A 114,034-nucleotide genomic window follows, 5' to 3' on the forward strand; every position below is an offset into this window, starting at 1 on the left:
AGGTCCATAGCCAACATCGCGGCGAACACCGCGGCGACCACGTCCAGGACGGTCCGCAGCATCACCAGCGTGTTGACGTGGCTGGCGCGGTTGTCCAGGACGCGAAGCAGCGCATGAGCACCGGAGACTTCGTCTTTGTGCATCGTCTCCACGCGCGCCCGCGAGATCGGGGCAAGCGCCGACTCCACCGAGCCTAAAAGGCCCGAAAGCAGTAGCGCGACGACGGTGGTGACGGCGTACGCGGCGGTGAATTCCACCTACTGATCCGCCTCCCGCATCTTGCGGTCCAGCTCGTCGCGGTCGGCGGCCGACGGGAACGCGTGCGTGCCAGTCGGCTTGGGCTGATACTCCACCCCGCGCGCGCTCAGCGAGTCGTACCAGTCCGCGAGCAGCTCGTTCTGCAGTGCGAACATTTCGCGCTCGTCGTCGGGCGCGATGTGGTCGTAGCCCAAAAGGTGCAGCACGCCGTGGACGGTGAGCAGCGCGAGCTCGTGGGCCAAGTCGTGGCCGGCCATGTCCGCCTGCTTGCGCGCGTACGACGGGCACAAGATGATGTCGCCGAGCATCGACGGGCCGAGCTCCTTGGCATCCGGGCGCCCGCCACCGGGAGTGAGCTCATCCATGGGAAAGCTCATCACATCCGTCGGGCCTTCCAGGTCCATCCAGCGCACGTGCAGGTCTGCCATCGTCGGCTCGTCCACCAGCGTGATGGTGGCTTCCACGTCGGGGTGCACGTCCATGGCTGTCAGCGCGTAGGAGCAGACGTCGATAAGCATTTGCTCATTGACCTCTGCCTCACCTGACTCATTCAAAACTTCGATGCTCACGGCTGCGCCTCCGCTCCGCTTCCAGCTCCAGCTTCGGCCTCGCGCTCGCGCTCCAGCTCGCGCTGGCGCTTTTCGTAACGCGCGGCGTTCTGCGCGTCGTGGCGGTCGTAGGCGGCGACGATGCGCGAGATCAGGTGGTGGCGCACCACGTCGTCCGCGCGCAGCTCCTGGAAGGAGATGCCTTCGATATCGCCGAGGATGCGCCGCGCCACGCGCAGGCCGCTGACGGTGCCGCGCGGCAGGTCGACCTGCGAGACGTCGCCGGTGACCACCATCTTCGAGCCGAAGCCGAGGCGAGTGAGGAACATCTTCATCTGCGCGCCGGTGGTGTTCTGGGCCTCGTCGAGGATCACGAACGCATCCGAGAGCGTGCGCCCGCGCATATAGGCCAGCGGGGCGACTTCGATGATGCCGGCCTCGATGAGCTTCGGGATCATCTCCGGATCGAGCATGTCGCGCAGTGCGTCGTACAGCGGGCGCAGGTACGGGTCAATCTTGTCGCTCAGGGTGCCGGGCAGGAAGCCGAGCTTCTCGCCGGCTTCGACCGCGGGACGGGTCAGAATAATGCGCTTGACCTCTTTGTTCTGCAGCGCCTGCACCGCCTTCGCCACCGCGAGGTAGGTCTTGCCAGAGCCGGCCGGGCCGATGCCAAACGTAATCGTGTTCTCGTCGATCGCATCCACGTAACGGCGCTGCCCAGCGGTCTTCGGGCGGATCACCTTGCCCTTGCGCGCGACAATCTCCGCGCCGAGCATCTCCGCGACGGACTCCGGCGCCTCCGTCTCCATGATGCGGGTCGCGTGCACCACGGTGTCCGCGCTGATGGGTACGCCGCGGCGCGCCATGGACTCCAGCTCGTCGAACACGCGCAGCACGTGCGCCACGCGGTGTTCTTCGCCGCGCACCGTCACGGTTGTGCCGCGCGCGTGCACGTCCACACCGAGGTTCTGGTTGAGCACCCGCAGGTTCTCGTCGTTGACCCCGAGCACGGACTGCGCGTACGCCGAGTCCAGATCGATCTTGCGAGTGACCAGTTCTTCCATAACGCTCCCTTACCCTACCAGCGGTTTGTCAGCGTGCCGATCGCACAAAGCCCAGCAAACGCCGCGCTCGCCGTGCGCAACACCTCCGGCCCAAGCTTCACGGGCGTGCCGCCGATCAGCTCCAGCTCGTCCGCACCGATGCCACCTTCCGGACCAATCACCAAGTACAGCTCGTCGCCGAGGTCCACCTCTTTGATCGAGGTTTCAGCATCCTCGTGCAGCACAAGCTTTTGCTTATCGACGCCTCCGAGCTCACGCGAAGTCATCGGAGACGAAACCTGCGGCACCCACGCTCGGCGGGCTTGCTTCGCACTCGCGAGCGCTTGCTGCTGCCACTTCTCTACCTGCTTGGCCTGCTTGTTCTCCGGCCAGCGCGCGATGGTGCGGTGCGAGATCCACGGAATGATCGCGTCCGCCCCTGCCTGCACTGCGAGGTCGACGGCGAGTTCCGCACGCTCCGACTTCGGAATCGCCTGGACGACGGTGACGCGCGGGGTGGGCTGCTGAACGGTGTGGTGGCCGACAGCCTCTCCCCGAACTTCTGATTTTGAGGCTGCGGTGACTTTGACTTCGGCGGCGAGCCCGCAGCCGTCGATAAGCATGATGTGCTCCCCCGCCTCGATGCGCTTGACGTGCGCATGCTGCGCCTCCGCGCCGGTGAGGACGCCGGCGAGCGGGTTGGCGCTGAGGAAGTACGGCAGCGACACTAGCGGCGGAACCGATCTCGCACGCGGGAGAAGAAGCCCTCGCCGGCGGGGCCCTCCTCGGTATGCACCGAAGTGTTGTCGGCGCAGCCGTCGCGCAATGTCTCAAGGGCCTCGCGCTCCTGGTTGGACAGCTCCGTGGGCACGACCACCTGGACGTGGGCGATGAGGTCGCCCGAGCGGTCCGAGCGCACGATCGGCATGCCCTCGCCGGGCAGCACGATGGTGTCGCCGGGCTGGGTGCCCGCGGGGACCTCGATGAGGGTATCGCTGCCCGCGAGGTTGGGCACGGTGATCTCGGTGCCCAGCGCGGCGTCGTACATCGGAACGTTGAGGCGCAGGCGCAGGTGCTCGCCGTCGCGCATGAAGTACGGGTGCGGCTCAACCTGCACCTCCACGTAGAGGTCGCCGGCAGGGCCGCCGCCGTGGCCCACCTCGCCCTGGCCAGCCATGCGGATGCGCATGCCGGTGGCGATGCCCGCGGGGATGTTCGCGATGATGTCGCGGGTCGCGCGCACGCGGCCATCGCCGGCGCACTGGCGGCACGGATCCTTGATGATCTCGCCGAAGCCGCGACACTTCGGGCAGTCGCGCGTGGTCATGATGTTGCCCAGGAAGGACTGCTGCACCTCCTGGACCTGGCCCATGCCCTGACAGTTATCGCAGGTGACGGGCTTAGATTCGGATTCGGAGCCGGTGCCGTGGCAGCGGTCGCACACCACGGCGGTATCGACCGAGACTTCCTTCTTCACGCCCGCGTACGCCTCTTCCAGCGTGACCGTGGTACGCAGCAGGGCGTCGTTGCCGTGCTGCACGCGGGAGCGCGGCTCGCGCGCTGCGGCGCCGCCGCCGAAGAACGCCTCGAAGATATCGCCTAGGCCACCGCCGAAACCGCCCGCACCCGGGCCCATGTCGGCCTGCTCCATGGGGTCTCCGCCGCGGTCCACAATCGAGCGCTTCTGCGGATCCAGCAACACCTCTTGCGCCAGCGAAATCTCCGCGAAGCGCTCCTGCGCCTCCTCGGACGGGTTGACGTCCGGGTGATACTTGCGCGCCAGTTTGCGGTACGCCTTTTTAATCTCTTGTTCGGTCGCTTCCCGGTCCACACCAAGGATGCCGTAGTAATCCCGAGCCAAAACTGACAAAACCTTTCTATTCGCCGCGCAGAATGCGGCTGATGTAGCTGGCGACAGTGGCAACCTTTTGAATGGTACCCGGATAGTCCATATGCGTCGGACCGACGACCCCTAAGCCGCCGAGGGCCTCCGCGCCAGCCCCGTATGCAGTTGTAACAATGCTGGCACGCGATAATTCCTCATCCTCGTTCTCGCGCCCAATGCGCACCGAAACCTGCTCCAGCTCCTGCGCGCTGGCGAGCAGTTTCAGCACCACCACCTGCTCCTCCAACGCGGCGATGACGGTATGCAGTTCGCCGGCCAGGATGAGGTTGCCGGCGCCTGCGATGAGCAGGCGGTCCGAGGTGGTCTCCACCAGCGTGTCAATCAGCACGGCGGTGGCGCGCTCCACCGCCGGGGCGATCGCCTCCGGTGCGCGTGCCGCCAGCGCCGCAAGCTGTTGCGCCGCCTCGCGCATCGTGACGCCCACCAGCACGTCGTTGAGCAGCTCGCGCAGGGCGCGCACGCCGTCGTCGTCAATCGGCGCGTCCAGCTCCACGTTGCGCTGGTCGACGCGCCCCGCGTCCGTGATCAGCACCAACAGCAGCCGGGTTGGCGAAAGCGCCACCACTTCGCAGTGCTTCACGCGGCTCACGTTCAGAGTGGGCAGCTGCACCACCGCCGCCTGGTTCGTCAGCTGCGCAAGCAGCGTCACCGAGCGGCGCAGCACATCTTCCATGTCCACGCCGTTTTCCAGGAAGTCCAGGATCGCGTGGCGCTCCGCACTCGACAGCGGCTTCACGTCGTGCAGTGCGTCCACAAACGCGCGGTAGCCAGCCTCCGTCGGAATGCGTCCCGACGACGCGTGCGTCTGCTCGATGTAGCCTTCGCTCTCCAGCACGCTCATGTCGTTGCGGATCGTCGCCGGCGACACCTTCAGCCCGTGGCGCTCCACCAGCGCTTTCGACCCCACTGGCTCCTGGCTGGCGATGTAATCAGCAACAATGGCGCGCAGGACCGCCCGTCGCCTCTCTTCCGCCGCACTCATAGTTGCCCAGGTTACTCTGCGTCTTCAGAAGCAAGGAGGTCGGTGATGATCCCGTCGATAAGCAATCGGCCCTTGTCGGTCACTGCAATGCGCTCACCTTTCGCAAGGAGGCCGTTTCGCACATGCTTATCGACGTCACCGTTAACCCACCCCGACGGCACCCCTTGCTTGAGCCGCAGTCCCAGCATGATGTCTTCGAAGTGCAGGATGTCGGCGGTGAGCTCTTCGGTTTCGGCGATGGGGAGAGTTCCTCCCGCGAGCATTGCGGCGTAGCGCTCCGGGCGCTTCACGTTGCGGAAGCGGGTGTGGTTGATGGTGCTGTGGGCGCCGGGGCCGGCGCCCCACCAGTTGCCGCCTGTCCAATACAGCAGGTTGTGGCGGCATTCGCCGCCCGGCTTCGCCCAGTTGGACACCTCGTACCAGTCGAAGCCGTTCTTCTCGAGGGCGTCGGCGATGAGCTCGTAGCGGGTGGCGTAAGTGTCTTCGTCCGGCTCCGGCAGCTCGCCGCGGCGGATCTTGCGGGCCATGGCGGTGCCGTCTTCGACGATGAGGCTGTAGGCGGAGACGTGGTCGACTGGCGTGTCGAGGACGGCGTCGAGCGTCGCGCGCACGTCGTCGTCCGTTTCCGTGGGCGTGCCGTAGATCATGTCCAGGTTGATGTGGGCGAAACCGGCAGCGTGCGCCTCGCGGGCAGCTTGGGTGGCGCGGCCCGGGGTGTGGCGGCGGTCAAGCACCCTGAGCACGGGTGTGGATGCCGACTGCATGCCCAGCGACACGCGCGTGAAACCGTGCCTGAGCAGGCCTTCGAAGTACTCGGGGCTGGTCGATTCCGGGTTGGACTCGGTGGTGATCTCCGCGTTCGGATTGATGCCGATCGTGTTCTTGATCGCGGTGAGGATGCGGCCCAGGCCGTCGGCGCCGAGCAGGCTTGGCGTTCCGCCGCCGATGAATACGGTGTCCGCCTTCGGGAGTTTCTGGGTGGCGGCGAGCTCGAGCTCCTTCTCCAGCGCATCGAGGTACGTCGCGTGGGAGGTGTCCACCTCGGTCGGCGTGTAAGTATTGAAGTCGCAGTATCCGCAGCGGGACGCACAGAACGGAACGTGGATGTACACGCCGAACGCGTCATGTTTGGGCGCCTCCGGTTCAGGCGCGCTCGGTTCAGCCAGCGGCGTGTCGGTAGAGCTTCGCAAGGGCTGCGTCATGGCGGCCATTGTAGGGTCCTGCCCTTCCATCCCTGTAAAAGATTGCAATGTTTTACAGAACGTCTGGCTGGCGCGGTGCCCAAGCGGGCGCGGATGCCCAAGCGGGCGCTGGCACAGGGGCTAGGCGCCGCGGCGGCGGCGCTTTGCGGCGACCTTGGCCACGATGGCGTTGATACGCGCGCGCTCCTCCAGGAACTCGGGCGGGTTCTGGCCACGCATGGTGCGCGTGAAGGCGGGGTGGTCGGCGCAGACGGTTTCAATCCACCCGTCGGCGGCAGCTTCGACCAGATCACCCACGCGGGCGTAGAGGTGCGGCAGGCTCACGGCACCGAGTTCGCGCGCGACGCGGTCGGTCTGCTCGAGCACGAACTCAACCACCTCGCCGAGGTGCTGAATCACCAGGTCGGTGCGGCCGGTGAGCGCATCGTGCATGGTCTGCACGGAGTACGGCGCGTCCAGGGGGAAGAGGTCTTCGAGCCCGCAAGCGTCGAGAAGCTCTGGCTCCGGAACCTTTTCTTCTGGGTGCGCTGAGGCTGAGAGCACCCCGGCGCGCATGCCTGAGGTGAGCGCCTGTCGCAGGCCGATGAGTTCGCCGACGACGCGGCGCGCGTCTTGGCGGGCATCGTCGACGATTTCGGAGAACTCGGCGAGGCAGTCGTCGGCGAGCTCGCCGTCGTAATCCGCGATGGATTCGGCGATGTGCTCGATGTACTCCGCAACCTCGTCGCCGATGTTGTAGATCTCCTGGGTGAGCTCGCGATGGCGCAGCATGGCGGCAGTTTTATGCACGCAGGACACCCCCAAGAATCTTAGGCAACTACAAGGAAACTGGGGGCAATGCTATTGCACGCGCACGCCCAAGGTTGCAAGGCGCGCCGACATTTAGCGTTGGTACAGCTTGTCGATGTCGTCCTTGAAGCGCTCGAAGACAACGTTGCGCTTGACCTTCATGGTCGGGGTGATTTCGTCGTTCTGCTCGCTCAGATCGCGGTCCAAAATGCGGAACTTTTTGATCGCTTCAGCGCGCGATACGGTGGCGTTGGCCATGTTGATCGCGTCCTGAACCTCGGCGCGCAGAGCCGGATCTTGCACAACTTCGGCGGTCTTGCGGTTCGCCGGAATGTTGTGGTTGGCCTTCCAGCGTTTGAGCTCTTCCTCATCCAACGTCACCAGCACACCGACGAACGGCTTGCCGTCGCCCACCACCAGCGCGTTGGAGATCAGCGGGTCTTGGCGGATGATTTCCTCCATCGGCCCAGGCGAGACGTTCTTGCCGCCGGCGGTGACAATCAGGTCCTTCTTGCGGCCGGTGATGCGCACGTAGCCGTCGTCATCGATCTCGCCGAGGTCGCCGGAGTTGAACCAGCCGTCAGTGAACGCCTCTTCGGTGGCTTGCGGGTTGTTCCAATACTTCGTGAACACGCCGGGGCCCTTGAACTCGATCTCGCCGTCCTCGTTGATGCGGGCGGAGTAGCCGTTCACCGGCCGACCGACGGTGCCGACCTTATTGGCGTGCTTGTTGTTCACGCAGGATGCGGCGCAGGTTTCGGTGAGTCCATAGCCCTCGTAAATGGGCACGCCCATGCCGCGGAAGAAGTGCGACAGATCCGAGCTCATCGCGGACCCGCCGGTGATGCCGTACCAGACTGAGCCGCCGATGCCGTCTTTGATCTTGGAGTAGACGAGCCGCTCAAACATCTTCACCTTGGCTTTTTGCACTCGCGACGGGCCTTCTTCGGTGTCCAGCGCCTGGGAGTACTCGATCGCGGCGCGCTCCGCCTCCAAAAAGACACGTTTGCCAATCGCGGACCCGTCGGCGGCCTTGTTGTACGCGGCCTCGCGCACCTTCTCAAACACGCGCGGCACGCCGAGCACCAGGTTCGGACGCACACGCTGCAACTCCACGGACAGCGTCGACGTGTCAGACCAGTGCGACTGCGTCATCCCCACTATCGAACACGCGATGGACACTGCGCGTTGCAGAACGTGCGCGAGCGGCAGGAACGTCACCACGCGGTTGCCGGGCTGCGCCACCTTGCCAATCTCGTTCTCAAGCAGCGCGTTGCACTGGTACGCCCAGTTGCCGTGCGTCAGCTCCACACCCTTTGGCCGGCCGGTGGTGCCGGAGGTGTACACGATCGAGGCGAGGTCGGAGTGGGTAAGCGTCTGCCACCTGTCGTCGATAAGCTTTTGCTCAACATCTCGACCTTCGAACTTGATGGTTTCCACTCCGGCCGAGTTGAACTCGTAGAGCCGTTCGAGCTTCGCATCGCCATACCCGCTGAGAAACGGCGTGAGCAGCTCGGTGTGGTCGCGGGTTTCGGCGAACGCGATTTTCGCGCCGGAATCCTCCAAAATCCACTGGATCTGGTGCAGCGAGGACGACGGATACACCGGCACCGTCACCGCGCCGGCGGCCCAGATGGCAAAGTCCATGAGCTGCCACTCGTAGCGTGTGTTGGACAGGATGGCCACGCGATCGCCCCGCTCTACACCTGCGTTGATCAGGCCCTTTGCCACGTCGTACACCTCGGTGAGGAACTCGCCGGCGGTCACGTTCACCCACTCGTAGTTGCGGGGGCGGGAAAAGAGGACGATGTGCGGCTGGGTTTGGCAGAGGGTGATCAGGCGGCGGATGCAATTGTCCCGATCGGTCAGCGTGAACCCGAGCTCGGTGGTGCAGGACTTTGACGGCATGGGGGCCACCTTACCGCGTGCTGTGGCAGAATTGCCTTCTGTGATGAACGGGGAACTCCTGCTGCAACTGGCCGAGGCATACGGCCTCGGTACCAGCTACCGCGCCTCGAATGGCCTGATCACTGCGCCTCCCGAGACGTCGTATGTGAAGTTGCTGCGAGCTTTGGGCGTCTCGCTTGACGACGAGCCGGGCGACGAGGAACTTCAATTCCACCTGCAAGCCCGCCGAGCGGAGTTTGCCACCCGTCCCCTCCCTCCGTGCGTGGTCGCGACCGCCGGCTACGAGAAGCACTTCAACGTGCACGTGCACGACGGCCATTACGCGCACTGCTGGATCAAGCTTGAGGACGGCTCCTCGCGCGACGCGTACCAGGACGAGAACTGGACCCCGCCGTTTACCGCGGATGACGGTGTGACCTGGGGCGAGGCAACGTTCCACGTGCCGGGCGACCTGCCAATCGGCTGGCATGAGCTGCACCTGGAATCCGATGATTTGGATGAGGTGTGCACGCTGATCGTTGTGCCCGAGGTGTTGGAGACCAACCAGGAGTACATCCAGCACCCGGTGTGGGGCGTGATGGCGCAGCTGTACTCGGTGCGCTCGGAGGAGTCCTGGGGCATCGGCGACTTCAACGATCTAGGCCGCCTTGCGGAGATCGTCGCGGCGGAGGGCGCAGACTTCCTCCAGATCAACCCGGTGCACGCCGCACAGCCGGTCCCGCCGGTGGAGGACTCCCCGTACCTGCCAACGTCGCGCCGGTTTGTGAACCCGATCTACATCTCTGTCGAAGCGGTGCCGGAATTTCGGCGGCTTTCAAGCCACGTGCGGGTGCAGATCATGGAGCTGGCCAAGCCGCTCAAGCGAATGAACCGCACCGCCGAGCCGCTGGACCGCGACACGATTTTCCGGGTCAAGCTGACCGTGCTGCGCGAACTGTTTTTCCTGTCCATGTCGGACGAGGCCCGCGCAAACGACTTCGAGATGTTCGTCGAAGATGAAGGCGAGGGCCTGGAGGAGTTCGCGCGCTGGTGCGCTCAGCAGGCCGTGGAGACGGAATTGAGCCGCCACGCTGGGCCGCAAGAGCTCGACGAGCTCACCCAGTTCTACATGTGGCTGCAGTTCATTGCCGACGAGCAGCGCCGCATCGCCCAAGAGCGCGCGGAGGCTGCGGGCATGAAGATCGGAATTATGACGGACCTCGCGGTGGGTATCCACCCTGGCGGTGCCGACGCGCACGCGCTTCGCGACGTGCTGGTGGCCGATGCCTCCGTCGGTGCCCCGCCGGACCAGTACTCCCAGCAGGGCCAGGACTGGTCGCAGCCGCCGTGGAACCCGCAAAAGCTCGCCGAGGCCGGCTACGGCCCGTGGCGCGATCTGCTCCGCACGGTGCTGCGCCACTCCGGAGGCGTGCGCGTGGACCACATCTTGGGCCTTTTCCGCCTGTTCTGGCTACCGCGAATGGATTCTCCTGCCGAGGGCGCGTACATGAACTACGACCACGAGGCGATGGTCGGTGTGCTCGCGCTCGAGGCGCAGCGCGCCGGTGCCGTGGTGGTCGGCGAGGACCTGGGCACCTTTGAGCCGTGGGTGCAGGAGGTGTTGCGCGACAAAGGCATCCTGGGCACGACGGTGCTGTGGTTCGAGTCGACCCCGTGGGACAACTCGCCGCTGCCGTCCGAGCAGTACCGCAACCTCTCGCTCACGGCCGTGGGCACACACGACCTGCCTCCGACCGCGGGGTACATGAAGGGCGCGCACAACGAGCTGCGCCACGAACTCGGCTTGGTGCAGGAGAGCCTGGACGAGCTCAACGCCAACGACGCGGTGTGGATCAGCCAGGTGCTGGCCCACGCCCAGGCAGAGGGCGCATTCAAAGGCACGTCGGCAGCGGATCTTGACTTCATGAACCGCGACCTCGGCGAGTACGGCGATGTCAACGCACTGCTGATCGGGCTTACCCGCTTCATTGCTTCCACCCCGTCCGCGATGACGTGCACCAACCTAGTGGACATGGTGGGTGATGAGCGGATTCAGAACCAGCCTGGCACGAACTCGGAGCAGTACGAGAACTGGTGCATTCCGCTTACCGACGCCCAGGGCAACCCCGTTCTTCTCGAACATCTGAAAGAGATGGAGCTGTTTCACCGGGTGGCTGAGGCTTCACGCCGCCCGGGCCAGTAGAGGCAATTTGGGGCTGAGGCGATGGGGCGATGGGAAAAGGGGTGTGCCTACAGCGCACCCACGATCGCGGCGACGATGACGAGGCCGATGAGGACCCACATCACCTGGGTAACCAGGGATTTGGGGTACTTGCGCTTCGATTTGGGCAGCCGCTGATCTTGCCGCCGCAGCTCCTCCGGGTTAGCCATGGTTGTTCATGGTAGCCCACCGGTTGGCTACCCAATCCACCATCTTCAATCCCAGCCAGGCCACGACACCGGCTGGCGGCAGCGCTGCGAGGAGAATGATCGGCAGCTGCAGCCAGGGGCTAAGTCCAACGAGCCACGACATAGTTGCTCCCCCGCCGCTACAGCGACTTCGCACGCAGGTCGAGCACCGTGCCCACGAGCGGAATCAGCCCGATGATTGCAGAGATGACCATGACCGCGATCTCCGCAACGACGAACCGCATCGTGTCGGTGTTCGGAGTTTCTGGCTGCTCCGCGACGCGCACCACCGGCTCAGCACCACGTTCCACTGCTGGCACCTCCGGGGGCAATTCAGGCTCGTCCGCTGGCGCGGTCTCGCGGTGCAGGCGATGAAGTTGGCTCTTGAACCACTCCTCGAGCTGGTGCTTCGAGTGGAGGTTGCCGTTCTGCAGCGTGCTCGCGCGCTCCACGTAAAAACGCTGCGCACCGGGGCTCACGGTGAGTTCGTTGTGTCCGGACAGCACTCCAACGACCCCTTTGCCTGGAACGAACACCGGCCCGCCGGAGTCGCCGTCTTTCGGCCACCCCGGGGTGTCGAAGAAGAGCGACTGCTCGACGTTGCCCAGGTAGATGCCGCACGACGGGGTCTCGGTCGCGTTGTGGGACGCGAAGCCGTAGTAGCAGACCTGGTCGCCGGAGACGATCGAACTCGACGGCACCGCTGCACCGCCGAAGCGGTTCTCCTCAACAACCACGCTGTCGTACCACTCGATCACGCCGAAGTCGTTAGAAGACTCCCGGGTTTCAAACTGCGGGCTGGGCGAGAACTTCCCGGCCGGGTCGGCCATACGGTTGCCTGCAGCGTCTGTGAGGTACACCTCAGCTCCCTCGATGCCGCAGTGCGCGGCGGTGAAGCTGGTCTGCGCACCCGGCACGTTGTGGCCGATGGTGCAGGTCTTGAACTGCGAGCCAACGTCGATGGCGATCTTGCCGCCCTGGCGAGCTACCGCAGGCTCGGCAGGCGCGCCGGCAGCGGGGGTGGCAAGCACCGATTGACCGGCAAGCATGCAAGTGGCAAGGCCGATGAGCAGGGAGCGAGTGCGGGCGCGCGTCATGATGAAGATCCTTCGAGTCCGGAGAGACCTTTGGGATCCTAATGAATCTCGTGCTCTGCGTCTACGCCAGATCTACGCCAGGTCTACTCCAGATCTACGCCAGCAAGGCCGCGACGCACCAGCAGCGGCCGGGTGTCCTTGCCGCGACCGCGGAACGCGGTGTACGCCTCGGTGTAATCCTTCGACGCGCCGACTGACAAGATCGTGTCGCGGAAGCGCTGCCCGATCTCGCGGCCGATGCCCACCTCCTGCACCAGCTCGAAGCCGTCGGCATCGAGCGCCTCGGCCCACAGGTAGGAGTAGTAGCCCGCTGAGTATCCGCCGCCGAAGACGTGGTTGAACCATGACGACCGGTAGCGCGGCTCCAGGCCCTCCACATCCAGGCCGACCTCCCGCAGCGCCTCGGCTTCGAACGCGTCAATGTCCTCCGGCACCTCGTCCTCCAACGAGTGCCACGCCAGATCGATCGCGGCTGCAGCGAGGTACTCCGCGGTGTCGAATCCTTGCCCGAACTGGCGCGACGCGCGCACCGCCTCGAGCAGCTCGTCCGGAATCACTTCCCCAGTGTCCACGTGGCGCGCGTAGTTGCGCACGATCTCGGGCGCGAACGCGTAGTTCTCGTTGATCTGCGAAGGAAACTCCACCCAGTCGCGTGGCACGTTCGTACCCGACAATGACGGGTAGCGCACGTCAGACAGCAGCCCGTGCAGGGCGTGGCCGAACTCGTGGAAGACGGTGGTCACCTCGTCGATAGTCAAAAGCTCCGAGGACAGCGACATCACATTGACCACCACCGGGCGGGTGCCGCGCAGGTGCGACTGGTCGACGAAGGAGCTCATCCACGCACCGCCGCGTTTCGACGGCCGCGCGTGGTAGTCCGTGAGCAGCAACCCGATCCCCGTGCCGTCGGCCTCTTTCACCTCCCAGACATCGACGTCGTCCCGGTATGCGCGCAGATCCTCGCGCCGCGCAACCGTGATGCCGTAGAGCAGGTTCGCGGCGTAAAAGGCGCCGTCGACAAGCACTTGCTCAAGCGGGAAGTACTTGCGAAGCTCCGCCTCATCGACCGAGAGCTCCTCCGCCCGGCGGCGGGCCTGCCAGTAGGGCCAATCCGCACCGTCGAGCTCCTCGCCCGCGAGCTCCGAGGCGAGTTTGCGCTCCATCTCCGCGTTCGCCGCGGCGGCAGGTGCGAGATCGGTGATCAACGCGCGCGCGGCAGCGGCACTGCCAGCAGTTTCCTCCGCAATGACGTAGTCCGCGTGCGAGGCGAACCCGAGCAGCTGCGCGCGCTCCTTGCGCAGCCGGGCGGACTCGACAATCAGCTCGCGGTTGGACTCGATGCCGCGGGCACGCGAGGCGTCGAAAAGCTTGCGCCGCGATTCCGGCCGCTCGAGCTGGGCTTGGAGTGCTTGGGTGGTGGGCAGCTCGATCGGCACGATGAAGCGATCGCCCTCGCGGTAGGCCTCGAGCTGCTCCTCACTCAGGCCCGCGAGCTCCTCGCGCGTGAATTCCACCGCGAGCGCCTGCGTGTCCGCGAGCAGGTTGCGCCCGAAGTGCTCCGACAGCTCAGAGAGCCGCTGATTGATCTCCTGCAGCCGAGTCTTGCCCGCGGTGTCCAGATTCGCCCCGCGGCGCTCAAATTGGCGCAGTGTGCGCTCGTGCAGCCGCTGCGACTCCTCGTCCGCCGGCACATCGAGCTCACGCAGCCGGCGGTAGAGTTCCTCGTTCTGGTAGATCGAGTCGGTGTGCGCGGACAGCTTCGGCACAATCGCGTCCGCGACCCGGTCAAACTCCTCGGTCGCGTCGGTGCCCTGCAGGTTGAAGAACCAGTTGCGCACCCGCTCCAGGTCCGTGCCTGAGCATTCAAACGCCTCCATCGTGTTCGCCCACGTCGGCTGCTCCTCAGTGGTGATGGCGGAGATCTCGCGCGCGTGCTCCGCCAGCGCGTGTTCAAAAGCCTCCTCGACGTGCGACAACTCGATCGCTGCGAAGTCGGGCAGTTGATAGGGCAGGCCGGAGGGAGCAAGCAACGGGTTCGTCATGGCGACAACTGTATCCCGTTAGGATTGGCCCCATGCCGACTGCCGAAGTCACTTGCCCCGCCGGCACCATCGTCGGTACCACCGACGGCACCACAAGCGGCGATGTCCGCCACTTCCACTCCATCAGGTACTCACGGTTCGAGGGAGCCTTCGACGATCCGCGCCCCGCAGAGCAGGGATTGCTTATCGACGCCTCGGCCGAACGCCCCGGCACTCCCGCTCTGTCCATCACTACCCCGCCGGATTCGAAGATGCTCACCGACCTGCCGGTGCTGGTGTACATCCACGGCGGGCGCTTTGAAACCGGCGACCACACCGAGACGTACTCCAACCCGGAAGGGTTTGCCCGCGAAGGCGTGATCCACGTGCGCGTGGGCTACCGCCTGAAATTCCCGGGGCTGCTGCAGTTCCCCACCGACCAGCCGGCGCACTACCGCGCCGTCGCCGACGTGCTGGAGGCGCTGGCCTGGGTGCAGCGCAATATCGAGGCGTTTGGCGGCGACCCGACGAACGTCACCGTCATGGGCCAGTCGGCGGGTGCGGCGATCGCGCTGTGGCTGTCCCGGCGCGACCACTACCGTGGCGAATTCCGCCGGGCGCTGGCGATGAGTCCGGTGTTTCCGCGCCGCGGCTTCCCAACGCGCAAGTGGGCGGCGCGCGGCGCGATCGGCAAACCGCTCACCCGCGACAGCCTCAACGCGCTGTTCGACTCCGACCGCGGCAAGTTCGACCGCGCCTACAAGCGCTTCCGCACCCAATACGTCACAGATATGGCGCTCGGGCCCCATCCGCTCGACACCGCGGAGCTTGCCGAGGTTCCGCTCGTAGTCACCGCCACGGACAAGGAGTTCTACAAGTCGGGCAAGGTTTACGACAGTACCGGACTCGGTCTTACGATGGCGCGCACGTTTGGCCCGCGGATGGACCTTCGCGGCGACGCCGCACGCGACTATCTCGCAGCGTTGAAGGAGCGAGACCGCCAGCACATTGCAGGCCAGCTCATCGGCGATTCGCTATGCCGCCGGTTTGCGGACATGGTGGCAGAAGGCGCGCCGGGACCGGTGTGGCTCGCGGAACACACCGACACCTTCCACTCGCAGGACCTCACCCCGCTCTTCCGCGGCGCTTTGCAGCCGTGGTTGCTGGAGTTCGTGCGCAGCGGCGAGGTGGGCTGGCCGCGCTACGACGAAAACCGCACCGCCATCCGGCGTAACCGCGATGGCGCCGCCGAGATAGTCACCGATCCGTTCGGATACCTGCGCGGCGCGTTCGAGTACTAGACGTAGGCACTAGACGTAAGCGCGGAGACCCGGCTGCGCCAGCTCTTCAACCAGCCAAGGCGAGAACACGAAGGGCGCGCTCTCTGCCGCGGCACGCAGCGTGGCGGGCACAACCCACGCCAGCGAGTCCACCTCGTCCGGGTTTGAGCCGACTTGCGCGTCCGGACGCAGCTGCGCCACGTAGACGGGGCAGATCTCGTGCTCGACGATCCCGGAGGAATCCACCGCTCGGTAGCGGAAGTCCGTCACTGCGAGTTCTAAGCCGGCGATGTCCTCAGGCGCAATGCCTAGCTCGACCTGGGCGCGGCGGTACACCGCCTCCTCGGTCGCCTCACCCGGCGCGGGGTGGCCACAGAAGGAATTCGTCCACACACCGGGCCACGTCAGCTTGCTCAGCGCGCGCCGCGTCATCAGCAGCTCGCCATCCGCGTTGAACAACCAGCACGAAAACGCCAGGTGCAGCGGGGTATCGGCGGTGTGCACCTCCGATTTGTTGGCGGTGCCGATGGCGTTGCCCAGATCGTCGACAAGCACTACCTGCTCGATCAATTGTTCAAGTTCCCGTCGAAAGTAACGTTGCCGATGGTGAACTCCGCGTCCCACAGGCTGCCGGACGAGACATCGAAGGCGTACTTCACGTTCACGGTCGCAAGGGGGCCGAGTGGGCGGTCGAGGCCGACGATGTCAATGCCCGCCTTTTCGCTGTCGATAGGCTTGGCGGTTTGCATGTTGCCGCCGCCAGAGTTGTAGCGCAGCTCAGTCCGCAGTGCATCCGCCGGCAGCGGTGCCTCTGACTTGTTGGTCACCGCGACCACAACAACCGTGCCGCCGCCCGGTGCATACGAGGTGCCCTGCCACTTGTAGCTCAACTCCATCGCGGGGTCATCGACGCTCTGGCCCTGGATCTCGGTGCTGGTCGCCGGGGCAACTTCCTGCACCTCGAAGTGCTGCTCGGGCCGGCCGATTGTGCTGGTGACTTCCACCTCGTTCTCTGGCTGGGTTCCCATGCCTTCCGAGTTGTCGTCATCGACCGCGCCGCCGCAAGCAGCCAGCGGAAGAACAAGCGCAAGCACTGCGAGGGTGTGGCGGTGAGACATGGTGGTGGCGGCTCCTCAACGTTCGAGCAGGTTCGAGCAGATAGCAGTATTTCGCCATAGTACCGCCCGGGGTAGCGTGGGCCGACATGCAGTCTTTGATCCGTGTCTTGCGCAGCGCCTCGGCATTGTGGCCCTTCTACCTTGGCGTGGTCGCGGTTTCCACCGCGGTGGCGGGATTAAGCCTCATCTCGCCGTTTCTCATCCGCGAGGCCACCGACACGATTGTCGACGGCGGCAGCGCGCGCACCGTCGTCTGGCTCACGGCCGGCCTCTTCGCCGCCGAGGCCGGCGCATCGGTGTTGCGCAACGTCTCCGGCTACCTCGGCGACATCATGGTCGCACGCATCCGCCAGATCCTTTCCACCCGCTACTTTGCCAAACTGCTCGCGCTGCCCCAGCGCTACTTTGACAACCAGGTGACCGGCACCATCATCGCACGGTTGGATCGTTCAATTGCCAACGTCACGCAGTTCATCCAGTCCATGGCCAACTCGTTTTTGCCGATGCTGCTGCAGGTCACAGCGATTCTGGTAATCACCGCGTACTACTACTGGCCGCTGACTGTGCTGCTCGCACTGCTGTTTCCGCTCTACACCTGGCTCACCGCGCTGACTTCGAAGCGCTGGCAGGGCTTCGAAGACGACAAAAACGCCCACATCGACCAGGCGAACGGTCGTTTCGCCGAAGTCGTCGGCCAGGTGAAGGTGACCAAGTCTTTCGTCGCAGAGGCACGCGAGCTTGACGCATTCGGCTCGCACTACAACGACACCGTCGGCATCACCCGTCCACAGTCGCGCTGGTGGCACTCGATGGACACGGCGCGCGGCCTGGTGATGAACCTGATCTTCCTGGGCATCTACCTGATCCTGTTCCTGCGCACCCTCGACGGGCATTTCACCATCGGCGAGATGGTCATGCTCATCCAGATGGTGACAATGGTGCGCCAACCGGTGACCATGATGAGCTGGATCGTCGATTCCGCCCAGCGCGCCATCGCCGGCTCCCGCTCCTACTTCAGGGTCATGGACGAGCCGGTCGAACCCACCGCCAACGCCCAGCTCGTAGCCGCCACCGAAACCGCCGGCAGCCCCCAGCTCACACTCGTGCAGCATGAGCCCCTGCCGGTGCGCGAGCCGGTCATCTCATTCGACCAGGTCAGCTTCGGGTATGAGGAGGAGGACTTTGTGCTTCACGACGTCTCCTTCACCGCCTCGGAGGGCCAGAAGATCGCCTTGGTTGGAGAGTCGGGAGGAGGCAAATCGACCATTGTGAACCTCCTGCTTGGCCTCTACCCCATCAACCGCGGCACGCTTTCCGTCTGCGGGCGTGACAGCGCCGAGTTGAGCGTCGAGGAACTGCGTGCCACCACCGGTGTGGTGTTCCAGGAGCCGGCCCTGTTCTCCGGTTCCGTGTTTGAGAACATCGCCTACGGTAAACGGGACGCAACGCTGGATGAGGTGATCGATGTAGCCAAGCGCGCAAACGCCCACGGCTTCATCTCCGCGTTCCCAGACGGCTACGACACGGTGATCGGCGAGCGCGGGCTGCGCCTCTCCGGCGGACAGCGTCAGCGCGTCGCCGTCGCCCGCGCGATGCTCAAAGACGCCCCGGTCCTGATCCTGGACGAGGCGACCTCCGCACTGGACACCAAGGCAGAGCGCGCTGTCCAGGCGGGTCTGGATGAGTTGATGCGCAACCGCACGACCATCATGATCGCGCACCGCCTCTCCACCATCGCCGATGTCGACACCATCATCACCCTGCGCGACGGCCGGGTGGACGAGATCGGTTCGCCAGCAGAACTGGCCACCTCCGGCGGCATTTATTCGGAGCTGTTGCGACTGACCGCCTCTTCGTCTGCGGCCGACCGGGAGCGACTGAAGGCCTTCGGCTTCCAGGGCGACCAGGAGGACGCGGCCGAGTAGGTGGCCCAGTAAGAGGCCGCCTTACCGGAAGTTCCACTCCAACAAGCTGGCCGGCACGTTCGACTCGAGCAACGCGCGAGCAGCGAGATCTTGGCCGAGCGTCGTTTTCTGCCCGCTGGAGAGATCCATCAGCCCGGAAGCGATGAAGAAGTCCTCGTTCGGCGATGACCCGGTGAGCTTCGCGTTGTACTCCAGCGGCAGGCCAGCCAGCGTGCCGGCATGGGTCATGGTCTGCAGGTAGAGCTCGGAAGAGCGGATTTCAATCTTGCTCGCGGCAGCACTGAACTGTTCCCACGCCCACAGCAGGGCCAAATCTACCGCGAACGGGAGGTGGGCAAATGTGGCGCTGCTGAGGTACTTCGCCGCGAACTGATCGTACGCCCACGCGTAGCCTTCGTCGCCGCGCTCCACGATGGCCTGGCCCATCTCCCTGGCCGCTTGCCCGGTGATCAGTCGACCTGCTGCACCGTCCCACTTGAGCATGCCGGAGTGCACCAGAACGGTGGCGTAATTGCTGCGACGCACCTTGGTGTCGTCCGCGCTGAGGGCGAACCTCAGGATGGAGTCCAAGAATTGACGGACCTCGTCAATGGGCGGAGCGCCGTCCAACTCGGGTTTGGTGGCGGCGAGTTCATCAGCCACCATGCGCACAAACAGCGGGGCATCGCTGCGCAGCAGTTCTACGACCGCGTCGTAACCGGTGAGCTCACCGGCGTCGCGGCGCTCTGCAACCTCGCTGACCTGCTCCGGTGTGAGGTTCGGAAGCAAGATAACGTCCATCTGGACCCCCATAATCTCGTCGGGCGCTTAAGGTGAGTGTATCGGAAGCATTTACCAACGCATTAATCTGCGTTAACAAATCATTAAGTTAGCGAACGCGGGGAGGAAGAACGTGGACGGTGAGCCGATGTCGCTGAAAGGACTGCGGCAAGCGATGATCCGGGCAGCGGATAACCACTTCCACCGGCTGGGGAACTCGTACCGGTGGGTGTTTGAATCCGGCGAGCTGGTGTGGTGGTTCGAAATCGAGAAGGAAGCCCGGCGCCCGATGTATAACATCTGGAAGCTGGACCACTATGCCCACAAAGATTGGGTGCGGGAGGATTACTCAAACCTCAGCGCGTCCCCCGCGGTGCCACTTTCGTTCTTCCACGATTGGCAGGCGGCAGACTTCGAGGTGGACTACCACCCTGAGCGAGACAACCTGCACGTTCTCCTGAATCGACTGCTCGACACGGGGCTTCCGGACCGCTGGCGCAGCACACAGGTGCGAGAACCCGCGGGTTATGACAATCTTGCGATTCGGGAGCGGGACATGGACCGATTCTTCGGCGCCCTTGCCTCTCACATGCACCGGCACCAGACCCTTGAAGACATCAAGCGCGCATACGAAGCTCATGGGATTGAAGCCACTCACGCGCTGGAGGAACATTGGGCCGACTTCGAACAACGGATGCGCGACTACACCCCAGCGCCGAAACCGTCCCCAGCGCCGCCCCTGCCGAAAGGCCGGGAGTTTGACACCCTGATCGTGCACAAACCGGACGATGCCGAGGAGGTTGCTCCTAAGGAGGTGGCGGAAGTCGTGGTCAACGCGAGCGTCGCTAAGCAAAAGCCCTCAGCTGAGCTGGAAGAGCTTTTGGCTGAGCTTAATTCCGAGTGGCCGCACCCGAGGCACAAGCCGAAGTTGACCGGGGACCGGTGTCTGACGTTTCGGGTACCCAAGAAGTCAAAGGCGAGCTTCGCGGCGTCGTTGATCCCGCTGCTGGTGGGTGAGGGTTTGCTCGCAGCGTACGAGAAGTCGGGAGACGTGTGGGCTTTTGGCGACGAATCGGTGGATCTGACGATGACCACGCGTAAGCATCACATGCCGTGGGTGACCCGGCGCGGCATCGGCGCGTGGATTGCGGCGACGAGTGAGGGCGAGGATTTCCTCATCGTTGAGGACCCGTACATGGACCAGGACTACACGCAGACAAAGGTCGAAGACGGCAAACACCGCGTGGAGGTGCGCGAAGGGTCCTTCGAAGACCACTGGGTGACGTTCTGTGACACGGTGGATGAGGCAGCAGCAGTGATGCAATGCTGGATGGACACCCGCGAGCGTTCGACCGACCACACCTGGGAGAAGATGGAGTTCACATGCTAGAAGACAGCGGCTACAGCCGTGAGTACCTGAACAAACAGCTCGCGTTCGCGCCTGAATGGCTGCCCGCGGATTACGTCGATGCCCTCGCCGCGGGCGACCACGTCGTGGCCCACATCGAGCTCGCCCCACCCGAGCCGTACTTGACGGACGGGAACGACTTGGAGAACATGCACCATGAGTTCGTGGCCACGTTCCCGCGTTTCGCGCCCGACTACTTCCCCATTGCCACCGACAACGGCGACTATGTGCTGCTGCACCGCCGCGCTGATGGCGGCATCGTCTGCGGCGAGGCCGATGTGTTCCAGGAGGAGTGGTTCTACGGCCCCTACCCTTCCTTCAGCGAGTGGGTCCAGGCCCGCACCGGCCCCGACAGCGAGGACGGGTACACATCCTCGCCGCTCGAGGCATCTGTGCCAGAAAAGACGTACACCCAGCGCCACCAGGGCGCGGTGAAGGAGCTGGACATCCGTGGCGAGACGTTCGAAGGCCTCGACATCCACGCGCTGAATGTGGGCGACTCCGCCTTCCATGGAATCACCGTGCGCGACAGCCGCGCGTATTACCTGCGGCTGGAGCGCTGCCGGCTCAGCGAGATTGCGTGGGAAGACTGCGAGGCGTCCCACGTGTCGCTCTTGGACAGCACGCTCGAGTACATCGGCCAGCCGATTGAGACGGGTTGGATTGAAACTATCGACGGGTGCACCTTGGAAGGCGTCACGCTCACCGGCTCCGCGGCACCCGGCACGATGAAGCTGGTGAACACGACAGTGCGCGGCGCACTGTTCAACCTCTCTGTCAGCGCCGATTACAGGTTCACCCAGCTCGCAGGCTGCGATTTCTCCGAGGCCACGCTGCACAAGGTGTCCTTCCCCGGCGTCGATGCTTGCCGCGTGAAGTGGCCCAAGGACAAGCAGCAGTTCGTGCTGGAGGATTGGCCGGCAATCGCAGGCAAGCTTTACGACGCCGCGCGGCAACTGATCAGCGCCTCCGACAAGGAATCACCGGAATACTTGGCCGCAGTCAAGGTGCATAGCGCCATTGCAGCCGACAATTCCTCCCACGCCCAAGAGCACGGCTGCTCCTCCATCAACGGCGAATGCTGCCCGGAGCGCGGAGCCCGCTACGCATCCGAGCTTGACCCGGCGGGGCAGGATCCGACGCTGATGGAAACCATCAACCAGCTCTACGCGCCATATCTGTAGGCGTACCCTCGGGGCCATGCAGTTTTCAAACCTTGACACCCTGCGCACCCGCGGCACCCGTAAGTGGACCCAGTTCGACGACGACGTCATCCCCATGTTCGTCGCCGAGAGCGACTTCCCCACGGCTCCAGCCATCAAGCAGGCAATTATCGACGCCTGCGAGCGCGAGATGTTCGGCTACACCCCCGCCCCGCACGCGCACCACCTGGGCAAGGCGGTGGCAGATTTCTACGACTGGCGCTACGGCTGGCGCCCGGACGCAGCGAAGATCTTCCCCGTAGCGGACGTCGTGCGCGGCGTGCTGCTGGCAATTCAGTACTTCACCGAAGGCGACGTGATCGTGCCGGTGCCTGCGTACTTTCCGTTCCTGCCGATCGCGGAGGCCGCCGGCCGCAACCGCATCGACATCAGTTCAAGCAAGGGCGCCAACGGCGGTCTAGACATGGCCGAGGTCGAGGAGGCGTTCAAGAACGGCGCGGGCAGCATCATCGTGACTAACCCGTTCAACCCGGGCGGCTGGATGTTCGCATCGGAAGAGCTCGACCAAATCTGCGACATCGCTCGCCGGTACAAGGGCCGGGTGCTTGTCGACGAAATCCACGCACCGCTTACCTACGGCAAACGACACGTCTGCGCGGCGGCGAACAACCCGGATGTTTGCATCACGGTCACGGCGACCTCGAAAGCGTGGAATGTCGCGGGGCTGAAGTGCGCGCAGATGATCTTCACTAACGACGCGGACGTGAAGACCTGGAACGCGATCAACCCGGTGGCCAAGGATGGCGTTGGCACACTGGGCATCATCGCCGCGGAAGCCGCGTACGAGTCCGGCCGCGACCACCTCGATTGGCAGGTGGAGCAGCTCAAGACCAACCGCGATTGGCTCGTGGAAAACCTCTCCACGCTGATTCCGGGGATCCGCTTTGAAATCCCGGATGCCACCTACCTCATGTTCTTGGACTTCAAGGACACGAAACTGGGCGTCGATAAGCCTGCTGCTTACCTGCTGAAACATGCTCGGGTGGCGCTGAGCGAGGGGGTTGATTTCGGGCCTGGCGGCGAGCACCGTGCGCGGCTGAACTTTGCCACCTCGCCGGAGATCCTCAAGGAGGCCACGGAGCGCATCGCCCGCGCGATCGAAGTACTCTAAACACCCATGGAACAAACCCCCCAGGCTTCAGATTTCTCCTCCCCGGCGCCTGTCGAGCAGCCGTGGGAGCGTCCGGACCCCGAGTGGTACAAAGATGCCGTCTTCTACGAGGTGCTGGTGCGCGCCTTCTACGACCCGGACGGCACCGGCTCCGGCACGCTGAGGGGCCTAGAAGAGAAGCTGGACTACCTGCAGTGGCTGGGAGTGGATTGTCTCTGGCTGCCGCCGTTTTATGATTCCCCGCTGAAAGACGGTGGCTACGACATCCGTGACTTCCGCAAGGTGCTGCCGGAGTTCGGCACGGTGGAGGATTTCGTTTCGCTGATCGATGCCGCCCACCGCCGCGGCATCCGCATCATCACCGACTTCCCCATCAACCACACTTCGGACCAGCACCAGTGGTTCCAAGAATCGCGCCAGAACCCGGACGGCCCGTACGGCGACTACTACGTGTGGACCGATGACGATGCACAGTACGACGGCACACGCATCATCTTCATCGACACCGAAGAGTCGAACTGGACGTGGGATCCGGTGCGCAAGCAGTTCTTCTGGCACCGCTTTTTCTCCCACCAGCCGGATCTGAACTACGACAATCCGAAGGTGCAAGAGGAGATCCTCGACGTCATCCGCTTCTGGCTGGACCTGGGCATGGACGGCATCCGCCTCGACGCGATCCCGTACCTCTTTGAGCGCGAAGGCACGAGCAGCGAGAACCTGCCGGAGACCCACGGGTTCATCAAGCAGGTCCGCGACCTCTTCGACAAAGAGTACCCCGGCCGCTTCCTCCTCGCGGAGGCGAACCAGATGCCGGACGAGGTCGTCGAATACTTCGGTGCAGGCGCGGACGGTACCGGCGACGAGTGCCACATGGCGTTCCACTTCCCTGTCATGCCCCGCATCTTCATGGGGCTGCACAAGGAGTCCGCGCAGCCGATTATTGACATCCTGCGCGAGACCCCGGACATCCCCGAATCCGCGCAGTGGGGCATCTTCCTGCGCAACCACGACGAGCTCACGCTTGAGATGGTCACCGAGGAAGAGCGCGACTACATGTACAAGTCCTACGCGTTCGACCCGCGCATGCGCGCCAACGTGGGCATCCGCCGCCGCCTCGCGCCACTACTTGGCGGCCACCGCGACCGCCTCGAGCTGGCCCACGCGCTTTTGCTCAGCCTGCCCGGTTCGCCGTTCCTGTACTACGGCGACGAGATCGGCATGGGCGATAACATCTGGCTTTTCGACCGCGACGGCGTGCGTACCCCGATGCAGTGGTCGAACGACCGCAACGGCGGCTTTTCCACCGCCGACCCGGAGCGCCTCTACCTGCCGCCGGTACGCAACGACCAGTACGGCTTCCACATCGTCAACGTGGAAAGCCAGATGCAGCGCGACAACTCGCTGCTGCAGTGGGTGCGCACCTTGGTGCACATTCGTAAGCAGTACAAGGCGTTCGGCCGCGGCTCCTACATCGAGGTGGAACACGGCAACGAGCAGGTTCTCGCGTTCGTGCGCGAGTACGACGGCGAGCGCATCCTGTGCGTGCACAACATGAGCTCTCGCCCGCAGCCGGTGGAGATGCAGCTGTCCCAGTACAACGGAATCACCCCGCGCGAACTCTCCGGCGGCCTCGAGTTCCCCACCATCGGTGAGCTGCCCTGGCTGGTCACCCTCGCCCCGCACGGATTCTTCTGGTTCGACATCTCCTAGGAGCTTTCATGATCGACATCACCGCCGAGCGCTTCTACGGGGCTAAGTCGGAAAAGGTCACGCACCAAGACGTGCTCCGGCGGCAGCCCCTGGGCCAGTATCAGTGGCTCTTGATGCAGCTCAACGATGACCTTTACCAGGTACTTTCCAACGGCGAGCGCGACGTTCTGGCCACCGATGCCGGCGCGAGCGCCTACGTCGAGCACATGGAAGCACTCGGGGAGGTGCATGGCGAGCTGTCCAAAGCCCCAGCCGCCCCGCTCGGCGCCGAGCAGTCAAACACCTCGCTCATCGTCGGCGACACCATCGTCAAGGTGTTCCGCAAGCTTGAAGACGGCCTGAATCCCGACGTCGAAATTCTGAGCCAAATTTCCAACCCGCACGTCGCTCGAGTCACCGGCTACATCACGCTTGCCGGACGCACCCTCGCGATGCAGCAGGAAAAGATCGACGGCACCGACGGCTTCGAGCTGGCTACCCAGGGTTTCGACCCGCAGGCCGCGCACGACCTCGGAGCCGCAATCCGCAGCGTCCACGTCTCGCTCGCGGACACGTTCGGCACCACCACCGCCGACGCACAGCACCTCCGCGACACCCTTCACGCTAACCTCGACAGTTACCTGCGGCGCGCGCCAATCCTCCGGGAGTTCGAGGAGAGCATTCGCAAGCTTTACGACGCCACCTTGGACTCCGCCACGGTGAGCATCCAACGCGTCCACGGCGATCTGCACCTTGGCCAAACGCTGAAATCCGGCGAGCACTGGTACCTCATCGACTTCGAGGGCGAGCCGGCGCGCCCGCTCGCGGAGCGCCAGCGGCCGGACCACGTCATGCGCGATGTTGCAGGCATGATCCGCTCCTTCGGTTACGCGCGAGCGGTTGGGGATCTCGATGCTGAGTGGGAGCGTCAGTGCGTCGATAAGCTGAAGCTTGGGTACGGACAAACCGACCGTGTGCTGGATGCCTACATTGCGGACAAGGCGGCGTACGAGGTCGTATACGAGGCGAACAACCGCCCTGACTGGGTGGATATCCCCCTCGACGCCTTGCGTTCCATTCTGTGAAAGGCGTTTCCCAAAATTGCCCTGGGGTTGTACTGTGAGTCCAACTCATCCAAACCCAGGTACTTTCACGGAGGCTTCAATGTCCACCGCCGCAAGCAAGCCGAAACCCAGCTCCGGCTCGACGATTCTGATCACCTCGCTGGCGCTGTTTTCCATGTTCTTCGGCGCAGGCAACCTCATCTTCCCACCGATGCTGGCAGTGCAGGCCGGCGATAACTTTTGGCCCGCCATTCTTGGCTTCCTTGGCACCGGCGCGCTGCTGCCTGTGCTTGCCGTGGTGGCGATTGCACTCTCCGGTGCAAACGTGCGCGACCTTGCACAGCGGGCCGGCACGATCTTCGGCGTGCTCTTCCCGATCCTGGCGTACCTGTCCATCGGCGCGTTCTACGCCCTGCCGCGCACCGGCGCAGTGTCCATGGAGACCGCGGTCACCCCGCTGTTCGGTGTCTCCGGTACGCTGCCGACGGCGATTTTCAGCATCGTCTTCTTCGGCATTGCACTCGCACTGAGCTGGAACCCGACTCGAATCATGGACACCATGGGCAAGTTTCTGGTGCCAGCGCTTGTGGTGCTGCTGATAGTTATGATCGCGGTTTCGATCACACGCTGGGATGCGGAACCGGTCACCCCTGCTGAGGCTTACGGCGAAGGCCCGTTCACCACTGGCCTGCTCGAAGGCTACCTGACCATGGACTCGATCGCCGCACTCGCGTTCGCCATCGTCGTGATTTCCACCCTGCGCAACAAGGGCTACGAGGGCCGCGAGCTGGTCAACAGCACGGTCATCGCCGGCGGCGGTGCAGGCATCATGCTCGCGCTGATCTACCTGGGCCTGGGCGGCATCGGGCGCGTTATGCCGGGCGGCGACCAGTTTGAAACCGGTGCAGCCCTGCTGGCAGACGCCTCCAACGCCACCATGGGCACCGCCGGCCAGATAGTATTCTCCCTGGTCGTGCTCCTCGCTTGCCTGACCACCGCCGTGGGCCTGATTACCGCGACCGCCAAGTACTTCTCGGAGCAGTTCGCGGGTTCGTACAAGACGTGGGCGATCATCTTCACTGTCTGGTCGATGATCTTCGCGACCCAGGGCCTGAGCTTCATCATGACTATCGCTGCGCCGGTGATCGGCTTCCTCTACCCGCCGGCCATCGCGCTGATCCTGGTCACCCTGATCGAGCCGCTGTTCCGCTCCCGCACCCGCTTCACCTGGGCGCTGATTCTGCCGGTGTGGACCGCCGTGATCTTCTCGCTGATCGAGACCTTCGTCGGCCTGGGATGGGGTGCCACCGCGCTCGAGCCGATTGTCTCCTGGGCGCCGCTGTTCGCAGCTGGCCTGGGCTGGGTCGTGCCGGTGGCAGTCGCGTTCATCACCGGCCTTGTCATCGACTTCATGAACCCGAAGCCAGCGATGGAGATCGGCACCAACCAGACGGTTGAAGGCGAAGTCGTCACCGCTGGCTAGTGGGAACTACGCACCCACGAGCGTAGCGTGGGGGCATGAGCACCCCGTTGTCCCTCATTGATTTCTGCACCCGCTACCCCGACGAGACCGTTGGGCAGGCGATGCAACGTTCCGTGGCCTTCGCCCAGAAGGCGGAGTCCCTCGACTACCTGCGCATCTGGTATTCCGAGCACCACAACATGACCTCGATCGTCTCTTCGGTGCCATCGGTTTTGATCTCGCACATCGGTGCACAGACGGAGAAGATCCGCCTCGGTGCTGGTGGAGTGATGCTGCCGAACCACTCCCCCTACGTCATCGCCGAGCAGTTCGGCATGCTCGCGGAGCTCTACCCGGACCGCATCGACCTGGGCCTGGGTCGTGCGCCCGGTACGGATCAGCAGACACTCGGCCGCGCCCTGCGCCGCGATCCGCGCAGCGCGGAGAACTTCCCGCAGGACGTGTTGGAGCTGCAGGCATGGTTGTCCAACGAGTCGCCGCTTCCCGGCGTGGTCGCTGTGCCGGGCTTTAACACGAATGTTCCGCTCTACATCCTCGGTTCGTCGATGTTCGGGGCGTCTCTTGCAGCCAAGCTCGGCCTGCCGTACGCGTTCGCGTCTCACTTCGCTCCGCAGCAGCTAGAGCAGGCTACCGCGTACTACCGCGAGAACTACGAGCCGTCCGAACGTTACCCGGAGCCGTACTGCATCGCCGCCGTAAACGTGATCGCGTCCGACACCGAGGAAGATGCGGACCGGCAGCAGCACACCGTTCACCGCGAGCGTGTTCGCTCGATGATTGGCCGCCGCGGGGCGCCGCTGTCGGAGCAGCAACTCGATGCGCACATGCACTCCATTCAAGGGCGCCAAATTATTGATATGTTGCGCTACACTGCGAAGGGCACCGGGGAAAATATTCAGGATTATCTTACTTGGTTCAAATCCCTGGCTCAGGCCGATGAGCTGATGATTTCCCTCCAGGCGGCCTCGCATGAAGAAGCATTGAGGGGCATGGAGATCCTCGCCGCGCACCGCCCGTGAGGAAATGTACGGTCAACCATGTAGTATGGCCATACCAATCATTTCTCACGGTTAAGTATCGGAAGTATCGCGTGTCTGAATCCCTGTCGGCCAACCCCTTGCGCCGCCCACAGCAACACCAAGAAATTGCCGACTACCTGCGGGACGAAATCTTCGCGGGCCGCATTCCTGTCGGCGAATCGCTGCCTTCAGAAGCGGAACTCTGCACCCAGTTCGACACCTCCCGCGGCCCGGTTCGGCAGGCAGTTTCCACGCTTCGCAGCGAGGGTCTGATCTCCTCCGGTCGCGGCCGCCGGTCGATTGTCCTGTCTAATATCCGCACCGAATCGTTTGAGGAAGTGCTCTCCAACGCCTCCCGCATCGCCCGCATGGGCAAAGAGCCGGGCCAAATCCTGCAGTGGTTCGGCCTGCACCCCGCACAGTCCGAAATTGCCAACGCGCTCGACGTCAAGGAGGGCACCTCGGTGGTCTCCTTGCGCCGCGTCCGCACCGCAAACGGCACCCCGATCGTCACCGAGGAAATCTTCTTCAGCCCATCCATTTCCTCGATCGTGCTGGGCGTGGACCCGAACTCAGAGTCCTTCCACCGCACCCTGATGCGCGAGGGCGTGAACTTCAATAACATCGCCCGCGCCGCAAGCATCGACCTCGCGAACGAGGACGATGTCTCTAACCTCGGCGTCGCGGATGGCGCGCCGATTCTAGAGGTGCAGGTTCGCGCCTACACGCACACCGGTGCGCCGGTTGAGTACGCAGTGCACCGTTACCGCACCGAGGAGATGTCTTTCGGCTTGAACAACGTGCGCGGACACTCCTCGCCAATGTGGGTAGAGATGGCGCCGGAGACGATCGGCTAGTACGGTACGATTTTCCGCATGAAGCACACCCCGCTTGCCGGTTCCCTGCTCGCCGCCGCAGCGCTTGCCTCATGCACCACATCGCAGCACCCCACGGAGGTGCTCACCGTCGCGGCGTCCGCTCCCCCAGCAAGCTTGGACTTTACGACGACCGGTGGTGCCGCCGGCCCGCAGGCACTCATGGGCAACGTCTACGAGACGCTCGTGCTTATCGACGACTCGGGCCAGCCGCAACCCAACCTCGCAACGAGTTGGGAGACCGACGGCACGACATACACGTTCCACCTGCGCGACGACGTCACCTTCTCCAACGGCAAACCGTTCACCGCCGAGGACGCGGTGTTCTCAATCAACTACGTCCAAAACGAATGGACCAACGGACTGAAAGCCCAAATGGCCCCGGTTCACGCCGCGACGGCGATTGATCAGCACACGCTGGAAGTGCAGTTGGAAGAGCCGTCGGCAAGCTGGCTCTGGTCTATGGGCACGTTCACTGGGGCGATGATGTGCGAGGACTCCATCCCTCGGCTGGCGACGGACCCGCTGGGGACCGGCCCGTACACGGTGAAGCGTTTCGACGAGGGCACCGCGATCGAGTTCTCCGCCCGCGAGGACTACTGGGACACCGTGCACAACGACGCGCAGATCCGCTACTTTTCCGATGCCGTTTCCGCGGTCAACGCGCTGCGCGCAGGCGACGTGGACGTGGTGTGGCAGATGCAGGCGCCGCAGCTGATTGGCGCGCTTCCCGAAGACATCGGGGTCGAAGTGGGCACCACGAATGGCGAGGTGCTCCTTTCCATGAACAATCGGCGCGCACCATTCGACGACCCAGATGTCCGCCGCGCCGTCGCCCACGCCATCGACCGCGATGCGCTGAACCAGGTGGTGTACAACGGCTACGCCACCGACACCGGCGGTGCACCCGTGCCGCCAACCGACCCCTGGTACACCGGCCGCGACTACTACCCCTTCGATCCAGAGCGCGCGAGGGAACTACTTGCGGGGCGCGCCCCGGAGATCACGATCACGGTGCCCAGCCTCCCCTACGCGCAAACCGCGGCCGAGCTCATCTTCTCCCAACTGCGCGACGTTGGCTTCAACGTGAAGCTGGAAACCGTCGAGTTCCCAGCGGTGTGGCTGAACCAGGTGCTCAAGCAGTCGGACTATCAGGCCTCGATCGTCGCCCACGTGGAGCCGCGCGACCTGGCCAACCTGTTCGGCAACCCGGATTACTACTTGGGATACGACTCCGAGCAGACGCGTGAGCTGCTTGCCCACGAAGACTTCGGCGGCGCCGTGGACCAGATCATGGCGGACGCCGCAGCGTTGACGCTGGTGAACGCGCCGAATATTGTGCTGGCCCGCCCTGGCATTACGGGCGTAAACCCGAACGTGGTCACCGATTCGCTACCGCTGAACCGAATCGAGGTGGCGCGGTGATCAAATCCGTTGGACGTTTCCTCGCGCTGCTTGCCGCCGCCAGCGTTCTGATCTTCCTGCTGCTGCGCGCAGTGCCGGGCGACCCGGCGCGCGTTGCGCTCGGCGTGACGGCCACGGACGAAGCCGTCGCGGAGCTTTCGCGACGCTTGGGCACCGACCGCCCGCTGACCGTCCAGTACTTCGACTGGATCGGGGGACTGCTCACTGGGGACTTCGGCATCTCAATGGCGTCGGGGCGCGATATCACACCGACGATCATCGAACGCGCCGGCATCTCGCTCACCCTCACCATCACCGCCATGGTGGTGGCGCTGTTGCTTGCCGTGCCGTTGGGGATCCGGCTGGCGCGCCGCCCCAACCCGATCCTGGCGGGGCTCACGCAGATTGGCATCGCGGTGCCGTCGTTCCTCATCGGCATCCTCACCGTCGCACTTTTCTCTGTGCAACTGGGGTGGTTGCCGGCTGGTGGCTGGGGCTCACCCGCGCACGCCGTGTTGCCGGTGGCGTCGCTGGCACTGGTGCAGGGTGCGATCCTCACGCGTTACGTGCGCGCTGCCATCGTGGAGGAGCTGGGCAAGGACTACGTGCGCACGGGCAGGGCGCAGGGGGCGTCGATAAGCGAAGTGCTTTATTCCTCCGTGCTGCGCAACGCGGCGCTGCCTGTGCTCACTGTGACTGGCCTGCAGCTCTCGACGCTGATTGTGGGAGCGGTCGTGGTGGAGCGGGTGTTCGCGATCCCGGGTTTAGGTTCCATGCTGATCGACGCTGTGTCGAGCCGTGACCTGACCACCGTCCAGACCGTGATGATGCTGCTGGTCGCGTTCACACTCGCGGTGAACCTGATCGTGGATCTGCTGTACGTAGTAATCGACCCAAGGAGCCGGCGATGAGGCGCGCGCAATACGTAGGTGGCGTAATCGTCGGCCTGGTCCTGCTCGCCGCGGTGGTGTCGCTGGTGTGGACTCCGTACGACCCGTTGCAGGCGATGCCGGAAAACCGGTTGGAGGGGCCGTCGATAAGCCATGTGCTTGGCACGGACGAGCTGGGCCGCGACGTGCTGTCGAGGATTATGGACGGCGCGCGCTTGACCCTTGCTGTGGTGCTGGGCGCAGTGGGGCTGTCGGCGTTGATTGGCATCCCGCTGGGGATCTATGCGGGGATGCGCAACAGCAGGCTCGTGATGGGGATGTCCGACCTGCTGCTGGCGTTTCCGGCGCTGCTGCTGGCCATTGTGTTCACCGCGGTGTTTGGGGCCTCGATCTGGATTGTGGTGCTGGCGATTGGGCTAGCCGGGATTCCCGGGTTTGTGCGCGTGGCGCGTGTGGGCACGATCCAGGTGATGAGCCAGGACTACATCCTGGCCGCGCGGATGGCGAAACTTTCCGGACCGGCGATTGCGCGCCGTCACGTGCTGCCGAACATCGCGCACCTGCTGACCACGCAGGCGACGGTCGCAATTGCTCTGGCCATCCTGGCCGAGGCCGGCTTGAGCTTCCTCGGGCTCGGGGCACCAGCGCCGTATGCGTCGTGGGGGCGCATGCTGCAGGCCTCGCAGCCGTTCTTGGCCACCGACCCGCACTTGGCGATCTGGCCCGGCCTGGCGATTGCGCTGACCGTTATGGGCTTCAACCTGCTTGGAGGCAGCCGTGATCCGCGTTGAAGATTTGAGCATTCCGGGCCTGCTGCACGGCATCTCCTTCAAGGTCGCCCCCGGCGAGCGCCTGGGCATTATCGGTGAGTCCGGCTCCGGGAAGTCGCTCACCGCGCTGTCCATCATGGGGCTCACCGACCTGCCGGTGAGTGGCTCCATCACCGTTGACGGCGTGCAGATGATCGGCTCCCCCGACCGGGTTCAGCGCAAGGTGCGCGGCGCGAAGGTGGGCATGGTCTTCCAAGAGCCGATGACCGCGCTCGACCCGCTGAAAAAGATCGGTTCGCTGGTGCCGCACGAGTTGCTTGAGGACGTCGGCGTTGCTCGCCCCGACGCCTACCCGCACCAGCTCTCCGGCGGCCAGCGCCAGCGCGTGCTCATCGCGCTCGCCCTGTCGCAGAACCCGGACTATTTGATCTGCGACGAGCCCACCACCGCGCTCGACACCACCGTGCAGCGCCAGATCCTCGACTTGATTGACCGGCTTGTCGACGAGCGCGGCATGGGCCTGATCTTCATCTCGCACGACCTCGCCGTGGTGGATCGCATGACGGAGCAGCTGCTCATCCTCAAGGACGGACGCGAAGTATCGTCCCACTCCGAGTACGCCCAGCAGCTCGAGCGCGCCTCGCGCCCCGGCCCGCCAGCCGCACTCACGGTCCTCGGCGAGCCCGTGGTCACGCTCGACGGCGTGAGCCTGCGCCGCGGCGCCACGCAGGCCCTCGACAACGTCTCGCTCACCGTCCGCCACGGCGAGCGCCTGGGAATTGTCGGCGGCTCCGGCTCCGGCAAGACCTCGCTTTTGCACACCATCGCTGGCTTGCTCACGCCGGATTCGGGCACGGTCACTGTCGGCGGCACCATGCAGATGGTCTTCCAGGACCCGTATTCTTCGCTCGACCCGCGGATGGATGTGCTCCGAAGCGTGATGGAAGGGGGCGTCGATAAGCAACGAGCTAGCGAAACCCTCGCAGAGGTTGGCATTACCGACAACCGTTTGCCCAAGGCCTTCTCCGGCGGGCAGCGCCAGCGGATCTCGATCGCTCGCGCCGCCGCGTCTCGCCCCAGCATTTTGCTTGCCGACGAACCGGTGAGCGCGCTCGATGTCTCCGTACGCGAGCAGGTGCTTGCGCTTCTCGACGCCACCGTGGGCCCGAACACCCTCATTTTTGTCTCGCACGACTTGGCGGTGGTGCGCGAGATCTGCCCGCGGATCGCGGTTATGCACCAAGGCCGGATTGTGGAACACGGAGAGACCGAAGCGATTTGGCGCGACCCGCAGCACGAGTACTCGCAGCAGTTGCTGGACTCAGTGTTGGACTCAGTGCTGGGCGACGAGGGATCCAGCGAGTTTATCGAGTGATGTAGGGCACCAGCGTCGGGTCGAGCAGGTGCTCTTCCACCCGCTCGAAATTCATGGCCATGGCGTCGAATTCGTGCACTTCAGCTGCCGTGAGCTGAACCTGCTCGCGGGGAACCGGTGTCTGCATGCGTCAATTGTAACCCGGGACTTACGAGTATGTGATTTGAACAAGAGGGGGCCTAAGCTGGTGGCCCATGGACGACGCACCCAAGGTGATCGCCCCCTACCACCGGCTCAACCGCACGCGCCCGGACTGGTGGCGCCCGCTTGTAGAACTCGGGCTTGCCGCCGTGTTCGGGCTGTTGTTCCAGATCGCGTGGATTATCGCGATGATGTTCGGGCCGGTGACGTTGGAGTCGCTCACCGCCATGCTCTTCGAGCGCGACGAGTGGAGCGCCGACCCCGCGACGAGCCTGATGCTGTTCGGCGGCATCGCGACCGGGATCCCTGCGGTGCTGCTGGCCGCACGCATCAGTGGCAGGCCGCGCGGCACGCTGTGGTCCGTCGAGCGGCGGTTCCGGTGGCGCCGCTTCGGCCAGGCGCTGCTTTTTATCACCTTGCCGGCGGCGGTGCTGCAAGCCCTCGACGTGGCGCTTTACGGCATGCCCGCGCCCGTAGACCGCACTTTTTGGCTGCACGTCGCAGTTGCGTGCACTGCGCTGCCGCTGCAGTGTGTGGCCGAGGAGCTGATCTTCCGCGGCATGCTGCCGCAGGCAATGGGTACGTGGATGCGCTCCGCGTGGTTGGCGTACCTCGTAGCTCTACCGATCTTTGTCATCGGCCACCCGTACGGCGCCTCGGGACTGATCAGCGTGGCAATCTTCGGCGCACTCGCGAGCCTGCTCACGCACCGCACCGGCGGTCTCGAGGCCGCGATCGCACTGCATATCACGCTGAACGCGACGGTGTACTTCGGCGAATTCTCCGGCATTGCGCAAGACTTCGGCATCCGGCAGCTACTCGCCGCGTTGACGGTCCTCGCGATGTACGGCGGTGCCGGGCTCCTTTTGCTGCTCGGGGTCAATACCACCGTCGCTCCGCCGCAGCTGGATAGCGTGCGCGTGCGCTCCCTTCCGCACCCGTCCGGCGAACTGCTCGGTGCTCGCGGCATCGACGTCGTCGGCCCCGGCGGTGTCGTCCTTTGCGAGATGCCGTGGCGCGGCGACTCCTCCAACGCAGAGCTCGCCGTGCCCGGTTGGCGCTTTCGATACACCGCACTGCACGGCCGCTTCAACCTGCGCTGCACCAACACCGGCCCAACACCGCAGCCGGTGTACCTCGCGATCGTCCCCCACTTCGCGCGCGGTCAGCTTCAGGGGCTTGTGCTTCACGACGCCCACCGAACCGTCAAACTCACCCCCACCGGCGCCACCGGCATGGTGGTATGGCATCCGCCCGAAGGAGGTATCTGCGCTGGCCCTGAGCTGCGTGATACGCTCCTGCTACCAGGCAAAAGTGTCCAGATAGAACTCACTATCGAGGTGGTCTAATTGCAGTTTCACCTTCTGGCGCGCCCCCGCCACTGGTGGGTATCGCTCATCGAACTAGCCCTGGTCGCAGCCCTCTTCTTCGGCCTGCTCACCGCTGCGGTGGCTCTATTGAGTGCCACGGGCGATGATGCGGACGTACTCGAACTCTTGTCCCTGGCGTTGGTGCTTCCCGCGCCGTTTCTCGCGGCCTGGCTGACCCGGCGCAACCCGAACGCGCTGCTCTCGGTGGAGTACCGGATCCGGTGGCCGATCGTCGGACGCGCTGCGCTGGTAGCGGTGCCGCTGTACGGATTGCTCGCGGGCATCATGTTCTTCAGCGCCGAAGCAGTCGTCACCGCTCACACCATTGCCCTCGCGTGTGTCTACCTCTTGATCATTCCGTTCCAGGCCGCGATGGAAGAGCTCGTGTTTCGCGCGGCGCTGCCGCAAATCGTGGGTACTTGGGTGCGTTCACCGTGGGGCGCGTACGGCGCTGCGATCCCGCCGTTTGTGTTCCTCCACGTCTACAACTGGATCGGGCTGACGGACATCTTCGTGTTCGCCATATGTGCGGCGTACTTGACGTGGCGCACCGGCGGCATCGAGGCTGCCACCGTGCTGCACGCCGCAGGCAACCTCCAGATCTACCTGTTGATCCCCTTCTTTCCCGACGATCTCACCGTGACAACGGACCTCGACTGGGGCTCAGTCGCCTTCACGATTGCGCTCACGGTGATCGCGACCGCACTCATCGCGCGGGTGGTCACCCGCAGCCGAGCTGTGTCTAATGTATATAGGGTCGGATAGATGCAGTTTCATTTGATGGCGCGCCCGCGCCGCTGGTGGGTACCGCCGATCGAGGCCATCATTCTCGCAGCGCTGTTTCTCGGCCTAACCATCGTGGCGGTGGTGGTCCTGCTCGCCCTCGGCGGTGAAGAGTCCGAGGCATTTGACGTATTCGTCATGGCGCTGATACTCCCCGTGCCGTTCCTCGCCGCATGGCTCACCCGGCGCGATCCAACGCAGTTGCTGTCAGTGGAGCGTCGAACTCGCTGGCCTTTGGTCGCTCGCAGTGCCCTGGTTGCAGTGCCCATGGCCCTACTTGTCTTCGCCTACGAGATGCGCGCGGGCGGGGAGGCGGTGTTCACCACCGAAACGATTGTGCTGGCCTGCCTGTTCGTGCTGGTTACTCCCTTACAGGCCGCGTCGGAAGAGCTCCTCTTTCGTGCCGCACTCCCGCAGATCGCCGGGAGCTGGGTGCGCTCCCCTTGGGTGGCGTACGGCCTCGCGATCCTGCCGTTCGTCTACTTCCACTATTACAACTGGATCGGTCTGATCGACATCTTCATTTTCGCGGCGTGCATGTCCTTTCTCACCTGGCGCACCGGCGGTGTGGAGGCTGCTATCGCGCTCCATGCGGCAAACAACATCGGGGTCTTCGCGGCAGGCGCGTTCTTCCCGGGCAGGGTTCCGGCCGTCGACATCGACTGGCCAACTGCGGCGTTCTACATCAGTGTCATTGTCACCGCGACGGCGCTTACTGGATGGCTACTGACCCGTCGGGATTCACCGTCACCTGCGCAGCCGCCGCTGCCGTGAGGTTGATGCGCTGCCAAGACCCGCCCGAGCCTTGCCAATCCAGCGGGTTGCCGGCCTCAGAGGCAGTCAATCGCAGCACCTCTACCCGCTGCTCCCAGGTAAGCTCCGGGAATCGAGCGGCGAGCAGCACCGGCGCTGCCTGCGGCACCTCCATCGGCGCATCGAGCACGTACACCCGCGGCAGGCCGTAATCCATCATCTGATCCATCGCGGCGACGGCGTCCGCGGTGGCGATGTACGGGGTGTCGCTGGCCACCAGCTCCGCAATCGATTTGCCGGTGCGCCACTCGATTTCAGCGCGCAGTTCGTCCGCCGCCTGGTCCAAAGCGTGCCGCATCTTCGGGTCGTTGAGACGGTCCGCAGCCGCCGCGTAGCCGGACATCCGCCCGCCGATCACGTCCAGCGGGTAGTGCACGCCCAGCACCACTCGCGAATGCCCGGCTTCCGCCCCGCGGTAGTACAGCTGCGGCGCGAGCTCAGGCACCATATACGCCAACAGGCTGGTGGTCAGCACCGCCTGGTTCGTGTGCCCCGACGGGAACGCCGGCGAGGTCAGATACAGGTCACCGGTCGCCTCCGTGTTGTAGCGGTTGATCCGCTCAGGTGCGACCACATGCGGCCGCGGGTAGTTGAACACCCGCTTCTCAATCAGCGTCGAGTTCGCAAGCCCACCGGTGCGCGCAAGGTAACCATTGTCCAAAAGGTAGGCAGTCTTGGGCAATCGTCCTTCGCTTAACGACGCCCGCAACGCCACACCAAACTCCTCCCCCAGGGCCGGAGACAACGTCGCCAACAGGCCACCGGAGGAGGCCACGGCGTCGATCTGTGCCTGCTCAATCTGGGCCGGTGTGGCGGTGTTGTTGATGCGCACTACGGTCTCCAGGTTCGCCGCCATGGTCTCCGGCTGGGTATCGCGTACCTGCGGGAAGAGGCGGTTCACCTCGGCGTAGATGCCGTACTGGTACGGCGAGATGTCCGAGATGTAACCGGCGAGGTAGTCCGGCGTGAACGGCCGCGGCACCGGTGCGCCGTCGTGGTGCACGGGCGCGGGACCGGTCGAAGAACCAGTGATCTCGCTTTGCAGCTGTGGCGCGGTCAGCGGAGCGGCGCTGGCGATACCGGGCGCGGCGACCGGGGCAAGCGCCAGGGTTGCGGCGAAGGCAAGAGCGGCGGCGGAAGTTCTCACACCCGCTGATAGTAAAGCGCCCCTAGGGTTCCAGCATGTCGAACAGGGTGTTCACGACCTCCGGGCCGTGCGTCCAGAGGCCGTCGTGGAACCATTCGTCGTGCACCCACAGCTTGAGGTTGCCCACCCGCGTCGCCGACTTGCGGGTCAGTTCGTACGGTAGGAACAGGTCCTGCTTGAACAGCAGCGCGGCGGTGGGCACCTCGTTGGCGGAGACATCCTGCGCCTGGGCTTTCAGGGTGTCCATACGGTGGACCTTGTCCACCTCTTCGGAGAACGGGATAAGCGCCGGGTCTTCCTCGAAGTGGGTGCGCAGGAACTGGTTGCCTAACAGCGGCAGGTCAGCGAACTCCTCGCGGTAGACCTTGTCGGCGTTCCACTGCACCGGATGACCTGGCCGCGCCATCACGGTTTCGTGGATCACGCCCCACAGCGGCATGGTCTCCAGCGAGATGATTGCACCCAACTGTGCGAGGAAATCCCCGCGCAGGCGCTTTTCGCCGCGGTGGGTGGTGAACGGCATCTCAAGCAGGTTCGCCAGGGCGCCGAAGTCGCCTTCCTCCCCGAGCAGCACGCCGCAGAAGCGGAAGCGCGTGGCCGAGAGCCGCTCCCCCGTCGGCATCCGCTCGTCGTGGTTGTCCAGGTGATCGGCGACCTCCGCGATGCGGTCCTCGATCCACGGCACCTCGGCGAAGAGTTCCTTGGTACGGGCGGCAAGCAGCTGGAAGTTCAGGCGGTTGAAGCGCTCCACCTCCATGTGCGGCTCGGGCACGCAACCAACCAGGTGGGCACGGCGGATACCTTCCGGGAAGTAGGACAGGTACGCGCCCGCGCACGCTGCGCCGAACGAGTTGCCCAGCACGTCCCACTGCTCAAGCCCCAGGTGCTGGCGCATCGCCTCGGCATCGGCTGCGACATCGGGCGGGCGCAGGTGGGACAGGTAGTGCGCGTCGATACGCTCGGGTGTCGTGCGGTCGACCTTGTGGGAGCGGCCGGTGCCGCGCTCGTCGAAAAGAAACACGCGGTAGCGCTTCAGCGCCTCCGGGATCCAATCCATGAGCATGCGCGGGCCGGGTTTGCCGGGCCCGCCCTGGAAGTACACGAGGGCGGGCAGCGAATCGTCAACGGCAAGCTCGCGCGCGAAGACGCTGATCTGACCGCGAGCGGGGTCGTCGCGGTCGATCGGCACCGTCACCTCGTGGTCGCGGGTGGCGACACCGGGCAGAAACACGGTTGAGTTCACGAGTATTCTCCGATTCATGCAGCTGCGCTCTTACAAGGATGTCGGGCACGACTTCTTCGTCCCCGACTCGTTTGAGGCCCCGATTCTACCGGAGTGGCGCCTAGCAGCTTTCTCGCTGATCCTGCCTATTCCGCAGGCTGCCAGCCTGGCGAAACACGGCGATCCCTTCGATTTCGGCAAAGTGGACGGGTGGCGCTACGGGCGCGACAAGGGCGTGCGCACAATTGAGAACCCTGCCTGGGACAACACCACCCGCCGGTTCCGCAAACCCGTGCAGCGCCTCGGCTACTACGGCGACCCGATCGTCGAGGGCGGCAGGCCCTACTACAACGATGCCCGCAGCCGCTTCATGGATCCGCTGGACGCCTCCGTCGGTGCCGGCTCCGTCGATGTGGACATCGACCTGCACTCTTACAACAGCAGCGCCGGCGACCGCGAAGTGTTCGACCACGAAGAGCTCGAGGAGTTGCTCGCCCGCAATGCGGAGCGGTTGCGCAACCCGGTGCAGGAGGTGCGCGAGAGCACGCTTGCCGACGCCGGCTGGGACCCCCGCATCCACGCCCACCACGTTCTCTTCGAACCGGTGCGCAACGAGACCCTGTTCTACCTGGTCAACTACGACGAGCAGCTGCCGTGGGAGGATCAGAAGCGCGGCGTGCGCGACAGCCACGGACCGGCGACGCTGCGGTTGCTCTCAGCCGAGGTGATGCAGTTCCACGACCTGGAGCTGACCGATCTTGCAGGCGAGGTACCCGAACCTGCGCAAGTGACCAGCGAATTCCTCATCCTGAACGTGGTGGCGGAGAACATCTCCTCGGCCACCTTGGGGTTTTTAAGCGCCACGCTGCGTCGGCCGCGCAACTCCTCGCAGTTCTATAAGCACGACAACTTCTACCGCGAGAGCCCGCCGCAGCTTTACGCGCTGACGAAGTTCACCAACCTCGCCATCGAGCGTATCGACGCCGCCCTGGGCCGCGAACGCTCGATGCGCGTGTCCTCTGAAGGCAGACTGGTGGCCACCGCGGCCGCGCCCGGCCCCGCCGGCACGTTCACCCTCCCGGCGCCTCAGCGCGTGGTGTTTGCCGTGCCCAACCCCGCTAAGCCGGCGAAGTCGCTGCGCCTGACCGAGACGTTGAGCGAAGGCAACAACGGCTCCGTGCCGGACACGATTGGGGCGCCGCTGATCCTGCGTGGCGCCGAGAGCACCTGGGCGTGGCACGAGCAGTGGGCGTGGCAGCTGATGAACGGCGCCGACTCCTACCCCGAGCAGGTGCCCGCCCAGACGAACTCAGCCCGCGACGGCTTCGTGGCGGCGAAGCTGTCGTCGTGGACGATCATGACCTCCGACGAGGGCGTTGCGATGGTGCGCACCAAGTCCGCGAGCCGCGAGGGGATGCGCTACTGGTCGATGGCCGGCACCCGCTTCGTGGACTTGGTGATGCTGCAGATGCGCGCCCAGGCGGGCGAGACGCACTTGCGCAAGTCCCTGCAGATCGTTGGCGAGCAGAGCCAAGTCAAGCGCGAGGGCGACCAGGAGGTACGCCAGCGGGCGCTGCGCGCCGATCTAGACCGCTTAGAGAAGCTGCAGCTCGATCACATCGAGATTCGCGACAAGCTGTGGTTCCGCTCGGTGCCGAACCGCGACATCGACACCCGCATCCTCAAAGGCCTGCAGGACGCGACCGATTTCGACCAGCTGCGCGACGACTTCGACTCGAAGGTCGACTCCCGCCAAGACGTGATCGGCACCCAGTTCGAGCAGCTTTCCGGCCAGATCGCCGAAGCCGAGGCGAAGCGCGCCGAGGCGATGAACCTAGTGCTCGGTTTCGTCGCCGCCGCAGTCGGTGCGCCGGACTGGGCGGACGCCGCCGGCGTGGAGTCGCTCGGCGGGATGCTGCTGCTCGGCCTGATCATCTTCGTCGCGATGTTCGTGGTAGTTGCGCTAATGCAGGCCGCGTTCAAGATGACGCGGCGCCGCTAGAGTTTCCGCCTTGGGGCATGCCCCAAGGCGCTTACTCCTCGTCGGTGGACAGCGCCGCGACGAAGGCCTCCTGCGGCACAGTGACCGAGCCGATGGACTTCATGCGCTTCTTGCCGGCTTTCTGCTTTTCCAGCAGCTTGCGCTTACGCGAAATGTCGCCGCCGTAGCACTTGGACAGCACGTCCTTGCGCAGCGCGCGAATGTTTTCACGCGCGATGATCTTCGACCCGATCGCCGCCTGCACCGGCACCTCGAACTGCTGGCGCGGGATGAGCTCTTTGAGCTTCTTCGTCATCTTGTTGCCGTACCACTGCGCGGAGTCCTTGTGCACGATGGCGGAGAACGCATCCACCGGCTCACCCTGGAGCAGGATGTCCACCTTCACCAAATCGGCTTCCTGTTCGCCGGCGTCTTCGTAGTTCAAAGACGCGTAGCCTTTGGTGCGGGACTTCAGCATGTCGAAGAAGTCAAAGATGATCTCGCCCAGCGGCATGATGTAGCGCAGCTCAACGCGGTCCTCGGAGAGGTACTCCATGTTCTTCATGGTGCCGCGCTTGGACTGGCACAGCTCCATCGTGGTGCCCACGAATTCCTGCGGGACGATGATGGTCATGTTCACGATCGGCTCGTAGACAGCCTGCAGCTTGCCGCCCGGCCAGTCGGACGGGTTGTGCACGACCTGCTCTGAGCCGTCCTCGGCCACCACGCGGTAGGTCACACTCGGTGCGGTAGAGATCAGGTCGAGGTCGAACTCGCGCTCGAGGCGGTCGCGGGTGATCTCCATGTGGAGCAGCCCGAGGAAGCCGCACCGAAAGCCGAAGCCAAGGGCCACAGAGGTTTCGGGTTCCCAGGTCAACGAGGCGTCGTTAAGCTGGAGCTTTTCTAGCGATTCGCGCAGGTCGGGGAAGTCTTCCTGCGAGACTGGGAACAAGCCCGAGTAGACCATGGGCTTGACTTCCTCGAACCCCTCGAGTGGGTCGGCGGCGCCTTTGGAGGCCCAGGTGACTGTGTCGCCGACGCGGGTCTCGCGGACGTCTTTCACGCCGGTGATCAAGTAGCCCACCTCGCCTGGGCCGAGGCCTTTGGTCTTTTTCATCGTCGGCGAGACGACACCGATCTCGAGGATTTCGTGGCGGGTGCCCGTGTTCATCATCTGCACCTGCTGGTTGGGCAGCAGTTTGCCGTCGACCATGCGGATGTAGGTGACCACGCCGCGGTAGGTGTCGTAGACCGAGTCGAAGATCAGCGCGCGGGCGGGCGCGTCTTCGGCGTGGTCCGAGCTGGGGGCGGGGATGAGCTCGACGACCTTGTCCAGAAGCTCGGGCACGCCCTCGCCGGTCTTGCCGGAGACGCGCAGCACCTCCTCGGGCTCGCAGCCGATGATGTTGGCGATTTCCAGCGCGTACTTCTCCGGGTCCGCTGCCGGCAGGTCAATCTTGTTTAGCACCGGGATGATCTCAAGATCGTTCTCCATGGCCATGTAGAGGTTGGCCAGGGTTTGGGCTTCGATGCCCTGCGCTGCGTCGACAAGCAAAATAGCTCCCTCACACGCGTCGAGCGAGCGGGAGACCTCGTAAGAGAAGTCGACGTGGCCAGGCGTGTCAATCATCTGGAGCACGAACTGCTGGCCGGCGAGCTCGCCCGTGCCGACGGTCCACGGCAGGCGCACGTTTTGGGCTTTGATGGTGATGCCGCGCTCGCGCTCAATGTCCATGTTGTCCAGGTACTGGTCGCGCATCTCGCGCGCGTCCACAACGTTGGAGAGCTGGAGGATGCGGTCGGCCAAGGTGGACTTGCCGTGGTCGATGTGCGCGATGATGCAGAAGTTCCGGATTTGCTCCGGGTTGGTGAAGGTCTCTTCCGCGAAGTTCCTCGTCTGGGCAGCCATAATTGGAACATCCTACCGGCCGTGTCAGCCAGAAGAAATACGGCAGCAATTGGGTAGACATTGGGTACAGTAGCCGGTATGTCCAGGCGGAAGTTCCTGCGCAGAAAGCAGCGCATCGGTTCACTCGACCAGGGACTTGCGCTGCTCAACGAGCGTCTTGCCAGCCCCAACCCGCAGCGTCGCTCGAGGCTTGCCGCGCGCGTGGGTGTGCAGCCCACCAGCAAAATCGCGCGCAACGTCTACTACGCACCGGATATGGACGGCAATGCCGAGCCTGGCGAGGTGGTGTGGGTGACCGTACCCTCGCAGCCCCCGGCGGAGCGCTCCATGCTGGTCGTGGGGCGCGACCAGCACGTGGTCATCGGCCTGCTCATCTCCCCCGATAAAACGCATTCAGAGGATCCGCGCTGGCTAGGCATCGGCTGCGGCGAGTGGGAGGCATCGGGCGAGCCGTGCTGGGTGCGGCTGGATAAGACCATTCACGTGCCCGAGATCGATGTCCACCGCCGCGGGACGATCTTGCCGCAGCTGCGCTTCGAGCGCATTGCCGCGCGCCTGCGCGACCGCTACGACTGGGGCTAGAGAATTTTCTGATTCCCGCCCTGGGCTGCTAGGTTTGAGAAGTTATTTCGGCGCAACGGGTGTGCGGTGCTACGCGGGCAGGACCTTGGGTCCGCGTTCATAGCCAAAGTTCCGCGCGTGATGCCCAGCCGGTGACATTTCCATCGATCACTTTCCAAGAGGTGCAATACATATGGCAAACATCAAGCAGCAGCAGAAGCGCGTGCTCACCAACGAGAAGCGTCGTCAGCGCAACAAGTCCGTGCGCAGCGCGACTCGCACTGAGATTCGCAAGTTCCGCGAGGCTGTCGAGTCCGGCGACAAGGCCGCAGCTGAGGCTCAGCTGCGCGTTGCGTCCCGCAAGCTGGACAAGGCCGTGACCAAGGGCGTCTTCCACCGCAACTCCGCGGCGAACAAGAAGTCCAACATGGCACGTGCCCTGAACAAGATGGACTAACCGCCGAACATTTTCGCGGTTTCTACGGCGCTGGGGTGACCGGCGTGCGGATCAGCCCCCGCGCTGAGAAGCACCCTCACCACAGCGCCTTCTTTTTTGAACACGGCCCCAGCCAGCGGTGTCTGTCCCCGAGCATTTTGCCTATCGACGTCCGCGTGGCGCCCCACTAGCCCTTCCACCAGCTCCGCGTGCCCGCTGTAGGCCGCGAGCATGAGCAGGGTGTTGCCGTCCTGGTTGGTGAGGTTGACGTCGACGCCGTGGTCGACGTACTCCAGCAGCACCATGTCACCGGTTCGAGCCATGTCGAAGAGCTTGGCGGCGAATTCCTGCACATCTTCGGGCACTCTGCTCATGACAATCCATTCTGCGTAATCGTGATCATGCTGTTGGAGGCTACAGGGCGAAGCGTTTTAGAACCGAAGCCCGCGCACGGCAGTGGCGAGGGTGACCTCGAGCAACTCCCGTTTGCGCTGCTCGGGCACATCCCGCAGCGCACCTGAGGTGCACAGCACCGAGATGCCGTGCACGGCCGACCACAGCGCGACGCCGGCACTGAACTGCGCCTCCTCATCGGCGGCTGCGAATCCCGCTCCTTCAATCTCACCGACGAGCTCCAGCAACTGCGCAAACGGGTTGTCGTTCGCGTCGGCTCCCTCCGGTATTTCGAATCCGCTGGCAAGGCACCGAAATAGCATCCGTTGGTTTAGCGCGAACTCGAAGTAGCCACGGCCGGCGGCGATCACTCGTTCCGTCGCCGGAGCATCGGAAGGTAGTTGCGACACCGCATCGTGCATCGCTTGCCCAAGTGCGTCGCCCGCGGCATCGCGGACTGCGTCCAGCAGCGATTCTTGCCCCGGAAAGTGCCGGTATGCGGCTGACGGCGAAACACCGGCGCGTCGTGCGATCTCCCTCAAACCGACTGCCTCGGGCCCGCCCTCGGCGGCTAGCTCCACGCCGATTCGGATCATCTCTTCGCGCAAGTTGCCGTGGTGATACGGCTTGGTGTTGACAGTGTTCACACCGAAAGTATACTGAACTCGCCATGTAGACACCGTTCACATGGCGTGTGCCGCCACCGCCCCGTCTCTGTCCCTCCGTCCGATCGAGGAGCCCTCGTGGATTTACTACTGCTGTCTCTTTTGCTTGTGACCGGTTTCGTAGGCTGCGCGGAATTTGGATCGGTTGCCCTCGTCCACCCTGTGATTCGGCGCCTCCCCGTCGAATCCCAGGTGGTGATTGAGAAAGGCTTGCTGCGAACCTTTGGGCTCGTGATGCCGCTAGGAATGACTGCCGCGGCGGTTCTTGCTGGCTTCGGTGCGTCCCGCTACGGCACCGTCTGGCTTGGAATCGCGGCCGGGGTGCTCACCATCGCGTTGTTAGTGACGGTCTTCGGCAACGTCCCGTTGAACTTCTGGACGGGCCGCATCCCGAACGGCGAGGTACCAGCCGACTTTCGCACCAAACGCCGACGGTGGGACGTATATCAAGCCGTACGCGGCTCGCTGCAGTTGCTCGGCTTCGTCCTGGTTTGCATCAGCACCGCCGCATCCTAAGCCCGTAGATAGCCCCTCCCCGCCTTGACCACTTGGAGCCATTCATGTTGACACTCACCCGCCCCTCCCGCACCGCCGCCGGTTCTCTGCTACTTGCCATGCTCGGTATCGAGCTCGGCGGCAACTACATCCTCGACCTCGTCCAAGACAAAGCTCCTGCCACGGAGTTCCAACAGACTTTTGCTCGAGCCGGGCACGGCCACGCGGGAGCGTTGGCGACGCTGGGGCTAGCCACCATCGTGCTCACGGATGCTGCAGGTCTCTCCGGCATCCGGGGACACATTGCGCGCTGGGCGGTACCCGTCTCTGCGGTGATCATGCCAGCAGGATTCTTCTTCTCCTCGGCCGGGCAAGGTGCCACCAAACCGAACGCGTTCTACCCACTGATCTACGTGGGGGCAGGCACACTTGCCACCGGGCTCGTGGTCCTCGGTGGCAGCTTGTTGTCGGAAAGCATCCGGGGCACGGGCTCGGTTTAGGACGCCAGCTCCGCGATCTGGCGTACTGCGTTCTCCACGGCGAACTCGATGTCGCCGCCTTGGCCTTTGACCTCTGCGTCAAGGTCGGCGACGATGATCACCGCCTCCGTGATGCTGGCGGGCGACCATTGGCGCGCAACCTGCATGGTCTTCTTTGCCACATACGGGTGCATGCCCACCTGTTTCGCTAACTGGTCCGGGTTGCCGCGCACCCCGTGCAGCTTGGCCACGTCGCTCACCTTGCGTGCGAGCGCTGCCGCGATCGCCACCGGCGAAGTGCCCAGCTGCAGTGCTCGACGCGTCGACGCAAGCGCCCGGTCCGCGCGCCCCAGTATGGCCTGGTCCGCGATGTCGAAACCTGCGACTTCTGCGACTCCTGTGTAGTAGTCCCGCACCGCAGCAACGGTGATCTCGCCTTCCGTGTCCGCCACGAGCTGGCTCACAGCGGAGGCGAGTTCACGCAGTTCGGAACCCACGGACTCGAGCACCGCGGCGACCACGTCCGGCGTCGGTCGCGCTGCGTGGCGCTGGAATTCCTTGGCCACCCAGGCATGGCGGTCGCGTTCTTTCAGAGCATTGACCTGGTGCGTTTGAGCGATCTTTTGAAACTTTGGCACCATTTGCTTCTGTCGCCCCCCACCGGTGTGCTGGATGATCAGCGTCATTCCCGGAGCCGGGTCAACGCATGCCTGGAGCAGTGTTGCGGTGGGTTCCTTGCCTGCTAGCTCAGTGTTCTTGAGCACGAGGATGCGATCTTCGGCGAACAACGAGGGGCTGGTCGCCTGAGCGATCTCACCTTCCGTCACCTCGGAGGCACGAAGCGTAGCTACCTCCGCGTTCGGCCCGACATCGGCGATGATCTCTTTGGTGGCGCGCTCGGCGAGGAACTCGTCGTCGCCCAGCACAAGGTGGACGGGGTTGTGCATGCGCTTCATTCTATGGCTCCCGCGTGCCGTCAGCGCGCAGGGTCACTGGCCCATCGCGGTTTGGATAGATCACCGGAACGCCCTGCGGCGTCATCGCGGGTCGCTTCGTGGGCGGCCCGGATTCGAGGACCACTACGAGCTGAGTACCGGGGGGCACCGGCTCGATACCTGTCTTCGACGCGACCACGTGCGCACGTAGCGTCGATTGATCGACGACGGGCGCCTGCGGCGCGAGAGACGGCACCACCATTATGACGGCGGTCAGAGCAAGTGTGAGCCTGGTTCGCTTTGCGACGATCCCCGCAACCACCCACCCATACAGCACCAGCGCGGTCAACGGTGCCGCCGGCATTGTAGCGACCGGCAATCCTGCACCGACCTTGGCCACCGTATGTACCCACCACGCCATGGGTTCGATGCACCACAACAATGGCACCTCAAGCCCGCCCGGTAGCAGGCTAAGTACGACTGCGACGAGCCCCAGGATGGTAATCGGTGCGACCACCGGGGCGACGAGGACGTTGGCCGCGACCGAGACAAGCGAGACACGTCCGGCCATGAGCGCGACAATGGGCATGGTGACCACGTCCGCGGCGATCGCTACCGCCAGTGCACGCACCAGGATGTCCGGCCAGCCGGTAACCGCGAGCGCGGTGTACAGCAACGGACTCAAAGCAACGATCCCGGCGGTTGCGGCGACAGACAGTGCGAACCCGTAATGCACTGCGAGATCGGTGTCCACGAGCACCAGCCCTATGACGGACAAGCACAACGCGTGAAGTGGCTCCGCGCGGGTGGATGCCACCACAGCCACCAGCCCCACCAGTCCTGTCACAGAAGCGCGCAGCACGCTGGGTTCGGGACCAACTAACGCGGCGAAACTCAGCAGCGCCACCGCCGCGCTTGCCAGCCGGAGGTAAAGGTTCAATCTCAGCGCCGTAGCAAGAAGGACAGCCGCCGTGGTGACGATCGCTACGTTCGAGCCCGATACAGCCGAGAGGTGGCTCAGACCAGTCTCGATGTAGGCCTGTTCCTCAGCCGCAGTCTGGGCGGTTGTGTCGCCAAGCACCATGCCAGGGATCAGCCCACGGGTGCTGGGTCCGACAGTGGCTTCGACAGATGCTCCGAAAATTGCCCGCACCCGCAGCGCAAGTGCAGCTAAACCGGTCGGTGGCGCTTCCAGCTCGAGGGTTCCGCTGAGCACATAGGGGTTCACGCCGACCCGGCCGGATTCTTGCAGCGTGCCGGATGCGGTAACCGTCGTGCCCGCAGCGATCCCATCAGGAACTGAGTCGCTGAATACCGCGAGCGTAGACGGATGTCCAGAAGGAGCAAGACGGGTGAGCCACGATCCGTTCTCCAACTGCTTAGGTTGCCCACTCACTGTCGCTGTGATGGGTTGGGCGAAATCCCAACCTGCGGCGATATGGGTACGCACCGCAGCAACAATCGCCGACGCGAACCCAAGAGCGGAAATCAGTACAGCTTGCCCCCGCTCCCCTACGAGGAAGCAACCACCAGCAACTAACGCCGCGCCGACCACCGCAACGCCAAGGCCCTGAGTGAGAACGGCGATTGCGGCGAACCACACCACCAGCGCGGCGGGGACGAGCCGCAGTTCGCTCACAGCGCGACCTGGTCCTTGAGCGCCTCAAACTTCGCTGGTCCGATTCCTTTAACGTCCATGAGCGCTTCCAACGTGGTGAATGGACCATTAGCCTCCCTGTGCGCGACGATCGCAGCGGCAGTGGCATCACCAATGCCCGGTAATGCGGTGAGTTCTGTGGCTGAAGCGGAGTTGATCGAAATTAATCCAGTTCCACCTGGAGAGCCTGGGGGCGCCGCGACCGGAGCCGCCTCGCCAATGGCGGTCACGTGGATCTGTTGCCCATCGACGAGTAGCTGCGCGTGATTGAGCGCGATGAGATCGGCGTGCGGGTGGGGCTGCGCGATGTTTAGCGCATCCGCAACGCGAGCGCCTTGGTTAAGTGTGACCAGCCCGGGGTTGGCCACCTCACCCACGACCGAGACGACGACCTGCTCGGGAGCGTGGGATTCCGTGGCGACATTGTCCCAGGATGCGGCGTTGCCGGTCGCGTCCGAAGCGTGGGTGAGCGACCACCCCGCCCATCCTCCGACGAAGGCGAGCGCCACCGCCGACGCAGCGAGGGCTTGTTTCGGCTCGACATGGAAACGAGGCGGGGGGTACTGAACGGGAAGGAGGTCCTCTTCTCCTGTTGGCCGGGTCAGTTCCTTGATGCGGTCGGTGGCGCTCATGGCGCTCAGCCTACGATAGCATCTATCGAAATAAAAGCACCACAATCAAAACTGTGGATGACCCGGATATGGGTTATCCACAAGTAAACCAGTTAGCGGTAGCGAACCTGGTCAACGAAACGGCCGAACTCGTCAGAGACCTGGTTGTCCCACTCCGACGGCCAGAGGTAGTAGCGGCCATGGTTGCCGCCATTGAACTGCGAACCCTGCAGGGTCTGCACCGAAAGATCACACACGCCGTCCAATGGTAGGCAGTAGTTCACGCGGTTCGGAGTACCGGCTGCGGTCTTGGTGTTGAACGGCAAGAAGCCGAGCGCGCCGCCCGCGCCGCCGCCTGCGACACCGACCGTGGTCGGGTCTTCCGGCGCGGTGTTCGGGTTGCCGAAGTAGACCACGCCAGCCAGCTGGCCACGGCGCGACAGCTCACGCTCGTGCTCCAGGAGAATCATCGCGCCCTGCGAGTAGCCGGTGAGAATGTAGCTAGGGCGGCAGCCGGTTGCAGCTTCGTAATCGTTGACCTGCTGCATCACGCCGATTCGGCCGAGCCGGACAGAGTCGCTGAACTCATTCGCTGCGCGTCGCGCGGTGCGCAGCGTAGGCACGGTGTATTCAAGCGCCAGCAGGAGGGCCTGGGCGGCGGTACTGGGGACGGATACGGCCGGCACGTCGTACTCCGGGTAGATCGCCGGGTAGTAGCTCGGCTCGAGGCCGAGCACCTCGACATCCTTCATCAACGAGACGCCACCGTGGGTGGCGCGGTAGCGGTTCTCCGCGTGGCGGAAAAACGCGCGCATGGTCTCACCTTCCCAGCCGTTGGATACCCAGGGAGCCTCTGTGGAGTAGCTGGTGCGGTGGATCTGACCATTCTGACCCGAGCCACGCGCAGCAATGACAGCGACAGAGGGGCATCGGTGCTGGGCTTCAGCCTTCGGGGCTGCAAGGGCAGGAACCAAAATGGTGCCAACAAGCACAGCGATTGCGGCGATCAGCACAAGACGAGCACGCAGAGCAAGAGAAGTACGCACGCGAGTAGTGTACCGGCAACCGGCGAACTCGGCAGCGCGAATTAGGACCCCTCAGCACCAAAGACCACCGAAAGACCGACTGCGCCGAGCCCGGCGTGCACCGCCAGGACGTCAACCAGCGGCTCTACGAGCACCTGGGATCCACGCGGAAGTACCTCATCGAGTGTGCTGGCGATCTGCTCAGCGGCACCATCAGAATCCACGTGCTGAACCGCGGCAAACACCGGCTGGTCACCGGCACGCTCCATCACCAATTCTGCGAGCCGTGAGAATGCCTTCGTCTGGGTGCGGGTCTTCGCTGCAACCTCAAACTTGCCGGCATGCAACCGCAGAATGGGTTTTGTGGCAAGCAGTGTGGCAGACAAAGCGGTGCCCGTCGACAAGCGACCCGACTTGCGAAGTCCCTCGAGTTGCTGGAGGTAGACCCAGGTTTCGGACCGCTTGATTGTAGAAACGGCCATCGCTTCGCACTCGTCGAGCGATGCCCCCTCACGCGCAAGTGTCGCGGCAGCCATCGCGGCCGCACCGATCGCCATGCCTGCGGTGTCAGTGTCCACAACCCGCACGGTGTCAGGGAAAACTGCAGATGCAGTGACGGCAGCTGACCAGGTGGATGACAGGGTCTTCGCTAGGTGCAATGCCACGACCCCGTCGTCGCCGCCGCGTTCCAGCTGGCGCGCGTATGCGGCAGTGAGTTCAAGTGCGGTCAGCCCGGAGGTCGATACCTCACTCTCCGGTTCTTCCATGACGTGCATGTCCACGACGGTGATGCCGAGATCGTCGGCGATCTCTCGCGGCAAGCCGGCGGCCGAATCCACCACTACGCGTACAGTCATTACACGTTCAACCCCTGATTCCACGCTTCGAGGTACCACTGGACACCTTTCGAGTCGCCCAACCCAGCCTCCTCAACACTGTGGCCCTCGCGGTAGCGCGGCATCGCCTGCAGGCGCGCCATGTTGGTGTTGGACAAGCTTTTGAGCAGCGGGTACTGGCCCTCGTCTAACCCGAGCAGGTTGGATGTGAGCGCAGAGATCGTGCCGCCGTGCGCCACGAGCAGCACCGCGGAACCATCCCAGCCGTCGTATGTGGCCATGAGCTCATCGACAACGGGTCGTGCCCGGCGCGCAACGTCGAGGCGACTCTCGCCCGCCGGCGGCGCCCAACCGGCGTTGTTGCGCCAGTGCGCACGAATGCCAGCTGAAGCTTGGTCGACTTCCTCGTGGGTTTTGCCCTGCCAGTCCCCGAGGTGCGTCTCGCGCAGGCGCCGATCTTCAGTCAGCTCAAGCCCCAATACCGCGGCGATGATTTCCGCTGTGCGCTTGGCGCGCACCAAGTCTGAGCTGATGATCCTGGACACCCCGAACTCCCGCATGAGCAACGCTGCGGCGCGCGCCTGCTCCACCCCTCGAGCAGAGAGTTCCGTATCAAGCTGGCCTTGCATCCTGCGGGTGGCGTTGTACTCCGTCTGACCGTGCCGCAGGAGAATGAGGCGTCGACTCTTTACCATTCGTCGGCGTCGGGGCCTTCGCCCGCAAGCGGTAGGTCTTCGATGCGTTCTGCCTCGCGCGTCTGCTCCGCGTCATCAGAGAACGTGCCCGGGCGCTGGTACTCCGGCACACCCTCAACGGCAATCACCGGGCAGTCCGCGTACAGGCGATCCAGCCCGTAGAAGTCGCGCTCAGCGTCGCGCTGCACGTGGACCACAAAGTTGCCGTAATCCAGTAGCACCCAGCGGTTCTCCCGGTTGCCTTCACGGCGCTTCGGCTCCGCGCCCGCGTCGGTAAGCTCCGCCTCGACTTCCTCGACGATGGAGGCGACCTGGCGCTCGTTGTCGGCGGAGGCGATGACAAAGATGTCAGTGATCGCCATGACGTTAGAAACGTCAATCACCGCGATGTTGGTTGCTAGCTTCTCGTCGGCGGCCTTCGCTGCGATGGTTGCCTGGTCGATGGAGATCTGCGAAGCAGTCAAGAATTACGTCCTTTGGTGTCGCTGCTTGGGTAGCTGCTGTGGTTTAAGGGTTTAAGCACAGGTGCGGTTCATTGTCCCACATACAGCTCGTGTTTGGCGATGTACTGCACCACCCCATCCGGCACCAGATACCACACCGGGTGCCCCTCAGCGGCGCGGCGGCGACAGTCGGTCGAGGAGATCGCCATTGCGGGAATCTCCACCAAGTGCACTCGCTCCTGAATATCCGCGGGCAGTCCGTCTTCGCTCAGCTCGTAGCCAGGACGCGTCACGCCGACGAACTGTGCCAGCTCAAACATCTGGCCCCAGTCGTGCCAGGACATGATCGAGCTCAGCGCGTCCGCACCGGTGATGAAGAACAGCTCCGCATCCGCATACTCCGCACGCAAATCCCGCAGCGTATCGATGGTGTAGGTCGGCCCGCCGCGGTCAATGTCCACGCGCGAGACATTGAACATCGGGTTCGACGCGGTGGCAATCACCGTCATCAAATACCGGTCCTCTGCCGGGGAGATCTTCCTGTCCGCCTTCTGCCACGGCTGCCCGGTAGGCACGAACAGCACCTCATCCAGCCCGAAGCGGTGCGCCGCCTCGCTCGCCGCAACCAGGTGGCCGTGGTGGATGGGGTCGAAGGTGCCGCCCATCACGCCGATGCGCCGCACAGGTTTGGCAGCAGTCATCGAATCTGCCCCTCCCCCTCAAGAATCCACTTGGTGGTCGTAAGCTCCGGCAGCGCCATCGGCCCGCGCGCGTGCAGCTTCTGCGTGGAAATGCCAATCTCTGCGCCCATGCCGTAGACCTCCCCGTCGGTGAACGCCGTCGACGCGTTGAGCATCACCGCCGCGGAATCGACGCGGTCAGCAAACCGCCGCAAAGCGAACGCGTTCTTTGATGCGATCGCGTCTGTGTGGCCCGTCGAAAAGCGAGCGATGTGCGCGATCGCCCCATCCACCCCTTCGACTTCGGCGACCGCAATGTCCATGGAAAGGTACTCGACGGACCAATCAGTCTCGGTCGCCTCCACAATGTCGGTTGCACCAAGGGCTTCAAGCTTATCGACGGCCCCGTGAACCGCAACTCCAGCATCCTGCAGCGCGCGGATGACCTTGAGCTTGTCAGCGTCGGGCAGATTGGCATCAATGAGCGCGGTCTCGGTGGCGTTGCAGACGGAGACGCGGCGGGTCTTGCCGTTGAGCAGCATCGTGATCGCCATGTCGAGATCCGCATCTTTGTCGATGTAGAAGTGGCAGTTGCCGGTACCGGTCTCGATGGCGGGCACCGTCGCGTTTTCCACGACCGCGTTGATCAGGTTCGCTCCGCCGCGCGGAATCACCACGTCGACGAGACCGCGGGCGGTAATGAGGTCCTGGACCGAATCGTGCGTTTCGCACGGCAGGAGCTGCACCGCCTCGCGAGGCAGATCGTGGGCCTCAAGCACGTCCTGGAGGATTTCCACCAGCTTTGCGTTCGAAGTGCGCGCCGACTTCGAGCCGCGCAACAGTGCCACGTTGCCGGACTTCAGGGCAAGGCCGAACGCGTCGACGGTGACGTTCGGGCGGGCCTCGTAAACCATGCCCATGACACCAAGCGGGACGCGGACCTGCCGCATGGCGATGCCGTTATCCATGGTGTGGCCGCGCAACACCTCCCCCACCGGATCCTCCAGGCCCGCGACCTGGCGTAGCCCTCCGGCAATGCCACTGATGCGATCCTCGCTGAGTGCAAGGCGGTCCAAGAGCGACTCAGCCATACCGGCGGCGCGGCCAGCGTCGATGTCATACTGGTTCGCCTCGAGGATCTCCGCCGCGCGGGACTCAAGCGTGTCCGCCGCAGCGAGCAGCGTCTCGTTCTTCTTCGGCGTGCTCAGCGTGGCTAGCGTTGGCGCGACCTGCTTTGCAGCGCGGGCCTTGGCGAGGACCTCGTCGCGTTCTGCCTGGCGTTGTGCGGTGGGCTCAGTCATGGGGCAATCGTAGCGGAGTTGCAGTCTGACATTGCCATACTCTAGTGAAGATCGAACTCGTTGCCGGGCACCATCACGCCCTTGACAAAGCTAGAGCGCCAATTTCACGATGAAGATGTGGCTGAAATCCTGCTAACGGGCGTACCTGATGATCTCCTTCGCCGCTTGGAGGATCGCGCTCGGAAATCGAATCTCACCATCTCGGACGTGATAATTCGAGAGCTCTCCGGACGCGGGACCAAAATGTCGACCGATGAGGCATTGTCTCAGCTGGCAGCTCAAGAACCCGTTTTAGACGGGGGCGAAACGATTGCCGAGTCTGTGCGAGCTGAAAGAGATTCACGCTAATGGTTCTTGACACTTCTGCGTTTGCAGAGTTGCTACGTTTGTCGCGCTAGCCGAAGCTCTCCATGAACCTCTGGTGACTTGCGATGCGCGGCTGGCTAAGAACCCGGCCCCCGAGGCCGCAGTCGTACTTATCGGTGGGACCTAGTAACCGGCGTCGACGTCGACCTCGGTGTGCATCTTCTCACCGGCCTGGAAGAGCTCCCAATTCTTCGCGGCGAGCGGGCCCACGCGGCGCTTCATGTACCGCGGAGTGTTCGCAGTGTGCGGCGTGATCACACAAGTGTCCAAATCCCACAGCGGGTGGTCGGAGGGCAGCGGCTCGGGGTCGGTGACATCGAGACCAGCACCACCGATTGCGCGGTTGCGCAGCGCTTCGGTGAGGGCGTCGGTGTCAATCAACGGGCCGCGGCCTACGTTGACCACCACCGCGGTGTCCTTCATCTTGGCCAGCACATCGGCGTCGACAATGTGACGGGTCTGGTCGGTGAGCGGGGTGAGCAACACGAAGATGTCGTTGTCCGCCCACACTTCGTCGGCCTCGTCGATCTTCACCGTGCGCGCAGCACCCTCGACGTCGTTGCCGGAGCGGTTCACCGCCGTGACTTCAACGCCGAACGGTGCGATGAACTCGATCAGCTTCTTGCCGATGCCGCCGGCACCGATCAGGGCGAGCTTCTGGCCGTCGAAAAGGAAACCAGTTTCTTCAGCGAGCTCCTTCTGGTTCCACTCGCGCGACACAGCCTTGTGGCGGTGCAGCACGGCGAGGATGAGCGCGAGCGTCGACTCTGCGACGGTGTCGTCGTAGAGCCCGGCGGCGTTGGCCCAGCGCACGTCGTGGGCAGTGAGGATACCGGCGGACAGCAGGTTGTCCACGCCCGCGTAGGCGATCTGAACCACCTTGACGCTCTCCGGCAGGGTCTCCGGGAACTCGTCCGGGCCGCCGCGGTAGACCAGCATGTCCGGGTTATCACTGAGTTCGACGAACTCGTGGCCTTCCGCCTCGAGATCGCGCACAACTTCGTCCCATGGTTTAGGCAAAAATGCGAACTTCATGCCTGCCTAGGATAGCGATCGCGCACGCCGCGCGTCACAGTTTGAGCATCTCCGCAACCAGGTTGCGAACCTTCGCGTCGATGTCGTCGCGCACCAACCGCATGCGCTCCATCCCCTCGACGCCGCGCTCCGAAGGTTCGTCGATAAGCCATTGCTCCAATGTGCCACTGGCGTCAGCGGGCAGATCAACCCTCGCCTCCTGCCCCAGCACGATAACGCGGTCAGCGGAGCGCAAGAGCTCCCCATTGATCGGTTTCGGCTGGCCTTTCGCCATGTCCACTCCGACCTCTGCAAGCGCCTCCACCGACTGCTGGTTCAGCGACGCGCCCGGCTCGGTGCCAGCGGAGAACACGTCGAGCCGCTCCCCCGCATGATGCTGGGCCAAGGCCGCAGCCATCTGGGACTTCCCGCTGTTGCGGACGCAAATGAAAAGTACTTGAGGCGTAGATTGCATGGCAGCAGTTCCTTCCTATTAGGTTCCCGCTAGGTCGCGGCTGGAGCCGAGGAGTGGGCGGGCGGCAAGGTGGGATCCCCCGGGAACAATGTCGGCCCGAGGAACCTCATGACGTAAACGAGTCCGACGAGTACGGGGATTTCAATCAGCGGACCGATCGTGCCGGCGAGCGCTTGGGCGGAGGCTGCGCCGAAGGTGCCGATCGACACAGCGATGGCTAGTTCGAAGTTGTTTCCCGCAGCTGTGAAGGCGACGGACGCGGATTGTGCGTAGCCCATGCCCGATGCCTTTGCAACGATGAGCGCCACGGTGAACATGCCGACGAAGTAGATCAACAGCGGCAGCGCCACCCGGGCAACGGTCCACGGGCGTGCGATGATCTGTTCCCCTTGGAGCGAGAACAACAGGACGATGGTGTACAGCAGTCCGACCAACGCCAGCGGCGAGATCGCCGGCAGAAAGGTGCGCTCGTACCAGTCGCGGCCCTTGGTCTTCTCGCCGACGATGCGTGAGCACACCCCGGCAAGCAGCGGGATGCCCAGGAAGACCAGCACCGAGGACACGATCGACCAGAACGAAAAGTCCGCGGAAGTCGTCGGAAGGCCCAGCCAGCCGGGCAGGATTTGCAGGTAGAACCATCCCAGCACGCCGAACATCGCGACCTGAAACACCGAGTTGATTGCCACCAGCACCGCGGTTGCCTCCCGATCGGCGCAGGCGAGATCGGACCACACGAGCACCATCGCGATGCAACGGGCAAGTCCGACGATGATCAACCCAGTGCGAAGCTCCGGCTCCTCGGGCAGGAAAGTCCACGCCAGCGCGAACATGAACGCGGGTCCGACGATCCAGTTGAGCACGATGGAAACCACCATCAACCGGGTGTCGCGCGTCAGCTCGCGGGTTTTGTCGTAGCGCACTTTAGCCAGCGGCGGGTACATCATCACCAGCAGGCCGAGGGCGATCGGGATGGAAATGCCACCCACTTCCAGCCCTTTGAGCACGTGGCCCAGCTCCGGGACCGCATGCCCGAGTGCAAGCCCCAGCGCCATCGCCAGAAGAATCCACACCGGGAGGAACCGGTCAAGGAAAGACAGTCGGGCAGGTTTCGCCTGTATATTCACGCTCATCAATATGGAAGATAAAAGACGTATCGATGTCTGTCAATACAGTGAGGTGGTAACAGTGACGGATCGCCCGACTTGCTGCTCGCTTGGGGCGGGTTTGCTCACCAGCGAGGAGGCGGAGCACTACGCCGGTCTCTTTAAAGTGCTCGCCGACCCTGCCCGCCTGCAACTGCTTTCCCGCTTGGCTGCCGAGGAGTGCGAACCGATGAGTGTCACCGAACTCGCGCAGGGCTCCGGGTTGAGCCAGCCCACCGTTTCACACCACCTGAAGCGGCTCACCGACGCCGGGTTGCTGGAAAAAGTCCGCACGGGCAGAACCGTCACGCATCAGGTCCGCTCGGCCCCGTTTGCAGATCTTCGCACCGTGCTCCAGATGGACTAGGCGGCGCTACAAGCGCGACGCGTAGTTGGAAAGGTAATCCGCGTGCACCACCGGGCGGCGTTGTTGCGCGTCCAATTCATCGGTGTGCTTGCCCAGCATGCTCGCTAGTTCGCGGGCGTTATAAGCAACCTCGCCGCGGCCGATCACCTCGGAATCCGGGCCGAGGATCTCAACGATATCGCCGGCGTGGAAATCGCCCTCGATGCCGGTGATGCCCACGGCGAGCAGGCTCGTTCCACCGCGGGTCACTGCCTTCACCGCCCCGGCGTCCAGGCGCAGCACCCCTTCCGCGTCCGCGGCGTAGAGCGCCCAGAATTTCCAGGCGTTGAGCTTGCGGTCCGGGCGCGTGTGGAACACGGTGCCCACCTGTGCGTCGCCGAGGGCTTCCTCGATCCGCTCAGTAGCGGTGAGCAGCACCGGCACGCCGCCGCGGGTGGCTAGGCGCGCTGCCGAAACCTTTGCCGCCATGCCGCCGGTGCCAAACAAGCCACCATCGCCAGCTTGGACCCCATCGAGGTCGCTGCCGGAGCGCACTTCGTCGATAAGCATGGCCCCCTCGTGTGAGGGATTACGGTCGTAGAGGCCGTCGACGTCGCTGAGCAGCACGAGTGCGTCGGCGCTGATCAGGGTGGCCACGATGGCGCTAAGACGGTCGTTGTCGCCGAAACGCATTTCGGAGGTGGCGACGGTGTCGTTCTCGTTGACGATCGGCACGGCGCCGATCTGGCGCAGCCGGTCGATGGTGCGTTGCGCGTTGCGGGCGCGCTCGCGCACGCCGGCATCCGCCTGGGTGAGCAGCACCTGGCCAATCGTGCGACCGTAGCGCGCAAACGACCGGCCCCACGACTGCGCGAGGTGGATCTGGCCGACGGCGGCGGCGGCCTGCTTCGTCGCCAAGTCCTGCGGGCGAGTACGCAGCCCGAGAGGCCCCATGCCGGCCGCGATCGCACCGGAGGACACCACGATCACGTCGGTGCCGCGGGCGATGCGTGCCTCGATCGCGTCGACGATGCGGTCGATTTTGGCCTGGGAGACGGCGCCGGCGGCGTCGACAAGCGAACTTGTGCCGAGCTTGACCACAATGCGCCGCGCGCCGGCAATTTGGGCGCGGAGATCAGCTGACTCCATTTATCCCTGCCAGCGCTCGGTGTCGGCGACCTCATCGGTGCCGTAGTCGTACTCGTCGATCAGGCCGCGGCGAGCCTGCGAGGCACGCTTGCGCTCGGCGGCGGAGGCGCGGTCCGTGCCGCCGAGACGGGCATCCTGGCCCCGACCGGCCAAGGTCGGATCGCCGCCGCGAGACGGCTCCCAGTCGAAGGAGACCTCGCCGATCGTCACCACATCGCCCTCGCGGGCACCGATCTTGCGCAGCGCGTCTTCCACACCGGCCTTCTCCAGGCGGTCGGAGAGGTAGCCCACCGCCTCGTCGTTTTCAAAGTCGGTTTGGCGGATCCAGCGCTCCGCCTTCTCGCCGGTGACAATCCAGCCGTCCGGGTAGATCGGGTCGCGCTCGACCACGATGCCGGAATCCTTCGAGCGGCTCTGCAGGCGGATGACCTGCGGCTCCCCGCTCGCCTTCACACGCGGTTGCGCGGCGCGGGCCTGCTTCACTATCTCCCACATGGCCCACTTCAACTCATCGAGGCCCTCGCGCGTCGCGGTTGAAATCTCGAAGATCGGCCAGCCGAACTTCTCCTCGATGTCCGCGCGCAGGAACTCCGCAAGCTCGCGCCCGTCTGTCACGTCGATCTTGTTCAGCACCACCAGGCGCGGGCGCTCGCGCAGATCCCCCAGCCCGGTGTCCATGTCCAGCTGGTCGGCGTAGCTGTCCAGCTCAGCTTCCAGCGCTTCAATGTCAGAGATCGGGTCGCGCCCCGGCTCCATCGTCGCGGTGTCCACGATGTGCGCCAGCACCGCCGTGCGCTCTATGTGGCGCAAAAAGTCCAGCCCCAGGCCCTTGCCTTCGCTCGCACCAGGAATCAGCCCCGGCACGTCGGCAATAGTAAAAGTATCGTGCCCGACATCGACCACCCCAAGGTTTGGGGCCAGGGTGGTAAAGGGGTAGTCAGCAATCTTCGGCTTTGCGGCAGAAAGCACGGAGATTAACGACGACTTCCCCGCCGACGGGAACCCGACCAGCCCAACGTCCGCCATGGATTTCAGCTCGAGGATAAGGTCGTGGGCCTCGCCCGGCTCACCCTTGAGCGCGAACCCGGGTGCTTTGCGCTTCGCCGTCGCCAGCGCCGCGTTGCCCAACCCGCCGTAGCCGCCCTCCGCGGCGATGAAACGGGTGCCCGGCTCGGTGAGGTCGGCGAGGATCTCCCCTTCCGCGCTGCGCACGACGGTGCCCACCGGCACCTCTAAGATCAGGTCCTCGCCGCGGGCGCCGTTGCGGTGGTCGCCTTCGCCGTTGCCGCCGCGCTTCGCCTTCACGTGCGGGCGGAACTGGAAGTCCAGCAGCGTGTGCACCTGGGGCGAAACCTCGAGGATGATGTCGCCGCCGTGGCCGCCGTTGCCGCCGTCCGGGCCGCCCAGCGGCTTGAACTTCTCGCGGTGCACGGACGCACAGCCGTGCCCGCCGTCGCCGGCCTGCAAATGCAGCACCGCACGGTCAACGAATTGCGTCATTGCGTCCGCCCTTCTCCCTAGTTACCTGGTGCATGTTAGTCGGTTGGTCAGCAGGTCCATATCTCTCGGGACTAATAAGGTCATATCGATTGCACAATTATTCCGATTGCGGAATAATTACGTAATGTTCATTGCATTTCCATACCGTTGGGGCTGAGAGTGGGTTTCACAGTCGAGGATTACGCGAACCAGTTGAACATTTCTCCTAGGCGAGTGCGGGCCCAGATACAGGACGGCCAGATACGGGCACGGAAGATCGGTAACACATGGCAAATTCTCGATCCCCCTCCCGTGGTACAAAAGGTGCGGTTGCCCGGACCCAAACTTTCGACACGCTCGTTTGATCAGCTCGCTGAGTACCTCGACCTTCGGGGGAAAGTACTGAACCCTCAGGAGAGATTTCGGAGCTCACAGAGGGCGAGCCATATTGCCAACGGCGGGTTGCCGGTGGCGTTGGCCTATGCAGATCGCAACGGAGTGAACGTTAGCTATTACTCCGCCGAGAACGAAGACTTGGAGCATTTGCGACGCGACTCACGCATTCTTTTAACGGGCGTATCGCACCCAAGCTCTGCCATAGCTACACAAACGGTGGACGGATATGTAGCCCAAGAACAATTCCAGGCTCTCACGGATATGTATTTCTTGGAGGAGGTCCCTCGCGGAGAAAACAACGTTACTCTCCGCAAAGCCAACTCTGTCCCGGTGCGGCTCGGAAGACTTCACATTCTTACAGACCTCGCCGGGGACACCAGCTCGAGGTCCGTCGACGCCGCCGAACGAATTTTGGATGAGATCCGGGAGGATTTGCCTTATGCCTGAGGAACCAATCCGGCTCTTCACTACAGATCCGAGCGAGCGCGCCTCGTGGGAAGGCCTCAGGGACTTAGCGGAAGTGCTACCCCTCGGCTGGTCCCTGGCAGGAGGCACCCTCGTCAGGCTGCACACGACAGAACGGAACGCCGCTTCCACTCGATCTACTACCGACATCGATCTAATTCTGGACATTCGCGCCCACCCGAGAACCAAGCACAACGTGGGTCACGCGCTGAGTGGATGCGGTTTTCGTATTGCCCAGCCACCAAATCCAGCTGGGCACGATCATCGTTGGGAACGTCCTGTTGCGGGGGAACGAGATATCAAGGCCCAGATTGACGTTCTAGCACCCTCGGGTCTCCGTCCCAGTACGTACGAAAAGAAATTTCCCGGAATCGGGCGTTTGCTTGCAACCAGAGGTGCGCAGTTCGGTATCGACCGTTCGGAGCTAGTGACCGTTACAGTTGACGACGAGTTGACACTCACCGTCAACCGACCAGATGCGATAGGCGCGCTCTACGAAAAGTGCTCTGCACTCCTGAACCACAGCGACACGAAGAAGCGCCGCCACTACGAAGACATCAACCAACTATGCGCCGTTCTTGATTTTGAAGATCGTCAAGCTTTGGGAGACCTCCGACAGAAAGAACTCAAGCGGCTCAGCTGGGGGATTGAGCAAACGATCATCGCGCTCGGGACGCAGACCGACGAGCGAACCCAACGTGTTGAGCGACTCATTAGAAGACGTAACTGATCCAGCAACAGCAAACGGCGCGCCGAGATCGTGGGAGATCTGCGACGCGCCGTCGTCAAGCGAAAAGCTCTTATGCCGTAGCGGTGGCCTCTTCGGTGGTGCCTTCCTCGACAACACCTGCTGCCTCGGCAGCCTCGAGAACCTCGGAAGCCACACCCTCGCCGTCAGCCGGGACGATGTTGACCACGCGACGCTTCTTCTTGATGCCGAACTGAACAGCGCCAGCGGTCAGCGCGAACAGCGTGTCGTCGCCGCCGCGGCCGACGTTGTCGCCCGGGTGGAACTTGGTGCCACGCTGGCGAACCAGGATCTCGCCGGCCTTGACCTGCTGGCCACCAAAGCGCTTCACGCCGAGGCGCTTCGACTCGGAGTCACGGCCGTTCGCGGAGCTGGATGCACCCTTCTTGTGTGCCATTGTTTCTGTCTCCCTTTACTTGATACCGGTGATCTTGACGGTGGTCAGCGGCTGGCGGTGGCCCTGGCGGACCTTGTAGCCAGTCTTATTCTTGTACTTGAGGATGTCGATCTTCTTGCCCTTGCCGTGCTCGACGATCTCAGCCTCAACCTTCACCTTGGACAGATCAGACGTGCCGGAGGTGACATCTGCGCCGTTGACGAGAAGGATCGGGGTGAGCTCAACTTTGTCGCCAGCTTCGCCCTCAAGCTTCTCGATCTTGACCAGATCGCCTTCGGCAACCTTGTACTGCTTGCCGCCGGTCTTGACGATCGCGTACATAGAGGGTTACCCCTTTACTCAACTCGCACGCCCCCGGCATGCAACGGTGAGCGTTTGGAACAGTGTTTTCATTCAGCGTTTCGGGCGGTTTCGACCCGCCGTGCCCGCATGCTTGGGCAACAAGGCGGTGACGCCCCAAAACAGCGACTGTCATAGGCTACACTGCCCCCACAACAAAGACCAAACCGCTCGGCGCGGGAACATTCGCACCCAGCCACCCATTACACTGACGGAAGACGAGTGCTGTTCCACCCGCTCACCGACACGTGAAAGGAGGTCTTGAACGATGAACGAGTTCACCGAAGCATACAATCTTCCGCCGTTTAGCGATCTGTTCGGCGACTCCGGTTTATCTGACGACGCGTTGTCGCAGATGCTGACAGTCGCCGTCGACCCCGCAATCCCCGACCCGGGAACCGATCTCATTCCAGACCCCGACACGCTTGTCGCTGATACCGAGGACGCACTCGACATCGACCTCGGGGATCTGGACGATGGATCGCACGATCCGGACACGGATCCGGTTCCGGGGCTCGACGAGGGCAGTTCGCTTATCGACGGCTCCTTGGACCCCTTTTCCCAACCTCCCACCGAAAGTCCTGATCCGCTCGAAGAGCTGGGCAGCGATCCCGGCGACGACTTGGGCCAGGATCTCGGCGGGTTTGACGGCAGCCTCGGCGATGACCCGTTGGCGGACTTCTAGGAGCCACAGTGGATCGTACCGAGGAATTACAGCTAGTCGCCCGCGCGCAGTCCGGGGACCAACAGGCGTATGCAGCCCTCATCCGCGAGGCAAATCGGCGGATGTGGGCTGTTGCCCTGTCCATTACCGGCAACCACCACGATGCCGAAGACGCGATGCAAAACGCGATGATTTCCGCGTGGAAGAACATTGAGAAGTTCCGCCCCGAAGCGAAGTTCTCTACTTGGATGTACCGGATCACCTCCAACGCCGCGCTTGAGATTCTGCGCAAGCGTCGCGATGTGCCCGACGATGAGGCCGGCGCCGAGGAAGCCGACTCCTCGATGCCGCTACAACAGCGCATCACCGACATTATGGTGGTGCGCCAAGCATTGGAGACGCTTGAGCCGGATTTCAAAGAAGTGCTCGTCCTGCGCGAGTACGCGTCGCTGTCCTACGAGGAGATCGCCGCGCACCAGGGCGTACCGGTGGCGACGGTGAAGAGCCGCCTGAACCGCGCGCGCAACAAGCTCAAGGACGCGATCGGCGCCGACGGGGTGTAGCGGGTTTTCCGCCTCGCGGAATTTCCGCTTAGCGGAACCCGGGCTGCTGCGCCCACTCGGTAGCCACGGCCTGACTAGCGCCGCTAGCAGGCATTCATCACTGTAGGCCGGGCGTTGCGCAACGCATCAGCGAGGGCTAAATAGTCGTGATCGATCTAATCGATCACCCGACCGGAGCAACCATCAAGCATCATAGAAACCCAAGCTTTTCGAGGCCACTGCGCACCTTAGTCTTCTCGTCGTTTTCATCGGTACCATTTTTACCAACAAAAACGACCATTAGTTGCTGATCTGGGTAGTACACGGCAGCATTCGGCAATCCCCCAAACTGGTAATTCAAAAAATAGATCTCTGGGCTTCCATTTGCCCATTGTTCAGGAGCCGGTTCATTAAACGCCGCCAAGTCGTCCCGGGCCTGCTTTGCTGGATCGCCTACAATCAAACGTGGCGCAAGCAATTCGTTTTCAGGCCACAAGGCTTGCTCTGCGTTACACGAGTGGTACGGAGTCTGTTTGTCCTTTAGCCAATCCTTGCCAAAGTCACTTCCGACTGGTTTGGGGTCAACCTTGCAAACTCGAATGGCTTCGCGGAACTGGGCGGGCAAGTAGCCAACGTCGCCAAAAAGAACGTCCATTGGCTCGTACGAGTTGCCGGATTTCGGGGTACTCGGCGTTGCTGCATCGCTTGCGCTGGTGGATGCGGGGGCTGCAGACGTCGCTTGATCCGTAGTTGGTGTTGAGTTGTCCGCCTCGGTGGTGGGTGCGGCCATGGTTTGTGTGGGGTCGTTTTCTCCATCACCATCGTTGCCGCTGAGTGCCCACCAGCCGATACCGGCGAGCAACGCAACAGCGGCTACCCCAACGCCGGCAAACAGCGGAACATTTGACTTCTTCGTCGTAGTTGTCTGCGCACTCGACGGCACTGACCCAGCCGGGGAGTGTGCATACTGCGAACCACCAGACTGCGTCAACGAATCACTGCCATACGCCGCCGGCTGTCCATACTGCGGTGCTTGACCCTGCGAGTAACTCTGCGACTGCCCCTGCGTCTCGAATGGCTGGGTCTGACCGACATTGGACTGGTCCGGCTGGGCTGGCTGCCCAGTACGCGAGGAGCCAAACTGACCTGCTCCTGGAGCAACTGCAGAAAAACCACCTTGCGCGGTCCCAGCACCGGCACCAGTACCCGGGCCATCGCCAAACGGGTTCACACCCGAACCCGAAGCTGCTGCACGCTGCGATCCCTGCCCCGGCTGCACCGGCTCGGTAAAGCCCTGCATCGTCGCCACGAGCGCACCACGGCACACCACAGTCTTCGGGTCGTCAAGACGCATCACACGACCGACCTTGCCCAACTCATCTTGCACATACGGAATACGCGACGAGCCGCCGGTGAGGTAGATCGGGGTGTCCGAACTCTCCACACCCGCCTCGCGCAGCACCGCCTGCGTCATCTCTGCGGCACGCTCAATCGGCTGCGCAATGATCCTGGTGAACTCATCGCGCGTAATCAGGACATCTCGCTCACCGGCGGGCGAAGAAATCGTCACCGTCGCCGACGTGGTGTCAGAAAGCATCTCCTTGGCTTCACGAATGTTCTCCTGCAACGCATTCATTACCGATGCAGGAGCCTTGCGCAGCGAATCAGCCAAATCCGGATCATCATGATCAATCTGGTCAATCACCCAGCGGAACACAAGGTTGTCAATGGTGCGCCCGCCAAGCGAGTTATCGCCCTTGGCCGCCACCACACGGTAGTCACCATTCTCCGCAGCTCGCAGCACCGCGATATCCAGCGTGCCACCACCGAAGTCGAACACCGCCACATGCTCACCAGCAGCAACCCGCTGCTGCGCCGCATAGTGAATCGCCGCAGCACGCGGCTCCGAAATCGTCCGCAGATTCTGCGCCGTTACCCCGGCCTCTTGAGCGGCATCCACAAGGTTGCCCAACGCTGTATGCGACCAACGCTCCGGGTGCGTCAACGTCACCGACGCTGGTTCATCACCACCATGCTGCGACTTCGCACGGTCAATGATCTCTCGGATGACCGCCGAGAACACCAGCTGGGTCGACACATCGTCGCCCTCCAGCTGGATCGTGTCATGGTCGATAAACCGCTTTGGCGACAGAACCAGGCGCGAGGGGTCGCGCCGGCCTGCCAGTAACGCCGAGTCGCCACTCACCACAGTGGAACCATCCGATTCCACGAAAATGGCCGACGGCATCAGGTTTGAGCGGTGGCTCAGGGCCAGCGCCTCCACCGATCCACCAAACGGGCTCGTGTGTGCCGCGGCCGAATTCGACGTTCCGAAATCAATCGCCAAATGCCACGATCCAGCCATAACTACTCCCATGTCGCTTAGATCCAGGTAACAGTTTGGTAAGTCTAGTCAGACTTACTGGTTTCCGACTAGCTATGTGTTCAATTGCTTCCAAGCCGCCTGGTACGCAACGATGAGGTGCTCACGAGCATCGTCCTCTGCAGCTGACAGCGGTGTCATCGCAAGTTCACGCAGCTCAGCAAGCTCTTGGCGCAGTGTTACGGTCACTCGTTCGGCGGGTGCGTCAGCCGGCATGCCCACCTTTTGCGCCGGCGTCGCTCCCTGAATCACCGCGCGCAATTGCGGGATCAGGCGCGAGTCGGGAGAGTCCGCCACGGTGTTCTTGAAGCTGCGGTACAGCATGACATCGTTCATCTGCGGCTGAGATTGAAGCACCGATTGCACCCACAGCACGTGGTCCCGAATCTCGGGCTGGTTCGCGAGACTCTCCAATGCATCTACAATCCGGACGGCGCGCTGCAAGGTGGCGTAGTACGGCATGGACTGCGTAATGATCTCGGTAAGTCGATCAATGCCGGAGGTTTGGCGCATCCACTGCAGGAGACCGCCAGGTCCATGCTCGGCAGCAACCGAGCGCCCGTAGACCAGCCCGTACTCCCCCATCACGTCAAGCAGCTCATCGCGTTGCGCGGCGTTGAATCCCTCTACGACACGGCTGGGATCCGGGAACTCGATGAAGTCGATCAGCTGCTCGCGATCCAAAGAAGCTAGGGCAGCAAGGTCGCGAGCCAGCGCGCCGTTGACCCGCCCGGTCAGCGCGGACTCAGCAAGCAAACCGGACAGCGGCACCACCACGCCAACGCTCGCCCCGAGCTGTTCACCGATCCGGTCCGCATAGCGGTTGGCCATTTCTAACGGGTCCTCGTGGCCAAACGCGCCTGGCCCGAAGGAGTCGGCGCGCGAGAGCACTCCCACCGTGGTCAGCGGCGTCATGCCAAGCTCAGCGATAAACGCACGCTCGTCATCACGCGGCGCTGAATCCGAAAGAAACAGCACCGCATCCGCCCAGGAGCTAGCCCTTTGCGTGTCCTTGGATCCGTCGATAAGCATGCGGCGAGTGCGAGCTTCATTTTCGACGGTCAGTGTTGCCGTGCCCGGTGTATCGATGATCCCTAAGTCGCGCAGGCGGGCGATGGGGACGAACTGTCGTACGTAGTCGACCTCGTCGACGGGGCGTCCGAGGTCGGTGAGGACGTTTCCGCCGAGCGGGACGGTGTTGACCTTGCCGTCGAGTCCGATGATGTCGGCGCGGGCAGGGGCGCCTTCGTCATAGATCGTGACCGTCATCGTGCATTCCAGCGAGCCTGTAGCGGCGATGCGGGTTTCTGTCATCGCATTGACCAGTGTGGACTTGCCGGCTTTCAGGCGGCCGATGACGGCGACGCGTGGTGGGCTACTCACCAGTTCCCGCAGCTCATTCGCTGCGTGCTGCGTGTTCGGCCCGCCCTGCGCAAGAGCCTCGATGCTCTGCCGCAGCAAGACGTTGAGCGATTCCGTAGATTGCCGGTGGGCTTGGTTTGGTGCTGCGGTCATGGCTAGCTCAACTCCCCTTGCGGCGCGTGCATTGTGGCCAGGTGGTGATTCAGCTCCTCAATCGTCGCCTCGACGATCTTGGCGTTCTTGGTCAAGCGGGTAATGGTTTCTTTGCGCTCCGCTTCGCTCGCGCGCGCGGCTTCATGGGCTTCCTTGATGTGCTCCTGCACTTCTTTCTGGCGCTGACGCAAGTAGGCCCGGTAGCGCAGCACCATTTCCGTGCGGGCAGCGGCGAGCATGGTGTCGAGCATGCGGTTGATGGTCACGCGAGTGGTCTGGGTGATTTCGCGCAGCCACGAAATTAGGTGTTGCTTGCCGTTGCGCAATGCCTTGAATCCCACGTTCACACCAATCCACACGGCTCCGGCGAGCGGCGCAAGGGGAATCATGAACGACAGCACGCCGGCACCGAGCATGCCCATGGTGGCCAGCGACGGATCGAGCAAGTCCTTGGTTTTTTTGTCTACTTCGCGGCCCTTGACCTCTTCGGGAGTGATCGAATCAACAGCAGCGCCGATAACGGTGTTGACGATGTCGGGTTGGTCCGGAAACAGCGGGGTGGCCAGTTTGCGAAGCTCTTCGAGCTGGGTATTCAAGGTCGTGTTGATCAACTCAGTGAGCTCAGCCTCGATCTGACTGGTGAATACCTGCGGTTTGGAACGCAGCACGCGAACACCGTCGCTGTTAATGCGCTGGATCCAGGAGTTTCGCACCTGCTCTATCTCGGTATCGAGATCGTCCATAATGCGATTTCGCATGAACTGAATGTCGCGGCCGAGGAGCTGCTCCCATTCGGACGCGTGCTCCTTGAGTCGCTCCAGCTCTTCTCGTTCTTCCTCGAGCTTACCCACGCCATCAGCTGGCGACGTGTGGATCGCGATGTCGCGCCCAATCTGGGTGTGAATGCCCTTAAGCGTGTGCGTGATGGATTCGATGCCGCCACGCAGCCCCAGCGTGGCCGGGTCAGAAAGCAGGCTGCGAAGGTGTTGGCGCAGCGCAACGATGCCGCTTCGGCTCGCGATCTCCGCAGCTTTCTCCGGGTTCACCCTCTCCATCTCCTGCGCGTCCATGGCGCGCAGGCTGGACACACCAATCACCGGGATCTCCGCCCCAAGGTGTTGACGGAGGAGTCGCTTGTTGTCTTCAACGATGGATTGCCAGCGGCGGATATTCTTGTCCGTTTTGGTCACGGCTACGATGGCGGCGCCGACCTCTTTGCGAGCTTCAGCGAGAATGTCCATCTCCGGTTTGGTGATTGGCGTCGACGCATCACAAACCATGAGCAGCACACCCGCGTGGTGTGCCTCGTTGAACGCGGCGTGCACGGCATGTTCATCCAACCCGCCGACACCTGGCGTGTCCACCACCAGCGTTCCGGCAAGCTCCGAATACGCCAGCTCAACGGCAGCCGCGGTGGCCAGCTCATCGTCGTCGCTGCCGGCGCGGGCGCCGGCGATGCCGTCGATAGTGACGTATTTGTCTAGATCTGAAGCAGCGATCGCTTGGCGTTTACTACCCCGCAGCACCGCTACTTGAGGTTCAGCAGGTCCCTCTTCAACCGGGTTCACGGTGACGCGGATGGGTGCACTGGTGGAGGTCATCACATCAACCGGCAACAGGTCCCGCTGACCGACAAGCGCGTTGACCAGAGAAGACTTGCCGCGCTTGATCTCGCCAACCACGACGACGGTGCCGGCCTTGAACTTCGCGTTCAGCAGCGCTTCCGCGACGTCAGCAGCGTCCGTATGTCCATAGCGCCGCGCGATCGCGGCCGCCCGATCAAAAGACTCCCGCGGACCTCGCACGGGTTGCTGCGTCTGAGATTCCATTGGTGCATCTTTCTTCTACTACGCCTACCAACGTGCCACGGTATATTAATCGCGTTTCGTGGCGCCTGCTCCCCGAGTCTAATAGTTTCCGAACTCTCTAGTATGCCTCTCACCTGCACGGATAAGAGATTTGGCATGAGGGCTGAGATTTTCTTGAGCGCTCCGGGAACCTTCGCTTTATGCTGCCCATTACATGTGTGACAGGACAGAGACAGTGTCAAGTCAGCAAGTACCGAAACCAGATCCGGGAACGGATCCAGCCCAGAAAGGCAGCACAATGTCCGGCGAGAACCTCAACCAGAACACCACCCCGAACACCACCCCGAACGCACAGGAGAAGGGCAACAACATCCCCGACGAGCTCCGCCTTGTTGACGCTGAGGGCAACGAAGCCACCGGCAAGGTGCTGGGTGCCCAGGACGTTACCGGCGACGGCAAGATGGACACCTTCATGGTGGACATGGACGGCGACGGCGTCGCAGAGACCCGCGTCTTCGACCGCGGCGCCGACGGTGTCGCAGACCGCGTCGAGGTCGACACCGACGGTGACGGCGTCGCAGACTACGCCACCGAAGACACCACCCGCGACGGCATCCACAACGTGGCCCACATCGACACCACCGGTGACGGCCGGATGGACACCTCGGTGAAGGACTACGACGGCGACGGCACGGTCGACGTGATCGAGTACGACACCGACGGCGACGGCGTCGCAGATGTCAAGGCTTACGACCACAACGACGACGGCAAGATCGACAACGTTGCCTTCGACACCGACGGCGACGGCAAGATGGACTACAACGCCTACGACCGCGACGGAGACGGCAGCGTCGACTCGGTGAGCGGCACCCCGACCGGCCCGAACGCAGCTCAGCGCGACCTGCTTGACAACCTCGACGGCAACCTGGCCGGTGGCTCCGGAGCAGCGGCAGGTGCTGGTGCGGGCGCAGCATCGGCAGCACAGCCGGAAGCAGCACCGCAGCAGCCTGCACCGGAGCAGCCGGCGCAGCAGCAGCCCGCTCAGCCGCAGCCGGAGGCAGCGCAGGAGCGCCCGGCTCAGCCGCAGCCGGAGGCAGCGCAGGAGCGCCCGGCTCAGCCGGAGACCGCGCCGGAGACCGCACCCGAGGCTGACAACGTTGACCTGGGCGACATGGAGGGCGACGCACCGGCCGGCGCTGCTCCGCAGGGCGACCCGAGCGGCAACCACGGCGTCAACTCCGCAAGCACCCCTGACGGCGGCGTGATGGTTGATCTCGACGGCGACGGCTTCGCAGACGCAGCCTTCTTCGACCGCAACGCTGACGGCCGCGCAGATGAGATGCACATCGACACCACCGGTGACGGCAACCTCGACACCATCAACCTCGACACCAACTACGACGGCCGCACGGACGAGCAGCACGTCGACACCGACGGCGACCACCTCACCGACTCCGCCCTCATCGACACCGACGGTGACGGCTATGGCGACATCGGACTGACCGACACCGACGGTGACGGCTACTACGACCAGCAGGAGAACATCGACACCACCAACGTCGCTCCGGAGATGCCGGAAGAGGGCGACATCGACTTCGGCGGCACCGAGCTGGCATAACCCTCCCCCACACACACGAAAAACCGGGCGCATGGCCCGGTTTTTTCATGCGCTGTTTACGAGGACTTGCGGCTCGCTCGACGACGCCCACGCCCAGCGCGGCTTTGGGTCGCCGAATCCTTCGAGGCAGCTTTGACCCGCCCCTCGCGGGCTTCCTGCTTCTTCGGCTGGGAAGCAGTCGAGGTCGAGCGCCGCGACGCACGTCGCCTGTCTCGCCCACTGCGGGTTGTTGCGGGCTTTTGCTTATCGACGCCCTCTTCAACCGCCTCGGATTCCTCCACCTCAACCTCTGCCGGCTGCACAAAGTCCTCCGGCTTTGGGCGGTAATCGGACTTCGAGTTACCGCGGGTGCGGCGCTTGCGGCGCGGCGACGATTCGAACTCTTCGACCGCTTCCTCGTATGTCTGCGCAGCAGACTCCGCAGCCTTCACCGGCTCGGTTGAATCCACCTGCGCTGCGGCCACTGCTGCCTCAACAGCGTAGGCCGCATCACTGGACACCTCATCTTCTGCAGCATCGGTGGCCTCGACGTTTGTCGAGTCGGCCTCGCGCTGCTTACCGCGTCCGCGAGAGCCACCGCGTCGACCCCGGCGGCGAGACCGCTTTGTCTCGCGCTCTTCGCCGTCGCCGCCGGCGCCATTCCCTGCGTCATCGCCCTGATCCGCGATCACGGAGCCAGCAATCTCATCCAACTCCTCCTCGGAGTGGGTGCGCATGGCCTTCGCCGCCGGGTGCTCACCAACCGGACGGCGACGGTCCCTGTCTTTGCCCCGGCGCGGGTGGTCATCGTGCGCGTCGTGGTCTACCGGATCCTCGGCGAGAACAATCCCTCGGCCACCACAGGTTTCGCACGGTTCGGAGAACGTTTCCAACAAACCAGTACCAAGGCGCTTGCGCGTCATCTGCACCAGACCAAGCGATGTCACCTCGGACACCTGGTGGCGGGTGCGGTCGCGCCCGAGCGCCTCCTTCAATCGACGCAGCACGAGATCCTGGTTCTCGGGAAGGATCATGTCGATGAAGTCGATGATGATGATCCCGCCGATATCACGCAGCCGGATCTGGCGGACGATTTCCTCTGCGGCTTCGAGGTTGTTCGATGTCACCGTCTCTTCCAATGAGCCGCCAGATCCAGTGAACTTACCGGTGTTGACGTCGATGACGGTCATTGCCTCGGTCCGGTCGATGATCAAGCTGCCGCCGGACGGCAGCCACACCGAGCGCGACAGCGCCTTCTGGATCTGTTCATCGACGCGGTACACCTCGAAGGCGTCTTTGCCGCCGTGGTCGTTGCGGTCGAACTGCTCCAACCGGTCCGCCAGATCCGGTGCGACCGACTCGACATAGGCCTTGACCGTGTTCCACGGCTTCTTACCGTCAACAATCAGCGCCGCAAAGTCTTCGTTGAACAAGTCGCGCACGACCTTGATCAGCAGGTTCGGCTCTTCATAAAGCGTCACCGGCTTGGCGCCCTTGGAGTTCTTCTCTCGCTCTGCGTGCTCCTGGATGGCCTCCCACTGCGTATGCAGTCGGTTGACGTCGGCAGCGATCGCGTCCTCGGGAACTCCCTCGGCCGCGGTGCGGATAATCGCACCACCCTTGCCGGGTACGACGTTGTTCAGAACCTCCTTGAGGCGTTTGCGTTCCGGGGCCGGAAGTTTCCGGGAAATTCCCGCGCTGCGGCCGCCCGGAACGTAGACCAGGAAGCGTCCGGCCAGCGAAATCTGGGTGGTTAAACGCGCGCCCTTATGACCGACCGGGTCCTTGGTCACCTGAACGACGACCTGATCACCCGACTTCAGCGCATGCTCGATGCGGCGCGAACGACCGCCGAGGCCAGCAGCCTTCCAATCCACTTCGCCGGCGTACAGCACGCCGTTGCGGCCCTGGCCAATGTCGATGAAGGCTGCTTCCATGCTGGGTAGCACGTTCTGCACGCGTCCCAAGTAGATGTTGCCGATCATCGACGCCTGCTGGTCAGAGGTGACGAAGTGCTCGACCAGCAGCCCGTCTTCAAGCACTCCAACTTGCGTGATGCGGCCCGGTCCGTCGTGGCGATCTCGCTCGCGCACCACCATGGTTCGCGTTACCGATTCGCGCCGTGCCAGGAATTCCGCTTGTGACACAATGCGCGAGCGTTTCCGCTGTTCTTCGCGCTTCTCGGTACGGCGACGGCGCTGCGCCTCGAGGCGGGAAGAACCCTTAATTGCCTTCGGCTCCTCGAGTTCTTCAACGTCTGCGACGTCCCGCGCACCGACAAAGTCATCGGTGTCTTCGACGTCCAAGATGTTCGCGTTCTCATCCGACGTGTCGACCTTGGTCTCCGACGACTTGCGTGATCCGCGACGGCGCTTGCGGCTCCGAGTCTCTGCCGGTGCCGCCGCCTCGGCTTCAACGGTGTTCGCAGTGCCTGCAACCTCGGCGGAGTCAGCGGTGTCAGCAGTGTCAGTAGCGTCAGCAGCGCCGTCACTGGCGTTCGCAGCGTCCGCTGCCTCGGCATCACTCGGGCGGCTTGCGCGACGGCGCTTCGAACGGGTCGGTGCCTTGAAGATTGGGGCGTACGCCGGGTTCTCTTCCACCGGGGCGGGAGTGACTTCGGGCTCGATGTCCGTGAGAAGGTCGAAGGCGTCGTCCACGTCTTCGGGATCGGTCAGCGCATCATCCTCTGCGTCGGTGACATCATCCTCATCGCGGTCTTCTTCGCGGTCAGTGAGCTCCGCCTCGACCTTGCGCTCGATCTGGGTGATTTCGTTGGCAACGTCTTTGCGGATGCGTTCGCGAATTTTCTCTTCAGCAGGTGCCGCCTCCGGCTCGGGGCTATCCCCCTTCGCCGCCAAGGCGTCGAGAAGCTGCTCCATCTCTGCTCGAGTCAGCGAGGATTGGGCGACCTTCACCACCCCGAGGTCCGCGAGCGCGAGGATGAGATCCTTTGAGGTGAGGTCGAGTGCTTTTGCGAATTGAAAAACCCGCATCTTGTCGCTGAGCTGAGTGCGATCGAAGTCTGCGTACGGGTTTGGTGCGGTGTTCTCTGTAGCCGCGCTCTCGTTCAGGGCCGAACTCTTGGTGGCTTTCTTCACCGACTTCTTGCTGGCCTTTTTAGCGGTCTTCTTCGCCGTTTTCTTCGCGGCTTTTCGGCTTGCTTTTCGTGGAGCCTTGGTCGCGTCCGACTGCTGCTGTTCCGTCGAATCTTGAGTATGTGCCACAGTTTTCTCCTCTGTCGCCGGCATCCGCGGGGTGTGTACACCGGGCGCTGGCGAGAGGTTCGCCGCCGCCGCACGATGCAGACAAGCCCGCGCTGGCTGTGTAGTTATGCAAAGTCTGTTTTCCTATTGTTACACAGCCTTGATGGACGGGTGTGTATGAAGCCGTCCTGGGACACAAGAAATGCCCCGCATAACGCGGGGCATAAACGTGCGAACGCTACTTGTTCGGGAACCAGATCGCGATCTCGCGCTCTGCGGACTCCGGCGAGTCGGAGCCGTGGACTACGTTCTCACCGACGGTCAGTGCGAAGTCGCCGCGGATGGTGCCCGGGGTGGCCTTTGACACCGGGTCGGTGCCGCCAGCGAGCTGACGCCAGGCCTCAATGGCACGCTCGCCCTCGACGATGCCTGCCACCAGCGGAGCGGAGGTGATAAAGTCCACCAGCTCACCGAAGAACGGCTTGTCCTTGTGCTCTTCGTAGTGCTTCTCAGCGGTCTCGCGGTCAGCGGTGCGCAAGTCCATCTCGACCAGCTTGAGGCCCTTGCGCTCAATACGCGTGATGATTTCGCCCACGTGGCCGTTCGCGACACCGTCCGGCTTGATCAGAATGAGAGTACGTTCAGTCATGGTTTTCGAGTTTAGCGAACCGGCCTAGACCTCGCGCACGATGCGTGCCGCCTCCTCGGCGGGTGGGTTACGGAACCACATCTGGACTTGCTGGATGGCAAGTTGGTGGTTGCCTTCCTCTTTCATGCGTTTGATGGTGGCTCGCTGGGCGTCGTCAAGCACTATGGGCTTTTCCTCCTGCTTGGAGTAGATGTCGAAGAAACCCCAAACCAAGCATGCCCCAGCGAGCAGAATTACTGGAATGTTGATGGATTGGGGCCACCCGAGCCACTGACCGGCGATCGCCGCGATGGAGAACACGGTGGCGAAGATGAAAGCTACATAGCGCATGGTGTTGTTTATACCGCTTAACGAGCGGGATCAGCGGACGAGCCGATGTGCTGCGTGACCAGGTAGCCGCCGCGCATGCGCTGAATCATTTCGGAGCGCAGCTTCACAATGTAGTACCAGACGATGGCGAACATGACGCCGACTGCTGTCACCGACCAGTGGATGAAAAAGCCGAGGAGCAGCGGAATCTGCAGCGCGAGGTTGATCCACATAGCACCTGGGATGCGCTGGAGAAACGCCATGATGACGTGCGCGGCTCCGATGACGGTGATGTAGACCCAGTTGAAGGTGGTCCACATAGCGCCATCATCCACCTTGAGGATGACAAGCAAGATGAGGAAGATCGTGATGGCTTCCAAAATCAGCGTGCCGGTGAGCACGCTGCCGAGACTCTTCAGCGGATCCTTGACCGGGTCATTGCCGGGGCCGAGGGGGCCGATGTTCGGTTGTGCTTGTTCACGCGCCATAGGCTCATCCTAAGTCAGCGCCCTCCTGCGTCCCTAACCTGCGCAGTCAAGGCAGCGCCTCGAGGTAGTCGATCACCTGGGCGGCGACGTCGATGCCTGTGGTCTCGGCGAGCGTGACAAATTGCGCGTTCGAGTTCACTTCACCAACGAGAGGCGCTGAGGCGTCGAGGAAATCCACCGAGCCGACCTCAAGTCCCAGGGCGGCCATGGCTTGGCGCGCTACCTCGACGTACTCGGAGGGCGGGTTCCAGGCCTCGGCGCGGCCGCCGCCGGTGATGTTGGCGCGGAAATCTCCCTCCGCCCCGAAGCGGCGCATCGCAGCAACAGGCGTGTCCCCCACGAGGTAGATGCGTGCATCCCTCCCGCTGGAGCCGGCCACGAACTCTTCAACCAACACGGGCGCACCGGCCGCTTTGGTGAGCACCTCGATCAACTCCGCGCGGGAATGCACCAAAAACACCCCGCTTCCCCACGATCCGACCGCGTGCTTGGCCACCGCAGGAAAACCGAGCGTGCGCTCCACCGCGTCGACGAACTCACTCGCCTCCCATTCCTCTGCCGTCAGCGGCCGAAACGTCAAGGGCGCGACCACCGTGCGAGGGTGTGCGATGCCCGCAGCGGTGAGCCGGGCGTGGGTGTACGCCTTGTTATCGCACAATGCGATCGCCTTTGCAGTGTTGACGCAGCGCACACCAAGCGATTCAAGCTGGGCGGTGGTGGCCACGTCTTTGTCCATGATCAACGCGAGCTGCGGCAGCTTTCCGTCGAGATGCGAGACGACCCAGTCGGTGTGCACTCGGCGCATGTCCACGCGGCCGTCGGCCGCCGCGAGCAGCTGGTTGAACTGCGTCTCAAACTTGTCCCAGTGCAACCACCGGTTTGTTACCAACCAGGCGCTCATTCGCCCTTCCTGGCGCGCAGGTACGCGCGGGCCTCGCCTGCCGTGGCGATCGAGCCGGTGACTAGCACGCCGCCACCTTCAGGGCCATCTTCCTCGGCGAGCTCGATGGCCAGCTCGAGCGCGGCACCGAGGTGCTCTTCGACGCGGACGCGGTAGTCGCCGAAGATATCGGCGGCGATCTCTCCCAGGTCGTGTGCCTCCATCGCGCGCGGAGAGTGATTGCGGGTGATCACCAGCTCCGCGCACACCGGCTCCAGCGCGGTGAGCATGGAGCGGGCATCTTTATCCTCGTAGATGGAAACCACGCCAATGACGGACTGGAAGTTGAAGTCGCGCTGCATTGTCGCCGCGAGGCTGTCGGCGCCGGCGGGGTTGTGGGCCGCATCAACCAGCACGATCGGGTCGACGTGGACGCGCTCGAGTCGACCGGGCACCGTCACTTCGCCAAGGCCCTCGCGCACCGCGTCCGCATCCAGTGGGTGCTCGCTCGAAGCACCAAAGAACGCCTCGACGGCCGCGAGCGCAACCGACGCATTCGCTGCCTGGTGCGCGCCAGCGAGTGGGAGGAAGACGTCGTCGTACGTTCCGCCGAGACCGTTTAGGGTGAGCTGTTGCCCACCAACGGCCACCACCGCTTCGCCCACGGTGAAGTCTCGCCCGGCGCGAGCGACCGCGGCATCGACTTCCACGGCGCGCTCAAGGATCGCATGCATGGCGTCTTCGTCCTGCTCGGCGACGACGGCCACGCGCTCACCCGGCGCGATGATCCCGGCCTTCTGCGCTGCGATCTCGGACACTGTCTCGCCGAGAAACGCCTGGTGGTCCATGCCAACCGGGGTGATCACGGAAACGTCTGCGTCGATCACGTTGGTTGCGTCCCAGGTACCACCCATGCCGACTTCCACGACGGCGACATCCACCGGCGCCTCCGCAAAGGCCGCGTACGCGATACCGACCAGCACCTCGAAGCGGCTCATCCCCGGATCGAACTGCGCATCCACCATGTCGATGTACGGCTCGATGTCGCGATAGGTCTCCACGAACCGGGTCTGCGAGATCTCCTCGCCGTCGATCACGATGCATTCTGTCAGGCTCGTCATCTCGGGCGAGGTGAACAACCCGGTGCGGCGGCCGAGGGCGCGCAGGATCGATTCGCTCATCCGCGCTGTCGAGGTCTTGCCGTTGGTGCCAGCCACATGGATCGCGGCAAACGAACGCTGCGGTTCCCCGAGCAGATCCATCAGCATCGCGATGCGCTCAAGCGACGGGTTCGGGTCGACGGCACCAGCGCGCGCGTCGAGCTGCGCAACCACGTCTTCGAAGTCCGGGTGCGTCTCCGGCTCGGCCGGCACGGTGCGCTCCCCGGCTTCCTCGCCCGTCTCAACGGGCCCGTTGAGACGCATGGTGATGCCGTGCTCGGTGAGCTCGGCGCGGTACTCGTTATCCATTCAGCCCCTCAAGGCGCGCGCTCACGCGCTCAAACTCTTCCTGCGCAACCTGCTGTCGCTGCTTGATCTTCTCCACCACGTGTTCCGGCGCGTTCGCCAGGAACTGCTCGTTGCCCAGCTTGCCGGCGGTGGTGTCCAGCTCCTTCTGTGCCGCAGCCAGCTCCTTCTCCAGGCGCTTGCGCTCCGCTGCCACGTCCACCGTGCCCGAGGTATCCAGGGCCACATCAAGGGTGGTGTTGCTCAGACGCATCTCAATGCTTGCCGACGGCGCGAAGCTCTCCGCTGGCGCTTCGACCTTCGCGATGGCGCGGACCATGCCTTCCTGCGACACTAGGTCCGCAGCTGCGAAGTCCAGGCGGGCGGGAACGTTCTGGCTCGGCTTGACACCCTGGTCGGAGCGGAAGCGGCGCAGCTCGGTGATCAGCTTGATCGCGTCCTCGATGCGGCGTCGCGCATTCAGATCCGCCTCGACACCACCGTTGGTATCCGCCTCGGTCGGCCACGCAGCGAGTGTGATCGTTTCGTTGCCGGTCAACGCCTTCCACAGCACTTCGGTGATGAACGGCATCGTCGGGTGCAGGAGACGCAGGACCACGTCGATGACTCGGCCCAGCACAATTTGGGTGTTGCGGCCAGTCTCCTGCTCCTCGGGCGCTGCCTCAGCGGCGTCGCGCGGAATCTGGGTCTTCGCAATCTCGAGGTACCAGTCGCACAGCTCATCCCACGCGAAGTGGTAGAGCTCCTCGTTCGCCTTCGCGAACTGGTAGTCGTCCAGGTACGCGTCGACATCGCGGCGGACCTCTTCCGCGCGGTCAAGGATCCAGCGGTCCGCGTCCGTGAGACTCTCCCGCTGCGGGAGTTCATCTACCGCAGCGCCGTTCATCAGCGCGAACTTGGTCGCGTTGAACAACTTTGTGGCAAAGTTTCGTGCCGAGGTCGCGTTGTCCTCGCCGATCGGCAGATCGATGCCCGGGTTCGCGCCGCGCGCCAGCGCGAAGCGCAGCGCGTCCGCGCCGTAGCGCTCCACCCAGTCCATCGGGTCGATGCCGTTGCCCAAAGACTTCGACATCTTGCGGCCCTTCTCGTCGCGCACCAGGCCGTGCAGGTAAAGGTCCGTGAACGGTACCTGCGGGCGGCCGTCCTTGCCCTCACCGAGGATCTCCGGAGTGGACGTGCCGGCGAAAGTTCCGAACATCATCATGCGCGCCACCCAGAAGAACAAGATGTCGTAGGCGGTGACCAGCACGCTGGTGGGATAGAACTTCTCCAGCTCCGGGGTCTTATCCGGCCATCCCATCGTGGAAAACGGCCACAGCGCTGAGGAGAACCAGGTGTCCAGCACGTCCGGGTCTTGCTCGTAGCCTGCCGGCGGCTCCTCGTCCGGGCCGACGCAGACGATGTCACGGTCGCCGTTGGCGTCCTCCGGGCCGTACCAGATTGGGATGCGGTGGCCCCACCACAGCTGGCGCGAAATCGTCCAGTCGTGCATGTTGTCGACCCAGTCGAAGTAGCGCTTCTCCATCGACTGCGGGTGAATCACGGTGTCACCCTCGCGCACCGCATCGCCCGACATGCGGGCAAGCTCGTCGACCTTCACAAACCACTGCAGGGACAGGCGCGGCTCGATCGGCTCGCCGGAGCGCTCGGAGTGGCCGACGGAGTGGACGTAGGGGCGGACCTCTTTAACGATTCGTCCCTGCTCGGCGAGTGCCTCGCGCACCTTCACCCGTGCCTCAAAACGATCCATGCCGTCGAACTGGGTGCCGGTGTTTGCGATGCGGCCCTGTTCATCCATGATGATCGGCATGTTGAGGTCGTGGCGTAGGCCCATTTCGTAGTCGTTCGGGTCGTGGGCGGGCGTGATCTTCACAGCGCCGGTGCCCAACTCCATGTCCACGTAGTCGTCTGCAATGACCTTGAGTCTGAGGTCGTCGCGGAACGGGTGGTCGAACTCCTGACCAACCAGGTGCGCGTAGCGCTCATCTTCGGGGTGCACGGCAATAGCGACGTCGCCAAGCATGGTCTCCACACGGGTGGTGGCGACGATCAGGTGCGGCTCGTCGTCGCTGAGCGAGCCGTAGCGGATGGAGACGAACTCCCCGTCGACGTCGTTGTAGACCACCTCGATGTCGCTGACCGCAGTCTCGAGCACAGGCGACCAGTTCACCAGGCGGTAATCGCGGTAGATCAGGCCGCGATCGTAGAGCTGCTTGAAGATGGTCTGGACGGCGCGCGACAGGCCGTCGTCAAGCGTGAAGCGCTCCCGTGACCAGTCGACCGAATCGCCGATCGCCCGCATTTGCTTCGCGATCGTTCCGCCGAACTCCTGCTTCCACTCCCAGACCTTGTCGATAAATTCTTCGCGGCCGTAGTCGTAACGGTCTTTGCCCTCTTCGGCCTTGAGCTTCGCCTCGACCTTGGTCTGGGTGGCGATGCCGGCGTGGTCCATGCCCGGAAGCCACAAGACCTCAAAGCCCTGCATGCGCTTGCGGCGGATCAGCGAATCCATCAGCGTGTGGTCGAGCGCGTGACCCATGTGCAGCTGGCCGGTCACGTTTGGCGGCGGCAGCACAATCGAGTAGGCCGGCTTGTCGGAGGTCGGGTCGGCCTCGAAGTAGCCGGCCTCGACCCAGCCTTCGTACAGTCCGGCCTCCACCTGCTGCGGCTCCCAGTTCTTCGGGAGCGCGTCCGCGCGGTTGGTACCTACCAGATCACGATTCGCTTCAGTCACGCTTGGCCATTGTAGTAGCCGTGCAGGCTAGCTCAGCGCGTCGGCCACCTTGGCTTCTTCGCGCAGCGCCTCGATGTTGGCATCGATGCGCGGGCGCTGGAAATCGTTGATCTCCAGATCCTCAACCACTTGCCATTTGCCGCCCACACCGATCACCGGGAAACCGAACACCAAGCCTTCGTCGACGCCGTATTCGCCTGTTGACGGCAGCGCGACCGTGGTCCAGCGACCATCTGTCCCCTGCACCCAATCACGAATGTGATCCACGGCGGCGGAAGCAGCAGAGGCTGCCGAAGACTTGCCGCGCACCTCGATGATCTCCGCGCCGCGTTTGGCAACCCGCGGGATGAACTCCTCGGTGTACCAGTTCTGGTCAATCTGATCGCTCACGTTCTCGCCGCGCAGCTGGGCATACGTCAGATCTGGGAACTGAGTGTCGGAGTGGTTGCCCCACACCACGACACGGGAGAACTCCTCGGGCGCGGCATCCAGCTTCTGGCTGAGCATGGACAGCGAGCGGTTGTGGTCGAGGCGCATCAGGGCGTTGAACTGCTCCGCGGGCACGTCGCCGGCGGCCTTCGACGCGATGTAGGCGTTGGTGTTCGCGGGGTTGCCCACTACCAATACGCGAACGTCCTGGGCCGCCCCGTCGTTAAGCGCTTTGCCCTGCTCGATGAAAATGCGGCCGTTGGCTTCGAGCATGTCGGAGCGCGATTCCCCCTTGCCGCGCGGCTTCGCTCCGACAAGGAATGCGGCGTTTGTGCCCTCGAAACCCGCGCGCTGGTTGTCAGTGACGTTCACGCCTTTTAGCAGCGGCATTGCGGAATCGGCGAGCTCCATCGCGGTGCCCTCGGCTGCCTGCATCGCATCCGGAATCTCCAACAGGGTCAGCTCCACCGGTTGATCCGGCCCGAAAACGTCACCCGCGGCGACGCGCCACAGCAACGAATACGCGATGTTGCCGGCGGCGCCGGTGACAGTCACCTTCACAGGTGTTTTCGCGGAACTGGACGTGGCAAAGGCAGTCATGGCTCCTCCTCATCTGTGTTCGCATGAACTGTAAGTCCCAGCGTACTCGCGCAATACTCCCCCCGTTTTGGCGCGGTTGAGTACCCCCAAATGCGAAAAATCTTCATCTTTTTGCTGAGGACGCCTCACGCACCCGTTCACTGGGGCACGATTGTTGGCGGTACCAAGGGAAAGGAGTTTCGCGTGACGCACAGCCCCGCTGACGCTGCCCACCTCCCGACCTCCGAATCCGCAAACGGTGAACTCGAACTTGCTGTGGACGCCGCTATCGTCAGGTTCGCCCGCGACGGGTTCGAACAGACCAAGCTGGAAACCATCGCCGCCGAATCTGGCATGTCCAAGCGCATGATCCACTACCACTTCGGCGACAAGAAGGGCCTCTACGAACGCGCGGTGAAGCGGGCGGTGGCGCGCATCGCTCCGCCACACGAGGTACTGGATCGCTCCTACGCCGTCCCCGTCGAAGGGATGCGGCGGTTTGTGGACTCCATCTTCCACGTGTTCCTCGAAAGCCCGGATTGCATCCGGCTCATTTTGCGCGAAAACCTCGACCCGATCCTGGACGTTGAGGAACTCACCACCGGCGACCGCAGCAACGACATCACGTTGCACGTTGAACGCTTGCTCCTGCTCGGCCAGGATGCAGGCGCGTTTCGCCCAGGTATCTGCGCAGAAGATGTCTTGGCGCTGGTTGTGGGGTTGTGCGACCTGCGCATTACCCACGCTTCAACCAGCTACGCCATGAGTCGCATCGACTTTGCCAGCCAGCGCAACACCGAGGGCATGCGCCGCATGGTCATCGACGCCGTGCTTGCGTTTTTGACCTCGAACATCCCGCACTCGGGCTATGACTCGTACCTCGCGTCTAACCCGGAGCGCGACACCGCAAACTCGGCTGCGGCGAAGACGTACGAGGTCACCCGCAGCGAGATCTACTAGGCGGCTACGCCGACGCTTTCTCGTCTTTCGCCAAAAACTCCGGCTCTGCCTCGCCGCGCACCACGGCGTCCGTGATCACGACCTCGGAGATGTCCTCGCGATCCGGCAGCTCGTACATCACCGGCACGAGCAGCTCCTCCATGATGGCGCGCAGGCCGCGGGCGCCGGTCTTGCGCTCGGCAGCCTTGTCGGCAATCTCCCCAAGCGCCTCTTCTGTGATCGTGAGCTCCGCGCCGTCCATGTTGAACAAGCGCTGGTATTGCTTCACCAGCGAGTTCTTCGGCTCCGTCAGCACACGCACCAGCGACTCCCGGTCCAGGTTGTCCACGTGCGCGATGATGGGCAGACGCCCGATGAACTCCGGGATCAAACCGAACTTCACCAGGTCACCCGGCTGCACCTGAGCGAGCAGGTTCGCTTCGTCGCGCTCGGTCTTGGAATCGATCTCCGCACCGAAGCCGATGCCCTTCTTGCCCACGCGCTCCGCGATCACCTTGTCCAAGCCCGCGAACGCGCCGGCGACGATGAACAAAATGTTGGTGGTATCTAACTGGATGAACTCTTGGTTCGGGTGCTTGCGCCCACCCTGCGGCGGCACCGAAGCCACCGTGCCTTCAAGAATCTTCAGCAGCGCTTGCTGTACGCCCTCGCCGGAGACATCCCGGGTAATCGAGGGGTTCTCGCTCTTGCGAGAGATCTTGTCCACCTCGTCGACGTAGATAATGCCGGTCTGCGCGCGGTTGACATCGAAGTCCGCTGCCTGCAGCAGCTTGAGCAGGATGTTCTCCACATCCTCGCCTACGTAGCCGGCCTCGGTCAGGCTGGTCGCGTCCGCGATCGCGAACGGCACGTTGAGCATACGCGCGAGCGTCTGCGCGAGGTAGGTCTTGCCAGAACCGGTGGGGCCGAGCAGGAGGATGTTGGATTTGGCGATCTCCACTTCCTCGTCGCGCCGCCGGCTGCCCAGCACGGTCTGCTCAGCACGGACGCGCTTGTAGTGGTTGTACACGGCTACAGCCAAGGTTCGCTTCGCCGTGTCTTGACCAATCACGTACTCGTCCAGAAACGCGGTGATCTCGGATGGGCGGGGCAGCCGCTCGCTGTCCCCGTTGGAGGCCTGGTTGGCGCCGGCGAGCTCCTCCTCAATGATCTCGTTGCACAGCTCAATGCACTCGTCGCAGATGTAAACGCCGCCCCCGGCAATCAGCTTACGAACCTGCTTTTGCGTTTTACCGCAGAACGAGCACTTCAGTAGTTCAGAGCTGTCATGCGTTACTGCCATGTACCTTCAAAAACTCCCGCCATATCGGTCGCCGTGTTGGCGATGGTCTTCTCAGCATACTTACCCAGTCAAACGTCACCGTAGCGCACCACACCGCAACCGGGGACAATGGTGAGCAAGAACCCACCGACGCGAAGGAGCCACGATGACAAACCTTGACGTGAACATTTTCGGCAACCAGGAAGCGGATCGCACAGTGGTGCTCCTCAGTTCCATCGCCACTACCCACCAGGCTTGGTCCAAAGTCATCCCTGCACTCGAGGATGAGTTCCAGGTGGTCACGGTGGATCACCGCGGGCACGGCAAGTCCGAAACCCCCAAGGTTGCGCAGGGCTCGGCCACGGTGCAAGTGCTTTGCGACGACATCTTGACCGCCCTCGACACCATCAACGTCGACCGCTTCACCGTGGTCGGTCTGTCGTTAGGTGGAGCGCTGGCGCAGTACCTGACCGCAAACAGCGGCCGGGTAGACAAAGCCGTCTTCTGCTGCACCGCTACCTATCTCGGCGGCGAGGAGAAGTGGTCCGAGCGCACCGGCATTGCCCGCGAAAAAGGCATGGATGCCTTGGCGGACGGATTTGTGGAGAACTGGTTCACTGAATCATTCCGCGAGGAGCACCCGGATGAGGTGCGTCGCATCCGGGACATGGCGGCCGCGGTGGATGCCGAAGGCTACGCGCAGAATGGCGACGCATTGGCTAAGTGGGATTTCGCTTCCGAGTTAAGCAAAATCACTTGCCCGGTACTCACAATCGCTGGTGCGCAAGACCCTGGCACTCCTCCGGAGGAGCTTGAGAAGATCGCCGACGGCGTCGCGGGGCCAGTGGAATCGGTGGTGATCAACCCTGGGTCGCACCAAGTCGCAGTGGAGAATCCCGAGAAATTCAACAAAGCGCTGACTCAGTTTCTCCTGGATTGATGGGCTAGCCTAGACCACGTGAAAAGCTTCCTCCGCCTCCCCGCCGTAGTCGCTGCCGTCTCACTAGGACTGGTAGCTGCGGGGTGTGCCGACGAGGAGGCCCGCTTGGTTGAACCGGAACTCGACTTCCCCTACACCAGCGCAGACGGCACTTCGCCCGCACCAGTGACGTTTGATTTCGGCTTCGGAAACGATGGCGAAGACGGCGAAGACGACGCCGAGGAGGGCGAGGACGAAGACGACAATGAGGACAGCGATGCAGACGACTCGGATGATTCCGATGACTCTGGTGACGCAGACGACTCCGGCGACTCCGACGACTCCGACGACAAGGACGAGCCGGCACCCGCACCGCGACGCAACGTCCGGCCCGCTCCCGCACCCGCCCCGAGCCTCCCAGGAGCCGCATGTGCTTGGCCAGCCCAGGCCGAAGCGAAAGAGGGCGAAGAATTCAGCACCTTCTGCAACCGCGAGTGGGCTCGCACCGTCACCTCCGACGGCCAGCAGTACTTCTGGGAGGCCCGCGGTTCAGGCTGGGTGAGCATCGACCCGGTCTCCGAGCACAACGGCGGAGTCTGCTGGAGCAAGAACGACTTTGAGAAGGCCCCCGAGGCTATCCGCAACGCGGTCGTCTTTTGCGACTCCTAAGAATTGGCACAATGGATGCATGTCGCACCCACACCCACACCCACACCCACACCTCACTGTCAACACGCTCGGCAACCAAGATGAAGCTGAGACGGTCGTGCTGCTCAGCTCCATCGCTTCTACCCACGAGGCCTGGTCCAAGGTCATCCCCGCACTCGAAAACACCTACCGAGTGGTCACTGTGGACCACCGGGGCCACGGCGCATCCCAAACCCCCGACGCCGAACCCGGCACCACCACGATCCAACTGCTCTGCGAAGATACGCTTCGCGCCCTCGACTCCGTTGGCGTTCGGTACTTCGCCGTCGTCGGTGTCTCCCTTGGCGGCGCGCTCGCACAGTGGCTCGCCGCGAACAGCGGCCGGGTGACCAGGGCCGTCTTCGCCTGCACCGCCCCGTTCCTCGGCGGTGAGGAGTGGTACAACGATGCACGTACCGTACGCGAACAGGGCATGGAAGCGATTGCCGACGACTTCGTAGCCGGTGTCTTCACCGAGCAGTTCCGCGAGCACAACGCTGAGGAGTACCAGCGCATGCGAGACACCGTCGCCGGAGTGGATGCCGAGGGCTACGCACAGAATTGCGATGCTCTAGCCACGTGGGACTTCACCGACCAGCTGGACAAGATCACCTGCCCGTCGCTCGTGATCGCCGCCGCTGAAGACGGCTTCACTCCTCCTGCCGAGGTAGAAAAGATTGCCCAGGGGGTCGGCGGACCAGTGGAGTTCGTTGTGATCGACCGGGCCTCCCACCAGGTGGCGGTGGAGAATCCGGATGCGTTCAACGAGGCGCTGCTCTCGTTCCTTCAGAAATAGAACCTGAGGTCAACGGAACGCGGTAGGGTTCGGCGCATGAACATGGTGACGAAACGAGTTCTCGCGGTACTGACCTGCGTTGGTTTGGCTGGCTGTAGCGGCTCCCAGGAGGATTCGGTCGAACCGTCGATGACGCCAAAGGATGCGCCGGCCTCCTCCGATACCTCCGATACGCCTACCGCGTCCGAGACACCCGAGGAGACGACGGAAACCGAACCGTCGTATGAAACCGTCTCGCCCGAGCCGTTCAAGATCCCTGGCAGCGAGAGCCACATCGCCATCCTCACGCCGCTGGCGGGCGTGAACTACTTCTGCCTGTTAAGCGACGCCAACATCTCGTGCGACGCCACAGCACCCGCCGACGTGCCCAACCTCGAGGATATGCCCGGCCGACCGTGGGGACCGTTCACTGGCCGCCCAACCTCAGTGATTTTTGCGCCAGACGGTGAGATCATCTGGGGAATTGTCGAGGGCGTTCCCTTCGAGAACCCGGACACCCCGCTCCAACCGGGTCAGCGGGTGGAATTCAACGGCGCCTGGTGTCAGGTGCCGGATGATGCGAGCATCCAATGCGGATTTGGCAACGATTCCTTCACCGTTGCTGGCCCTCACCGCACGTTCTCGCAGCCATAGTCAAAAACGCAACGAGCGCCCGACCCGTGGAAGTGGGTGGGCGCTCGCGCCGTCGATAAGCGAAAAGCTCTCTATACGTTGAGCTTGCGGTAGTCGAAGACCTGGTCGATGATGCCGTACTCGACAGCCTCGGCCGCGGTGAGGATCTTGTCGCGGTCGGTGTCAATGCGGACCTGCTCCGAGGTGCGGCCGGTGTGCTGCGCCAGGGTGTCCTCCATGAGGCGGCGCATGCGCTCGATCTCTGCAGCCTGGATCTCCAGGTCAGAAACCTGGCCCTGGGTGCCTTCAGTTGCCGGCTGGTGGATGAGCACGCGGGAGTTCGGCAGCGCCGCGCGCTTGCCCGGTGCACCGGCGGCGAGGATCACGGCGGCGGCAGATGCAGCCTGGCCGAGGCAGACGGTCTGGACGTCGGGGCGGACGTACTGCATGGTGTCGTAGATAGCCATGAGCGCGGTGAACGAGCCGCCCGGCGAGTTGATGTACATGGTGATGTCGCGGTCCGGATCCTGGGACTCGAGCACCAGCAGCTGCGCCATGATGTCGTTGGCCGAGGTGTCGTCGACCTGGGTACCCAGGAAGACAATGCGCTCCTCGAACAGCTTGCCGTACGGGTCGATCTGCTTCGTGCCGAAGCTGGTCTCTTCCAAGAACTGCGGCAGCACGTAGCGGGAATTGGGCATCTGGAAAGTCATTGGTTGCTCCTTTGCTTCTTGCTCGTGCTGTGCTTACTCGCCGATCGAGTATTCGCCAGCCTGGGCAGCGGTCTCGATGACGTGGTCGACGAGGCCATAGTCGCGGGCCTCCTGGGCGGTGAACCAGCGGTCGCGGTCCGAGTCCTTGGTGATCTGCTCAAAGCTCTGGCCGGTGTGCTCCGCAATGAGCTCTGCCATTTCGCGCTTAGTCTGCGCGAACTGCTCAGCCTGGATCGCAATGTCTGCCGCGGTGCCGCCAACGCCGGCGGACGGCTGGTGCATCATGATGCGGGCGTGTGGCAGCGCGTAACGCTTGCCCTTGGTACCGCCGGAAAGGAGGAACTGGCCCATCGACGCGGCCAGACCCATGCCGTAGGTAGCTACGTCGCACGGGGAGTATTTCATCGTGTCGTAGATGGCCATGCCCGCGGTGACCGAGCCACCCGGGGAGTTGATGTAGAGGTTGATATCGCGAGTCGGATCCTCTGCGGAGAGCAGCAGAATCTGGGCGCAAAGCTTGTTAGCAATCTCGTCGTCGACCTGCTGGCCGAGGAAAATAATGCGCTCGCGCAGCAGACGCTCGTAGACGGAATCTCCCAGATTCATGCCGCTGGCTGGGTTAGTCATGTGCACCGCTCCTTTGCTCAATTGGTGTTTCGTTATGGGTAACGCCACCACCCTACTCGGCCATTCCACACAGGCCGGGAGTGTTCGCTTTTGGCGTACGGGTTGGGTTTGCAGGCGGTTTTTATCCGCCGGGGATAGCGAAAGCCCCGGCAGCTGCACGGGTTGCCGTTGCCGCTGCCGGGGCTTGGTTTGGGACGCTACTTCTCCTCGGAAGCTTCGGTGGAGTCTGCCTCGTCCTCGATGTCGCCGAAGTACTCGTTCGGGTCAACCGTATTGCCCTCATCGTCGGTGACGGAGGTGCGGGCGATGGCGACTGCAAGTGCCTTGCCGCGGCGCACGTCCGAGAACAGGTTCGCAATCTGGCCGGACTGCTGCAGCTCCATCACGAACTGGTTCGGGTCCATGCCGTAGGACTGCGCGGTGAACAGGATGTGGTCGGTGAGCTCCTCCTGGGAGACCTCCGGCTGCTCTTGCTCTGCAACGGCGTCGAGGAACAGCTGGGTGCGCACCGACTCCTCTGCCTGCTCGCGGGACTGCTTGTCAAACTCCTCGCGGGTCGTGCCTTGGGCCTCGAGCAGCTGCGCGAACGCGTTCTCGTCGTGTGCGAGCTGGCCGAGCAGCTGGTGGAGCTGGTTGTGCACCTGTTCGTCCACGATGGACTCTGGCAGTGCAAAGGTCGCCTCGGCGAGGGCGGCCTTGAGTACCTCGTCGCGGATGTCCGCAGCCTGCTGCGCCTTCTTGTTCTCCTCGAGCTGGGTGCGGGTGTTCTCGCGCAGCTCGTCGACGGTGTCGAACTCGGATGCCATCTGAGCGAACTCGTCGTCAAGCTCCGGAAGCTTGCGCTCCTTGGTCTGCTGGACGGTGACCTTGATGGTGGCCTCTTCGCCCTTGTGCTCGCCGTGCTCGATGGTGGTGGTGAACTCGGCGTCCTCGCCGGTCTTCAGGCCGCGCAGTGCGGTGTCCAGACCCTTGATCAGGTCGTCGGAGCCGATCTGGTAGCTCAGGCCCTCGGTGGAAGCCTCGTCGAGCTTCTCGCCGTCGATGGTCGCTTCGATGTCGATCACGGCGAAGTCGTCGGTCTTGAGCTTGCGCTTCGTGTCCTTCAGCTCACCGAAGCGGCCGCGCAGGCTGTCCAGCTCGGCCTCAAGCGCCTCATCGTCAACCTTGAGTGCCGGCACGGTGACGGCAATCTTGGAGAAGTCCGGCACGGTGATCTCCGGGCGCACGTCCACCTCGGCGGTGAACTCGACCACGTCGTTGTCCTCGATCTTGGTGATCTCGATGTCCGGCTGGCCGATCGGGTTGATTTCGTTCTCGTTCAGCGCAGCGTCGTAGCGCGTCGGCAGCATGTCGTTGACTACCTGCTCAAGGATGGGACCGCGGCCGAAGCGGGCGTCGATAAGCTGGCGCGGAGCCTTACCGCGACGGAAACCCGGGATGGTGACCTGCTGCGCGATCGCCTTGTATGCCTGGTCGATCTCCTTGCCCAGCTCGTCGAACGGGACAGAGACGTTCAGCTTGACTCTGGTGTCGCTGAGCTTCTCGACGGATGACTTCACGGATTACTCCTGTACTACTTATCGATGTTTCCTAGTCGGGGCGACAGGATTTGAACCTGCGACCCCCTGCTCCCAAAGCAGGTGCGCTACCAAACTGCGCCACGCCCCGTAAGCTGGGCTGCCCCAACTCACAGCGGCTAATTGTAGCGCCCGCTTAAACCAACTGATACTGGGGGGCGACTTGTCTGATTTCTGGTGGTGGAGAGCGACCTGGAATGATCAGGCGCTGTTTGGATTAGTCGCGGTGGCCGTACGCATAGGGTGAGGTGAAGACGCACGGCTCTCGGCATGCCGTGTATGGCATGGGAAAAATTTAGGCGCTTGTTTTACTGCTGACTCGGATTAATTGGGTCGCGTAACAAAAATGCTGGAACTATGCTGCCTGTGAGCATGACGAGTAAGGTCAGAGCTACCAGACCAGGTGGAAGGTACGGCCACACAAACTTGACTTCAAGGGCCTGAGCGTGCGGCGCGAACGCGCTGTAGAGAATGACATGGAGCCAGGCTCCAAAAACCCCGAGCGCGAGCGGGATCAGCGTAACCAGCATATGAGTAAGCTTCACTTGCAGCTCGCTGTATCCGAACTGTCGAAGCGGGTCTAACTTTCGCCGTAGCGCATCTCGACGAGACGTGCCAAGAGTGGTAATCATTATCACGCACCCAAGCAATAGGTATGCAAACGTCGAGATTAACCCAGTTGTACCCGTGCCATAGGCACCATAGAAAAGATCTCCATCTGCGCGTTCGGCCCACTCAGACGCGTCCATAATCATCAGATCGCGATCTTCAAAAGCGCCAGGACTCGCTGCACCGTCTCGCAGAACCGGGACCCCAAGAACAGGCGTCGCGCCGGACCCCGGCGGCTGGTAAGCCCAGTACAGGGCGAACGAGGTGCCCAATGGTTCCTTCTCCCAAACCGACTTATAATCGGGCGGCATACCACCGAACATGCGCAGAACCGCTTCATTAGTTGTTGCGCTGATATCATAAGAGGCTTGGTGCGAACCTTCCGGCGGAAGAACTAACGAAACGATTCCCGCGCACTTAACTCCAAGATCCGTGCAAACATCTTGGGCTTGGTCGAAAAGAAGCAACGATCCATCCTCGTAAGCGAGGATGGATGCGTCGGTAACGATGCTCTTGAGTCCCACGCGGGAGTTCTCGATTGAAATTTCCGCCTCAGTGAACGCGAGCATGGGGATCATGGTCAAAAAGCTAGTAAGTAACGCAGTCGCCAGGGTCCGAAAAAGAATCATCGATCGAGCGGCAACAGACCACTGGCTCCAACCGCGGAAGCGCACCGTAAACGGCAATACGATCCGGTCCACAAGTGGTGCGAGCAGCAGCGGGCTAAGGCACCCAGCAGCGATAAGTACGGCAACGAACTTGGTGGGGTTCGCGTCAGCAGGGTCCCTCACCACCGTCCAACCGACATACACAGACCAAATGGTCAAAGTCGCTGCAGCGAAGGCACCCACAAGGCCACGCGTCCTAGAACGCGGCCTGAACGTTTGGGTTGTCTGTGTCAAAGCCGATTGGCATCCGAGTAAGGCGCTGATTGTAAAAACCGGTGGTGCTGTGGCGAGCGAGACTAGACCGATCACACCGAAACCTCCGAGCTGATCCGGGAGGTCAAGGTTAATATTCCAAAGCATGATTAGCGTGAACAAATGGAACGCTGCCTGACCTCCCAGCGTCGCGACCACCGCAGCAAAAATCCCCTGTATAAATCCGAATATCAGTGCAACCTGCTTCACGGAACGCCGTGGAACCCCTAGCCGAAACAAATATGAGAACGTCTCGTTGAAGTCTTGGAAAAAACTTTTTTGGCTCAGGTAAATTCCACAACAGATCGGGGGCAATGCAGCAACTGCCGTCACTGTCATCGATAGTCGGACGCCGTCGTCACCTCCAGTCGAGAAAGCAACGGCGTAGTACGACCCGATAACAGCCGCTACTGCGATTGTTGCCGCGCCAAGCATTGCCAACGTCAGGGGCCGAGATATGAACATCTCACGGGTAAGAGTCGAAACCACAGTAGGCGTTGAGGATCGCTTCATAGCAGCTCTATTGTTCGCCAAGAGTGAGACGGTCAGTAACGGCTGCTTCAAGCAGGGGGATGTGTGAACTAAAGATGAGACATGCACCGTTGTCGACCTGTTCAGAGAGCAGATCCCGGACAATCTCACGGTTTGATGTATCCAAGGCGCTTACCGGCTCGTCTGCGAGGATAAGTGCGGGACGTTTAGCCAGACTTTGCGCAATCGTCGCCCGCTGACGTTGGCCACCAGAGACCTCGTGGGGAAAGCTGTCTACCAGCTCCTCAATCTTCAGCACCTCGAATAAGCCACGTATCGTTCTGCTATCAGGACGATTGCCCGCTACGCTCATCGCGAGTTCCGCATTCTGCCCCAGCGTCAAACTTTCCAACAGCACTGGCGTTTGAGTGATGAAACCGACCTCGCGAGCTCGCCACCGCGCACGAGCCCGGTCGGATGCCGAGGCCATCTGCAATTCCCCAACAGCGTAACTGCCGCTTGTGGGACGGAGAATTCCGCCGATAATCTCCAGGAGGGTACTCTTACCCGACCCCGACGGCCCCTCGATCTGCCAAATCTGCCCCGGCCAAAGGGTGAACGAACATTCCGAGATAACCCATGGGTCGTGGCGTGAGAACCGAAATGACAGATCCACCGCTGAGCCAATCGCCTGAGCCACTTCATCACTCCTGGTATGAAAAACCTCGGGCAGCACCTTTTCAACCTGAAAGCGATAAACCAAGAATATCTACAGTTCTCCGTCAATTCACCTTGGCACAGGCAACTGGTCGCGACCCTTTTCCGCATTCGATTAATCTAATGATACGCACCCAATAGAATACTCCGCGATATTCTGCCTAATTTGACGGCAACTTTGCATATTCCCAAGGTTTTTAGCAGCTCTGCACTGGATCGCTCACATAGATACTGGATCGCTCACATAGATCACGCTGACCGATCCGGGGATACACCGGACGAGCTACCAACTATCATCAGGGTGTCTGCCTCGGTTTTAAGTTGGCAAGCCCCTCGTTCTCGCACCTCGTCGTATCCTCGCGGGTGCCTGGCGGGGCTGGGCCTCTCTTAACCCACTTGCGCAAGGACCGAGATTCCTAAGTCCACGATGGTCAGGTTTCGCGATTAGCCACGAGTGCCAGACAATAGCACGGAAACCCTGCCACCAACCGGAGAAAGAGCAAAACCGGCACCCAAGAAAACAAAAACCGGGGTGCCGGTTTGTCTACCATGTCGCGACTCATCTGTCAACTATGTCGCGACTGATGACATGGAGGGAATGACGGGAATCGAACCCGCGTCTTCAGCTTGGAAGGCTGAGGTATTAGCCACTATACGACATTCCCAGTGCGCTAAACGCGCTTGAAATAGTAACGCAGCGGGGCCCAGGCCTCCAAACGCCGCCTTCCATCCGGAACATCGTGGTCCACTTGAGCGTTACGAAGATAGGTACATCACAATCACATCTTTGGAGCACCCATGAGCCTTTTCACCCTCCTTCTCCTGCTTGCTCTTGTCGCCCTCTTCGTTCCGATGATGAACGGCGGGGGTCAAGGTTCCAGGCAACAGTTGCAGCAGCGAGAGCAAATGCAGCTTGACGACGCTTTGGCTGACGCAAAACGTTGGACCGACCGCCTCGGCTCGCAGGTGTTGACAATCTCGGGCAACGACGCAGCGTCAACCCAGGCCATGGCCGATGCGTCCGAGCGTTTTAACGCAGCATCTGCGGGCCTTGCTGATGCCCGCACCGTCAAGCAAGCGATGCTCGCGCGCGAATCCGCGCTTGAGGGCCTGCACTACGTCAACGCCGCCCGCGAGATCATGGGTCTGCCGGCTGGCCCGCAGCTGCCCGAGCTCGAAGGACAGCGTCAGGCTGGCCGCGTAACAGAGACGCGATCGGTGCAGCAGGAGGACGGCACTGTTATCACCGCTTCGCCCGTGGCTACCGCGGAGACCCCGCACTACTACCCCGGCGGTGCGGTGGCGGGACGCCCGGTGCCAGCCGGCTGGTACTCGGCCGCGTGGTGGGCGCCGGCGATGATGACCGGCATGTGGGCCGCAAGCTCGATGATGTTCTACTCCGCCATGTTCGCAGGCATGGTCGGCACCCCGAGCGCGGCTGAGTTCGAGGCCGGCGACTTCGGCGGTGCTGATGCTGCTAGCGATATGGGCGATATGGGTGGTGACATGGGTGATGCCGGCGGCGACATGGGAGATATGGACGGCGGCGACTTTGGCGGCGATTTCGGTGGAGACTTTGGCGGCGGCGGTTTCGACTTCGGGGGCTTCGACTTCTAGCCCAGAAGTGAGGCGCGAATACAACTTTTAGGCCCGCCTACCTGCGTGAGGTAAACTCTCCGGCGTTCATCCCAGCCTCCAGAGACGCCACATAAAGGAGCACCAGTGCGCATAGCAGTGCTGCTGAAAGAGGTCCCTGATACCTACAGCGACCGCGATATGAACTTGGAAACGGGGCTGACCGCCCGCTCCGGCGACGTGGTTGCGGACGAAGTCGGCGAACGCGCCGTCGAGGCGGCGCTGCGCATCAAGGAAGGCGCCGCAGACAGCACCGAAGTCCACGTCCTCACGGTCGGCCCCGCATCGGCGGCAGACTCGGTGCGTCGCGGCATCGCGATGGGCGCGGATGAGGGGTACCTCGTTTCCGACGATGCGCTGATCGGTGCTGATGTCACGCTTACCGCTGAGGTGCTCGCGGCGCTGATTCGGAAGAACGGCTACGACCTAGTCATCGCAGGTGCCGCCTCCTCCGACGGCGCCTCCGGTGTGATGGCGCCACTGATCGGCGAGCTGCTGGACTGGCCCGCGCTTTCCAACCTCACTGAAGTGTCATTCGATGGCTCTCGGGTTGAGGCGGTGCAGGTCAGTGACGGTGCCGTCGTCAAGCTTGAAGCTTCCCTGCCTGCGATTGTGGCTGTGTCTGACGAATTTCCTGACCCCCGATTCCCCAACTTCAAGGGCCTGATGGCGGCGAAGAAGAAGGAACTGGGCGAGGTCACGCTGGCTGAGCTGGGGATCGATCCGGAGGATTACTCGCGTCCGCGCTCGATCATGGTTTCGGTGGAGCGCCGCCCCGCCCGCGAGCGCGGCGAGATTATCGACGCTGGGCCGACCGCGGCGAAGCAACTTGTGGACTTCCTGGAATCGAAGGGGCTGGTGTAACCGATGAGTGCAACCGTTCTTGTCATTTTGGACGCTGGCCATGACGGCCTCGCGCCGACTGCTGCCGAGCTCATCGGCGCAGCGAGTGCGATCGGCACGCCCGCGGTGGTCACTGACTCCCGCGAGCACGCCGAAGAACTCGGCCAGCTCGGTGCCGCGCAGGTGCTTGTCGCACCGTGGCCGAGCGATGCGCAAACACTGCCGCTTGTCGACGCCGCCGAGGCCGCGTTCAACCAGCTCAACCCAGTTGCGGTGGTCTGCGCGCACACGGTCCGCGGTCGCGATGTCGCCGCGCGTCTTGCGGTTCGTTTGCGTCGGGCATTGCTTACCGACGTCACGGGAATCCGCCGCGACACTGAAGGCATTGTCACCGACCACTCCAACTATGGCGGTGCGTTCTCGACCGTGGGTGCCGCAACGCACCTGAGCCCGGTGGTGACGGTGCGTGTCGGCGCGGTGGAAGCGCGCGCGGAGGCGGCCACGCCTGAGGTGATTGACCTTGAGGTTGAGTCGTCCGGCAAGCGTTTCGCCGAGGTAAAAGAGGTCTCTCCGATCGAAAGGGAATCGTCCCGCCCCGAGCTTGCCACTGCGGACAAGGTGGTTGCCGGTGGCGTGTCGCTTGGTGACGAGGACATGTTCGAGGAACTCGTCGGCGGTCTTGCCGACGCGCTCGGCGCCGCGGTCGGCGCTACCCGTTCCGCCGTGGATGAGGGCCAGGTTCCCTACGAGGCGCAGATCGGTCAGACCGGCGTGATGGTCAGCCCGAAGCTCTACATCGGCGTGGGCATTTCCGGCGCGGTCCAGCACTTGGTGGGTATGCAGACCTCCGACGTGATTGTGGCGATCAACTCGGACGAGGACGCGCCGATCTTCGAGATTTCCGACTTCGGCATCATCGGCGACATCTTCGACCTCGTGCCGGAGATCATCACCGAGATCGAGTCCCGCAAGGACGCAAGCGAGGCTGGAAAGTAATGGGGGCGGGAGTGCAAGTACCTGTCCGCCGGGGGCTGCCCCGAGTCCAAGGCGGCGAACCCTGGCCGCCCGTAGAAACGATTGAGTTGCCGGAAGGCACCCTCGACGTGTCCATGGCACCCGCCGAAGCTGCACCTCAAAGCGAGTTGGTCGAGGTGGCGGTCCGGCGTGGCCTGCCGCGAGTGCCCGGCGGCGAGCCTTGGCCGCCAGTGACCAGCGTGATGATCGAGGGCATCCAACCCGAACCCGAATCCGAGCCTGCACCCGAAGCAGCGGCTGCAGGCAAAGCCGCGGCCGGGTCGACCCGCATCACTGCGTCTCCCGAACACCCGCAGCCCGACACGGCATCCCAAACACCAGCGGTCGAGCAGCCAGCAGCGGCCGCGCAACCGGCGAAACGCCCGGCCACTAAACCGGCAGAAGCCGCTACCGGTAAGGGTGCACGCACGTGGGTGTGGCCAATGGTGGCAGCGGCCGTGCTGCTGCTTATCGGCGTGTTGGCTTCGCGGTGGTTCATCAATTCCGCCACCGGCGCGGACTTCATCGCTCGCTACGACGGCACCCAGCCGCTGCCCGAGAGCGCACCGGTGGGGCTTCCCGCGTGGCTTGGGTGGGCGCACTTCTTCAACATGTTCCTCATGGCGCTGATCGTGAAAACCGGTTGGAGTGTGCGCACCGAAACTAAGCCACCGGCCTACTGGGCGCCGAAGAACAACCCCAAGGCGAAGATCTCGCTGACGCTCTGGATGCACCTGGTCCTGGATGTCGCGTGGATCGCGCTCGGAGCTTTGTTCTACATCTTGCTCTTTACCACCGGCCAGTGGATGCGAATTGTACCGACGAGCTGGGAAGTCATCCCCAACGCGGTCTCCGCTGGGATCCAGTACCTCTCCCTCGAGTGGCCTACCGAGGACCCGTGGGTGCACTACAACGCGCTCCAAGAGTTGATGTATTTCGCGGTGGTGTTCCTTGCGGCACCGCTGGCCATCATTTCGGGCCTGCGGATGAGCCCGTGGTGGCCGAAGAAACAGAAGTGGTTCCCGATGTCCGCAGCTCGTGCGATCCACTTCCCGGTCATGGTGTTCTTCATCGTGTTCACCATCATCCACGTGGCACTGGTGGCGCTCACCGGGCTGCGGCTCAACCTCAACGCGATGTTCGCGTCGTCCAACGACGCGTCGAGCTGGACCGGTGTGCTGGTGTTTCTCGGCGCCCTCGCAGCGATTGCAGCCGCGTGGTTCGCTGCCAAGCCGGTGCTGGTCGCACCGGTCGCGGGCAAGTTCGGCTCTGTGAGCCAGCGCTAGAAATTCCGCGTGGCAGAAGATTCCGCGCCGCGGAAAATTCCGCGCGTCGGAAAATCCAACCCGAGTTAGTGCGGGCGGCCCATCTCGGTGTTCGCGATCACCTCAGCTTCGCGGATCACCTCTGCGAGCGCCGCTGCCACTCGATCTGCCGTCTCTGAACCCTCCGCCAGCAGATCGTCGCGCACCTCAAACATGATGCCGAGCACCTTGGCGTTCATCTCGAACTCCACCGGAATGTAGACGCCGGTGAACGGGGTGTTGCGCTCCACCTTGAAACCGGCCTCGGAGAAGATCCGTGCCGCGGTGTCGGTGAGGATGGCCGGCGAGTGCACGGAGTGGGTGCCAATGCACACATCCGGCAGCAGTTTGCCGGCGTGAATGCGGTACTCATCGGGCTGGTCGTTGTAGGAGTGGATGTCCACGATCACGGCCGCACCTGTATCGCGTAGGCGCTCCCCGACCAACTCCGACATTGCGTCGTCGTACGGGTAGAAGTACTTCGCCTTCAGCTCGGAATCGTCGAAACCGATCGGGCGCAGTAGGTCCCCGTCGGCAAGCCGCGTGTACACCGGCCCGCGCCCGGAGGCTTCCATCGAGTCGCGCTGGTTGTAGAACCGGCCCGGGTCCGCCACCACGCGCGAGATCCCGTTGGTGGCCATCCAGCACCGCCCACCGAACTGCGCGTGCGCGGCGGCGGCCAGGGTGTCGGTACCAGTGTCGGTGACGCGGTCAAGTTCGGTTTCCACTTGCTCCGGCGTGGCCACGAAGTCGGCGGCCACCTCGTCCGGGATGTGGCGCGAAGCGTGTGGCACGTGCAGGATCACGGGGCAATCGTTCGCACCGGCGTCGATGGTGAGGTAGTCGTACATACCTCGGTAGGTTATTGCGAGGTAGGGGTTTGCGCTTGCCAGGAGCCGTCGATAAGCGAAATTGCCCCTGCCTCCGCGAACTTGTCCAGCCAGCCCTCCATGGGCCAACTGCCCCACTTGGCGTGGAAGTAGTTCGCGTTGGCGACGATGTCCTCGAGGTGCTCCCACGGCGGCGACGAAACGGGGTGCCACTGGTGGAACGCGTGCGCGCCGCCAACCCAGTAAAGCTCGATGCCGTGGCGCTGAAGCTGCCAGGCGAAGTCGGTATCTTCGCCGCCGTAGCCGGTGAACCCGGTGTCGAAACCGCCGAAGTCGCGCTCGATGCGCGCCCAGGTGTCGGCGGTCATGGCAAATGACAGGGACCAGAACAGGTTGTAGTCGTGGGCGAGTTCCAGCTCGCCGACGGGCGGATTCGGGCGCGCCGGGTGCGGATCGGGGCGCACGGTGCGCAGCTCGCCCTCGCGCATGTACGTCACCGGACCTGCGACCACGGCGTCCGGGTGCGCCTCGAGCGCGCGCACGTACAGCGGCACAAGCTGCGAAGACGCCACGCAGTCGGCGTCGAGGAACACGATTATCTCCGCGCCGCGTTCGATCGCGGTGCGCGCGGCGAGGTTGCGGGCCGCGGCGAGGCTGCGGGCCGCGGCGAGGTTCCTCGCATCCGCTAGTTGCGGCTCTGCCTCGACCACGTGCGACTTCGGCACCGCTTTACCCAGCACGTCGGCATCGGCGAGCGCGACGGTGATGTGGTCAGTGCCCTCGGGCTTCAGGTTCACCTGGTGCGTGAGGTGGGCTTTCCGGTTCGCATCAGCAAGAGTCACCAGGGCAATTTTGCTTGACGACGCCCCCGTGGCCACCCCAGCTACCACCTCCGCGGCCCGCCGCGCGGCACCGTCCGTCTGCCACCGATACCAGTCGGGATCCAGCGCCTTCGCCTGCGCGAGCAGCGTTGGCCACTCAGCAGCGGGCGGAAATCCGTCCGGGACGACGGCCAGGCCGGCGTCTCGGAGCACTTGGGCGTTGAGTTTTTGCTCGATGAAGGGCCGCGGTTGCGGCAGCAGGATGGCCGGCGCGTTGGTCACGGCAATATCCGCGATCGAATTTTGTCCGCCCGCCGCTACCACGACCCCGGCGCGCTGCAGGAGTTCGGTCGGGTCGTCGACGCGGTTTTCGCCGGTGAGGAACGTGAACGTGTACTCGGGGCAGGCGGCTTCGACCGCAGCCCAGTCTTCCGGTTCCCAGGTGGAGCCGCCCTTGCCGGCCATGACCAGCACGGCGTGCGGATCGCGCTCGATGCCCGGCGCGGGAGTGAGCCGCGAAATCCCGCCGACGGCGTGCAGGCGCTCCTCGTGCCCGCGAAGGTGCTCAGGGGTTTCGATCCAGTCGGGCCAGGCGGCGATGAGGGCATCGGCCTGGGTGTAGGCGAGCTGGTGGGGCGCGTCATCACGCAGGCCCGGCATCGCGTGCGCGACGACCGGGATGCCCATCAGGCGTAGGAACACTCCTACCTCGACGGACACGTCCACGTAGAAGGCGTCGGGGGCGTTGTCTGCGGTCCACCCGGCAAGCGTCGCAAAGCGGCTGCGCAACCCCTGGTTACCGTAGGGCGCGTAGTGGAGCGTGCCGCCGGCGGTCATGGCGCGGCCGTGGTGGCCGTGGCCGGCATCGTCGGCAAGCACCACATCGGCGCTTTCCGCGGTGGAGAGGATCGTCGCCTCGTGACCGAGCGCGCGCAGCTCGCGCTGGATCTCGCGGCAACGCTGAATGTGGCCCGAACCGTGGTGGTGGGCGTAAATACCAATCGTGGCCAAGTGCCCTATGCCCCCTTCACCTGGGCGGCGAGGTAGCCGTAGTGGACCTGGCGGTAGAGCTCCACATAGGTGCGCGCGGTCTGCGTCAGCGAGTGGTGCTCCACCACCCATTCGCGCACCGCGGCGCGGTCGATTTCACGGGCGCGGTGGATCGCCCCCGCCAGCGCGTCGATGTCATCCGGCGGGGCGAGCGCGGCAGGCGCGTGGCACAGCAGCTCGCCCAAGCCACCGCGCTCGAAAGCGGCGACCGGAGTGCCGCACGCCATCGCCTCGAACGCGACCAGGCCGAAGGGCTCTTCCCATCGCGGGCTGACCACCGCGACGCCGGAGTTAGCAACCAGCTCGCGCAGGTGTGTGTGCGACATCGTCCCGCGCCACTCGGCCACACCCGGCGCGAGCCGCGGCGCGATCTCTTCGCGGAAATAGCGGCAGTCGCCCTTGCGCCCCGCCAACAACAGGGGCACCCCGGCGCGGCGCGCGGCGTCCATCGCCATGTGCGCGCCCTTTTCCGGCACCAAGCGCCCGAACCAAATGGCGTTGGAGCCGCCTGGGCCGAGCTTCCAGGTGGAGACGTTCACCCCGTTCGGAATCACGGTCGGCGCGTAAGGCAGCGTCCAATCGTCCGCAGTCGTGTGGCTCACCGCTGCGAAGTGCCCGGCACGCGTGCCGGCAGCGGTGATCGCCGCCTGCAGCTCATCCACCTGCGGCGTGTGCAGCGTGGTCACCATCGGTAGCGGCTCGCGGCTGTGCGGGCCGGGGAAGATCAGCGGGTTCAAGCTGTTGTTGTGCACCACGTCGTAGTCGCCGGCGACCAGCAGTCGGCGCAGCTTTACAAACGCAGCATCCTCGCGCTCTTTGCCGCCCGCTGGGTACGTGGTGTCGGTGGCCAAGTCGATCTGGTCGCCCCAGTCCACGCCGGGCAGCTCGAACGCCTTGCAGTTACCGTCGGAGCCTTCCGCGGCGAAGAAATCCACCTCGTGCCCCGCCGCCCGCAAGGCTTTCACCATGGTGTGGCAAAACGCTTCGAGGCCGCCGGCATACGGTTCGCGGACGGGGTAGCGAGCGGGCCCGATGAAGGCGATGCGCAAGTGGCCGTCGTTAAGCATGATGCCCTCCTTGTGCAAGCCTTGAGTAGATATCCGCGTGCGTGGCTCGAACCTCTTCCAGTTCGCGCGCACGGTCGCCTACGTAGGCTACCGCTCCGCGCGCAACGAGATGAGCCGCAGCCTCCCCCGCCGCCTGCCCGTCGCCCGCCGCGTAGACCGCGACCGCCGCATCGGTGTCGGCTTGGTCCGCATAGCAGCCGATATCCGGCACCGCGACGGTCGTGCCCAGGTCGCGACACAGCTCCAGCCACCCGGAGTGCGTACCCCGGGTGTACGGCAAGATGCAGGTGGTTACTCCAGCGATCGCGGCGTGCAGCTCGGCGTCGCTCATCGGCGCGTGCACGTGCGCCTCAGGCAGGGCGGCCCGCAGCTCGGCGGTGGCCGGCACGTCGTGGACGTAGACGTCCAGCGGCACGCGCCCGGAGATATCGCGGTAAAACTGCGGGTCAGCAACCACATTGCCGCGCAGGGACTTCACAAACACCGCCGCACGCGGCGCACGGTCGGCATCAACAGGGCTCGCAAGAGCAGGGTGCTTGACGACGTCCACGTGCGCCACCCCGAACGCGTCCCGCAGGGTCGCGGCGGCACAGTCGGTGAGCGTGAGCACCGCGTCGGCGGCGTCGAGGAGAATCTGGAGGCGCTCCTGGTGGTCGCGCTGACCCTGCGCGTCGGCAAGATGCGGGTTCTCAATGTCGTGCGCGGTGACCACGAGCGGCACGGGCAGCACGTCTACGAGCTCGCGGATCTGCGCGGGCGTGAAGTGCTCGAAGCCGAAATGCACGTGCATCACGGCGGGGTACTCCTGCGGGGGTATCGCACGCCAGTACTCGGCAGTGAAGGCAGGGTGCGGCCACCAATTCCCGTCGATGTTCGGGTCCGGCAGGTACGCCACATTCACAGGACGAATCGCCTGCGTATAGGGGTGTTCTGCCGGGATCGAAAGCACCCGGATTTCGGGGGAACCGCTGTGCACTCCACTAATATAGTCCCTCTCGCATCTTTCGCACTTACGTTCACCGCGTAGATTGGGGTGCCATGGCTCCCACGCTCACCGTTGTTGGCAATTGCCAGGCTGAATCCACCCGCCGGTTGCTCATGTCTACCGGGGAATTCTCTTCCGAGCGCATCACCCCCGTCCACGAGCTCACCGCAAGCGACCTCGGCTGGTTCACCGAGCTCATTGGACGCACGGATGTGCTGGTAACCCAACCGATCCGCGACGACTACCGCGGCGTGCCCGTGGGCACCTCGCAACTGCGGGCGCTGCTAAAGCGCGGGGCGCGCCACGTTTCCGTTCCGGTGCTGCGCTTCGACGGGCTCATGCCGTACCACGCGATCATCCGCAATCCCGCCGACACCTCAGAGAACCCGCCGGTAGTGCCGTACCACGACCTGCGCATTCTGGCCGCGGCCGCAAAGGGCCTCGACCAGCCGGTGGACCCCTCCCCCTCACCGGAGGCGCTGCGCCGCGCCGCCGCGATGTCGGTGGAGCAGATGCGCCTGCGCGAGCGCACCCACGGCGCTGTGGTCGTCTCCGACTACCTGGAAACCAACCCCGTCTGGCACACGCTGAACCACCCCGACAACGCCACGCTCGCCCACATGGCCACGCAGATCCTTAACGCCCTCGACATCACCGCCGAGGTGACGCTGCCGGACTACGAGATGCTCGGCGGCCTCGACGCCCCCATCGACGCTGCCGCAGCTGACGCGCTCGGCGTGACAGTCGAGGGTCGCGGCACGTGGCGCAGCCGCGAAACCGGCGACATCGACCACGACGAGATCGTCCGCGAACAGCTGGAGTACTACCGCCAGCGCCCCGGCGTGGTGGAGCATGGCCTGGTCCGGCACGCCGAGCGCATCAAAAACCTAGGGTTGACGGAGTGAAGCATCTCATCGTCGGCCCCGACAACCACGGGGTCACCGCCTACGCCCTGTCGCTTGCGCAGGCCACCGGCGCGGACGTCATCCGCGAGGACACGTTCACCGATCAACCGCTGCCCGACGAGCCGATCCACGTGACGTTCACGGACTACTTGTTCGGGAGTACGCCGCAAGAGGCCGTCGATAAGCTTTTGGCCCGAGTCGGCGAGCGCGAGCTTTCGGTGAGCTTCCACGACATTCCGCAGGTTGAGGAGGGTACGGATCGTTTCGCGCGCAGGGCTGATGCTTATCGACGGCTCCATGCACGCGCCCAACTCACCGGAACCAACTCGGCCCACGAGGCGCAGTTTTTCGACGGTGATGCGGCGGTGATTCACCTGCCGGTGCCGGTAATTGCGTCGGCATTCGACCCGGAACCGGGCACCGTTGGCGTGCTGGGGTTTGTCTACCCGGGCAAGGGGCACGAGGACCTGGTGGCAGCGCTGCCGGATAAGCGCTTGCGGTTTCTCGGCTCGGTGTCTGCTGGGCACGAAAAGTGGGCGCAGGAGCTGGTGCGCACTGCGGGCAAGGTAGAGCTCACCGGATGGCTCGACGATGCCGCGATGGCGCGCGAGATGGGCCGCATTGAGGTGCCCGTGTGCGCGCACCGGCACTTCTCCGCGTCTGGGTCGCTGATGACCTGGCTGGGCGCAGGGCGCAACGTGCTAGCCACGGACTCCGACTACACGCGCGAGATCGACGCGTGGCTACCGGGGCGCATCACGCTGGTTGCCGACGGCGCGTGGCGCGAGGCGGTGGAAGCATTCGAGCCGAAAGTCATGGACCCGCCTGAGTACGGCTGGGCCGATGTCGCACGCGGATGGGAGGACGCATGGCGTTCGACTGGCCTGCTGTAAGCGTGGTAATTCCCCACTACAACGCGCCGGAGTCGCTTGCGCGCGTGGTTGCGGCAGTGCGGGCGCAAGACTACGCGGGCGAGGTGGAGATCGTGGTTGCCGATGACGGCTCACGCGAGCTGCCGCAGATCCCCGGCGTGCGCCTGGTGCAACAGGAAGACTTGGGTTTCCGCGCGGCTGCCGCGCGGAACCTGGGTGCTGCGGCGGCGAGCGGAGAGGTGCTGGCGTATTTGGATGCGGACACCGTCCCCGAGCCGGAGTACTTGTCCGCAGTCGTGCCGCACATTGTGGGCGATGCGCGTGCGGTGGTCGTGGGCACCCGGCTCACCGGCCGCGAGCGCACCGAGCCGCAGTGGCTTGTCGACGCCTGGGACACCACTGACAACCTGCGCGCCGCCGACCACTCCTCTTGGCGATACGTGATCTCGGCGGTGCTGAGCTGCTCCCGGGAGTTCTTCGACGAGGTCGGCGGCTTTGACGGCTCGTTCGTGGGCTACGGCGGCGAGGATTGGGAGTTTGGATGGCGCGCCTGGAACGCGGGCGCGACGCTGGTGCACGAACCGCATGCGATCGCGGTGCATGAGGAAGAGGATTTCGGCGCCCGCTTCGATAACCCGGCCGAGGCTGCGCGGGTGAAGAACTCCGAATCGCTGGCGCTGGCCACGCGCATCACTCATCCGCTCGCGCGGCCCGACGGGGTGTGCTTCGGCGACTTCGACATGGCGGTGACCGTGCCGGCACTCGACGGCGAAGGGGTGACCGAGTTCGTCATCGCGGAGTGGGTGAAGTTCGGTGCCTATGTGCAGGTTGCCGAGGTGCCCGAGCTGTTCGCCGCCGACCCGCGCGTCGGCAGCGCACCCATCGACGCGCGCGTGTCTATCGCCATCGGTGCGGCGTGGGCACCGCAGGACTTAGACCTCCTGCTCGCCGCGGAGCACGTGCTGTGCGGTGACGGCACCGTAGTGCGCACGGCCCGCGCCGCAGCGCTCGGTCTGGAGGCAGCCACCGGTACGCCGGAATCGATTGGGCTGACCCCGGTGGCGGGCCCGCTGCAGCTCGAGCGCTACTTCGCCGGCTGGTAGAACTTAGGCGCCAGCGCCCGGCACCTCGGGCGCCACCCCGCTGCGCTCGTACGCCGCCAAGATGTCGATGCGGCGCTGGTGGCGTTCTTCTTCGCTCCACGGCTGGGACACGAACGCGTCAACGATCGCGAGCGCCTCTTCCTCGGTGTGCATACGTCCGCCGATGCCGATGAGCTGCGCGTTGTTGTGCTCACGCGCCAGCTGCGCGGTCTCCACCGACCACGCGAGCGCGCAGCGCGCACCCTTGACTTTGTTCGCGGCGATCTGCTCGCCGTTGCCGGAACCGCCAAGCACGATGCCTAGCGAGCCCGGATCGTTCACCACGGCTTCCGCGGCGGCGATGCAGAACGCCGGGTAGTCGTCCGCAGCGTCGTACTCGTGCGCGCCGCAGTCGGTCACCTCGAAGCCCTTTGCCTCAAGGTGCGCCTTGATCTGGTTCTTCCGCTCGAATCCGGCGTGGTCTGCTCCAAGGTAAATACGCATGGCCGCTAGTTTACCTGCGGGTTCTCAGTGCGGGAGCGCTTGAGTTCGAAGAAGTACGGGAATGAGGCCAGCTTCACCGCCGCGTCGAACAGCTCACCAGCTTCCTCGCCCTGGGGCACACGGGTAATCACCGGTCCGAAGAAGGCGGTGTCGCCAAGCTTAACGACGGGCGTGCCCACCTCATCGCCCACCGCGTCCATCGCCTGCGCGTGGTAGCCGCGCAGCAAGTCGTCAACGTCGGAGGTGTTGGCGCACTCCGCGATGTTCGCCGGGAGGCCGACCTTTTCCAGCGCCGCGGCGATGATCTCGTCGTAAGCGCCGTAGCCCTGCTTACCGCCTTCACCGGCCGGGTGGATCATCTCGCCCATCGTGGTGTAGAGCTCGTCGACCTTCTCCGGTGCTTCCTGCTTCACCTTCGCAAACACTCGGGCGGGACCCCAGTTGGCTGTCTTCCTTTTCTCAAATTCTTCGGAAAGCTCACGATTTTCGTTAAGTACTGCGAGCGACATTGGTGTCCACTCGACCTTAACCTCGCGCACTTGCTCAACTTCCTTCATCCAACGGGAGGCTTGCCACGCAAATGGACAAACTACATCGAAATAAAAAGTGACTTTTTCAACAAACATTTGAAGTTCTCCTCTACGGGTGTTTGGCATGGAGGTGCATCCGATTCTAGCCGGTTTGGGAGCACTTGCACGGCCCAGGCTTTGACGGCGGTGCAACCCCCGATTTAACCGTGCAAATGTACTTCTCGCAGCTCTCTCAGGTGCCGGGTTTTGCGCACGCCTGGGCAAACGGTGCTGGAAGCTTCCTGAGAGAGCTACAGCAAGTAGCAGTTTTTCAGACGCTGCCCGAGCAGACACCTTCTCCCCTGGGCGCTCACAGGTGCCGAGTACCCTTGGCCGCATGAAAACGAATCTCACACGCGCAGATGCTGAAGCCCGCAAGGCACTCATTGACAACGTGCACTACGACATCCACGTCGACGTGACCGGCAAAGAGCAGTTCACGTCACGCACCACGATCAGCTTCTGCTCGAAGGCGGGTGCCACCCACTTCGACCTCGTGGCAGACGAGTTCAGCGCAACGCTCGACGGGGCGCCTCTGCAGGGTCGCGACCCTGAACTCTCGGAGGGCCGCCACGAGCTTGTCGTGGACGCGACGATTACCTACAACCGCACCGGTGAGGGCCTGCACAAATTCACCGACCCGAAAGACGGCAAGGACTACCTGTACACCCAGTTCGAGCCGGCGATGGCGATGAAGGTGTTCGCCGCGTTCGACCAGCCGGACCTCAAGGCAACCTACGACGTCGCCGTCACCGCACCGGAGCGCTACACCGTCGTGCTCAACGAGGCCGTGACCGTCGGGGAAGATGCTGCCGCGGGCACGAAGACGTGGCGCACCCGCATCGACTACCCGCTGTCGACCTACCTCATCGCCATCGTCGCCGGCGAGTACGAGCACGTCACCGACACCTACCGCGATGAGGCGAACGACAAGACCATCGAGCTGGGCCTCTACGCGCGCGCCAGCTTGATGGAGCACATGGATGCCGAGCGCCTGTTCCAGCAGACCAAGGACGGCTTCGACTTCTACCACGCGAATTTCGGGCGGCCTTACCCGTTTGGCGACAAGTACGACCAGATCTTCTGCCCCGAGTACAACATGGGCGCGATGGAGCACGTCGGCGCGGTGACCTTCCGCGACGAGTACATCTTCACCTCCGAGCCGACCCCGTATCGCCTCGAGCGCCGCAACGACACGATCCTGCACGAGATGGCGCACATGTGGTTCGGCGACCTCGTGACCATGCAGTGGTGGGACGACCTGTGGCTCAACGAGTCCTTTGCCACCTGGTCCGCCGCCACCGCCCAGGTGGGCATCGGCGAGTACCCTGAGGCCTGGACCACGTTCGCCACCGTTGAGAAGGCGTGGGCGTACTCGCAGGACCAGCTTCCGTCCACCCACCCGATCGCCGCGGACGCGCCGGACATCGAGACCGCCGAGCAGAACTTCGACGGCATCACCTACGCCAAGGGCGCCAGCGTGCTGAAGCAGCTGCAGGCCTACGTGGGTTACGAGGAGTTCTTCGCCGGCGTGCGCACGCACTTCGACAACCACGCCTACGCCAACGCCACCTTCGACGACTTGCTCGCCGCACTCCAGGAGGCCTCCGGCCGCGACCTGTCCGACTGGGCCGCGCAGTGGCTGCGCACCACCGGCGTCTCCCGCCTCTACCCCGAAATCACCGCCGACACGTTCACCGTCGTGCAGGAGTCCGAGGTCATGCGCGACCACCGGGTTCGCATCGGGCTTTATTCGCTTATCGACGGCACCGTCACACGCACTCACCAAGTCGAAGTAGACATCCACGGCGAACGCACCGAAATTCCCGAACTTGCTGGCATCGAACACGATTTGGCGCTGGTGAACGACGACGACCTCACCTACTGCCTCATGGGATTGGCACCGCAGCACCAGCAATTCGCCATCGAGCACATCGGTGACATCGACGACCTGCTGGCGAAGACCCTGGTCTGGTCGTGGATGTGGGAGTCGGTGCGCGGCGGGCAGCTCCCGGCACGTTCCTTCGTGCGCGCAGTCGCTGCAGAGGCGGGCAATGTGTCGCACCCGAGTGTGCAGGAGCGCCTCTTGGCCCAGGCAACGCAGGCGGTACGCCAGTACGTCGACCCGGCGTGGCAGGAAGAGGGCTTCGCGTTGCTCAACGACGCATTCCGCGGCGCGGAACCGAAGGCGATCTTCGACCGTGCGCTTGCCCGCCTCACGCCGACCGCAGACACCGTCGCTTACTTCACGCAGCTCCTTGAGACCTCAGATAACCAAGAGGTGCGTTGGTTGGCGATCACCAACCTTGTCGCCGCTGGCGCCCTACCGTTGGATGCTGCGGACGAAGAAAGTGACGACACCAACGAGGGCGCGATCTCGCGGCTGCGGGTGCGCGCTGCCGTCGATAAGCAATGGGCCTGGGACAAGCTGGTCAATGAGGATCTGACCAACCTTGAGGCCCGCTACCTGATGGACGGGCTGACCTTCACTGCCGAGGGCTTGGATGAGTTCACCGACGAATACTTCCGCATCGCGCCGACACTCTGGGATCGCCTGACCAACGAGATGGCGCAGCGCACGCTCGAGGGCATGTACCCGCTGTGGGCGGTGACGCGGGAGGCCGTCGAGAAGCCGAATGCTTTGCTCGCCGACGATGCTGTGCCCGCCGGCCTGCGCCGCATCCTTTCGGAAGGCCAAGACCGGGCGGCTCGCGCGCTGCGCAACCGCCGGGTCGACGCGGAGGCTTAGGTCGGGGCTTAGCCCGGACCCTAGGCTGCGGCTTAGTTCAGCGCGCTAGTGCGCAGCTGCAGCGCGTCCGGGCGCACCGAGATCTGGCTGAAAGACACCAACGTGTCGCCCGCGTAGACGCGGCGGGTGATGCGCTGCAGCAAGGTGTTGCCGGTGACGCAGAGGCGCGCCTGCTCGCGCTCGGAAGGGCGTGCCGGGGCAATCACGTCCTGGCGGCGCAGCTCGGCGAATGCGTGCGGGTCGCGCGAGGGCAGGGTATAGGTGGTCTCGTACGCGATCGGGTAGCCGCGCACCGCATAGACGGTCTCGATGGCGAAGACCTCGGTGCCGCTGTCCAGGTCGAATGCGAGCTCCACTGCAGCGGGCGCTTTGATCGTGCCGGAGGAGGTCACGGTCGAGCTGAGCGCGACATCCTGCGCGGAGAGCTGGACTGCGATGTCTTCCGTCGAGTTGAGATCCACGAAAGGCGGCAGCTCACGCACGAAGGTTCCGCCAGTGCGTCCGCGGCGGCGCTCGATGATGCCTTCATCCTGGAGCAGTGCAAGTGCGTGGCGCACCGTCATGCGGGCGACGCCGAACTCATCCACAAGCTCGCGCTCAGCCGGAAGGCGATCCCCAGCGACGAGTTCCTGCGCCTCGATCTTCGCCCGGAGCTGATCTGAAATGACCATGTACGCCGGCCGCTTTGGAGTTGTGCGTGTTTCTAACTGAGTAGTCATTTTTCTGACCCCCAAAGAGTCCCTAAATGTTTTGAATGCAACTTTTGCATAAACACTAGTGAATGATTTGGGAACCTCGCACAAAAATTTCGCTTTCCCCCTACATATGGGGGTAAGGATAGGTTAAGTTTCCACTAAATCGCGGCAAACGCCTGCCGAAGGTCCGCAATGAGATCGTCGGCATCCTCGATGCCCACCGAGATGCGGACCAATTCCGGGGGCACCTCGAGCGCGGACCCGGTGACGCTGACGTGCGTCATAGTTGCCGGGTGCTCCACCAGGCTCTCCACGCCGCCCAGCGATTCCGCGAGGCAGAAAAGCTTCGTGCTCAAGCAGAACTGTTTTGCCTGCTCCTCCGTGCGGAAAAGCACGGAAACCATGCCGCCGAAGCGCCGCATCTGCCGCTTGGCCACCTCGTGGCCGGGATGCGACTCCAACCCCGGGTAAAGCACTTTCGCAACCTCATCCTGCTGACCGAGGAACTCCGCGACAGCCTCGGCGTTGTCGCAGTGGCGCTCCATGCGCACCGGCAGCGTCTTCAAGCCGCGGGCAGTCAGGTACGTGTCGAACGGAGACGGGATCGAGCCGACCCAGCCGAAGAAGAAGCGCAGCTGGTCCTCGAAGCCGTCGATAAGCGAGTCCTTGCCGCACACCACTCCCCCAACGACGTCGGAGTGACCACCGACGTATTTCGTGGTGGAGTGGAGGACGACATCCGCACCCAGCTCGAACGGCTTCTGCAGGTACGGCGAGGCAAACGTGTTGTCCACCACCAGCGCCGCATGCTGCTTGACGTGAGAAATCGCGGCGATGTCAGCGATAGACAGCAACGGGTTGGTCGGGCTTTCCACCCAGATGACCTTGGTGTTGTCCTGCACAGCAGCGGCCACCGCGTCAACGTCAGTGATGTCCACGACGGTGTTTTCCACACCCCACAGCGTGAACACCTGCTGGATCAGGCGGTAGGTGCCGCCGTACGCGTCGTTGCCGATCACGATGTGGTCGCCCGGCTTGAGCAGCACGCGCAGCACCGTGTCCACCGCAGCCATGCCGGACGCAAACGCAACACCGAAGTCCGCCCCCTCGAGTGCGGCCAGTGTCTTCTCCAGCGCGGTGATGGTCGGGTTGCCCACACGGGTGTACTCGTAGCCGCCACGCAAGGTAGCCAGGCCGTCTTGGGCGAAAGTGGTGGAAGCGTAGATCGGGGTATTGATCGAACCGTACAGACCATCTGGCTCATACCCAGCGTGGATTGCCTGCGTAGATACGCCGTTGTGCGACTGTGCGGTCATGCCTTCTCCTTTGCAACTGAGGTACGTCTGAACCGGATACTAGACCAAGCGGTTCAGGGCGTTGCCGTTGCGGGTCGATTTATATGCAGACCGCGATCACAACACCATTCCCCAGCTGAGTATCGTGCACGGTAGAGACAGGAGGTTACGCACCGTGGATCAGGAGCTTTCGCTTTACGACGCCGTGGGCGGCGAAGAATTCTTCCAAAAACTCGTCGCCGGTTTCTACGCGCAAATCAAAACCGATGACCTGATCGGGCCGATGTACCCGGAAGATGATTGGGAAGGCGCGGAGGATCGCCTGCGCTGGTTTTTATCCCAGTACTGGGGTGGGCCGCGCATGTATCAGGAGCAGCGCGGCAACCCGATGCTGCGGCGGCGCCACTTTCCGTTCTCCATCGGTGAGGCCGAGGCGGATCGCTGGCTGGATCTGATGCACAACTCGTTGGACCAGTTCAGCGACGAGGAATTGCTCCCCGTCTACCGAGACCAGCTATGGAACCACATGCAGCGCGTGGCCTACATGATGATTAACCGACCCACATTGCGGTAGATCGAACCGTAGGGTGCGTCGAGGCGCACCCAGCTGCCTGCGGTAGCAACGCGGAGGTGGCGTGGGATCTCTGCGGGTGCTTCAAACCCGGGAATGAGACCCAGCGCGGTGCACGCGAAGATCATCCGCATGGGGATCTCGACAGGGGCGGCGGAATCCGCGTCGGCTGTCATGACGATGCCGTCGAGCAGCGACCTCGGCGGGCCGGCTGGGCCAGAAAACTGCCGCGCGAGGTTGCGTCCCTCGTCGGCGAGCCGGCGGGCCACACCAACCGGCACTATGTCGCGCTCGACGAAACCAGTAGCGGGTGGCAGCGCGCCGGGCCACATCATGTCGCGGGCTTTTCCGACCTCGCGGCTCGCGTCTGCGGCACCGGAGTCGCCAGCGTCCCGGAGCGCGTTCAGGAGGTCATTGGCCGCCACGACCGCACCGTCGCGCGAGGCGCTGCCCGACACCCTGCGGGCGGCCAGACAATCGAACGGAGTGGTGACAAAGACGTCGACCACATGGTCGTCGACAAGCGAAAAACGAGCTAGTGCTGCCTGGTCAAGCCCCAGTGCGCGGCCCAGGAGCGTGGTCAATCCGCGCTCGCCCTGGGTAACAGTAAGGGTTTCCACTACCCCTCGAGAGCGCTCGATGCCGCGGACTGGGACAGGATGCCAATTTCTTTGGTCGTGATCTCTCGCGGCGAGGTCGTGGCGTTATCCACCGTCACCTGCACACACTCGATCACGCAGCACACGCGCCCTTGGGCATCCTTGATCTCCTGGCGGGTGGTGAAAGAGGTGTTGCCCACGCGCACCACCTGCGTCTCCACCGTCGCGGTCACCGTGTTTGGCAACAGCGGACGCAGGTAATCCGCTTCGAGGTGGCGGACAAAAACGACGAACTCGTGGCCGCGGGAGTAGAAGTTCTCCTGCGCGAAAGCGAGGCGGGCCTCCTGCGCGAGCTCTATATAGGCGGAGTTCGTGACGTGGCCATAGCGGTCAAAATCGTTCCACCGCAGAGGGATGTTGTGAACGTGGACGTTGCCGGCGAGCTCCTGAGAGTCACGGACAGCCTGGTCAGCCATTGCTTTCACACCTTTTGGTTGAGATTTGAATTACCCTGCGCCCAACCCTAGCGCGTGAGCTTGCGGTGCGTGACGCGCGAAGGCTTCGCAGCCTCCTCACCGAGGCGCTCAACCTTGTTCTTCTCGTAGTCACCGAAGTTGCCCTCGAACCAGAACCACTTGCCCTCTTCGATGTTGCCCTCCCAGGCGAGGATGTGCGTGCAGGTGCGGTCCAGGAACCAGCGGTCGTGCGAAATGACCACTGCGCAACCCGGGAAGTTTTGCAGCGCGTTTTCCAACGAGCCCAGGGTTTCCACGTCAAGATCATTGGTCGGCTCATCAAGCAGGATCAGGTTGCCGCCCTGCTTCAGGGTCAGCGCGAGGTTTAGGCGGTTGCGCTCACCACCAGAGAGCACCTTCGACGGCTTCTGCTGGTCCGGGCCCTTGAACCCGAACGCGGACAGGTAGGCACGCGACGGCATTTCGTTTTGGCCGACGTGGATGTAGTCCAGACCATCGGAAACCACTTCCCACACAGTCTTTTCCGGGTCGATGTTCGCGCGGTTCTGGTCCACGTAGCTCAACTGCACGGTCTCACCAACATCAACGGAGCCGCCGTCCGGCTGCTCGAGACCGACGATCGTCTTGAACAGGGTGGTCTTACCCACACCGTTCGGGCCGATGACACCGACGATGCCGTTGCGCGGCAGCGTGAAGGAGAGATCCTTGATCAGCACGCGACCGTCGAAACCCTTGTCCAGGCTGTCAACCTCAACAACCTTGTTGCCCAAGCGCGGCGGGGTCGGAATCTGAATCTCTTCAAAGTCGAGCTTCTTGTACTGCTCCGCCTCGGCTGCCATCTCTTCGTAACGCTCCAGACGCGCCTTGTTCTTCGCCTGGCGCGCCTTCGGCGAAGAACGCACCCACTCAAGCTCATTCTTCAGACGCTTCTGCAGCTTCTGATCCTTCTTGCCGGCGACTTCAAGACGCTCGGCCTTCTTCTCCAGGTAGGTGGAGTAGTTGCCCTCGTACGGGTAGAGCTTCCCGCGATCGACCTCACAGATCCACTCCGCAACGTTGTCCAGGAAGTAGCGGTCGTGAGTAATTGCCAACACTGCACCCGGGTAGGACTGGAGATGCTTCTCCAGCCAGAGGACACTCTCGGCATCGAGGTGGTTGGTCGGCTCGTCGAGGAGGAGCAGGTCCGGCTCGGAGAGCAAGAGCTTTGCCAGCGCCACACGGCGACGCTCACCACCGGAGAGGTGGGTGACCGGCTCTTCAGACGGCGGGCAGCGCAGCGCTTCCATCGCCTGCTCAATCTTGGAGTCGACCTCCCACGCGTCGGCGGCGTCGAGCTCCTCCTGGAGCTTGCCCATCTCCTCCATCAGCTCGTCGGAGTAGTTGGTGGCCATCTCCTCGGCGATCTCCTCGAAGCGCTGCTTCTTGGCAAAAATGTCGCCCAGGCCCTCTTCGACGTTCTCGCGAACCGTCTTCTCCTCGTTCAGCGGCGGCTCCTGGAGCAGGATGCCCACCGATGCGCCCGGCTGGAGGAAAGCCTCGCCGTTGTTCGGCTGGTCGATGCCCGCCATGATTTTCAGCAGCGACGACTTACCTGCGCCATTCGGACCCACGACACCGATCTTGG

The 114,034-nt window shown here is 63.5% G+C and carries 108 protein-coding genes and 2 tRNA genes (2 of these 110 only partly in view); 42 read left to right on the forward strand and 68 right to left on the reverse strand.

Annotated features, from left to right (window positions below):
• The 9 genes from CGLAU_RS09330 to CGLAU_RS09370 form a co-directional block, all read right to left on the reverse strand.
• Positions 1-257 carry the start of a hemolysin family protein gene (locus CGLAU_RS09330; protein WP_095660462.1) on the reverse strand. Its footprint begins 1,066 nt before the window's first position, so only the first 257 of its 1,323 coding nucleotides appear in the window; its start codon is at positions 255-257; its stop codon lies off the left edge, out of view.
• Positions 258-827, reverse strand: coding sequence for an rRNA maturation RNase YbeY (gene ybeY / locus CGLAU_RS09335; protein ID WP_095660463.1), 570 nt, complete (start codon positions 825-827; stop codon positions 258-260).
• Positions 824-1,870 (reverse strand): PhoH family protein, encoded by a 1,047-nt coding sequence (locus CGLAU_RS09340; RefSeq protein ID WP_095660464.1) that lies wholly within the window; start codon positions 1,868-1,870, stop codon positions 824-826. The genes ybeY and CGLAU_RS09340 overlap by 4 nt, the downstream gene beginning before the upstream one ends.
• 14 nt (positions 1,871-1,884) lie before the next feature.
• Complete coding sequence (locus CGLAU_RS09345; protein WP_095660465.1) at positions 1,885-2,577, reverse strand: 16S rRNA (uracil(1498)-N(3))-methyltransferase; 693 nt, start codon at positions 2,575-2,577, stop codon at positions 1,885-1,887.
• Positions 2,577-3,710 (reverse strand): molecular chaperone DnaJ, encoded by a 1,134-nt coding sequence (dnaJ, locus tag CGLAU_RS09350; RefSeq protein ID WP_095660466.1) that lies wholly within the window; start codon positions 3,708-3,710, stop codon positions 2,577-2,579. Before dnaJ ends, CGLAU_RS09345 begins: the two co-directional genes overlap by 1 nt.
• Before the next feature lie 16 nt (positions 3,711-3,726).
• Positions 3,727-4,737, reverse strand: a complete 1,011-nt coding sequence (gene hrcA, locus CGLAU_RS09355; protein WP_095660467.1) for a heat-inducible transcriptional repressor HrcA — start codon at positions 4,735-4,737, stop codon at positions 3,727-3,729.
• A gap of 11 nt (positions 4,738-4,748) precedes the next feature.
• On the reverse strand, positions 4,749-5,939 hold the full coding sequence (gene hemW, locus CGLAU_RS09360) for a radical SAM family heme chaperone HemW (protein WP_095661156.1): 1,191 nt from the start codon (positions 5,937-5,939) through the stop codon (positions 4,749-4,751).
• 120 nt (positions 5,940-6,059) lie between these two features.
• Positions 6,060-6,728 carry a hypothetical protein gene (locus CGLAU_RS09365; RefSeq protein ID WP_095661157.1) on the reverse strand — a complete coding sequence of 223 codons (669 nt, stop codon included), beginning with the start codon at positions 6,726-6,728 and terminating at the stop codon, positions 6,060-6,062.
• 93 nt (positions 6,729-6,821) lie between these two features.
• Positions 6,822-8,636: an AMP-dependent synthetase/ligase gene (locus CGLAU_RS09370; RefSeq protein ID WP_095660468.1), complete on the reverse strand. Its 1,815-nt coding sequence runs from the start codon at positions 8,634-8,636 to the stop codon at positions 6,822-6,824.
• 43 nt (positions 8,637-8,679) lie between these two features.
• Here CGLAU_RS09370 and CGLAU_RS09375 point away from each other — a divergent pair, with 43 nt between their 5' ends.
• Positions 8,680-10,818, forward strand: a complete 2,139-nt coding sequence (locus CGLAU_RS09375) for a 4-alpha-glucanotransferase (protein WP_198305104.1) — start codon at positions 8,680-8,682, stop codon at positions 10,816-10,818.
• Between the two features lie 47 nt (positions 10,819-10,865).
• On the opposite strand, the gene CGLAU_RS12390 is transcribed toward CGLAU_RS09375, so the two are convergent.
• The 4 genes from CGLAU_RS12390 to CGLAU_RS09390 form a co-directional block, all read right to left on the reverse strand.
• Positions 10,866-11,006 carry a hypothetical protein gene (locus CGLAU_RS12390; RefSeq protein ID WP_095660469.1) on the reverse strand — a complete coding sequence of 47 codons (141 nt, stop codon included), beginning with the start codon at positions 11,004-11,006 and terminating at the stop codon, positions 10,866-10,868.
• Complete coding sequence (locus CGLAU_RS12395; protein ID WP_198304907.1) at positions 10,999-11,148, reverse strand: hypothetical protein; 150 nt, start codon at positions 11,146-11,148, stop codon at positions 10,999-11,001. The genes CGLAU_RS12390 and CGLAU_RS12395 overlap by 8 nt, the downstream gene beginning before the upstream one ends.
• Positions 11,149-11,164: 16 nt before the next feature.
• Positions 11,165-12,121, reverse strand: a complete 957-nt coding sequence (locus CGLAU_RS09385; RefSeq protein ID WP_095660470.1) for a chymotrypsin family serine protease — start codon at positions 12,119-12,121, stop codon at positions 11,165-11,167.
• A gap of 83 nt (positions 12,122-12,204) precedes the next feature.
• Entirely contained in the window at positions 12,205-14,163 is a 1,959-nt protein-coding gene (locus tag CGLAU_RS09390) for a M3 family metallopeptidase (RefSeq protein ID WP_095660471.1), read from the reverse strand.
• Positions 14,164-14,195: 32 nt separating this feature from the next.
• On the opposite strand from CGLAU_RS09390, the gene CGLAU_RS09395 reads away from it, so the two are divergent.
• Complete coding sequence (locus tag CGLAU_RS09395) at positions 14,196-15,443, forward strand: carboxylesterase family protein (RefSeq protein ID WP_095660472.1); 1,248 nt, start codon at positions 14,196-14,198, stop codon at positions 15,441-15,443.
• Positions 15,444-15,452: 9 nt separating this feature from the next.
• Here CGLAU_RS09395 and idi read toward each other — a convergent pair whose 3' ends face one another.
• Positions 15,453-15,992 (reverse strand): isopentenyl-diphosphate Delta-isomerase, encoded by a 540-nt coding sequence (idi, locus tag CGLAU_RS09400; RefSeq protein ID WP_198304909.1) that lies wholly within the window; start codon positions 15,990-15,992, stop codon positions 15,453-15,455.
• Positions 15,989-16,540 carry a hypothetical protein gene (locus tag CGLAU_RS09405; protein ID WP_095660473.1) on the reverse strand — a complete coding sequence of 184 codons (552 nt, stop codon included), beginning with the start codon at positions 16,538-16,540 and terminating at the stop codon, positions 15,989-15,991. The genes idi and CGLAU_RS09405 overlap by 4 nt, the downstream gene beginning before the upstream one ends.
• Before the next feature lie 86 nt (positions 16,541-16,626).
• Here CGLAU_RS09405 and CGLAU_RS09410 point away from each other — a divergent pair, with 86 nt between their 5' ends.
• Positions 16,627-18,465, forward strand: a complete 1,839-nt coding sequence (locus CGLAU_RS09410; protein ID WP_095660474.1) for an ABC transporter ATP-binding protein — start codon at positions 16,627-16,629, stop codon at positions 18,463-18,465.
• A gap of 21 nt (positions 18,466-18,486) precedes the next feature.
• On the opposite strand, the gene CGLAU_RS09415 is transcribed toward CGLAU_RS09410, so the two are convergent.
• Positions 18,487-19,245, reverse strand: a complete 759-nt coding sequence (locus tag CGLAU_RS09415; protein WP_157731336.1) for a hypothetical protein — start codon at positions 19,243-19,245, stop codon at positions 18,487-18,489.
• A gap of 127 nt (positions 19,246-19,372) precedes the next feature.
• On the opposite strand from CGLAU_RS09415, the gene CGLAU_RS09420 reads away from it, so the two are divergent.
• The 12 genes from CGLAU_RS09420 (at position 19,373) to CGLAU_RS09475 (ending at position 33,535) form a co-directional block, all read left to right on the forward strand.
• Positions 19,373-20,614, forward strand: a complete 1,242-nt coding sequence (locus CGLAU_RS09420) for a hypothetical protein (protein WP_157731338.1) — start codon at positions 19,373-19,375, stop codon at positions 20,612-20,614.
• Positions 20,608-21,816, forward strand: a complete 1,209-nt coding sequence (locus CGLAU_RS09425; protein ID WP_095660477.1) for a pentapeptide repeat-containing protein — start codon at positions 20,608-20,610, stop codon at positions 21,814-21,816. The genes CGLAU_RS09420 and CGLAU_RS09425 overlap by 7 nt, the downstream gene beginning before the upstream one ends.
• 16 nt (positions 21,817-21,832) lie before the next feature.
• Entirely contained in the window at positions 21,833-22,966 is a 1,134-nt protein-coding gene (locus CGLAU_RS09430; RefSeq protein WP_095660478.1) for a MalY/PatB family protein, read from the forward strand.
• A gap of 6 nt (positions 22,967-22,972) precedes the next feature.
• Positions 22,973-24,676, forward strand: a complete 1,704-nt coding sequence (gene treS / locus CGLAU_RS09435; protein ID WP_095660479.1) for a maltose alpha-D-glucosyltransferase — start codon at positions 22,973-22,975, stop codon at positions 24,674-24,676.
• Between the two features lie 8 nt (positions 24,677-24,684).
• A complete protein-coding gene (locus CGLAU_RS09440; RefSeq protein ID WP_095660480.1) occupies positions 24,685-25,740 on the forward strand; it encodes a trehalose synthase in 1,056 nt (351 codons plus the stop codon).
• Positions 25,741-25,819: 79 nt separating this feature from the next.
• Positions 25,820-27,202 carry a branched-chain amino acid transport system II carrier protein gene (gene brnQ, locus CGLAU_RS09445; protein ID WP_095660481.1) on the forward strand — a complete coding sequence of 461 codons (1,383 nt, stop codon included), beginning with the start codon at positions 25,820-25,822 and terminating at the stop codon, positions 27,200-27,202.
• 35 nt (positions 27,203-27,237) lie between these two features.
• Positions 27,238-28,221 (forward strand): LLM class flavin-dependent oxidoreductase, encoded by a 984-nt coding sequence (locus CGLAU_RS09450; protein ID WP_095660482.1) that lies wholly within the window; start codon positions 27,238-27,240, stop codon positions 28,219-28,221.
• Between the two features lie 71 nt (positions 28,222-28,292).
• Positions 28,293-29,078: a GntR family transcriptional regulator gene (locus CGLAU_RS09455; RefSeq protein ID WP_232507099.1), complete on the forward strand. Its 786-nt coding sequence runs from the start codon at positions 28,293-28,295 to the stop codon at positions 29,076-29,078.
• An 18-nt stretch (positions 29,079-29,096) separates the two neighbouring features.
• Positions 29,097-30,521, forward strand: a complete 1,425-nt coding sequence (locus CGLAU_RS09460; protein WP_095660483.1) for an ABC transporter substrate-binding protein — start codon at positions 29,097-29,099, stop codon at positions 30,519-30,521.
• On the forward strand, positions 30,521-31,411 hold the full coding sequence (locus CGLAU_RS09465) for an ABC transporter permease (RefSeq protein WP_415877159.1): 891 nt from the start codon (positions 30,521-30,523) through the stop codon (positions 31,409-31,411). The genes CGLAU_RS09460 and CGLAU_RS09465 overlap by 1 nt, the downstream gene beginning before the upstream one ends.
• Positions 31,408-32,181: an ABC transporter permease gene (locus CGLAU_RS09470; protein ID WP_095660485.1), complete on the forward strand. Its 774-nt coding sequence runs from the start codon at positions 31,408-31,410 to the stop codon at positions 32,179-32,181. Before CGLAU_RS09465 ends, CGLAU_RS09470 begins: the two co-directional genes overlap by 4 nt.
• Positions 32,168-33,535: an ATP-binding cassette domain-containing protein gene (locus CGLAU_RS09475; RefSeq protein ID WP_095660486.1), complete on the forward strand. Its 1,368-nt coding sequence runs from the start codon at positions 32,168-32,170 to the stop codon at positions 33,533-33,535. Before CGLAU_RS09470 ends, CGLAU_RS09475 begins: the two co-directional genes overlap by 14 nt.
• Here CGLAU_RS09475 and CGLAU_RS12400 read toward each other — a convergent pair.
• A complete protein-coding gene (locus CGLAU_RS12400) occupies positions 33,525-33,662 on the reverse strand; it encodes a hypothetical protein (RefSeq protein ID WP_198304911.1) in 138 nt (45 codons plus the stop codon). The two genes, CGLAU_RS09475 and CGLAU_RS12400, sit on opposite strands and share 11 nt — an antisense overlap.
• A 67-nt stretch (positions 33,663-33,729) precedes the next feature.
• Here CGLAU_RS12400 and CGLAU_RS09480 point away from each other — a divergent pair, with 67 nt between their 5' ends.
• The 3 genes from CGLAU_RS09480 to CGLAU_RS09490 are packed head-to-tail and all read left to right on the forward strand — an operon-like array spanning position 33,730 to position 36,603.
• The gene (locus CGLAU_RS09480; protein WP_095660487.1) at positions 33,730-35,025 is read left to right on the forward strand and encodes a CPBP family intramembrane glutamic endopeptidase; all 1,296 of its coding nucleotides are present in this window, start codon (positions 33,730-33,732) and stop codon (positions 35,023-35,025) included.
• A complete protein-coding gene (locus tag CGLAU_RS09485) occupies positions 35,026-35,811 on the forward strand; it encodes a CPBP family intramembrane glutamic endopeptidase (RefSeq protein WP_095660488.1) in 786 nt (261 codons plus the stop codon).
• Positions 35,812-36,603 (forward strand): CPBP family intramembrane glutamic endopeptidase, encoded by a 792-nt coding sequence (locus CGLAU_RS09490; RefSeq protein WP_095660489.1) that lies wholly within the window; start codon positions 35,812-35,814, stop codon positions 36,601-36,603. It begins immediately after the preceding gene.
• On the opposite strand, the gene CGLAU_RS09495 is transcribed toward CGLAU_RS09490, so the two are convergent.
• Positions 36,542-37,789 carry an acid phosphatase gene (locus CGLAU_RS09495; protein ID WP_095660490.1) on the reverse strand — a complete coding sequence of 416 codons (1,248 nt, stop codon included), beginning with the start codon at positions 37,787-37,789 and terminating at the stop codon, positions 36,542-36,544. The genes CGLAU_RS09490 and CGLAU_RS09495 overlap by 62 nt on opposite strands.
• A gap of 22 nt (positions 37,790-37,811) precedes the next feature.
• Positions 37,812-39,032, reverse strand: coding sequence for an alpha/beta fold hydrolase (locus CGLAU_RS09500; RefSeq protein ID WP_157731340.1), 1,221 nt, complete (start codon positions 39,030-39,032; stop codon positions 37,812-37,814).
• Between the two features lie 16 nt (positions 39,033-39,048).
• Between CGLAU_RS09500 and CGLAU_RS09505 the strand changes: the two genes are divergently transcribed.
• Positions 39,049-41,013 (forward strand): hypothetical protein, encoded by a 1,965-nt coding sequence (locus CGLAU_RS09505; protein ID WP_095660492.1) that lies wholly within the window; start codon positions 39,049-39,051, stop codon positions 41,011-41,013.
• Positions 41,014-41,044: 31 nt separating this feature from the next.
• Here CGLAU_RS09505 and lepA read toward each other — a convergent pair whose 3' ends face one another.
• Entirely contained in the window at positions 41,045-42,901 is a 1,857-nt protein-coding gene (gene lepA, locus CGLAU_RS09510) for a translation elongation factor 4 (protein ID WP_095660493.1), read from the reverse strand.
• A gap of 78 nt (positions 42,902-42,979) precedes the next feature.
• On the opposite strand from lepA, the gene CGLAU_RS09515 reads away from it, so the two are divergent.
• Together CGLAU_RS09515 and rpsT are read left to right on the forward strand one after the other, a co-directional pair.
• A complete protein-coding gene (locus CGLAU_RS09515; RefSeq protein ID WP_198304915.1) occupies positions 42,980-43,483 on the forward strand; it encodes a type II toxin-antitoxin system PemK/MazF family toxin in 504 nt (167 codons plus the stop codon).
• Between the two features lie 172 nt (positions 43,484-43,655).
• Positions 43,656-43,919, forward strand: coding sequence for a 30S ribosomal protein S20 (rpsT, locus tag CGLAU_RS09520; RefSeq protein WP_095660494.1), 264 nt, complete (start codon positions 43,656-43,658; stop codon positions 43,917-43,919).
• Here rpsT and CGLAU_RS09525 read toward each other — a convergent pair.
• Positions 43,916-44,272 carry an ankyrin repeat domain-containing protein gene (locus CGLAU_RS09525; RefSeq protein ID WP_415877130.1) on the reverse strand — a complete coding sequence of 119 codons (357 nt, stop codon included), beginning with the start codon at positions 44,270-44,272 and terminating at the stop codon, positions 43,916-43,918. The genes rpsT and CGLAU_RS09525 overlap by 4 nt on opposite strands.
• 57 nt (positions 44,273-44,329) lie before the next feature.
• Positions 44,330-44,938: a TetR/AcrR family transcriptional regulator gene (locus tag CGLAU_RS09530; protein WP_095660496.1), complete on the reverse strand. Its 609-nt coding sequence runs from the start codon at positions 44,936-44,938 to the stop codon at positions 44,330-44,332.
• A 96-nt stretch (positions 44,939-45,034) separates the two neighbouring features.
• Between CGLAU_RS09530 and CGLAU_RS09535 the strand changes: the two genes are divergently transcribed.
• A complete protein-coding gene (locus CGLAU_RS09535; protein WP_095660497.1) occupies positions 45,035-45,472 on the forward strand; it encodes an anthrone oxygenase family protein in 438 nt (145 codons plus the stop codon).
• 44 nt (positions 45,473-45,516) lie between these two features.
• Positions 45,517-45,951, forward strand: coding sequence for a hypothetical protein (locus CGLAU_RS09540; protein WP_095661162.1), 435 nt, complete (start codon positions 45,517-45,519; stop codon positions 45,949-45,951).
• Here CGLAU_RS09540 and holA read toward each other — a convergent pair.
• From holA to arsB, 12 genes are all read right to left on the reverse strand, one after another.
• A complete protein-coding gene (holA, locus tag CGLAU_RS09545; protein WP_095660498.1) occupies positions 45,948-46,886 on the reverse strand; it encodes a DNA polymerase III subunit delta in 939 nt (312 codons plus the stop codon). The two genes, CGLAU_RS09540 and holA, sit on opposite strands and share 4 nt — an antisense overlap.
• Before the next feature lies 1 nt (position 46,887).
• Entirely contained in the window at positions 46,888-48,504 is a 1,617-nt protein-coding gene (locus CGLAU_RS09550; RefSeq protein WP_095660499.1) for a ComEC/Rec2 family competence protein, read from the reverse strand.
• Positions 48,501-49,154 carry a ComEA family DNA-binding protein gene (locus CGLAU_RS09555; RefSeq protein WP_095660500.1) on the reverse strand — a complete coding sequence of 218 codons (654 nt, stop codon included), beginning with the start codon at positions 49,152-49,154 and terminating at the stop codon, positions 48,501-48,503. Before CGLAU_RS09555 ends, CGLAU_RS09550 begins: the two co-directional genes overlap by 4 nt.
• A 92-nt stretch (positions 49,155-49,246) precedes the next feature.
• Complete coding sequence (locus CGLAU_RS09560; protein WP_095660501.1) at positions 49,247-50,179, reverse strand: hypothetical protein; 933 nt, start codon at positions 50,177-50,179, stop codon at positions 49,247-49,249.
• A gap of 41 nt (positions 50,180-50,220) precedes the next feature.
• Positions 50,221-51,015 (reverse strand): DegV family protein, encoded by a 795-nt coding sequence (locus tag CGLAU_RS09565; RefSeq protein ID WP_095660502.1) that lies wholly within the window; start codon positions 51,013-51,015, stop codon positions 50,221-50,223.
• On the reverse strand, positions 51,015-51,689 hold the full coding sequence (locus CGLAU_RS09570) for a histidine phosphatase family protein (RefSeq protein ID WP_095660503.1): 675 nt from the start codon (positions 51,687-51,689) through the stop codon (positions 51,015-51,017). The genes CGLAU_RS09565 and CGLAU_RS09570 overlap by 1 nt, the downstream gene beginning before the upstream one ends.
• The gene (rsfS, locus tag CGLAU_RS09575; protein ID WP_095660504.1) at positions 51,683-52,153 is read right to left on the reverse strand and encodes a ribosome silencing factor; all 471 of its coding nucleotides are present in this window, start codon (positions 52,151-52,153) and stop codon (positions 51,683-51,685) included. The genes CGLAU_RS09570 and rsfS overlap by 7 nt, the downstream gene beginning before the upstream one ends.
• A 68-nt stretch (positions 52,154-52,221) precedes the next feature.
• A complete protein-coding gene (gene nadD, locus CGLAU_RS09580; RefSeq protein WP_095660505.1) occupies positions 52,222-52,833 on the reverse strand; it encodes a nicotinate-nucleotide adenylyltransferase in 612 nt (203 codons plus the stop codon).
• Positions 52,830-54,113, reverse strand: a complete 1,284-nt coding sequence (locus CGLAU_RS09585; RefSeq protein WP_095660506.1) for a glutamate-5-semialdehyde dehydrogenase — start codon at positions 54,111-54,113, stop codon at positions 52,830-52,832. The genes nadD and CGLAU_RS09585 overlap by 4 nt, the downstream gene beginning before the upstream one ends.
• Positions 54,114-54,602: 489 nt before the next feature.
• Positions 54,603-55,514 (reverse strand): D-isomer specific 2-hydroxyacid dehydrogenase family protein, encoded by a 912-nt coding sequence (locus CGLAU_RS09595; RefSeq protein WP_095660508.1) that lies wholly within the window; start codon positions 55,512-55,514, stop codon positions 54,603-54,605.
• Positions 55,515-55,548: 34 nt separating this feature from the next.
• Entirely contained in the window at positions 55,549-55,968 is a 420-nt protein-coding gene (locus CGLAU_RS09600; protein WP_095660509.1) for an arsenate-mycothiol transferase ArsC, read from the reverse strand.
• 29 nt (positions 55,969-55,997) lie between these two features.
• Positions 55,998-57,098, reverse strand: a complete 1,101-nt coding sequence (gene arsB / locus CGLAU_RS09605; RefSeq protein WP_198304916.1) for an ACR3 family arsenite efflux transporter — start codon at positions 57,096-57,098, stop codon at positions 55,998-56,000.
• 4 nt (positions 57,099-57,102) lie between these two features.
• Between arsB and CGLAU_RS09610 the strand changes: the two genes are divergently transcribed.
• Positions 57,103-57,477, forward strand: coding sequence for an ArsR/SmtB family transcription factor (locus tag CGLAU_RS09610; RefSeq protein WP_095661163.1), 375 nt, complete (start codon positions 57,103-57,105; stop codon positions 57,475-57,477).
• 6 nt (positions 57,478-57,483) lie between these two features.
• Here the strand turns inward: CGLAU_RS09610 and proB are convergent, their stop codons facing one another.
• Positions 57,484-58,605, reverse strand: a complete 1,122-nt coding sequence (gene proB / locus CGLAU_RS09615; RefSeq protein ID WP_095660510.1) for a glutamate 5-kinase — start codon at positions 58,603-58,605, stop codon at positions 57,484-57,486.
• Positions 58,606-60,105 carry a GTPase ObgE gene (obgE, locus tag CGLAU_RS09620; RefSeq protein ID WP_095660511.1) on the reverse strand — a complete coding sequence of 500 codons (1,500 nt, stop codon included), beginning with the start codon at positions 60,103-60,105 and terminating at the stop codon, positions 58,606-58,608.
• Between the two features lie 814 nt (positions 60,106-60,919).
• Here obgE and CGLAU_RS09630 point away from each other — a divergent pair.
• Complete coding sequence (locus CGLAU_RS09630; RefSeq protein ID WP_095660513.1) at positions 60,920-61,675, forward strand: hypothetical protein; 756 nt, start codon at positions 60,920-60,922, stop codon at positions 61,673-61,675.
• 70 nt (positions 61,676-61,745) lie between these two features.
• Here CGLAU_RS09630 and rpmA read toward each other — a convergent pair whose 3' ends face one another.
• Positions 61,746-62,090, reverse strand: coding sequence for a 50S ribosomal protein L27 (rpmA, locus tag CGLAU_RS09635; protein ID WP_095660514.1), 345 nt, complete (start codon positions 62,088-62,090; stop codon positions 61,746-61,748).
• Between the two features lie 15 nt (positions 62,091-62,105).
• Positions 62,106-62,411 carry a 50S ribosomal protein L21 gene (gene rplU, locus CGLAU_RS09640; protein ID WP_095660515.1) on the reverse strand — a complete coding sequence of 102 codons (306 nt, stop codon included), beginning with the start codon at positions 62,409-62,411 and terminating at the stop codon, positions 62,106-62,108.
• A 286-nt stretch (positions 62,412-62,697) separates the two neighbouring features.
• On the opposite strand from rplU, the gene CGLAU_RS09645 reads away from it, so the two are divergent.
• Positions 62,698-63,114 (forward strand): hypothetical protein, encoded by a 417-nt coding sequence (locus CGLAU_RS09645; protein WP_095660516.1) that lies wholly within the window; start codon positions 62,698-62,700, stop codon positions 63,112-63,114.
• An 8-nt stretch (positions 63,115-63,122) separates the two neighbouring features.
• Positions 63,123-63,656: an RNA polymerase sigma factor gene (locus CGLAU_RS09650; RefSeq protein WP_095660517.1), complete on the forward strand. Its 534-nt coding sequence runs from the start codon at positions 63,123-63,125 to the stop codon at positions 63,654-63,656.
• 190 nt (positions 63,657-63,846) lie between these two features.
• Here the strand turns inward: CGLAU_RS09650 and CGLAU_RS12405 are convergent, their stop codons facing one another.
• From CGLAU_RS12405 to CGLAU_RS09665, 3 genes are all read right to left on the reverse strand, one after another.
• Positions 63,847-66,000: an Hsp70 family protein gene (locus CGLAU_RS12405; RefSeq protein ID WP_095660518.1), complete on the reverse strand. Its 2,154-nt coding sequence runs from the start codon at positions 65,998-66,000 to the stop codon at positions 63,847-63,849.
• A 72-nt stretch (positions 66,001-66,072) separates the two neighbouring features.
• Entirely contained in the window at positions 66,073-67,533 is a 1,461-nt protein-coding gene (locus CGLAU_RS09660) for a GTPase (protein ID WP_095660519.1), read from the reverse strand.
• Positions 67,534-67,535: 2 nt separating this feature from the next.
• Positions 67,536-69,362, reverse strand: a complete 1,827-nt coding sequence (locus CGLAU_RS09665) for a dynamin family protein (RefSeq protein WP_095660520.1) — start codon at positions 69,360-69,362, stop codon at positions 67,536-67,538.
• Positions 69,363-69,639: 277 nt separating this feature from the next.
• Here CGLAU_RS09665 and CGLAU_RS09670 point away from each other — a divergent pair, with 277 nt between their 5' ends.
• Positions 69,640-70,959 carry a hypothetical protein gene (locus CGLAU_RS09670; protein WP_095660521.1) on the forward strand — a complete coding sequence of 440 codons (1,320 nt, stop codon included), beginning with the start codon at positions 69,640-69,642 and terminating at the stop codon, positions 70,957-70,959.
• Positions 70,960-71,015: 56 nt separating this feature from the next.
• Here the strand turns inward: CGLAU_RS09670 and CGLAU_RS09675 are convergent, their stop codons facing one another.
• The 8 genes from CGLAU_RS09675 to CGLAU_RS09710 form a co-directional block, all read right to left on the reverse strand.
• The gene (locus CGLAU_RS09675) at positions 71,016-74,162 is read right to left on the reverse strand and encodes a translation initiation factor IF-2 N-terminal domain-containing protein (RefSeq protein ID WP_232507100.1); all 3,147 of its coding nucleotides are present in this window, start codon (positions 74,160-74,162) and stop codon (positions 71,016-71,018) included.
• 217 nt (positions 74,163-74,379) lie between these two features.
• On the reverse strand, positions 74,380-74,790 hold the full coding sequence (ndk, locus tag CGLAU_RS09680) for a nucleoside-diphosphate kinase (protein ID WP_095660523.1): 411 nt from the start codon (positions 74,788-74,790) through the stop codon (positions 74,380-74,382).
• A gap of 24 nt (positions 74,791-74,814) precedes the next feature.
• Complete coding sequence (locus CGLAU_RS09685; RefSeq protein WP_095660524.1) at positions 74,815-75,120, reverse strand: hypothetical protein; 306 nt, start codon at positions 75,118-75,120, stop codon at positions 74,815-74,817.
• 17 nt (positions 75,121-75,137) lie between these two features.
• Positions 75,138-75,587, reverse strand: a complete 450-nt coding sequence (locus CGLAU_RS09690) for a DUF4233 domain-containing protein (RefSeq protein WP_095660525.1) — start codon at positions 75,585-75,587, stop codon at positions 75,138-75,140.
• Between the two features lie 46 nt (positions 75,588-75,633).
• Positions 75,634-76,488: an ATP-grasp domain-containing protein gene (locus CGLAU_RS09695; protein ID WP_095660526.1), complete on the reverse strand. Its 855-nt coding sequence runs from the start codon at positions 76,486-76,488 to the stop codon at positions 75,634-75,636.
• Positions 76,485-77,936, reverse strand: a complete 1,452-nt coding sequence (locus CGLAU_RS09700; RefSeq protein ID WP_095660527.1) for a bifunctional folylpolyglutamate synthase/dihydrofolate synthase — start codon at positions 77,934-77,936, stop codon at positions 76,485-76,487. The genes CGLAU_RS09695 and CGLAU_RS09700 overlap by 4 nt, the downstream gene beginning before the upstream one ends.
• Entirely contained in the window at positions 77,929-80,667 is a 2,739-nt protein-coding gene (locus CGLAU_RS09705; RefSeq protein ID WP_095660528.1) for a valine--tRNA ligase, read from the reverse strand. Before CGLAU_RS09705 ends, CGLAU_RS09700 begins: the two co-directional genes overlap by 8 nt.
• Before the next feature lie 27 nt (positions 80,668-80,694).
• Complete coding sequence (locus CGLAU_RS09710; protein ID WP_095660529.1) at positions 80,695-81,696, reverse strand: malate dehydrogenase; 1,002 nt, start codon at positions 81,694-81,696, stop codon at positions 80,695-80,697.
• 183 nt (positions 81,697-81,879) lie between these two features.
• Between CGLAU_RS09710 and CGLAU_RS09715 the strand changes: the two genes are divergently transcribed.
• The gene (locus CGLAU_RS09715; RefSeq protein WP_232507101.1) at positions 81,880-82,635 is read left to right on the forward strand and encodes a TetR/AcrR family transcriptional regulator; all 756 of its coding nucleotides are present in this window, start codon (positions 81,880-81,882) and stop codon (positions 82,633-82,635) included.
• Positions 82,636-82,639: 4 nt separating this feature from the next.
• On the opposite strand, the gene clpX is transcribed toward CGLAU_RS09715, so the two are convergent.
• The gene (clpX, locus tag CGLAU_RS09720) at positions 82,640-83,917 is read right to left on the reverse strand and encodes an ATP-dependent Clp protease ATP-binding subunit ClpX (protein ID WP_095660531.1); all 1,278 of its coding nucleotides are present in this window, start codon (positions 83,915-83,917) and stop codon (positions 82,640-82,642) included.
• A gap of 145 nt (positions 83,918-84,062) precedes the next feature.
• On the opposite strand from clpX, the gene CGLAU_RS09725 reads away from it, so the two are divergent.
• The 4 genes from CGLAU_RS09725 to CGLAU_RS09740 are packed head-to-tail and all read left to right on the forward strand — an operon-like array spanning position 84,063 to position 86,931.
• The gene (locus CGLAU_RS09725) at positions 84,063-84,836 is read left to right on the forward strand and encodes an alpha/beta fold hydrolase (protein ID WP_095660532.1); all 774 of its coding nucleotides are present in this window, start codon (positions 84,063-84,065) and stop codon (positions 84,834-84,836) included.
• Positions 84,837-84,854: 18 nt separating this feature from the next.
• Positions 84,855-85,484 (forward strand): hypothetical protein, encoded by a 630-nt coding sequence (locus CGLAU_RS09730; protein ID WP_157731342.1) that lies wholly within the window; start codon positions 84,855-84,857, stop codon positions 85,482-85,484.
• A gap of 19 nt (positions 85,485-85,503) precedes the next feature.
• Positions 85,504-86,298 (forward strand): alpha/beta fold hydrolase, encoded by a 795-nt coding sequence (locus CGLAU_RS09735; RefSeq protein WP_095660534.1) that lies wholly within the window; start codon positions 85,504-85,506, stop codon positions 86,296-86,298.
• A gap of 36 nt (positions 86,299-86,334) precedes the next feature.
• The gene (locus CGLAU_RS09740; RefSeq protein WP_095660535.1) at positions 86,335-86,931 is read left to right on the forward strand and encodes a hypothetical protein; all 597 of its coding nucleotides are present in this window, start codon (positions 86,335-86,337) and stop codon (positions 86,929-86,931) included.
• 71 nt (positions 86,932-87,002) lie between these two features.
• Here the strand turns inward: CGLAU_RS09740 and CGLAU_RS09745 are convergent, their stop codons facing one another.
• The 7 genes from CGLAU_RS09745 to CGLAU_RS09775 all read right to left on the reverse strand — a co-directional run bounded on the left by CGLAU_RS09745 (position 87,003) and on the right by CGLAU_RS09775 (position 93,209).
• Entirely contained in the window at positions 87,003-87,623 is a 621-nt protein-coding gene (locus CGLAU_RS09745; RefSeq protein WP_095660536.1) for an ATP-dependent Clp protease proteolytic subunit, read from the reverse strand.
• Between the two features lie 33 nt (positions 87,624-87,656).
• Positions 87,657-88,250, reverse strand: a complete 594-nt coding sequence (locus tag CGLAU_RS09750) for an ATP-dependent Clp protease proteolytic subunit (protein WP_095660537.1) — start codon at positions 88,248-88,250, stop codon at positions 87,657-87,659.
• A 197-nt stretch (positions 88,251-88,447) separates the two neighbouring features.
• On the reverse strand, positions 88,448-89,809 hold the full coding sequence (tig, locus tag CGLAU_RS09755; protein ID WP_095660538.1) for a trigger factor: 1,362 nt from the start codon (positions 89,807-89,809) through the stop codon (positions 88,448-88,450).
• Positions 89,810-89,844: 35 nt separating this feature from the next.
• Positions 89,845-89,918, reverse strand: a tRNA-Pro gene (locus tag CGLAU_RS09760).
• A 217-nt stretch (positions 89,919-90,135) separates the two neighbouring features.
• Complete coding sequence (locus tag CGLAU_RS09765; protein WP_157731344.1) at positions 90,136-91,689, reverse strand: hypothetical protein; 1,554 nt, start codon at positions 91,687-91,689, stop codon at positions 90,136-90,138.
• A 187-nt stretch (positions 91,690-91,876) separates the two neighbouring features.
• Positions 91,877-92,590: an ATP-binding cassette domain-containing protein gene (locus CGLAU_RS09770; protein WP_157731346.1), complete on the reverse strand. Its 714-nt coding sequence runs from the start codon at positions 92,588-92,590 to the stop codon at positions 91,877-91,879.
• Positions 92,591-93,134: 544 nt separating this feature from the next.
• A tRNA-Gly gene (locus tag CGLAU_RS09775) sits at positions 93,135-93,209 on the reverse strand.
• Between the two features lie 133 nt (positions 93,210-93,342).
• On the opposite strand from CGLAU_RS09775, the gene CGLAU_RS09780 reads away from it, so the two are divergent.
• The 4 genes from CGLAU_RS09780 to CGLAU_RS09795 all read left to right on the forward strand — a co-directional run bounded on the left by CGLAU_RS09780 (position 93,343) and on the right by CGLAU_RS09795 (position 97,322).
• The gene (locus tag CGLAU_RS09780) at positions 93,343-94,161 is read left to right on the forward strand and encodes a hypothetical protein (RefSeq protein WP_095660541.1); all 819 of its coding nucleotides are present in this window, start codon (positions 93,343-93,345) and stop codon (positions 94,159-94,161) included.
• Between the two features lie 105 nt (positions 94,162-94,266).
• Positions 94,267-95,043 (forward strand): electron transfer flavoprotein subunit beta/FixA family protein, encoded by a 777-nt coding sequence (locus tag CGLAU_RS09785; RefSeq protein WP_095660542.1) that lies wholly within the window; start codon positions 94,267-94,269, stop codon positions 95,041-95,043.
• A 3-nt stretch (positions 95,044-95,046) separates the two neighbouring features.
• A complete protein-coding gene (locus tag CGLAU_RS09790) occupies positions 95,047-96,018 on the forward strand; it encodes an electron transfer flavoprotein subunit alpha/FixB family protein (protein WP_095660543.1) in 972 nt (323 codons plus the stop codon).
• Positions 96,018-97,322 (forward strand): cytochrome b/b6 domain-containing protein, encoded by a 1,305-nt coding sequence (locus CGLAU_RS09795; protein WP_095660544.1) that lies wholly within the window; start codon positions 96,018-96,020, stop codon positions 97,320-97,322. The genes CGLAU_RS09790 and CGLAU_RS09795 overlap by 1 nt, the downstream gene beginning before the upstream one ends.
• A 65-nt stretch (positions 97,323-97,387) precedes the next feature.
• Here the strand turns inward: CGLAU_RS09795 and CGLAU_RS09800 are convergent, their stop codons facing one another.
• Genes CGLAU_RS09800 through CGLAU_RS09815 form a run of 4 tightly spaced genes read right to left on the reverse strand, consistent with a single transcriptional unit; the run spans position 97,388 to position 102,084 of the window.
• The gene (locus CGLAU_RS09800; protein ID WP_095660545.1) at positions 97,388-98,191 is read right to left on the reverse strand and encodes an N-formylglutamate amidohydrolase; all 804 of its coding nucleotides are present in this window, start codon (positions 98,189-98,191) and stop codon (positions 97,388-97,390) included.
• An 11-nt stretch (positions 98,192-98,202) separates the two neighbouring features.
• Positions 98,203-100,002, reverse strand: a complete 1,800-nt coding sequence (locus CGLAU_RS09805) for a glycosyltransferase (RefSeq protein WP_232507102.1) — start codon at positions 100,000-100,002, stop codon at positions 98,203-98,205.
• Positions 100,003-100,007: 5 nt separating this feature from the next.
• Positions 100,008-101,108 (reverse strand): glycosyltransferase family 4 protein, encoded by a 1,101-nt coding sequence (locus tag CGLAU_RS09810; RefSeq protein WP_095660547.1) that lies wholly within the window; start codon positions 101,106-101,108, stop codon positions 100,008-100,010.
• Positions 101,101-102,084 (reverse strand): glycosyltransferase, encoded by a 984-nt coding sequence (locus CGLAU_RS09815; RefSeq protein ID WP_095660548.1) that lies wholly within the window; start codon positions 102,082-102,084, stop codon positions 101,101-101,103. Before CGLAU_RS09815 ends, CGLAU_RS09810 begins: the two co-directional genes overlap by 8 nt.
• A 62-nt stretch (positions 102,085-102,146) precedes the next feature.
• Between CGLAU_RS09815 and CGLAU_RS09820 the strand changes: the two genes are divergently transcribed.
• From CGLAU_RS09820 to CGLAU_RS09830, 3 genes are read left to right on the forward strand one after another with little or no spacing between them, the layout of a single operon-like run.
• Positions 102,147-102,998 (forward strand): WcbI family polysaccharide biosynthesis putative acetyltransferase, encoded by an 852-nt coding sequence (locus CGLAU_RS09820; protein ID WP_095660549.1) that lies wholly within the window; start codon positions 102,147-102,149, stop codon positions 102,996-102,998.
• On the forward strand, positions 102,995-103,891 hold the full coding sequence (locus tag CGLAU_RS09825; RefSeq protein WP_095660550.1) for a glycosyltransferase family protein: 897 nt from the start codon (positions 102,995-102,997) through the stop codon (positions 103,889-103,891). The genes CGLAU_RS09820 and CGLAU_RS09825 overlap by 4 nt, the downstream gene beginning before the upstream one ends.
• Positions 103,867-104,973 (forward strand): glycosyltransferase family 2 protein, encoded by a 1,107-nt coding sequence (locus CGLAU_RS09830; RefSeq protein WP_095660551.1) that lies wholly within the window; start codon positions 103,867-103,869, stop codon positions 104,971-104,973. Before CGLAU_RS09825 ends, CGLAU_RS09830 begins: the two co-directional genes overlap by 25 nt.
• A gap of 3 nt (positions 104,974-104,976) precedes the next feature.
• Here the strand turns inward: CGLAU_RS09830 and CGLAU_RS09835 are convergent, their stop codons facing one another.
• A complete protein-coding gene (locus CGLAU_RS09835) occupies positions 104,977-105,456 on the reverse strand; it encodes a ribose-5-phosphate isomerase (protein WP_095660552.1) in 480 nt (159 codons plus the stop codon).
• Positions 105,457-105,461: 5 nt separating this feature from the next.
• Complete coding sequence (locus CGLAU_RS09840; RefSeq protein ID WP_095660553.1) at positions 105,462-106,082, reverse strand: mycothiol-dependent nitroreductase Rv2466c family protein; 621 nt, start codon at positions 106,080-106,082, stop codon at positions 105,462-105,464.
• Positions 106,083-106,362: 280 nt separating this feature from the next.
• Between CGLAU_RS09840 and pepN the strand changes: the two genes are divergently transcribed.
• Entirely contained in the window at positions 106,363-108,774 is a 2,412-nt protein-coding gene (pepN, locus tag CGLAU_RS09845) for an aminopeptidase N (RefSeq protein ID WP_095660554.1), read from the forward strand.
• Between the two features lie 32 nt (positions 108,775-108,806).
• Here pepN and CGLAU_RS09850 read toward each other — a convergent pair whose 3' ends face one another.
• A complete protein-coding gene (locus CGLAU_RS09850; RefSeq protein WP_095660555.1) occupies positions 108,807-109,493 on the reverse strand; it encodes a GntR family transcriptional regulator in 687 nt (228 codons plus the stop codon).
• A 134-nt stretch (positions 109,494-109,627) separates the two neighbouring features.
• Complete coding sequence (locus CGLAU_RS09855; RefSeq protein ID WP_095660556.1) at positions 109,628-110,785, reverse strand: cystathionine gamma-synthase; 1,158 nt, start codon at positions 110,783-110,785, stop codon at positions 109,628-109,630.
• 154 nt (positions 110,786-110,939) lie between these two features.
• On the opposite strand from CGLAU_RS09855, the gene CGLAU_RS09860 reads away from it, so the two are divergent.
• Entirely contained in the window at positions 110,940-111,338 is a 399-nt protein-coding gene (locus tag CGLAU_RS09860) for a globin (protein WP_095660557.1), read from the forward strand.
• On the opposite strand, the gene CGLAU_RS09865 is transcribed toward CGLAU_RS09860, so the two are convergent.
• The 3 genes in view from CGLAU_RS09865 to ettA are tightly spaced (at most 47 nt apart) and all read right to left on the reverse strand, a layout consistent with a single transcriptional unit that may run on beyond the window.
• On the reverse strand, positions 111,305-111,955 hold the full coding sequence (locus CGLAU_RS09865; protein ID WP_095660558.1) for a hypothetical protein: 651 nt from the start codon (positions 111,953-111,955) through the stop codon (positions 111,305-111,307). The genes CGLAU_RS09860 and CGLAU_RS09865 overlap by 34 nt on opposite strands.
• Positions 111,955-112,410, reverse strand: a complete 456-nt coding sequence (locus tag CGLAU_RS09870) for an acyl-CoA thioesterase (RefSeq protein ID WP_095660559.1) — start codon at positions 112,408-112,410, stop codon at positions 111,955-111,957. The genes CGLAU_RS09865 and CGLAU_RS09870 overlap by 1 nt, the downstream gene beginning before the upstream one ends.
• 47 nt (positions 112,411-112,457) lie before the next feature.
• Positions 112,458-114,034: the 3' portion of an energy-dependent translational throttle protein EttA gene (gene ettA, locus CGLAU_RS09875; protein ID WP_095660560.1), read on the reverse strand. The gene runs 94 nt beyond the window's last position; 1,577 of the gene's 1,671 nt are visible here — the last part of the coding sequence; its start codon lies off the right edge, out of view; it ends in the stop codon at positions 112,458-112,460.

The sequence above is a fragment of the Corynebacterium glaucum genome (assembly GCF_002287505.1).
GTDB classification, from domain to species: domain Bacteria; phylum Actinomycetota; class Actinomycetes; order Mycobacteriales; family Mycobacteriaceae; genus Corynebacterium; species Corynebacterium glaucum.

What these genes read in the sequence shown, in the direction of transcription:
- CGLAU_RS09340 (WP_095660464.1), bottom strand. Translation starts at nt 1,870, where the DNA reads ATGGAAGAACTGGTCACTCGCAAGATCGATCTGGACTCGGCGTACGCG.
- hrcA (WP_095660467.1), bottom strand. Translation starts at nt 4,737, where the DNA reads ATGAGTGCGGCGGAAGAGAGGCGACGGGCGGTCCTGCGCGCCATTGTT.
- hemW (WP_095661156.1), bottom strand. Translation starts at nt 5,939, where the DNA reads ATGACGCAGCCCTTGCGAAGCTCTACCGACACGCCGCTGGCTGAACCG.
- CGLAU_RS09370 (WP_095660468.1), bottom strand. Translation starts at nt 8,636, where the DNA reads ATGCCGTCAAAGTCCTGCACCACCGAGCTCGGGTTCACGCTGACCGAT.
- CGLAU_RS09375 (WP_198305104.1), top strand. Translation starts at nt 8,680, where the DNA reads ATGAACGGGGAACTCCTGCTGCAACTGGCCGAGGCATACGGCCTCGGT.
- CGLAU_RS12390 (WP_095660469.1), bottom strand. Translation starts at nt 11,006, where the DNA reads ATGGCTAACCCGGAGGAGCTGCGGCGGCAAGATCAGCGGCTGCCCAAA.
- CGLAU_RS12395 (WP_198304907.1), bottom strand. Translation starts at nt 11,148, where the DNA reads ATGTCGTGGCTCGTTGGACTTAGCCCCTGGCTGCAGCTGCCGATCATT.
- CGLAU_RS09385 (WP_095660470.1), bottom strand. Translation starts at nt 12,121, where the DNA reads ATGACGCGCGCCCGCACTCGCTCCCTGCTCATCGGCCTTGCCACTTGC.
- CGLAU_RS09390 (WP_095660471.1), bottom strand. Translation starts at nt 14,163, where the DNA reads ATGACGAACCCGTTGCTTGCTCCCTCCGGCCTGCCCTATCAACTGCCC.
- CGLAU_RS09395 (WP_095660472.1), top strand. Translation starts at nt 14,196, where the DNA reads ATGCCGACTGCCGAAGTCACTTGCCCCGCCGGCACCATCGTCGGTACC.
- CGLAU_RS09405 (WP_095660473.1), bottom strand. Translation starts at nt 16,540, where the DNA reads ATGTCTCACCGCCACACCCTCGCAGTGCTTGCGCTTGTTCTTCCGCTG.
- CGLAU_RS09410 (WP_095660474.1), top strand. Translation starts at nt 16,627, where the DNA reads ATGCAGTCTTTGATCCGTGTCTTGCGCAGCGCCTCGGCATTGTGGCCC.
- CGLAU_RS09415 (WP_157731336.1), bottom strand. Translation starts at nt 19,245, where the DNA reads ATGGACGTTATCTTGCTTCCGAACCTCACACCGGAGCAGGTCAGCGAG.
- CGLAU_RS09420 (WP_157731338.1), top strand. Translation starts at nt 19,373, where the DNA reads ATGTCGCTGAAAGGACTGCGGCAAGCGATGATCCGGGCAGCGGATAAC.
- CGLAU_RS09425 (WP_095660477.1), top strand. Translation starts at nt 20,608, where the DNA reads ATGCTAGAAGACAGCGGCTACAGCCGTGAGTACCTGAACAAACAGCTC.
- CGLAU_RS09430 (WP_095660478.1), top strand. Translation starts at nt 21,833, where the DNA reads ATGCAGTTTTCAAACCTTGACACCCTGCGCACCCGCGGCACCCGTAAG.
- treS (WP_095660479.1), top strand. Translation starts at nt 22,973, where the DNA reads ATGGAACAAACCCCCCAGGCTTCAGATTTCTCCTCCCCGGCGCCTGTC.
- CGLAU_RS09440 (WP_095660480.1), top strand. Translation starts at nt 24,685, where the DNA reads ATGATCGACATCACCGCCGAGCGCTTCTACGGGGCTAAGTCGGAAAAG.
- brnQ (WP_095660481.1), top strand. Translation starts at nt 25,820, where the DNA reads ATGTCCACCGCCGCAAGCAAGCCGAAACCCAGCTCCGGCTCGACGATT.
- CGLAU_RS09450 (WP_095660482.1), top strand. Translation starts at nt 27,238, where the DNA reads ATGAGCACCCCGTTGTCCCTCATTGATTTCTGCACCCGCTACCCCGAC.
- CGLAU_RS09460 (WP_095660483.1), top strand. Translation starts at nt 29,097, where the DNA reads ATGAAGCACACCCCGCTTGCCGGTTCCCTGCTCGCCGCCGCAGCGCTT.
- CGLAU_RS09470 (WP_095660485.1), top strand. Translation starts at nt 31,408, where the DNA reads ATGAGGCGCGCGCAATACGTAGGTGGCGTAATCGTCGGCCTGGTCCTG.
- CGLAU_RS12400 (WP_198304911.1), bottom strand. Translation starts at nt 33,662, where the DNA reads ATGCAGACACCGGTTCCCCGCGAGCAGGTTCAGCTCACGGCAGCTGAA.
- CGLAU_RS09480 (WP_095660487.1), top strand. Translation starts at nt 33,730, where the DNA reads ATGGACGACGCACCCAAGGTGATCGCCCCCTACCACCGGCTCAACCGC.
- CGLAU_RS09490 (WP_095660489.1), top strand. Translation starts at nt 35,812, where the DNA reads ATGCAGTTTCATTTGATGGCGCGCCCGCGCCGCTGGTGGGTACCGCCG.
- CGLAU_RS09505 (WP_095660492.1), top strand. Translation starts at nt 39,049, where the DNA reads ATGCAGCTGCGCTCTTACAAGGATGTCGGGCACGACTTCTTCGTCCCC.
- lepA (WP_095660493.1), bottom strand. Translation starts at nt 42,901, where the DNA reads ATGGCTGCCCAGACGAGGAACTTCGCGGAAGAGACCTTCACCAACCCG.
- CGLAU_RS09515 (WP_198304915.1), top strand. Translation starts at nt 42,980, where the DNA reads ATGTCCAGGCGGAAGTTCCTGCGCAGAAAGCAGCGCATCGGTTCACTC.
- rpsT (WP_095660494.1), top strand. Translation starts at nt 43,656, where the DNA reads ATGGCAAACATCAAGCAGCAGCAGAAGCGCGTGCTCACCAACGAGAAG.
- CGLAU_RS09525 (WP_415877130.1), bottom strand. Translation starts at nt 44,272, where the DNA reads ATGAGCAGAGTGCCCGAAGATGTGCAGGAATTCGCCGCCAAGCTCTTC.
- CGLAU_RS09540 (WP_095661162.1), top strand. Translation starts at nt 45,517, where the DNA reads ATGTTGACACTCACCCGCCCCTCCCGCACCGCCGCCGGTTCTCTGCTA.
- holA (WP_095660498.1), bottom strand. Translation starts at nt 46,886, where the DNA reads ATGAAGCGCATGCACAACCCCGTCCACCTTGTGCTGGGCGACGACGAG.
- CGLAU_RS09555 (WP_095660500.1), bottom strand. Translation starts at nt 49,154, where the DNA reads ATGAGCGCCACCGACCGCATCAAGGAACTGACCCGGCCAACAGGAGAA.
- CGLAU_RS09565 (WP_095660502.1), bottom strand. Translation starts at nt 51,015, where the DNA reads ATGACTGTACGCGTAGTGGTGGATTCGGCCGCCGGCTTGCCGCGAGAG.
- CGLAU_RS09570 (WP_095660503.1), bottom strand. Translation starts at nt 51,689, where the DNA reads ATGGTAAAGAGTCGACGCCTCATTCTCCTGCGGCACGGTCAGACGGAG.
- nadD (WP_095660505.1), bottom strand. Translation starts at nt 52,833, where the DNA reads ATGACTGCTGCCAAACCTGTGCGGCGCATCGGCGTGATGGGCGGCACC.
- CGLAU_RS09585 (WP_095660506.1), bottom strand. Translation starts at nt 54,113, where the DNA reads ATGACTGAGCCCACCGCACAACGCCAGGCAGAACGCGACGAGGTCCTC.
- CGLAU_RS09595 (WP_095660508.1), bottom strand. Translation starts at nt 55,514, where the DNA reads ATGAAGTTCGCATTTTTGCCTAAACCATGGGACGAAGTTGTGCGCGAT.
- CGLAU_RS09600 (WP_095660509.1), bottom strand. Translation starts at nt 55,968, where the DNA reads ATGCAATCTACGCCTCAAGTACTTTTCATTTGCGTCCGCAACAGCGGG.
- arsB (WP_198304916.1), bottom strand. Translation starts at nt 57,098, where the DNA reads ATGAGCGTGAATATACAGGCGAAACCTGCCCGACTGTCTTTCCTTGAC.
- CGLAU_RS09610 (WP_095661163.1), top strand. Translation starts at nt 57,103, where the DNA reads ATGGAAGATAAAAGACGTATCGATGTCTGTCAATACAGTGAGGTGGTA.
- proB (WP_095660510.1), bottom strand. Translation starts at nt 58,605, where the DNA reads ATGGAGTCAGCTGATCTCCGCGCCCAAATTGCCGGCGCGCGGCGCATT.
- obgE (WP_095660511.1), bottom strand. Translation starts at nt 60,105, where the DNA reads ATGACGCAATTCGTTGACCGTGCGGTGCTGCATTTGCAGGCCGGCGAC.
- CGLAU_RS09630 (WP_095660513.1), top strand. Translation starts at nt 60,920, where the DNA reads ATGCCTGAGGAACCAATCCGGCTCTTCACTACAGATCCGAGCGAGCGC.
- rpmA (WP_095660514.1), bottom strand. Translation starts at nt 62,090, where the DNA reads ATGGCACACAAGAAGGGTGCATCCAGCTCCGCGAACGGCCGTGACTCC.
- rplU (WP_095660515.1), bottom strand. Translation starts at nt 62,411, where the DNA reads ATGTACGCGATCGTCAAGACCGGCGGCAAGCAGTACAAGGTTGCCGAA.
- CGLAU_RS09645 (WP_095660516.1), top strand. Translation starts at nt 62,698, where the DNA reads ATGAACGAGTTCACCGAAGCATACAATCTTCCGCCGTTTAGCGATCTG.
- CGLAU_RS12405 (WP_095660518.1), bottom strand. Translation starts at nt 66,000, where the DNA reads ATGGCTGGATCGTGGCATTTGGCGATTGATTTCGGAACGTCGAATTCG.
- CGLAU_RS09660 (WP_095660519.1), bottom strand. Translation starts at nt 67,533, where the DNA reads ATGACCGCAGCACCAAACCAAGCCCACCGGCAATCTACGGAATCGCTC.
- CGLAU_RS09665 (WP_095660520.1), bottom strand. Translation starts at nt 69,362, where the DNA reads ATGGAATCTCAGACGCAGCAACCCGTGCGAGGTCCGCGGGAGTCTTTT.
- CGLAU_RS09670 (WP_095660521.1), top strand. Translation starts at nt 69,640, where the DNA reads ATGTCCGGCGAGAACCTCAACCAGAACACCACCCCGAACACCACCCCG.
- ndk (WP_095660523.1), bottom strand. Translation starts at nt 74,790, where the DNA reads ATGACTGAACGTACTCTCATTCTGATCAAGCCGGACGGTGTCGCGAAC.
- CGLAU_RS09685 (WP_095660524.1), bottom strand. Translation starts at nt 75,120, where the DNA reads ATGCGCTATGTAGCTTTCATCTTCGCCACCGTGTTCTCCATCGCGGCG.
- CGLAU_RS09690 (WP_095660525.1), bottom strand. Translation starts at nt 75,587, where the DNA reads ATGGCGCGTGAACAAGCACAACCGAACATCGGCCCCCTCGGCCCCGGC.
- CGLAU_RS09695 (WP_095660526.1), bottom strand. Translation starts at nt 76,488, where the DNA reads ATGAGCGCCTGGTTGGTAACAAACCGGTGGTTGCACTGGGACAAGTTT.
- CGLAU_RS09700 (WP_095660527.1), bottom strand. Translation starts at nt 77,936, where the DNA reads ATGGATAACGAGTACCGCGCCGAGCTCACCGAGCACGGCATCACCATG.
- CGLAU_RS09710 (WP_095660529.1), bottom strand. Translation starts at nt 81,696, where the DNA reads ATGACTGCCTTTGCCACGTCCAGTTCCGCGAAAACACCTGTGAAGGTG.
- clpX (WP_095660531.1), bottom strand. Translation starts at nt 83,917, where the DNA reads ATGGCAGTAACGCATGACAGCTCTGAACTACTGAAGTGCTCGTTCTGC.
- CGLAU_RS09725 (WP_095660532.1), top strand. Translation starts at nt 84,063, where the DNA reads ATGACAAACCTTGACGTGAACATTTTCGGCAACCAGGAAGCGGATCGC.
- CGLAU_RS09735 (WP_095660534.1), top strand. Translation starts at nt 85,504, where the DNA reads ATGTCGCACCCACACCCACACCCACACCCACACCTCACTGTCAACACG.
- CGLAU_RS09740 (WP_095660535.1), top strand. Translation starts at nt 86,335, where the DNA reads ATGAACATGGTGACGAAACGAGTTCTCGCGGTACTGACCTGCGTTGGT.
- CGLAU_RS09745 (WP_095660536.1), bottom strand. Translation starts at nt 87,623, where the DNA reads ATGACTTTCCAGATGCCCAATTCCCGCTACGTGCTGCCGCAGTTCTTG.
- CGLAU_RS09750 (WP_095660537.1), bottom strand. Translation starts at nt 88,250, where the DNA reads ATGACTAACCCAGCCAGCGGCATGAATCTGGGAGATTCCGTCTACGAG.
- CGLAU_RS09780 (WP_095660541.1), top strand. Translation starts at nt 93,343, where the DNA reads ATGAGCCTTTTCACCCTCCTTCTCCTGCTTGCTCTTGTCGCCCTCTTC.
- CGLAU_RS09790 (WP_095660543.1), top strand. Translation starts at nt 95,047, where the DNA reads ATGAGTGCAACCGTTCTTGTCATTTTGGACGCTGGCCATGACGGCCTC.
- CGLAU_RS09795 (WP_095660544.1), top strand. Translation starts at nt 96,018, where the DNA reads ATGGGGGCGGGAGTGCAAGTACCTGTCCGCCGGGGGCTGCCCCGAGTC.
- CGLAU_RS09800 (WP_095660545.1), bottom strand. Translation starts at nt 98,191, where the DNA reads ATGTACGACTACCTCACCATCGACGCCGGTGCGAACGATTGCCCCGTG.
- CGLAU_RS09810 (WP_095660547.1), bottom strand. Translation starts at nt 101,108, where the DNA reads ATGCTTAACGACGGCCACTTGCGCATCGCCTTCATCGGGCCCGCTCGC.
- CGLAU_RS09820 (WP_095660549.1), top strand. Translation starts at nt 102,147, where the DNA reads ATGGCTCCCACGCTCACCGTTGTTGGCAATTGCCAGGCTGAATCCACC.
- CGLAU_RS09830 (WP_095660551.1), top strand. Translation starts at nt 103,867, where the DNA reads ATGGCGTTCGACTGGCCTGCTGTAAGCGTGGTAATTCCCCACTACAAC.
- CGLAU_RS09835 (WP_095660552.1), bottom strand. Translation starts at nt 105,456, where the DNA reads ATGCGTATTTACCTTGGAGCAGACCACGCCGGATTCGAGCGGAAGAAC.
- CGLAU_RS09840 (WP_095660553.1), bottom strand. Translation starts at nt 106,082, where the DNA reads ATGTTTGTTGAAAAAGTCACTTTTTATTTCGATGTAGTTTGTCCATTT.
- pepN (WP_095660554.1), top strand. Translation starts at nt 106,363, where the DNA reads ATGAAAACGAATCTCACACGCGCAGATGCTGAAGCCCGCAAGGCACTC.
- CGLAU_RS09850 (WP_095660555.1), bottom strand. Translation starts at nt 109,493, where the DNA reads ATGACTACTCAGTTAGAAACACGCACAACTCCAAAGCGGCCGGCGTAC.
- CGLAU_RS09855 (WP_095660556.1), bottom strand. Translation starts at nt 110,785, where the DNA reads ATGACCGCACAGTCGCACAACGGCGTATCTACGCAGGCAATCCACGCT.
- CGLAU_RS09870 (WP_095660559.1), bottom strand. Translation starts at nt 112,410, where the DNA reads ATGGCTGACCAGGCTGTCCGTGACTCTCAGGAGCTCGCCGGCAACGTC.